Genomic DNA, 115,343 nt, shown 5'->3' with positions numbered 1-115,343 from the left:
ATCGTATTGAACTCATACCCTATACTTGGACTCTGCTATAATTAAATATTAACGTTATTGGATGCTATATCAGATATGGACCCACTCAGTATCATAAATAAATATTTCGATACCAGTTCAGTTGTCCTTGATATTCTTGTTGAGCACAGCAGTATGGTTGTGTCGAAGGCCCTTGCTGTTGCTGAAAATGTTAGGCATCTATCTCCTGATCTTAATTTTATCAGGGAAGCAGCTATGCTTCATGACATCGGTATCATTTGGGTGGATGCCCCTCAGCTCGGCTGCTATGGGGAAATGCCCTATATTTGTCATGGGTATTTAGGAAGAACGCTTCTTGAAAATGAAGGGTTTCCGCTGCATGCTCTTGTCTGTGAAAGACATGTCGGCACTGGAATTATCACAGCTGATATTGAGAGGTTTAACCTTCCGCTTCCGAAACGGGATATGCAGCCTGTGACCCTCGAAGAAAAAATTATCTGCTATGCTGATAAGTTCTATTCAAAAAGAATTGGCCAGCTGCAGCACGAAAAATCAGCAGCTCAGGCAAGAGCGGAACTACAGAAGTTTGGGGCTGAAAAGCTGGAGGCCTTTGATGAACTGCATCGGCTTTTCAGTAATAAATCCTCTCAAGAAATAGTCCGCAAGCAGGAGCGGTAGGGCCGGCTTTTGTTCTATCCCGTGCATTGAGTATCGCGCTGATATCCTTGACGGCAATCCTGCCCTTGCCGACCTCTACGAGAGTTCCGACGATATTTCTGACCATATGTCTGAGAAATGCGTTGGCCTCTATGGATATCCTGATCCAGTCACCCCTTATCGAAACGGTCATAAAATCCATCGCATCAAGAGCCTTAATCTCCAGTGCAGAAATATGCCGCACCGTGGTTTTTGCACTGCAGCCCGCTCCCCTGAAAGAGGAAAAATCGTGTTCACCTGTCAGGAGCAAGGCTGCTTCTTTCATCGCATTAAGATCGAGGATTGTTTTTATCTGCCATCGGTATTTATGAAGAAAGGCCGACTCGTTTCTGCCTAAGCTTATAAAATAGATATATCTTTTTTTCATCGCATCAAAGCGCGGATGGAATAATTCATCTGTTTCTTCTATACCGAGAATCCTGATGTCTTCCGGAAGCTTTGCATTCAATGCCCTTATCAGGACATCTGTTGTCAGGGCGGATTTGGTATTGAAGATAGCTACTTGTCCAAGCGCATGTACGCCTGCATCTGTTCTGCTGGCACCTGAAAGCCGAATCTCGTTTCCGGCAATGTCCATAATACGTTTTCTAAGTATGTCCTGGATCGTATTGCCCGATTTTTGAGATTGCCATCCCTGGTAATTAGAGCCGTCGTATGCAAGCAATAGTTTTATATATCTCATGCCAAAGGGAGCTGTACGTGGAATATGCCTGCCTGATTTGCCGGAAACAACAATAGTCGCCCTGCTCTTTATTTAATATGCTCTGGGGTTATATTACGGATAAAGAGATCGACCAGTCCTGGATCGAACTGGGTCCCGGCCTTCTGTTTCAATTCCTCAAGCGCATCCTCATAGCTTACCGGCACTTTGTACGACTGTGAGCTTGTCATCGCGTCAAAGACTTCGGCTATTGCAATGATTCGTGCTCCAAGCGGGATGTTCTCACCCATGAGTTTTGGCGCAGGATACCCATTCCCATCATAGTGCTGATGATGATGAAGTATGAAAGGAGCAATTTCGGCATAGAATGTTATTGGCCTGATCATCTCGTTCCCGATTACAGGATGCTGCATAAAAATATCTTTTTTATAGGCCTCATCGAGATCGATCTTCAAAAAACCGACATCATGCAGAAGACTCGCAAAATACAGCCGCTTCTTTTCTTCCATTGACATGTCAAGTGCTTTTGCAAGGACATTACTGTAGCGCGCAACCCTGAGAGCATGACCCTTCTTCTCTGGCTGCTGAAAATCAATCGTTTCAAGGAGCAGGTCTGTGAGATGTATCTCATAATTCTTCTGATCCTCGGCAAATTTTGTTTTAAGTATCGAAATAGCAGCCTGCTCGGAAAGGTAACTGAGGATATCCTCATCTCTCTGGCGGTAAGGATGACCGCCTTCTTTATTAAGCACTTCAAGTACACCAACAACGCCCGCTTTAGTCTTAAGCGGAACACAGAGGATTGATTTAGTTTCAAACCCTGTCATAGCATCATACCGAGGATTAAATTGCTTGTTACCTTTGATATTTGAAACAGAGAGGGGCTTGCCTTCAAGAGCGACTGTTCCTGTTATGCCTTCCCCAAGTTCAACCGCTGTTCCAAGCAGCTGGGAGGCCTTTTCTCCTCTAACGATCTTAAATACCATTTTCTTGTTCTCATCGAGCAGAAGCAATGATCCCGCCGCTGAATCTGTTATGGAGAGAGCATAGTCCATAATTTTTTCAAGGAGGATATCTCCGTAGATCTCTTCCCTCAGGTCTTTGGTTATGGCCAGCATCCTCTCAAGCCTGCTGCTGTAGTCATGGATAATCCTGATCGTTTCCCTTGACAGCTGCATAGAGAGATACAGGCCGGTAACGGAAAGAATAAAAATGGCGGAAGCGACAATAGAAACCGATACTTCAGGGATATAGCTGATAAGGGGTATACTTTGAGGGAAGGCGTAACGCGAAAAAATAACTAAAAATGAGAAGATAACAATACCAACAATTACATTTACCGTAAGTATGCGCTTCCGAATCAGAGATATTATTGCGTTTGATTGCTCTTGATGGATCTCGGACATACCATAACTTTAACCAAGAACATTTCTGATGTCAACGATGCTCGTGTTTCAGTCCCCCTGATTTGCTCAAATTTTACATAATCTGAAGTTAAATCAGGAAAAGCAGTATTTCAGGCTGGAATGCAAACAAAGAGTTATTCATCCCGATATACCGTAATAGCAATCTCCGGACACATGTTCGCACAGATTGCGCACCCGGTACACTTCGCAACCTCCACCGGGCTCGCAATAAAATATCCTACTTTGTTAAACTGCTTAGTCATGGCAATGAGCTTCATGGGGCAGGCCTCAATGCAGTTGCCGCAGCCTTTGCATAATTCCCGACCAATTACTATTCTGCCTTTCACCGCGTTCTTTCCAGCAGCTCTTCGGCATGTCTTCGCGATATCTCGGTGACCGTTCCACTCAGCATTCGCGCAATCTCGTCCTGCCGCTGCATTCCTGAAAGCTCATGGACTGATACTGATACTCTGTTGGCCTTCTTACCCTTCTCTATTCTCAGGTGATGGTCTGCCAGGCTGGCGATCTGCGGCAGGTGTGTGATACAGATCAACTGATGCTTCCCGGATATCCTGAGGAGCTTCTTCCCGACACTGTCAGCTGTCTTGCCGCCGATACCTGCATCCACTTCGTCGAAGATCAGAACCGGGACATTGTCAACATCAGCAAGAATGCTCTTGAGGCTCAGCATGATCCTTGATAATTCTCCTCCTGAGGCTATCTTTGCAAGAGGTTTGAGCGGTTCGCCGATGTTCGCGGAAAAAAGAAAATCGATTCGGTCAATCCCATTGAAATTAATCTTGCATTTCCCCTCCGGATCAGTTTCCTGGCATATCTCAATCCTGAATTGCGCGCTATTGAAAGCCAGTTCTCTCAGGGTCTTCTCGATAAGATCCTCAATCTTCTTTGCGGTCTTTTTCCGCTTTTCTGAAAGAGCACGGGCAACCATGAGCAGGGCCTCGACACTCTTCTTGAGCTCTGCCTCAACTGCATTAAGGCGCTCATCAGTGGCCTCAAGCGATTCCAGCTCATCAGTGGCGGTTCGCTTATAATCCAGGATAGCTTCTATGCTTTCACCATATTTTTTCTGAAGCCTCTTGATGAGATCAAGGCGGTCCTGCACTTCATCAATGCGCTCAGGATCAAGATTATATTTATCCTTGAATACCCTAAGCGCGATGGCAGCGTCTTCAAGAAGCGGCATTGCTGATTCGACCAGGCTCAGGGTATCAGCAATGCTTGGATCAACAGCCTGCATGTCCCGCAGCTTACTGAGAACCTTTGCAAGGTTTTCAGTGCATGCACCGTCAGCCTCGTACAGAAGCGCATATGAAGTTTCAGTAAGCTCCTTCAGGCGGCTCAGGTTAGAGAGGATCTTCCGCTCTTCTTCAAGGGTCTGTTTTTCCTCTGGTTTGAGGCCCGCTGAGTCAATTTCATTGATCTGAAAACTGAGCAGATCTATTCTGTGGGCCCGGTCCTTGATCCTCTCGGTCAGGGCATTGAACTCTTCTCTGAGTGACTGCACAACTGCATAGAGTTCCCTCACCTGATCTATTTCATGCGTGTGGTCCCCATAGGAATCAAGGATAAGACGCTGCTTATCGGCTGTAAGGAGACTTTGATGTTCATGCTGACTGTGAATATCAACAAGGGACTTGCCAACTTCTGACAGGGTCTGGAGTGTAACCATGGAATCGTTAATGTACGCTCTGCTTTTCCCTGTGGCTGATATGATCCTCCGAAGTACAATGCCTTCTGAAACATCAATGCCGATTTCGGGAAATGCACTGGTATCTTCCAGTTCAAAGTATGCCTGGACCGTTGCTTCCTTTTCCCCTGCCTTGATCAGATCATTCTGTGCTCGATCCCCAAGCGCAAGGCCGAGTGCATCAACAATGATCGACTTGCCTGCTCCTGTTTCTCCTGTCAGGACATTGAGCCCCTTTTCAAATCTGACCGTAAGATCGTCAATGATCGCAAGGTTCCGGATGTTCAGTTCTTTCAGCATGGATACCTAAATATAGCACAAACAATGGAGATTTTGGTTATAAGCTGCTGCCTTTAGAACCTTTGGCGGATCTGTTATTGCATGAAAAAATACTGGACAATTGCTGCCACGAAGATTATCGCACCGGCAGGGATCGTCTTTCTGTATATACCGGAGAGGTCTGCCTTGAAATATTCTCTTGTCAGTATGAGACATAGGTGCACAGGGGAGAGGAGTACACCGATAAATCCCGAGGCAAAGGCAAGAGATATTAGAGACGGAAGAGCCGGTTCGCCGATGCTTATGAGCAGGGGAAATGTGCTCCCCACAAATCCGACCGTATGGCCGGTCAGGAGTCCGGCAGCAAAAGGAAGCAGGCAAAATACAGGCAGCAAAGGAATACCATGCTCAATAAAAAATCTGCCGAGATTATTCACTGAGCCGGATGCTTCCATTGTTTCTTTAAAAAAAACAATTCCGGCGATTATCACAATTACATCCCATGAAAAACCGTATCGAACTGCAGCAAAGATTCGCTTTATGCTGTATCGGTAATTGATGAAGATAGGAATAATCACAATAAGTAATGCATAGTGAAGCTCCATACCGGCAATGATAACCAGGATCATCACAAGCACGATAGGGGAAAAATTCAGCAATGACCTCATGTTAGCACGAAAAGCAGGTTTGATCCCTTTCCCTATGGAACTTCCGATGTCTCGCATGCTATAGATATATCCTGCTATAATCAGCGCAATAACGGAGACCGTATTTGTTATGGCCAGCCTGTTGAGCGGAATATGAGAGACCGCTGAGGCAAAAACTATCCCGGGATAAAGGGGCAGGATTAATTCCCACGGATGCCTGAACCAGTAATTAATAAAGGCCTTTTCCTCAGGGTTCATCTCCGTATCACGGGTTGCCTCCTCAACCATGGGGGCAGAGAAATAAGCGCCACCAAGGGAAGGCAACATTCCGATCAGTAATGGCATAGATATTATAACAGCCTTCCTTGATCTGAATGAACTCCTTATTTCGTTCATCATGGCATCGAGGATCTTCTGTTCCCTCAGAACAAGCTCAAATATCCTGATAAGCGACAATGACAGGAGTAGTTTGATGGCAATACCGCTGGTGGCAACCTTTTCAGTCGTAATAATGATATCAAGAAGACTCATGCGATAGAGCAGGGACAGGGCTCCAGATGAAATAAGCATAACATAGCCTATTCCTATTTTCTTCCTGAGCAGGCTGAGCATGAGAATAAAAATGAGGGATATTTTAAAAAGATCCAGCACTGTTAATTGTATCACATTTATGCAACCTCAGGACATCGTCCAGAGATAAATGTTCCACGTGGAACATTGCTGGCAAGATTGATAGATATCTGCCTATTATGTTCCACGTGGAACAAGACAAAATAATGTCAGCATTCACTCACGGGCGCAAGCCCATTGTTAGGAATAAACAATAAATACCTTAAATTGTGATCAGTCACTATGTTATAATGCATCCCCATGAACAAAGTTATATCCATCGTAAATCAAAAGGGCGGGGTAGGCAAAACGACCACTGCGATTAATCTTGCAGCGTCGCTTGCATTGTCAGGAGAAAAGATACTTCTCATAGATATTGACCCGCAGGGCAATACAACTTCAGGGCTTGGAATAGTCAGAGATGAAGTCGAAAAGACCTTATATAGCGTGATTGCAGGGGATTGTTCACTTGCTGAAGCAGTAGTGCATACACAGATAGAACAGCTTTATCTGGTTCCCTCCAGTGTAGATCTGCTTGGAGCAGAAATTGAGCTTATCGAAAAAGATGGCAGGGAGGGCATTCTTGCCAGGGCGCTGGAAGGCCTAAAAGACAGTTATCGGTACATATTCGTAGATTGCCCGCCATCACTCGGCCTGCTGACATTGAATGCCCTGGTTGCTTCTGATTCAGTTTTGGTTCCGGTCCAGTGCGAATATTATGCCCTTGAGGGCTTGAGCATGCTTACAAAAACAATCCGACGCATTCAGGGATCGTTTAACCCTCGCCTTGACATCAAGGGCATAGTGCTTACCATGTTTGACACGAGGAACAATCTCGCTCATCAGGTAGTTGAAGAGGTGCGAAAACACTTTGGTGAAAAAGTATATCAGACGATGATCCCCAGAAATATTGCATTGGGCGAGGCTCCGAGTCATGGGAAACCTGCAATGCTCTATGATATAAAGTCCAGAGGAGCTCAGAGTTATCTTGCTCTGGCAAAGGAGATATTACGTGAAGACGGCACTGGGTAGAGGGCTTGATGCTCTCATCCCTGACAAGGGAGATAATATTACTCACATTGATATAGATAGGATACTGCCCGGAATGCAGCAACCGAGAAAGGTATTCAATGAAAGCGCCCTGAACGAGCTTTCTGCATCAATAAAAGAAAAAGGTGTGTTGCAGCCAATCCTTGTTTCAAGGTCAGGGGATGGCTCATTTTATCTGATTGCCGGAGAGAGAAGGTGGCGGGCAGCAACCCTTGCCGGACTGAAAAAGATACCTGCTATCATCAAGAATGTTGATTCACGCGACTCCCTTGAAATGGCATTGATCGAGAATATTCAGAGAGAAGAACTCAATCCGATCGAAACAGCAGAGGGCTTCAACCGTCTGCTGCAGGAGTTCAATCTGACCCAGGAAGACCTCGCAGACAAGGTTGAGGATATGCTCTATGCAGGAAAATTGAGCATGGGACATGCACGGGCTTTGCTTGCACTCGAGGGCAAGATAAATCAGGTTGAGGCAGCCAGAAAAATCATAAAAAATGGGCTGAGCGTAAGAGAGACAGAATTATTAGCCCAAAAAACTAAGAAATCTGCTAAAATATCACGCGATAATGACCCTCAGATTGCATCTCTTGAGGAAAAGCTCTTAAGACACTTAGGCACAAAAGTACATATTGCTCAGAAAAACAAAAAGAAGGGGAAAATAGAGATAGAATATTATTCTCTTGAGGAGCTCAACAGGCTTCTTGACATATTAATGACATGAACAACATTCTGATCACAGGTCTTCCCAGCGCCGGTAAGACAACTTTAATTAAAAGGCTTTGCATTATTTTTAAGGAATTCAATCCAGTGGGGTTTGTGACCGATGAGATAATGGAAGAAGGGAATATTGCCGGCCTTGAAGTTAACAATCTTTTTGGTGATAGCAAGATCTTTGCCCATACAAAGCTGAAAAGCAAGATCAGTGTTGGTAAATTCAAGGTTGATATCAAGGGATTTGATATCTTTCTCGATCAGACCTTCTCCAGAGAGAAAAAAACCGGGCTCTATTTTATTGATGAGATCGGGAAAGTAGCGTGCGAATCAAAGAAATTCGGCAAGATCATCATTGGACTCCTTGACGCAAAAAAACCGGTTATTTCTACCATTACGGATAGAGGAACAGGCCTTATCAGTGATATCAGAAAAAGAGAAGATGTGAGGATTTTTGAAGTCACCGAGCAGAACCGTGATATCCGCCTGAAAGAACTGACCATGGTGATCAGGGATCTCTTGCTGGAATAAACAGACACATTCAGCCATCTATGCCTCCTATCGTAAGAACAGGAATTGACCTTATAGAAAAAAGATGGCCGGCTAAATTCAGATCTGCCAATATCGGCCTGCTATTACATCCTGCCTCCATAACCAGCAATTTTTCCCATTCTGCTGATACCTGCTTCAGTTCAAAGAAATTCAGCGTCTCGGCGTTGTTTGGCCCGCAGCACGGGATCCGCGGAGAAACTCAGGACAACATGATCGAGTGGGACAGCTTCAGGGACAAAAAGACCGGAATACCTGTGTACAGCCTTTATGGAACAACGCGAAAGCCGTCCCCTGAGATGTTAAGCAGCATAGACATCATGGTGATCGACCTTCAGGATGTTGGCGCTCGTTATTACACCTTCATTTGGACCATGGCACTCGTTATGGAGGCCTGCCAGGAGCTGAACAAAATGGTCGTAATCCTGGACAGGCCTAACCCGATAAACGGAAAGGCTATAGAAGGTCCTGTTCTTAAACAAAAATACACCTCATTTGTAGGGCTTCAAAGCCTTCCCATACGCCATGGCATGACGATAGGAGAGATAGGGCTCTATTTCAGAGAGGCCTTTTATAACAAATTGACGTTTGATATCATTCCTATGCTGGGATGGAAAAGAGCTATGTGGTTTGACGAAACAGGGCTGCCGTGGGTCCTCCCCTCTCCCAATATGCCGACATTAGACACTGCAACGGTCTACCCAGGGATGTGTCTTCTTGAAGGAACAAACATAAGTGAGGGCAGGGGAACAACCCGGCCATTTGAGATATTCGGAGCGCCCTTTATTGACCCGGAAGTCCTTACAACTGAACTGAGGGAATTACGACTGCCGGGATTAATCTTCAGGCCGCTGCACTTTATTCCAACCTTTCAGAAACATGCCGGGAAGCTTTGCGGCGGCGCACAGATACATCTGACAGACAGGGAAAAATTCAAGCCATTCAAAACAGCTGTTGCAATTCTGAAAACTCTCCATGATCTGTATCCCAAGAAATTCAGATGGAACAATCCGCCCTATGAGTACGAAAAGAACCTCTTGCCAATTGATATCCTTGCAGGCACAGATCGTCTGAGAAAAGATATTGAACAGTCCGCGCCTCTTGAGAGCATGGAAGCGTGCTGGAAGAGCGAGCTTCGCAATTTTGATAGAAAAATAAGACAAAAATATCTGCTCTATTAGTGGAAAACTTATATGCATTCATATTAGCAGCTGGCTACGGAGAAAGACTCAAGCCTATAACAGACTATATTCCAAAACCCCTTCTGCCGATCTGCGGAAAACCGGTCATTGAAACTGTTCTTGACAGAATATCCACCCTTTCGCCAAATATCATAGGCATCAATACTCATCATAAATCAGAACAGATCGAGAACTTTTTCCGCAATCATATAACACATTGTAATATAAGTATTTTCTATGAACCGTCCATTCTTGGCACCGGCGGTGCCCTAAAGAATGCCGAGTCCATGCTAAGAAACTCGGTCTTTATTGCGCATAATGCAGACATCCTTTCTGACATAGATCTTGCGACTCTGGTGAGAAGTCATCGTGAATCAGGAAATATTGCTACACTTGCAGTTCATGATTGTGAGAAATTCAACAATGTCTGGATTGACAACAAGGGTTTTCTCAAATCAGTCGGGGAATTGGCAGAGGAAAAGAGTTCAGAATTATATAAAATGGCATTCATGGGGATAGCGGTCTATTCTCAGAAAATCCTCGATTACCTTCCACAGGGGAATTCAAGCGTAGTTACTGCATGGCTCAAATCAGTTGCTGCAGGCCATACAATAGGCACAGCGGACTTTTCAGGAACTGCATGGACAGATATTGGCACCCCCGATTCATACGCAGCGGCAGTATTTGATACATTAAAGAAAGACGGTGAAACAATCTATATGCATGAGTCTGTTGACTGCGACAAGACTGAGTTCAATGGCAATATAGTCATAGAAAAGGACGTGACTCTTCAGGCGCCATCTTGCATTAGCAACAGCATTCTCTTGCCAGGAACCAGGATTGCCTCTGCTACAATAATAGAAAATGCTATAGTCGGTCCTGAATTCTCAATCCCCATCAGTACAGCACAAAACAGAGAAACAATACCGCTTACCCAGACAGTAGCGGAATGGCTTGATAGCGCTGAAAGATCGGCAGAAGCAACAGCGATAGCAGCAGGAGGATCGGACAGAACATATTACCGCGTCAGATGCAGAGACAAGACTGCCATACTCATGAATTGCACCGAAGCTGATCAGGACTATATACGTCATATCACATACACACGTTTCTTCAGGAAATGCGGTCTCCCGGTACCTGAGATATTCGTCGTCGATGAAGCGAACAGGCAGGCCCTTTTCGAAGACCTCGGTGACCTCTCCCTCTACGCCTGGCTCAAATGCAGAAGATCGCCAAGCGAAATAGAATCCCTATACAGGGAAATTCTCGATATCGTTGTGCGGCTGCAGACTGAAACCGCAGATCGTATTTCAGAATGTCCGACGCTGCAGGAAAGAGTTTTTGATTATGAACACCTCCGATGGGAGACAAGCTATTTTATGGAATGGTTTATCAAAGCCATAAAACATATTAATAACCCGGAGCAGGAACTCAGTACTGAATTTGACGCACTCGCAACATACGTCTCCTCTCTTCCAATAACCCTTCTTCACCGCGACTTACAGTCACAAAACATCATGGTCCTAAAGGGCAACATACCGCGCCTGATCGATTATCAGGGCGCACGTCTGGGCCCTGCAGCATATGATATAGCATCAATTCTATGGGATCCTTACTACAGGCTAGAGGACAGCCTGAGGGAACGGCTTATCGAGTATTACATTTTGCAGATGAAGCAATCCGCCTCATCGTTCAGCGAAACCGATTTCAGGAGATCTCTTATTCCCTGCAGGCTTCAGCGTCATATGCAGGCATTAGGCGCATACGGCTTTCTTTCAATAAAAAAAAGCAAGACGCATTTTTTCAAGCATATGCCTCAGGCAGTTGCATACCTCAAGCAGGAAACCTCATTGACGAAAGAGCTCTATCCGACACTCTATGCGCTTACAGCAGCCCTTTCATGAAGAGATTTGTGGTAAATTTTGATGAAATACAGAAAGCGCAGGAGGACACGGAGAGAGAAGCCTTCGACTATTTCCTGAACAGGAAAACAGGAGAGTTGATTATCCTGTCTCAGGATATTATCAACAAGGCATGGGAAATTCTCTCTATAAGCTATGACGACATTGCTGATTTCGAGGATGTCGAGCCTGATGAGATCCCCGAGATCCCGGAATGGATGGAAGACGAGATAGAGCTCGCACTCGACATATTCATGAATGATCACGACCACTATATAAGGGTCCCTGAACGAAACCCCATAAAAACATACGCAGCAATGAAGGAGTTTGCTGCCACTGTCCAGGACCGGGACCTCAATGATTCACTTAATAGTGCACTGGACGGTCCCGGCTCTTTCAGAAAGTTCAAAGATACCCTCGCTCAATTTCCGAAGGAAAAAAAACGCTGGCACAGCGCTAATGCAAAGGCGTCAAAAAAAGAGATAGAGGAATGGCTAAAAGCGTGTCAACTTACATACCAAACAATGAGCTCGGCGCCGAAAGCCTGTTAAGAAGACTCAGGAGCAAAAAGACCTGTACTCAGATACCGCTCTCCTCTGTCAGGTATGATGACAACAATCTTCTTGCCTCTGCCAAGCTTCCTCGCCACCCTAAGGGCTCCCCATAATGCGGCTCCAGAGGATATGCCGGCCAGAATTCCCTCTTTTACTGCCAGAACTCTTGCCGTCTCTGCAGCATCGCCATCAGTCACCTTGATCACCTCATCATAGATCTTGGTATTCAAAATCCCCGGGACAAAACCTGCGCCGAGGCCTGCAATCTTATGGGGGCCTGCATTTCCGCCTGACAGCACAGGAGATGCAGCAGGCTCCACCGCAGCGATCCAGATGTCAGGTCTCTTGTCTCTAAAAACCAGACCCATTCCGGTGATGGTGCCTCCTGTCCCGACACCGGCCACAAAACCGTCCGGAGCAGAGCCCAGGTCATTCAGGATCTCAACCGCAGTCGTCTTCATATGTACTTCAGGATTGGCACAATTTTCAAACTGCTGAGGCATAAAATATGAAAGGTTATCAGAACTAATTTCGGCTGCCCGATCTACAGCTCCCTTCATCCCCTTCTTACCCTCTGTTAGTACGAGCTCGGCCCCGTAAGCCTGAAGAAGCTGCCTGCGTTCCATGGACATAGTATCGGGCATGGTAAGAATAAGCCTGTATCCCTTAACCGCAGCAACCATCGCAAGTCCGATGCCCGTATTGCCGCTCGTCGGCTCTATAATGGTGCCCCCCGCCTTAAGCTTTCCTTCGCGCTCTGCTACTTCTACCATGGCTAACGCTATCCGGTCCTTGACAGAACCGCCAGGATTAGCGCCTTCAAGCTTTGCCCAAATCTCTGCGTCATCATGATCAGTCATTCTATGTATCTTTACCAGCGGTGTATTGCCAATCATCGAAAGGACTTCACTATGCAGCATCATATTTCCTCCCTGATATATTTGATCTGATACCTATTTACAATTATCTCGTTGCCATGCCAATTTATCATTATATCACAGAGCCCAAAGCCCATTTTCAGAATGACCGCAATAAGGTAAAATCAATATAATGGCAAAAAGAATCATAAAATCCTCAGGCAGTAATGAGGACTTTGATATTAATAAACTGACTAATTCCCTCGTACGCTCAGGCGCGCCCTCTGAGGTCGCCTACGAAATAGCCAAAGCAATAGAAGACGAGCTGCCCCAAAAAATACGGACCAGAGACATCTTCAGGCAGGCAAGAAAGCTGCTGCGAAAGCACAATGCTGCATCGGGTATGCGGTATTCAATAAAAAAAGCAATATTCGCTCTTGGCCCCTCAGGATATCCCTTTGAGCAGTATTTTGGAAAAATCATGGCACACCACGGATATACGGTCGAAACAAACCGCATTATTAAAGGCTATTGCGTTAATCACGAGGTCGATGTCATTGCGCGCAAAAATAATACCTATTCCGTAATTGAATGCAAATACCATAGTGATGCAGGCAAGGCAACCGACGTCAAGATCGCACTCTACGTTCATGCCCGTTTTCAGGACATCAGGAAAACGTCGGAGATGAACACCGAAAAGCATATGGCATTTCATAACGGCTGGCTTGTCACAAATACCCGCTGTTCGATAGATGCCATACGCTATGCAGAATGTGTCGGCCTCAAGATCGTCAGCTGGCGATACCCTGAAAAGAGCAGTCTCGAACGGATGATCGAAGACAAGAGGCTTTATCCAGTCACGATTCTCCATTCTGTCCGAAAAAACATGCTCGACAATCTTTTCAAGGCAGACATCATACTGGCGCAGGATATTGCAGAGATGACTGCGGAGGCTTTTATGCAAAGAAGCGGGCTGGATGAAGAAACAGCAAAAATACTCAAGCGTGAAGCTGACGAGATCTGCCCATACACAATTTCTTGATAAGATTTTGTCCTGCATGCATAATGTATAGTATACTTTTGAAAGGGGTACCATAATGAAACGTATTCTCACCGTATTAAGTCTTCTTCTTATTGCCGGCTTCGCTTCCGCTGAGGCACAGGAGCTGAGTACCGACAAGGAAAAAATCAGCTATAGCATGGGTGTTGCCACCGGCATGCAGATGAAACGGCAGTCCGTGGATGTTGAAATCGATATTTTCACAAAAGGCCTGCGGGATGCTGTTTCAGGCGGTAAGCTCCAGATGACAGAACAGCAGATCCAGGAAACCCTGATGAAGTTCCAGCAGGAAATGACCGCAAAGCAGGCTGAAAAGACCAAGCAGCTTGCTGGAGCCAACAAGAAGGAAGGTGAGGCCTTCCTTGCGGAAAACAAGAAAAAAGAAGGTATCAAGACTCTCCCGAGCGGCCTCCAGTACAAAGTCATCACCGAAGGAACAGGTAATAGGCCGAAGGAAAGCGATACCATTTCAGCCCATTACCGCGGGACCCTGATTGACGGCACTGAATTCGACAGTTCATATAAACGCGGACAGCCCGCAACGTTTGCCGTAAAAGGTGTTATCAGCGGATGGACGGAGGCATTGCAGCTCATGAAAGAGGGCTCCAAATGGCAGCTCTTTATCCCCTCTGATCTTGCCTATGGAGAGCGTGGCGCAGGAGCACAGATCGGCCCGAATACGACGCTCATCTTCGAAGTAGAACTGCTCTCGATCAAGGACGCAGCAGAAAAGAAAGAACCCAAAGAACATAAACCCCAGCCCAAAAAATAGTTACGTAAGGGGACAGGCAATATCTGCCTGTCCCCTTGTTAATTCACTGACACTGCCACATATCCGTTTTCTTTAAACGCCACTTTCAAACCTGGCCGCTCTTTTCATGCCGACAAAAAGAAGCTGCAGGGACAGGCTCTGAGAGAGCACAGCACTCAAAGTTCCCTCATTTCGGCTTGAACGAACCGGCATGCACAGTGACCTTTTCAAATAATGAAATCGTCCAATGGTAAGCCAGTCAGAATACTGTAGCCGACTAACAAACCCGCCTATTTCTTTCCAATCACCAGCACTGTCTCGGGAAGGTCTTTCACCAGAATGTTCTTGTACCCGGCCTCTGCCAGCCATTTCTTTATCTCAGCAGGGCTGTAACAACGCCCGGACTCAGTGCCAACCAGCATATTTACTGAAAAAAGCGCGCTCTGCGGCGGCTGGGTCAGCTCATCGTTGATCGGAAACTCCTGGACAACTACACGGCCGCCGGGATTCAGAGCAGCCTGGCATTTATGCAAAAGGTTAAGATTTTCTTCCGCAGAAAAGGCGTGAAAGATCTGGCTCAGTAGCACCAGGTCATACCCTGAGCCGATACTGTCGGTATGAAAATTGCCCGCAATAAACCTGATCCCCTTTGCCCCTTCTCTGCGCACGACCTTCCTGGCAATGCGGATCGTCTCGGGGAGATCGAATATGGATGCCTTTATACCTCTTTTTACCATAGCTATCGCGTTGGTACCGGGTCCTCCGCCAAGATCCAGCATGCTCTTTACATCCCTTACTCCCAAAGCTTTTATGAGACCCTCAGCTCTCAGGACCGTGAGGTTATGCATCCCCAGAATAAACGACTCATGATCAAAGCCACGCCTTGCAGGCCGTCCGGTCCTGACAACCTCATCAAGGGCTGAGAAGTTCTGCCACATCGTAGAGGCATGGCGCACGATATCGCCCTGATACAGGCGGCTCCCCCTGACAAGAAAGCTATTGGACACCGGGGCATTGAGGTAATTACCCGTTGGATTCTTGCTGATCAGGCCGATCCCCGTAAGCGCATCAAGGAGTATCTGGGTAGCGCGCAGATCGGTACCGAGGCTCCTTGCCACAGCAGCCGCTGACTGCGGTTTCCTGAGCCGCTCAAACAGGCCAAGATTATTCGCAGTCAAAATAACCCGTGCCGAAGTAAAACCCAGATACAACTTTCTCAGCCCGGCAAGATCGTCAGTTATCATGCTGCATCCCCTTTGTATCAATATGCGATGGCGCCACTGCAGCAGCGTCATCGGATACTTCACGGACCGTCACCTTATTGACCGTGACATATCCGCCGGCATCGACCATAAAACCGATGGCGCCGGCATCAAACATCTCGTCTTCAAACGAAACAAGGAAAAAACCGTTCACATAAATATCAAATTTACTGCCGAGGGCGACAATCCGAAACGTATTCTTCTCTAAACCCCTCCGGATCAGAGGTGTGGATTGCAGTGGAATGATCCCAAAGCGCGCACCATTTCTGCTGAATCTGACCTCGAAATTCCCGTCGCTCCCCAGATAAAGCCGATATGCGTTCAGGTCGGCATAAAGCCCGTTACTTCGGGAACAGATATCTATGCCGCTGGAACGTTTAGCCTCTGACTGAAACTCTATCTCTCCCTCAAAAATAAAATCCGTAAGGTGGTCAAAGGGAATGGGATAAAAGGCATAGGCATGATATATCTTCCTGTCAGAAGCATTCAGATGAAATACCCCTGAGCTATAGCTTTCGCCCTTGCCTGACGATGCAGAGAGATACTGCTTCTGCGTCATATCGTCACTGAGTACGCTTCTGCCCTCCTTCACCGCACCCAGTAGAGGCGTCCTCGACATAACAGGTGGCGTGATGGGAACAGGATCAAGCGCAACAAGATCCCCTGTTCTGACCGGCCGTGCTCTGTCCTGAAGCGACTTCACCGCGGCCTGTGATCCTCCTCCTGCCGTCTTAACCGCCTCAAGCAAGCCGACCCTTCGGTAATCGCCGAGCAGCTCACTGCCCTTGTCATCCGGCACAGCAGTCTTCTCTGCCACAAAAATCCTGGAGCCGGCTCTGACCCCCTGCTCTTGCCCGAGGTCTATGAGGACGCTATCCCCTGACACTGCGGTGACCACACCAAGCAGAGGGTATCTCATGAGTATCTCGGCTGCAGCCCACTTTGCAATCGCACGTGGTCCGGCGCTGCCCAAATATTTAACTTTAGTAATTTCAACCCGCGAGGTGGCCACATCAATAACACTTATCCTGATCTTCAGGGAATCCTCCCGGAAGATGCTGGCGGAGATGAGTTTATCCGCTCCCAGAAGTTTACCGACCGACGCTTTTTTCCTCTCGATCAGACCGCTGAGCTGCAGACTCTGTTCGCTCAGGATCTGCTCTATCTTTGCCCGTTCGATCAGTCTGTATTTCCCTGACTTGATGAGTACATCAAAGAGTGTGCTTTCAGCCTCTGTCCTCTCCGAAACAGAGACATTCCCGGCTGCCTCCATCGGCAGTATCGCAAAGGTGGTCTGCTGGAGAGCGTAGCATGTGGCCGTGCTACAAAAGAACAATAAAACGAAAATACGAACACTTACCATTGATCCATTATATCACGGCAGAAGAATTCGCTCATTATTGACTGAAGATAGATAAGGGGAAGATAGGTTTTCAATAATAACCATGGGGGGAACCCTGTACAAAACTCTACCCGATCCTGTCGATCCCCATATATGACCGCAGTGCCTCAGGTATGATTACCGAGCCATCCTTCTGCTGATAATTTTCGAGTATGGCAACAAGCGTCCTTCCTATCGCAAGGCCAGAGCCGTTTAGGGTGTGCACGAACTCAGTGCCCTTCCTGCCCTCGCGTTTGAAACGGATGCCGGCCCTGCGCGCCTGGAAATCAACAAAACTTGAGCACGACGATATTTCCCTGTACCTGTTCTGACCTGGAAGCCAAACTTCGATATCATAGGTCTTTGCAGAGGAAAAGCCGAGATCTCCAGAACACAATGCTACCACCCTGTAAGGAAGTTGCAGCGCCTGAAGTATCTCTTCAGCATTGTTCGTAAGCTTTTCGAGCTCGGCAAAGGAATCCTCAGGCTTTACGAACTTGACCAGCTCAACCTTGTTAAACTGATGCTGACGGATAAGACCTCTGGTATCCTTGCCGTGGGAGCCGGCCTCTCTTCTGAAGCAGGGCGTATAGGCAGTATAATAGATAGGAAGGTCTGCTTCCTGAAGGATCTCATCACGATGAATATTGGTCACCGGCACCTCTGCAGTCGGAATAAGGTACAATTCAGGGTCAGCAATCCTGAAAAGCTCTGCCTCGAACTTCGGAAGCTGTCCCGTGCCGGTCATGCTTTCCCGGTTCACCAGAATAGGAGGAAAGATCTCCTTATATCCCTTGCCGGTATGAGTGTCGAGCATAAAGTTCATGAGGGAGCGCTCGAGCCTTGCGCCGGCGCCCTTCATAACAGAAAAGCGTGCGCCTGATATCTTGGCCCCTCTTTCAAAATCGATGATATCAAGAGGTTCTGCAATGTCCCAATGGTTCAACGGGTCGAAATCAAACTGGGGAAGCACACCCCATTTTCTTATCTCAACATTCTCGCTCTCATCTTTGCCAAGGGGGACTGAATCGTCAGGGATATTGGGTATGGTCAGAAGCAGGGACCTTGTCTCCGCTTCAAGGTCTTTGAGCCGCTCATCCAGATCTTTCAATCGATCTGAAACGCCCTTCATCTCCTCAAGCTGAACAGAGGCATCTTCCTTCTGGCGCTTCAGTTTTCCGATTTCCTCAGAGACAATATTTCGTCTGTTTCTGAGGTCTTCAGTCTCCTTAAGCAGCGCCATCCTTTTTTCGTCTATGGCAAGAAAAGCAGCAAGCGGAAATTCATACCCTCGCTTTTTCAGGCCATTGCCGACCGATGTAACATTCTCCCTAACAAAACGTGCATCAAGCATGAATCTCGCCCCCAGCAGTAATAGGATGCCTACTTCTTATATTTTGTATTCTCAAGCATTACCGAATATTTGTATCCGCTTCCAAAGTCCTTATCCAAAACCATAGTGCCGGTCGCGGTTACAATATCGCCAACAGCCGGAAGCTCTGACGATGTTGTCACCAAATTATTTGTCCCTTTCTGTGCATCGCCTGTACCGTCCTGAATATGAATCCAATTTCTCTTCATTATTCCGGCAGATGTCTTTACCACTTTACCCTTGACCACGACCTGTTTCTTTGAAAGATTCTTGCTGTTTTTGTAGATATCTGCCACGGTATAGGCATTCTTTCCTGCGGCCTTCTCGACCTTTATCTTCTCCTCAGCAGCAACGACCTTGCCCTTGCTGCCCGAATCCTGAGGCGCAGATGCACCGCCTGCCTGTCCTGCTACGCCACCCGAAAAGATGATGCTGTCAAATTTCCTCTTGAGCGTCTTGCTCTCGAAATTCTTCATCTCCATGCCGGGCAGAAATGATATGGTCTGTCCCATCTTGACCTTGGTCTCAGGAACTGCCACCCAAATCTTTTTTCCGGCACTCTCGAGGCGGACATAGGTATAACCGCTGCTGTTCATTGTTTCAACGACTTTTCCGGTAAGGACGCCCGGCTCTTCCTGCTGTCCCTGGGCTTTTGTTTCAGCAGCAAAGCCGATGCCTGCAATAACCAATGCCAAAATCACACAAGATATCCTTACGATGCGCTTTTTCATTTTTTCTCCTTTTAAATAATGAGTCAGATATTTGTAATATGGACTTGACGCGTGCTGCGTGGCACTCCTCATTAACAGAAATAATTATACCATATAACGCCGGATCGCCTCACGGCAGTAAGGATCAATCCCGTATTTACGAATAAAGATGGTATAGTACAAAAATTATGAGCATCTTTTCTGTTACCTCAGCAAAGGAAAAAATCCTAAAAGAACAGATGGAAGCCCTTCATATCCGCGAAGAGGATATCGAAGAGTCGTTTATCCGTTCCAGTGGAAAAGGCGGCCAGCATGTAAACAAGACCTCAACCTGCGTGTACCTCAAGCACCTGCCCACAGGCCTGGAAGTCAAATGCCAGGAAGGGCGGTCACAGGCACTGAACCGCTACCGTGCACGTCTCCTGCTCATACAGAAAATTGATGAACTGATCAGGGGAAAGGAAAGCGCTGAACAGCAGCGCATTGAGAAACTCCGGAGACAGAAGAGAAAGAGGTCAAAGCGGTCAAAGGAAAAGATGCTGGCGCAGAAAAGACTCGTTTCAGAAAAAAAAGTGCTACGCGGCCGCATTTCAAAGGATGAAGCCTAATATTTTCGAAACTCTGTATCAGCGCCTCTTTGCCGCCTTTGGTCCGCAGCACTGGTGGCCGGCAAACAGTCCTTTCGAAGTTGCCATTGGGGCAATTCTCACCCAGAATACCAATTGGTCTAATGTTGAAAAGGCAATCGCAAATCTGAAGAGGGAGAAAGCTATTTCAGCAAAGTCGCTCCATCGCATGCAGGCTTCAGATCTTGCCACGCTCATCCGGCCTGCGGGATATTTCAATGTCAAAGCCGCCCGCCTGAAAAACTTTATTGATTTTCTCCATGCAGAATATCAGGGAAGTATGTCAAGGATGGCTAAAGAAAGCCTGCCTGCGGTCAGGGAAAAACTCCTCTCCGTAAGAGGTATCGGGCCTGAAACCGCGGATTCCATAATTCTTTACGCCCTTGAAAAACCGGTCTTTGTAATTGATGCCTATACAAAAAGAATCCTTTCTCGGCATGCTATAATAGAGCGTGCAGAATCCTATGAGACCTATCAGAAGTTGTTTCATTCAACGCTCAGGAGCGATGTATTGCTGTTTAATGAGTATCACGCCCTCATCGTCAGACTGGCAAAGGACTTCTGCAAAACAAAACCAATATGCAGAGGCTGCCCGCTTGAAGGGATTTAACGATGGTTAGGGGAATAACTCAGCTGCTGGTCGGCCTCATGCTGCTGTTTGCCGTGCCTACACTCCTTCCAAAGGCATATATCCAATTCCACACAGGGAAGAAGGGCAAGGCAATACTATCAATGCTGCTCGGTTTCGCTGCTGCCTTCTTCTCCTTGCTGGCCTTTTATCACGCCTATCTGATCTTCAGTCAGTAATGACTCATCGGCCCCGTCCGGGGATTTCATCTCATCGCTTGATGCCGGCACAGGGACAATTTCATCAGACAATATTTCCGCGGGAAGAACATGCCCTCCATCTATGACAGATTCAAAACGATTTAGAATATTCCTTATCCCGCCATCGAACTCTCTGCGAATCATCTTGAGTTCCACGATCTCCTCGTTGATCTGAAGCGCTTTATCATGCGCCTCTGCCAACAGATCCCGCACCGCTTCCTCAGCCGTCTCCATCAGCTTATCCGCCTCTCTTCGTGCAAGGATCTTGTATTCCTCTGACATCTGATGGGCTTCCTGAACAGTTCTGCTCAAGAGATCCCGCATCTCCCAAAACCGCTGTATCTCAGCATCGGCCTTATAGATCTGTTCTTTCAGCGCAGCATTCTCCCTCAGCAGGTCTTCAAGCTCCTCCCGGATCTGCTCAAGGAAACTTGAGACCTCTTCGGGATGGAAGCCCCGGAACTTCATCGGAAAGCGCCTTGTTTCTATATCGATAGGCGTTATTCTCATCGTGCCCTATTATAATACAAATTCCGTGCATTGACTTCGGTCATTTCTGAGACCTCTTTTCAATAATGACAAGATGCCGCATGCTGTTTTCAAAGGGCAAAACAATGTCTTCCCTCTTCACAGCAGACGTTTCGAGCCCCCTGAGTTCCTCTTCCAGCTTAGGTCCTTTGCTGAGGATAAGAACACCCCCTTCCTCCAGAAGCCTCTCTGCCTTGTTGATGAACTCTCCCACGCTGAAAAGTGCTCTTGTAACCGCAGCATCCACCAACAGATCATGTATATCTTCAATCCTGCAATTCCTGACAGAAAGGCCATCTACTTTCAACTGTCTCTGCATATGCTCGAGGAACAAAGCCTTTTTCTGCACGGGTTCGATCAGCACAACTGCAATATCAGGTCGCATGATCTTCAGCGGAAGACCCGGAAACCCTGCACCGCTGCCGACATCAGCAATGCTCTTTACCTGAGGAGGAAGGACCTTAAGAAAAAGGAGCGAATCAAGAAAATGCTTTACCACAATATCAGCATCCGTCTTCAGGGCTGTGAGGTTATAGGCCCTGCTCCATTTTTTAAGCTCCGTGAGATAAAGAGAAAAGGCCTCGATCTGCGCTCCGGAATAAGAAATCCGAAGGAGTTCAAGGCCTTTCATTAAGAGTTCAGATGCTTCTTTCATAATCAGGCGTCAACGATCGTGATGCGTATCCACAAATCCGTAAGCTGACGCTGCCATTTCTCCCTGTTAAACCTTCTCAACAACTTTTGCTATGCTGGATATCTTTTCATCGGCAGTTTTCATGAGTGTAACACCCTGGGTATTTCTGCCGTGGATCGAAATATTTTCGGCTGCTGTTCTGATGAGCTTGCCGGCTCCGGTGACCATAACCACCTCGTCCTCGTCCCTCACCTGAAGAAGGCCTACTACCTTCCCGCCTTTCTCCGTAAGTTTAATGGATATGACCCCTTTACCTCCCCTTGCCTGAAGCGGATAGTCTTCTATCTTTGTCCTTTTTCCAAAACCATTCTCTGCAACAGTCAAAATGGCGGTCTTCTCTTCCGCAACCTCTGCGGCCACCACCTCATCACCTTTCATCAGACGTATGCCGCGCACTCCTCTTGCCGTGCGACCGGTCTCCCTGACGTCCTCTTCATTGAATTTAATCGACAGGCCATTGCGTGTCCCGATGATCAGGTCGTTATTTCCACTGGTCTTTCTGACGTCGATCAGCTCGTCACCCTCATCAAGGGAAATCGCGATAATGCCTTTTCCTCTTGGGTTGCTGTATGCCGTAAGCACGGTCTTTTTTACCGTCCCGTTTTTGGTAAACATGACAAGATAGCCGTCTTTGAAATCACGGACAGGCAGCGCTGTTGAAACCCGCTCGCCTTCGGAGAGCTGCAGAAGATTTATCATCGCCTTTCCCTTTGCTGTCCTGCCGGCCTCAGGCAATTGATAGGTCTTAAGCCAGTACAGTCTGCCAAAGTTCGTAAAGAAGAGCATATAGTCATGCGTGGAGCCGATAAAGAGCTGTTCTACAAAATCCTCTTCCTTCGTCTCCATGCTCATCCCGCCTGTACCGCCGCGGCGCTGGCTCCGGTACGCGCTCAGAGGATTCCGCTTAATGTACCCGGTATGAGAGAGCGTAATGACCATTTCCTCCTCAGAGATAAGATCCTCTATGGATATCTCTCCGGTATCCTCGGTTATCTCGGTCCTTCTCTCGTCAGTATATTTCTCTCTGATCTCAAGGAACTCATCCCTGATGATCTTTGATACCAGCTTCTCGCTTTCTAAAATTGCCTTGAGCTTCGCGATCTCCTTTAATATCTCTTTGTACTCGTTAATGATCTTATCGCGTTCAAGACCGGTCAGTCTCTGCAGCTTCATGTCGAGGATAGCCTGGGCCTGAAGCTCAGAAAGTTGATATCCTCCTATCAGGCCGTTTTTTGCCTCTTCCGGATTTTTTGATGATCTGATCAGCGCAATGATCTGATCAAGATGATCAAGGGCTATCTTGAGCCCTTCCAAAATATGTGACCGCTCCTGGGCCTTTCTGAGTTCGAACCGGGTCCTGCGCATGATCACGTCGCGCCGGTGCTGGATAAAGTGGCCGAGTATGGCCTTAAGGCCGAGCACGCGGGGCTGGCCACTGACTATGGCTAACATGATAATGCCGAAAGTCGTCTGCATCTGGGTATGCTTATAGAGGTTATTGAGCACAACCTCTGCCATGGCATTCCTTTTCAGCACAATAACAACCCTGATGCCGTCCCGGTCAGACTCGTCCCGTATATCTGAGATGTCTTCAATCTGTTTTTCTCTGACCAGTTGGGCCATCTTCTCAATGAGTCTGGCCTTGTTCACCTGGTAGGGCATCTCGGTAATGATGATGCTCTCGATACCCCCGTGCTCCTTCTCTATCTTTGCCTTTGCCCTTATCCTGACCAGTCCCCGGCCTGTTGCGTATGCATCCCTGATGCCGGCGGTCCCATGGATAAACCCGCCGGTAGGGAAATCAGGTCCCTTGATGCAGGTCATGAGCTGTTCTACCGTAGTGTCGGGGTTATCAAGCAGCATCACCAGGCCGTCAATCACCTCGCCAAGGTTGTGCGGCGGGATGTTCGTTGCCATACCAACGGCAATACCGGTAGCGCCGTTAATGATAAGGTTCGGGATCTTTGAAGGAAGCACTTTCGGTTCGACCGTCGTCTCGTCAAAGTTCGCTATGAAATCAACGGTCTCTTTGTCAATATCGGCAAGGAGTTCTTCCGCGATCTTTGCCATCCTTGCCTCTGTATACCGGTATGCTGCTGCCCGGTCTCCGTCAATGGATCCAAAATTGCCCTGCCCGTCAACAAGCATGTACCGCAGGTTAAAGTCCTGTGCAAGCCTTACCATGGCGTCATAAACAGCCGTATCACCGTGAGGATGGTATTTTTTGAGCACTTCACCCACGACACCGGCGCTCTTTGAATATTTTTTGTTCGGGAGCAGCCCCTCCCGGAACATGGCGTACAGGATCCTCCTCTGTACGGGTTTCAGGCCGTCTCTGACCTCGGGCAGCGCCCTGCCGATGATTACGCTCATCGCATAATCAAGGTAACTGATCTTCATCTCTTCTTCGATATTTATTGGTAGCTTTGACATATATTCTTAATCCTTTCTCCTTTGCCTGCAGGCGCCTGCAACTAACTACATGTTCTTTTTATGCTAATTATTCATCACGATCAAAATCATTTTTTCTTTTCTCAAGAGAGGGCTTCAATTTTATGGAAACAAGAACCTTGTCCTCTTTCCGCCAATAGTTAACATCCAGGACATCGTCAGTTCCAAAGGTAATGGAAAGGTACAGGGGCCGGAGTTCATAACCGACAATCTCGCCTTTTTCATCTCTGATGCTTCGGATCTGATCCCCCTGAACTTCTGCATGCGAATGAGTAAACGCACGCGCCTCGCTCAGCGCCCTCTCAGCGGATAAGCCTTTTTTCGCCCTGAATAAAAATTCAGGGGCATAGGGCTCAAGGGTTAATCTGTCCCCCTCTTTATCAAGAAACGCTATCGTTTCAAGGTCATCACTATAATTACCGCCGTAAAGAATAAGGGTATACGTGCCCTGGATATCGCCATTCGGTACGACATCAGTCCTCAGAGCCCTCCCCAGCGCACATGCCTGCAGCGTCAATGCCGCGATACCTGCGATTACAAAGGTCCTGAGGCTTTTAGATATCAATATTTCTTGCCTCAAGCGCATGTTTGACGATAAAGTCCTTTCTCGGTTCGACCTGATCCCCCATGAGGATCGTAAAAATCTCGTCAGCCATAACGCTGTCTTCAATGCTGACCTGAAGCAGGGTTCTTTTTTCCGGGTCCATGGTAGTCTCCCAGAGCTGCTGCGGGTTCATCTCGCCAAGTCCCTTATACCGCTGGATGTTCAAGCCCTTCCGGGCAGCCTCAAAAACATGCTGATACAATTCCGTTGTTGATCCTATATCGCGCTTCCCGTCTTTTGTTGTCACGGTAAAGGGAGCGCTCCCCAGGTCCCTGATCGTGCCATGAAGGGCTTCGAGCTCCCGGTATTCTGGAGACAGAAGAAGTTTTTCTTCAAGGGTCACCTTATAATTCTGACGGGTTATCAACACACCAAATCCACCGTGTTCTTCATCAGGATAAAGCTCTCCGATCGCAATATCCGGGACTTCTGCTTTCATCTTCTTGAGCAGTTCTTTAAACAGAGCCTTGTCCTTAAGCAGGGCCTTGTTCGTTCCTTCTTTAAGGAGGAAGCAGAGCACCAGCGTTTCTTTTCTTCTTCTTTCGAACCACTCGATCAAACGCTCGTAGCTGGCAAGCTTCTTCAGAAATGATACCAGCGCCTTACCCTTCACTTCCTGGCCTTTGAGGGTAAGAGCAAGATCCTCTGAAGCAAGCTCCAGAAGCATGGCCTGCATCTCCTGCTCGTTCTGGATATATTTCTCTGTCCTTCCCTTCTTCACCTTAAAGAGCGGCGGCTGAGCAATATAGAGATACCCCTTTTCAATTACCTCGGGCATCTGGCGATAAAAGAAGGTAAGAAGGAGTGTCCTTATATGTGCGCCATCGACGTCAGCATCGGTCATCAGCACAACCTTGTGGTACCGAATCTTGTTTATGTCGAAATCTCCTGCTCCGATGCTTGTGCCAAGGGCAGTGATAAGGATGCGTATCTCTTCTGAGGCCAGCATTTTATCAAAACGGGCCTTTTCAACATTCAGGATCTTGCCCCGAAGCGGGAGGATCGCCTGCGCCCTTCGGTCCCTGCCCTGTTTGGCAGAGCCGCCTGCCGAGTCTCCCTCAACAATGAAGATTTCGCTTAACGCAGGGTCCTTTTCTGAACAGTCGGCAAGTTTGCCCGGAAGACCGGTGTCTTCAAGTGCTCCCTTCCTGCGCGTCAACTCGCGTGCCTTTCTGGCCGCCTCTCGTGCACGGGCAGCCTGGACCGCTTTTTCTATGATCTTCTTCGCTATGGAAGGATTCTCCTCAAAATACGTTGACAGAGCATCATTCACGATAGACTCTACAATGCCTTTTGCTTCGCTGTTGCCCAGTTTCATCTTGGTCTGGCCTTCGAACTGCGGGTTTGGGAGCTTGACGCTTATAACCGCAGTCAGCCCTTCACGAATGTCATCTCCTGAGACGCTATCCTTTGTATTCTTTAGGATTCCGGAATTGCTGGCATAGCTATTGGCCGTTCTGGTCAGCGCAGACTTAAAACCGATCAGGTGAGTTCCACCCTCTCTTGTATTAATGTTATTGGCAAAGGTAAAGATCGTCTCTGAATAGCTGTCATTATACTGAAGGGCAACCTCGGCGAATATGCCGTCTTTTTCTCCTGATATATAGACAGGCTTCGGATGAAGCGAGGTCTTGTTCTTGTTCAGATGTTCAACAAACGAAACTATGCCGCCCTCATAATAAAATTCCTGGTTCTTGTCAGACCGTTCATCAAGAATCGTTATCTTGAGTCCCCGGTTCAAAAATGCAAGCTCCCTCAGCCTCTGTGAAAGCACATCGTAGCTGAAATCAACAGTTTCTTTGAATATTTCAGGGTCAGGCTTAAACGTCACTTTTGTGCCGCGTGACTTCGTCTTTCCTACGACCTGCAGCGGGCCGGTCGGCTTACCCTGTTCGAAGCGCATCTGAAAAACCTGTCCGTTCTGTTTGATCTCGACTTCAAGCCATTCTGAAAGCGCATTGACAACCGATATACCCACACCATGGAGTCCGCCTGATATCTTATATGCTGATGATTCGAACTTTCCCCCTGCATGCAGTTCCGTAAGCACCACCTCTGCAGCGGTTCTCCCCTCGGTATCCCCGGGATGGGCTCCGGTGGGAATCCCCCTGCCGTCATCCATAACCGTGCAGCTGCTGTCATGATGGAGGATAACGTCAATATTGCTGCAATGCCCGGCAAGAGATTCATCCACACTGTTGTCAACAGCTTCATATACCAGATGGTGCAGGCCGTCAGGGCCTGTTGAGCCAATATACATTGCCGGCCTCTTTCTTACTGCACTGAGGCCTTTAAGTATTTTGATATCGTCTGCGGTGTACGTTGCTTCACTGCCTGTCTGTTTATCTTCCATGTTCCCTCTCTGTCCTTGATTTTACTGAAATACGGTCTTTACGTTATATCCTCATCGGCATGATAACACAGCGGTACTCGGCATCCTGCTCATCTCTGATCAGCACGGGATTAAGAGCGCCCTGAAATTCCATAATCACCCTGTCAGAAGACATTACCTCAATAATATCAAGCAGATACCGGGCATTGAGGCCCAGGGCGGTTTTCTCGCCAGCATATTCGATAGCAATCTCGTCCGTTGCCTCTCCCATATCAGGGTTTGACGTTGTTACCATAAGTTTATTATCGCCAAGGTCCATCTTCACGGCATTGGTCTTGTCCTTTGCCATGAGAGAAACCCTGCGAAGCGCTTTTGCAAAAGCCGCCCGCTCAATAATTATCCTCTTATCATTGGCCGCCGGTATCACCTGTTCATAGTTAGGGTACGTGCCTTCAATCAGGCGCGTAAGGAACTGGATATCTCCAATACTAAAGAGCACATGGTTTTTGCTGAGCACCATTTTAACGGTGCCTTCTCTTTTTTCGAGAATCTTCCTGAGTTCTGTTGCTGCCTTCTTCGGTACGATCATCTTCTTCTCTTCAGAGAGATTCCCTTCAATCGGTTTTGCCATGGCTGCGAGCCGGTGTCCGTCTGTGCCGACCATCGATAGTCTGCCATCCATAGTGATATGAAAAAGAAGGCCGTTGAGGGTGTACCGCGTATCGCTGTCACCAGCCGCAAAAACCGTCTTCTCAATAAGCCCTGCCATCGTCTTTGCCTCCAGGGATATCTCCTCCATATCCTCCATGCCTGGCCAGGCCGGAAATTCCTTTGAGGAAAGGCAGGCAAGACGGAAGTTGCTCGCTCCGGTCTTTATCCTCAGCCACTGCTCATCAATGGATTCAAGGGAGAGATCCCCATCTACCTCTCTGACAATCTCGAACATTTTCCTCGCAGGTATACAGATCTTCCCTTCTTTTTCGACTTTCAGGGCGAGGGGTTCACGGAGAGCCGTTTCGAGGTCGGTAGCGGTAATGAAAGAACCGTTCTTGCCCGCCTCCAGGAGGAAGTGGCTCAGGATCGGCATGGTATTGCGCTTCTCGACAATGTTCTGAATATTCGAGAGCTTCTCCTGCAGTTCGTCTTTGGATACTATTAGCTTCATGACCCCTCCTTAGTGTTTTATCTTCTGAAGAAGATTTTCTATCATCCTGTTGAATGTCTCGTCTTTGGACCGGCGTTCATCGACCTGCTTGCAGGCATAGATAACCGTCGCATGGTCTTTGCCGCCGCAGGCCTTGCCGATATCACTCAGAGAAGATTCCGTTACCTGTTTTGCAACATACATAACCGTATGTCGGGCCAAAACGAGATCCTTCGTCCGCCTCTTAACTTTAATTTCAGAAGGTTTGAGATTATAAAACTCACAGACCGCCTTGATAACTGCATCTACCGTAACAGGCCGGTGTTCGTCATGGATAATGTCCTTGAGCACCTTTTTTGTCGTCTCTAAGGTTATCTCCTCGCCCGTAAGTGCAGCCTGTGCTGCAATCCTCATAAGGCTGCCTTCAAGTTCACGAATGTTTGATTTAATCCTGCTTGCAAGGAGATGCACGACATCCTCGGGAAGCTTCCGGATATTCATCATCTCTGCTTTTTTATGGATAATCGCAATCTTTGTCTCTATATCAGGGGGCTGAATATCAACAATAAGGCCCATGGTAAAACGTGACCGCAGCCTGTCAGTAATATCGTTTATCTCTCTTGGCGAACGATCGCAGGAAATTACGATCTGCTTCTGTTTTTCATATAGCGAATTAAAGGTATGGAAAAGCTCATCCTGGGTCTTTTCTCCCCTGATGAACTGCACATCATCGATCAGCAGGAGGTCAAGATTTCGATATTTTTCTTTTAACTCAGCCATCTTGTCATACCGCAGCGCGGTGACAATCTCGGTAATGAGTTGATCGGTCGGAACATACAGAATTGAGAAATCATGCTTTTTCTCAAGTACCATATTACCGACTGCATTCATAAGATGGGTCTTGCCCAGACCCGCTCCTCCATAAATATAAAGAGGGTTATATATTTTTCCCGGAGATTCTGCAACAGCCACTGCAGCAGCATGAGCAAGTTGGTTGCTGACTCCGGGAACGAAATTTTCAAAGGTATATCGGGGATTAAGATAGATTCCCCTATTGGCAAGTCTCTGTCTCTTATTCTCTATCCGGTCACTGCTTTTTTTCAGCGAAATATCCTGTGGTTCTTCAATCTTATATTTCAAGGCCACAGGATGCCCCACAATCACTTCAAGAGAGTCCTTTATAAGATTCGGGTAGGCATCTTCTATCCATTCCTTGAAAAATCTGTTCGGTATCTCAAGGGTAACAGTCTGGTCTTTTAAAGATACTGTTTTTATCGGCTTAAACCAGAGATCAAAGGCACTGCCGTCAACCTTTTGTTCAATCTTGGAGAGACTTTTATTCCATATTTCATCTATCGTCATTACGCGCCTTTGTTAACAAGTTATTCACATTTGTTAATAACTAACCGTGGGGAGGTCACATATTATATCCGAAACGCCAATACCATACAACATTCCTGTTATATACCTGTGAGTATCTCGTAAGATATTTAAGGATGTCAGTTTCATTAAGAAGTCTCCGAAGTTTCCTACGACGTTATTATAGCTTTTTATCTATTAATTTCAGTATGTTACACCGTTTTTAACATTCTCACTGCCTCTATTACTACTACTACTTTTTTTTACAATATAATAAATAGAAAGAACATCAATACATACATTTATTGTTCAGACAAACCTTTAGAAAGAGATAATTTTAGATATTCTTTTAAAAACCGATCTATTGAACCGTCAAGAATAGAATTAATATCTCCGATTTCAATTCCCGTTCTATGATCTTTTACCATTTGATATGGTTGCATTACATAAGAACGTATCTGGCTTCCCCAGGCAATATCCTTTTTATCCCCAATAATATCTTCCATTTTTCTCTCTTTTGCCTTAAGTTGTAATTCATAAAGTCGCGCTTTGATTATTTTCATGGCAACAGCCTTATTCGTATGCTGAGAACGCTCATTTTGACAGGCGACTATAATCCCAGTCGGAATATGAGTCAAACGAACGGCTGAAGAGGTCTTGTTAACGTGCTGACCTCCTGCACCTGATGCCCTGTATACATCCATTTTTATATCTTCATCCCTCAGATCAACCTTGACATCATCTTCAATCTCAGGACTTACGATAATAGAAGCAAAAGACGTATGTCTTCGTTTATTGGCATCAAAAGGGGAGATTCTTACCAATCGGTGAACACCTGCTTCAGAGCGAAGATATCCATAGGCATATTGCCCGCTGATCGTAAGCGTCGCATTTTTTATTCCGGCCTCATCTCCAGGCTGAAGATCCACAATCTGAGGTTTATATCCTCGACGCTCAGACCATCGGAGATACATTCTCATGAGCATCTGGGCCCAGTCCTGACTTTCTACGCCTCCTGCGCCTGGATGAATGGTCAGAATTGCATTGTTTTTGTCCAGTTCGCCGGAAAGCAGATTCTGCAGTTCAATGTTTTCTATTTCTTCTCTGAGAGCATCGATCTCATGCTTGAGTTCCTTAAGAAATAAATCACCACCCTCTTCGTCGAGGATGCTCAGGGATTCTTCAGTATAGAGAAGTTTCTGGGTAAGCTGCTCAAAAGGTACAATTGTATTTTCGAGCTTAGCCTTTTCCTTGAGAAGTTCCTTTGATTTTTCAGGAGACGACCAGACATGTTCTAAAGAGAGGTCTTCCGTTATTCTCGCAAGATCGCTTTTTTTGCGGTTAATATCAAAGATAACCTCTTAAGGTGTCTACTTTTATTCTGATTTGAGAGAGAGCATCCTTAAGTTCAGTATGAATCAGCACAATTACCTCCTCGAAACAAGATTACCCAGTAAAATAATGGAAATAACAATACAGAAAAAAGAGAACAGATCGCCGAACCGGGTATAAAACGTCATGGCAGAATCCGTTTTAACTGTTTTGGTCAATACTTGACGGTCAAAAAGGCCGGACTGAGCAAGGATTTTGCCATTACTATCAATAAATCCTGATATGCCGGTATTTGCTGCTCGTATGAGAGGTTTTCGGTTTTCGATTGCCCGAAAAACAGCCATCGTAAAATGCTGATAGGGGCCGGCTGTGCTTCCAAACCAGGCATCATTGGTTATGGTTACCATGAAGTCGCCGCCGCCGGTATAGAATTTTCTGACCAACCCGGGGAATATGACCTCGTAGCAGATAAGAGTACTAAATCTGCCCATCTCGGTATCCGCCTGTAGATACTGCCTGCCGGGGATGTAATCGCCAATGCCAACAACCAACTTATCGATAAAGAAAAACACGTTTCTCAGAGGAACATATTCCCCAAAAGGAACAAGATGTATTTTATCATAGACATAGGATTTTTTCCCGTTCTTGTCCAGAAGAATCGCGCTATTGGCCAGCTCAGAAGATCCGGCAGCCTGCTTCTTTACCATAACAGCTCCAAAGAGAAGATACGTATTGATTTGCCTTTGGAATTCAACCAGTTGCTCGGTATTGGCAATGTCCGAGCCGAACAAAAATGGCACTGCTGTCTCTGGCCAAACAAGTAAAGAGGGATGTTCTTTCAAAGCCTCTCTGGAAAGTTTAGTATAAATATCAATAACTTCATTCTGAAATATCGGCTCCCATTTCTTATCCTGCTCGATATTGCCCTGGATAACGCTTACCGTCAGATCCCTGCCGATCCTGTCCTGATGAAGCCTCCAGAAGCCGTATCCAAAAGCAGCTATCATCACCATGACAAGGACAACAACGCCGGATACAAAGTAGGAAAGCGGAAACAGGGGCATTTCCTTCAGTCTTTTTCTGATCAGCAACAGATCAGAAAACAAGCCGTTAACGGCAAGGACTAAAAATGATATACCGTAAATTCCGGTAATGTCAGATATCTGGATGAGTGAAAGGAAGCGATACTGGCTATAGCCGACACTCGCCCAGGGAAAACCGGTCAGAGCATAAGAGCGAATATATTCCATGCAAACCCATAGCACCGGAGCTATAAAAAGTGCCGGCAGTCTGGTCTTTCTGTAAACCTGAGAGAAGAGCAGCGAAAAAAAAGCAGGGAAAAGGCTTAAGTAAGCAGACAAAAAAAGAACGATTATAATGCTTGCGAAAAACGGCACGCCGCCAAAATGGTTTATCGAGTGATACACCCAGTAAAGCGTCCCGAAGAAATAGGCCATACCAAAGATGAAACCAGAGACAAAGGAATCCCTCCAGTCTTTTTTCCAGAGAGAAAAAAGGAGGGGCACAAAACTGATCCATGCCAGACCGAATAGATCAAAACGTGGGAATGAGAGCACAAGCAGGATGCCCGAGATAAGCGCCGGCAAAAAAGGATAACATTTTTTCAGAAAATTTTTTTCCATATATTGACAATCAAAAAACGTAATAGGTATAGTTATTGTCCGGGGGCAGTTAGCTCAGTTGGTAGAGCACGGGTCTGAAAAACCCGGTGTCCGCAGTTCAATTCTGCGACTGCCCACCATGATTTTATTGGTCTTCCCACAGAGAGTCAAGATGAAAAGCTCTTCATTATTACTTTCCCATCCATGCCTCAGGAGATAACCACCCCTCGCCTCAAGCGCCGGTAAGCGCATAGTTCTATCTTATAGATACTCATGAAGCAAAAGAAAGTCGTAAGGTGAGATGCTATAATGGAGTTCATGGAAAAGCATAAGCCTCATACGGTTCCCAAATCTGTTATCTATGCTTTTTTTGTGCTCGGCCTTGTTTCCGCAATCGCCTTCAGGGGTATTATCATTTTCCAGCACCTTGAGCCGACATGGGTTCGGCCAGTTTGGTATGTTGGCACCATAGGGTATTTCTTTTTTTTCCTGTACCGGTACATGATAACGAAGAAAAGGAAGCATACTATCGAGCAGTATCAGCTTATCGAAAAATTGAAGGCAAATGCCTGTCTTGAAGAACAGGACCGGGAGGCAGTGCTTTATCTCCTCTCTTCTATCAAGTTTTCTCTTGAGGACATCAACTACGCGCTTATCTTTATCCTCTCCGTTCTTGCGATCGTGGCAGATCTTGTCCTGACCCAGATGAAGTGAAAAATATCGGTGCGAACAGCCAGCCCCTGTTGTCTGTTTGTGCAATAAATAGGTAAAATAAAAATTGTTACGGAGTTTGTTGACTTCTTTATGAAATCGAACTATCCACGAATAATCGTTGCAGGAATGAAGGGGGGGGCTGGCAAGACAACGGTCAGCCTGGGCATTATTGCTGCCTGGAAGAAGCAGGGCCGATCGATCGTCCCGTACAAAAAAGGGCCTGATTATATTGATGCAGGCTGGCTTTCTTCAGCGGCTGAGCATGCCTGCTATAACCTTGATCCCTTTCTAATAACAAAGGAAAAGATCATCTCGTCATTTGTCGGCCACTATGGCAAGGCTGATTGCGCTGTTATTGAGGGGAACCGCGGGCTTTATGACGGCATGGACGCAGCAGGGACGTACAGCACTGCTGAGCTCGCAAAAAACCTGAAAGCACCAGTAATCCTGGTGCTCGACTGCACCAAGGTGACACGGACAGCTGCTGCAATGCTTCTTGGCATGCTGAAGTTCGACCCAAAGGTGAAGATCAGCGGCGTGGTCTTAAACCAGATTGCAGGCAAACGGCACGAAAAAGTGATCAGGGAAGCGATAGCGAAATACTGCAAGGTGCCGGTTGTGGGCGCAATACCGAAACTTCGTGACGGGCAGCTTTCAGAGCGGCATATGGGACTTACGCCCTTTCAGGAACATCAAAGCGTCAAGAAGGCGATCGCAGCATGCGGGGATATCGCAGAGAAATACCTCGATCTTGATGCGATCCGGAAAATAGCAGATAAGGTCGCGGGCAAGGGATTGGGGTTCGGCAAGAGTCATCACTCATCACCCATTACGCATCACGATGTTAAAATCGGCATCATCCGGGACTCTGCCTTTCAGTTCTACTACCCTGAGAATTTTGAGGAGCTTGAGAGGCGCGGGGCAAAGCTTATTGAGATCAGCGCGCTTAAGGCGAAGAAACTGCCTGATATTGACGCACTCTATATAGGCGGCGGATTTCCTGAAACGCATGCCATTGCACTTGGCAGAAACGCCAGCTTCAGGGTTTCAGTTAAAAAGGCAGTTGAAGATGGCCTGCCGGTCTATGCTGAATGCGGCGGCCTGATGTATCTTGGCGAGGCGCTGCTGCTGGACAAAAAAACATATCCCATGGCAGGGATATTCCCTGTCAGGTTCAGTCTTGAGAAGAAACCCCAGGCACATGGGTACACCATTGTCAGGGTGGCAGGGGCTAATCCTTTTTATAAGAAGAGCACCCAGATCAAGGGCCATGAGTTCCATTATTCCCGGGTGATCGGCCCAACGAAAAAAGGGACGCTGCAGTTTGCATTTCGAATGGAACGCGGTGAGGGCATTATGGATGGGCAGGACGGGATCTGTTATAAGAACGTGCTTGCAACGTATACACACCTGCATGCGCTTGGCTGTCCCGAGTGGGCCGAGGGTATGATCATGCAGGCAATCGAGTACCGGAGGGGCAGAAAATAGATGCAGAAATCAGAGATCAGGGAGTTCCTTGGCCGGTATCAGCTTCAGCCGATAACAGAAGCAGCGAAAAAGGACCGGAGCATAATCAGGATGCTCATATCTCTTGTCTATGACAAGGAAAATCTGGAGAGCTGGCGGGCCATAGAGGCCATAGGGCTTGTTGCCGGAGAGATCGCCAAAACGAATGTTGATCTTATCAGGAATCTGTGCCAGAGGTTTCTCTGGATGATGCGGGATGAGTCAGGAAATGGTCCGGGCAGTGCGCCCGAGCTGCTGGGCGAGATCGTCAGAAGCACCCCTGATGCGTTTGCCGACATTGGACAGGTTATCACATCCTTTTATGATGAGAAGATGCTCAGGCGCGGTGTGATGCGGGCGATCTGGAGGATCGTTGACATACGGCCTGACCTGCTGACCATAACGCAGGACCTGAGGGATCAGAAGCTCTGCCTTGATGACGATGATGCCGGGGTGAGGGCATATTCGCTGATGATCGCCGGGGCGATGAGCTTGCAGGAATTCCGGCCGACTATGGAGGGGCTTATGGGCGATATGAGTCAGGTTACTATATATAATAAGGGAGAATTTATGAATACAACGGTTTCCGAGATCGCAAATAAAGTTGTTGCCGGCCTTCAGGGCAAGGCGAGTTTATAATGAGTGAAGGAAGACGAGGTCATAATGATGTGCTGGGCTGCCCATTTTGTGAGCAGCCTCTTGGGGAACTTGAGGAGATCATCTCAAAATTTGGGAATGTGATAAACGGCGGGAAATGTGAATGCGGAGCTGTCTTTGTGTATGATGGTTCCGGACATAATGTCGGCGATGCCTATGTTGACGGCCTGACTCTTCTTTGCAACGGGGATCTGGACAAAGCATGGTCTATGACGCCCGAAGAAGACTATGAAGTGAAAGAGTTTAACTATGATGCAAGGAAGAACCGGTTCAGCTCAGAATCACTCGGCAGGGGAAAACGTTCCCCGGTCTATCTCTTCGTTAAGCTGAAAAAATAGTATCCATGCCTCGCACAGTTGAAACGTTACCTTTTCGTATGCTTATATATTGAGTTTCGAATTCTGGCAACCCAGTCTGCAAAAAATAAAGAAGAATCATCTGTTGATAAGATTTTTTTATTTGACCGGGGGCCGGTTTCTGTATTACTGTTTATAGCTCATAACAGAGCCTGTTTATTAATCAAGCATTCATGATGTAGGGAGTAATCCCTTCGAATGTATTTTGAACCTAAGTAAAAGGGGGAAGAAAGCATGGCAACAATGGATTTTCAGGGAAAGTCAATCGAGGTAGATGATGATGGATATCTTCTGAACCTTGATGATTGGACAAAGGAGCTTGCAGACGTTCTTGCTAGCCAGGACGGAGTTACTCTCACTCCTGCACACTGGGAAGTTATCAACTTCCTGCGTGACTACTACAAACAGTACCAGATTGCCCCGATGATCAAGATCCTGGTCAAGGAGATCGGAAAAGCGATGGGGCCTGAAAAAGGCAACACCAAGTATCTGTACGAGCTCTATCCGGGCGGTCCTGCAAAGCAGGCATGTAAGTATGCAGGGCTTCCAAAGCCTACAGGCTGCGTATAGCCCTTTGGCTGCAGAGGCGGCTGACAAAAATAGTACCCCATTGAGTATTCATTGGGGTATTGTTTTTTCTGCTGCATGGGCCAAGAGTGTATCACTTCAGAAAGACACGAGTTCTCTATCTACAAAAATCAGAGGAGAATTTTGCACCAGATGAGCCTGAAGCATATCCTAGCAGAAAAAAAAGACGTTATTCTTGCCTCATGGTTCGACCGCATTCTCGACACCTATCCTCCTGAGACTGCCAAGTTCCTCAAGAACCAGAAGGACAGATTTGCTAATCCGGTTGGTCAGACCATTCATGAGGGGATAGGGGGTATTTTTCAGGAGCTTGTCCATGGCGGCGAGATCGAAAAGGTCTCTGGGTTTCTTGATGCTATGATCAGAGTAAGGGCAATCCAGGAATTTACTGCTGCCCAGGCAGTAGCATTCATCTTTTTTCTCAAGAGCATTATCAGGGAGGGGATCAGTGATATACCCCTTACGTCAGAACTTGCCGAGGAACTCGCTGCCCTCGAATCACAGATCGATTCCCTTGTCCTCATCGCCTTTGATATCTTCATGCAGTGCCGCGAAAAGCTCTACGATATTAAGGCGAACGAGATGAGGAACATGACCTACAGGCTCCTCCAGCAGGCGAATCTGGTCACAGAGGTCGAGGGAGCGAAACAAGAAACCATGTTCATTTCAATACCAAAGAAAGAGGTAAACACATGAAAGTCGTATTGCCCTTCATTGCAGTTGTGGTACTCGCGCTGCTTGCATTGGTCGGGGTGACAGTGGCACATCAGGTGGAATTCTTCTTCGGGGTCATAGTTCCCTATGCAGCTGTTGCGGTCTTTATTTTTGGGTTCATGTACCGCGTTCTGCAGTGGGCGAAGTCCCCCGTGCCATTCTGCATTCCTACTACCTGCGGGCAGCAAAAGACGCTTCCGTGGATCAAACATGACAAACTCGAGAATCCTGTCACGACACTGCAGGTTGTCGGCAGGATGCTTCTTGAAGTGCTGGTCTTCCGCTCCCTCTTCAGAAACCTGAAGACATAGATGAAGGATGTCAAGATCGTTTACGGGTCTGAGAAATTGCTCTGGCTCGCAGGCCTGGCCTTTCATTGGACATTTCTCTTTATCTTTGCAAGGCACTTCCGTTTCTTTTTTCAGGATGTGCCCTTGGTTCTCAGCATGATGGAGGGAGTGGACAGTTTTTTCCAGGTAGGGGCGCCGCTTTTCTATATGACCGATGCCGTAATCCTGGGTGCTGTTACGTTTCTCCTTTTCAGGAGGCTCTATCTGCCGCAGATCAGGTATATCTCTCTTGCTGCCGACTTTTTCCCGCTCTTCCTGATCCTCGGCATTGCGCTTTCCGGCATTCTTATGAGATATATGTTTAAAGTGCATATTGTCGCGGTAAAACAGTTTGCTATGGGCCTGGTCAGTCTGAGCCCGATTATACCGCAGGGCATAGGCGCGATATTCTACGTGCATCTTTTTCTGATCTGTACGCTGCTCATGTATTTTCCTTTCAGCAAACTGATGCATATGGGAGGAGTATTCCTAAGCCCAACAAGGAATATGGCGAACGATAGCAGAATTGTGCGGCATATCAACCCCTGGAACTATCCTGTGCATGTCCACACATATGAGGAATATGAGGATGACTTCAGGGAGAAGATGAAGAAGGCCGGGCTACCGGTCGAAAAGGAGTAATCATGGCAAAACTTCCAACACCAGAAGAACTCATGAAGATAGATTATAACCCGCCCCAGTCTGAAAACTGGATGGATAAAACGGTTGAATTCAAACAGGGCAACTTCTGCTGGGGAGCCAAGGGGAAAAACCTCGCTACGGTAGAATTCCCGAATGCCCGCGACTGGTCTCCGGTTGAAGAGAACTGGAAACTGCCGCAGGACTGGGAAGGAACGGTCCTAGAGGCAATGGCAGACAGGCTTTCCAAATACCGCTCCTTCAAGATATTCATGGATATATGCGTCCGATGCGGGGCGTGCGCGGACAAATGCCACTTCTTCATCGGCGGCGGCGATCCCAAGAACATGCCTGTGCTCAGAGCCGAGCTCATGAGATCTGTTTACAGAAAGTATTTTACGAACTCAGGCAAATATCTCGGTAAGCTTGCCGGTGCCCGCGAGCTCGACACGGCCGTACTGAAGGAGTGGTGGTATTATTTTTATCAGTGCACAGAGTGCAGGAGGTGTTCGGTCTTCTGCCCCTACGGCATAGACACGGCAGAGATAACGATGATGGCAAGGGAGTTCACGAATCTCCTCGGCCTGAACACTGACTGGATATCGGGGCCGGTAGCAAACTGCTACATGAAGGGAAACCACCTCGGCCTTGAGCCGCATGCCATCATGAACAGTGTTGAAGGCATGGTTGACGATATCGAAACCATAACCGGTATCAGGATTAACCCATCATTCAACCGGAAGGGTGCAGAGATCCTCTTCGTAACGCCGTCAGGCGACCTCTTCGCAGACCCGGGAACATTCACCTGTATGGGGTACATGATGCTCTTCCATGAACTGGGGCTTGATTACACCTGGTCAACCTATGCGTCAGAAGGCGGCAACTTTGGCTTATTCACGTCAAACGAAATGGCCAAGAGGCTGAATTCCAAGATCTACGCTGAGGCGAAAAGACTCGGCGTAAAATATATCATTGGCGGAGAATGCGGCCATATGTGGAGGGTTCTGAACCAATATATGGATACCTGGAACGGCCCGGCTGATTTCATGGAAGTGCCGAAATCCCCGATCACCGGAACGGTCTTCGATAATGCTGCGTCGACCAAGATGATCCATATCACCGAGTTTACGGCTGACCTGATCAAGAACGGGAAGCTGAAGCTTGATCCGACCAGAAACGATGATCTTATCGTAACGTACCATGACTCCTGCAATACTGCCAGGGGCATGGGGCTTCTCGAAGAGCCGCGCTATATCATTAATAACGTATGCAATAAATTCCATGAGATGCCTGAAAATACAATCAGGGAACGGACGTTCTGCTGCGGCAGCGGAACAGGCCTGAATGCCAGCGAGAATATGGAGCTCAGGATGCGCGGCGGCCTGCCAAGGGCGAATGCCGTAAAACATGTTGTAGACAAACACGGGGTGAACACGCTTGCAAATGTCTGCGCTATTGACAGGGCAACGCTCTCTGCTTCCATGGACTACTGGGTGCCGGGAACGCGTGTTGCCGGGGTGCATGAACTGGTGGCGAACGCCCTGATTATGACAGGAGAGAAGGAAAGGGAGACGAACCTTCGCGGCGAACCGCTCCCCGGGAAGGGAGGTAACGAATAATGTATAATTCCGGAAAGATCATGGCAGGGCTTGCAGTCTTCTTTATCCTGGCTGCATTACCGTTCCTGCTGAACCTTGGGAAGGCAAATGCGAAGATCGAACCGAGCCTCAACACGCCGGAGATCAATGCCATGCCGGTGAAGCAGTGCGTGGAGAGCAAGGAGTTCATGAGGGCAGAGCATATGCAGCTTCTGAACACCTGGCGGGACGAGGTCGTCAGAAACGGCAACCGGATATACACCAGCAGGTCTAACGGCGGCAATTACGTTATCAGTCTCCAAAATACCTGTATGAAATGTCATTCAAACAAGAAGGAGTTCTGTGACAAGTGTCATAACTACATGGCTGTGAAACCCTATTGCTGGAGCTGCCATATCGCCCCGAAGGAGGAAAAGTCATGAGTTTAAACAGAAGACAATTTCTGAAATTAGCAAGCGTTTCCACTATCCTTGGTGTCGGCAGCGCTACGGCCATTACAAGCCTCGGAAGGGGCGGACTTGAGGCGTCACAGACATCTCCTGATCCTAAAGCCCTTAAAGCAAAACGGTGGGGATTTGTGGTTGATGTCAGCAGACTCAAAACAGATGAGGATTACCAAAAGTGTATTGACGCATGCCATAACATCCATAATGTTCCGACACTCAACAATCCGAAGCATGAGATCAAATGGATATGGAAAGATGATTATGAGCATACGTTCCCTACACTGACTGAAGATAAGATCATGAACAAAGAGCTGCAGGAGAAGAATTTTCTGCTCTTCTGCAACCACTGTGCGAACCCTGCCTGCGTCAGGGTCTGTCCGACCCAGGCAACATTCAAGCGCAAGAGCGACGGTATTGTGATGCAGGACATGCATCGATGCATTGGCTGCAGGTTCTGCATGGCAGCCTGCCCGTTTGGCGCAAGAAGTTTTAACTATGTTGATCCGCGGAAAGATAATGCCATTAAGGTAGAGAATAAAGAATTCCCGACCCGTATGATCGGTGTTGTAGAAAAATGTACTGCCTGCTATGAAAGACTCGCAATCGGCAAGCAGCCGGCATGTGCCGAGGCGTCCAATGGCGCAATCGTATTTGGCGATCTGGAAGACCCGAAATCAGAGGTCAGAAAGGTTATCGCCGAGAAGTATACGATCAGGCGTAAGCCTGAACTCGGGACACAGCCGAGTATCTACTACGTAATTGGAGGTGGCGAGCATGTTTGAAAGGGCCCTTAGCGGCAGTAACAGATACTGGGCATGGATATTTTTTCTGCTTGCAGTGATAGGTGTCGGTTTTATCGCCTATATGAAGCAGCTCAATGAAGGTCTGGGGATTACCGGACTGAGCAGGGATGTTTCCTGGGGATTCTATATAGCCCAGTTTACGTTCCTCGTTGGCGTGGCGGCATCAGCAGTTATGCTCGTTATCCCTTACTATCTGCATAATTTCAAGAAGTTCGGCAAGATCGTTATCCTCGGTGAATTTCTTGCTGTCTCTGCTGTCTCGATGTGCATGCTCTTCATCCTCGTTGACATGGGCCAGCCGATGCGGGTCTTGAATGTTGTCCTGCATCCAACGCTGAATTCGGTTATGTTCTGGGATGCGCTTGTGCTGAACGGGTACCTTTTCCTGAATATCATCATTGGCTGGACAACGCTTGCGGCTGATCAGAAGCAGGTGGCGCCGCCCCAGTGGGTCAAGCCGCTGATCTACCTTTCGATTCCCTGGGCAGTCAGTATTCATACGGTAACGGCATTCCTCTATGCAGGACTTCCCGGCAGGCATCTCTGGCTTACCGCTATTATGGCAGCCAGGTTCCTTGCCTCAGCTTTTGCAGGCGGTCCTGCAATTTTAGTGCTTCTTGCTCTTTTGGTGAGGAAGTTCAGCAAGTTTGATCCTGGGCAGGAGGCCATCCAATCACTGGCCAAGATCGTCACGTATGCGATGTGCGCGAACGTCTTTTTCTTTCTTCTTGAAGTGTTTACAGCATTCTATAGCGGTATCCCCGGTCATGCGCATCCGCTTGTTTATCTCTTTGCCGGACTTGACGGGCATACCAAGCTTGTGCCCTGGATGTGGACTGCTGCAGTGCTTGCCTTTGCCAGCATAGCACTTCTGGTAAACCCGTCCACCCGCCAGAACGAGGGGACGCTGAAGGTCGCGCTCGTGGGGGTTATTATTGCAGCATGGATTGACAAGGGTATGGGCCTTGTCATCGGCGGGTTTGTGCCGAACCCATTTGAGCGGGTGACGGAATATGCGCCGACCATGCCTGAGCTTGCGATCACCTTTGGTGTTTATGCTGTTGGACTGCTCGTTCTTACGCTGCTCTATAAGGTAGCCGTGGGAGTCAGGGAAGAAAATGGTGCAGTTGAGCACTGACAGCAAGGTGAATTTATTAATTGCCATTGCATACGAATAGCAACATTTAATTAAAAAAGGAGGAAATAGCATGTATCTTTTAACTGTGAATGCCGATACTTGTACTGGCTGCGAGGAGTGTGTAAACAACTGTCCTGTCAGTGTGTTTGACATGGTTGATGGCAAGTCTGTTGCAACGCGCGCAGATGATTGTGAAGGTTGTCAGACCTGCACGAGTGTCTGCCCGTCAGGAGCAGTAACTCTTACCGAGATGTAACGAATTTCTTTTTCGCTGCCGGACACGCCCAGAATCACGGGGTGACGGGAAGCGAACGAAAACAGTATTATGCAGGTTTTGTCTTGACGCAATTTGCTGGTAACTGGTATAAAACAGAACTTTTCACAACCCTATTTAAGGAGGTATCCTGAATGAAATTAGCTGTCCTTATGAGCGACTACCGGACCGGATCTGATATCGTGGACAGGCTCAGTGCTGAAAAACTCGGCATTATTCTTGTCGGCAATGGTGTGTATCATGCTGCAGCAAAAGAAGGTGGCAAGGCTTGTGCCATCCTTGACAAGAAGGCTGACTTCTATGCCTTGACCGAGGACTTCGAGAGCAGAGGCTTTACGGCTGACAAGCTCGATAGCCGCGTAAAGGCTGTCAACTACGGCGATGTGGTTGATCTTATATTTAACGATTACGAAAAAGTAATCTGGTTATAGGAGGGTACTATGGGTAAATTAACAATAGGTACATTTTCATCACTTGTAGGCTCAATGTCACTTGATTTTTCGGTAAAGCTTGCTGATGCTGCTTTGAAAAAAGGGCATAAAGTCGATTTCTGGATGTCCGGCAATGCTACCATGCTTGCGAAAAAAGGACAGAAGGCCTTTAAAGATTATTCATTTCTCTCAAAGACCCTTCAGGAAATGTTAGCAACCGGCAATTTCAATATTACAGCATGTGAGGCCTGCGCAGAGGCAAGGGGCTACCATAAGGAAGACTGCCCCGACGGTTTTCAGCGCAAAAGCATGGACTGGTATCTTGCGAGCACCTTTGAAGCAGATAGAGTCCTGCATATAGGAGGAGATTAATATGGCGACCAAGAAACTTGCATTTGTTGTCCGTTCACTTCCTTATAAAACAGAGGCATCAAGGCTTGCTCTGACCCATGCAATTTCAAGTCAGACGGTCGAGATCTACCTTAATGACGGAGACCTTGTCGAGGCTTCTATTTCCTATGTCGGAGACGGCGTATTCAACATTATGAAGAACCAGCAGGCCGGCAAGCATTACGGCATCACGACAAACGAAGGTCATGCGAAGAATACCCTTCTTCTCGATCTGAGGGTCCTTATCTGCAAGGAAGATCTTGATAAGTTCGGCCTTACCGGGGAAAACCTGATTATGGATGCCGATGATCTCGGCGGTGATATGAAAGCGAACATCGTATCCTATAGTGAAATACAGAAGGAGATGGAGACGGCTGATCATCTCCTCTTCTGCTAAATTAAGGAGGAAGAAAAATGGCAGATTTAAAATCACAGACACCGACACAGGTACTCGATGTGCTGGGCAGAGTATGCCCGTACCCTCTTGTGCTGACCAAAAAAGCGATTGAAAAGCTTCCGAGCGGCGGTATCATCAAGATCCTCTGCGATGCACCAGCATCGGCTGAGGACTCGCTTCCGAGGTTTGCAGAGAGCAAGGGGATGCCCTGTGAGGTAGTAAAGCAGGGTGAAAGCTGGGATATTTATATCCAGAAGCCCTAAGCTGATTAAGTTTTATTGGAAGGCCCCTGAAAACCCAGGGGCCTTTTTTTTGTTGCATAGAGTGACAAGCAATTATCCTGCTCTTCTTTGATCAGCATATAGAGGAGGACATCAATGTCGTCAATTATCCCCTTAAACAGTCCTCCGTGGCTTTTTGATGAAGAGAAGAGTTCTTCCCTGATTTTCTGTATAGCACGATTGTCGCACCGTTCATAGGTGATATGGTTGCTCTGCAACGCAAGCCTTTCAAGGACCAGTAATCTTTTTGCCCTTTCCGAAAAATATACAAGCCGTCTGCTGATAGCAGTTAGGTCGTTTTCTATAAGTCTGTTCATTTTGGCCGGACGATTATTAAGTCTTTGAGCAATTCCCTGAATCATGATATAAAGCGTGCAGTATTCAAGACCCCTGACCCCTCTTCGCCACTGAAGAAGCATTGGGTTTCGCCAAAACCAGAGGAAATTTCTTATCCCGAGATCGATAATGTCGGATACTGCTGATTCAAGGACAGTAATTACGGGTAATGAAGACGCGCCATCAATTGCATGAGCAATGCTCTCCTGCCTAAAAGAAGAGGAATGCCCCTGCTTCTGTCCTCCTATATATTCCCATAGATTTTTCATTACCTGTATGCCGTTTTTATCATCCAAAGTATCGAAATGAACAAGAGAGAGTAAAACTCTTCCGCTGCCATATTTCCCTTCGACTACCACTGGATCGTCAAGAAGCCGTTTAGGGTCGAGGTTGATCTGATAAATCTGCTCAAGCTCTGCCCAGTTTCCTCTGCTTTCCACATCGCCAATATTGAGGTCAGAGCTGAATGCATCAGGCATCGGTGCCATATATGAGGCGATGACGTTTATAGAATTGTCTTCAATGGTGAACTGTGGAGGCCACCAGGCATGAAATATGGGTGAATCGATATGCTGAAAAACAGGGTGATCAGAGGCATTCAACCTAATTCTTCCGCTAAAGCTTGGGATTCGATCCCTTGTAGGTTTTCGTCTGATCTTAAGAAGGCCGATACCATCAAGCGTTGCCAGCCCTGCTCCACCGCAGAAGCCGAGATAACTCCCTCCGTCATGAACAAAACTCTTAACTGCCTCAATACCTGTCTCTCCCAATGCCTTCAATTTGTTTGATGACCATCCGCCAGGAACAAAAAGCAGAGAATACCTGCCAAGATAACCTTCCTTAATTTCATCAGCCCGAATAAGGTCAAAAGCAAGGCCGGCTTTTCGCAGGGACTTCAGTGCCATAACTCCCCAGAGAAAAGAATCGTCCCATAAAAGCGCTGCGCTGCTTTGTTGCAATTTGTGTCTACTCATTGGTTCGAAACTGGTTTTTCTTCTCATATCCTCGCGGCGTAATCATCAGATTATTCCATGTCAGTGTCTTTGAGTTTCCAATAATTACCGTAGTCTGCATATCGATGTCATGCTCAAGCATATGTTCAAGATCAGTAATGACTACCGACTCATTATCCCTCATTGCTGCCTTTACAATACCAACAGGAGTCGCAGGGTGACGATGATGCATGATGATCTGGTGTGCCCTGCTGATATGCTCAGTCCGCCCTTTGCTCTTTGGATTATAGAGTGCAATCACGAAATCAGCCATTGCAGCGGCGTCAAGTCTCCTCTCTATAGTCTCCCATAAAGTCAGCCTGTCAGAAAGGCTTATTGAGGCAAAGTCATGCATCAGTGGAGCACCAAGACGCGATGCACAGGCATTAAGCGCAGATATGCCGGGGATCACCTCAATTTCCGGGTTCCGGGTTCCGGATTCCGAACTCCGGTTCTTCAGGAGCTCAAGCACAAGGCCTGCCATTGCATATATTCCGGGGTCACCTCCGCTGATAACCGCAACCGTCTTCCCCTCAGCAGTAAGTTCTATAGCTTTCCTGCAGCGGTCAATCTCCTGAGTCATGCCGGTAGCTACGACCTTTTTCTCGCTTATCAGATCCTGAATAAGATCAAGGTATGTCCCGTAGCCCACAATTGCATCAGAATTCTTAATCGCGTTCTGTGCATAAGGAGTTATGTGATCAATACTGCCTGGACCGGTACCAACAATAAATATCTTGCCGAATTTCATTTTATTCCTTCCTGACATTTTCTTTGCGACAGCCACAGTAACATTACCGATCTTCTGTTTATGAATAAGCAATTGGCCTCCTCCGGCTGCAAGGAAAGCAGAAGGCTCAGCAACAGCCTGTGCGCCCGTAGCTTTTTTTGCAGCAGGTGAAAAAGCGATGTCTTTAACAGCATTCAAAGCATCAGCACTAAAAATGCGAAGATCAAGTCTGTACTTCTCCGCAAATAAGATCAACCCCGGTTCATTCTTTTTTATATCGATCGTGGCAATTGAATGAAGAGAAAAAAAGCTCAGGGTATGTTCAGCAAGCGCTTTTCTGACCGCAGATTCAATCTCCAGTGCTGAGGTGCCGCTGTTGCATCCAATACCGACAACAAGATCCTTTGGCCTTACATAGAGCGCCTGCCTCTTTCTGTCTGCCGCAAACAAAACATGAGAGATAATCATATCAGCAGCCGCTGGATCTTCTGTATGTAAAAATGCCTGCGGCAGATCAACTTCTGCCTCAGAAAAAACCGAAATACTCCCCTTATTCAGCAGCTTCGTTGCAGCCTTCGAAAGCATGTCCCAGTTTTCGATCGCAAAATCATTAGCCTCGGCCCAGAGATCTAATGAGGGAAGATTATTCAGATCAGATGCTGTTGTAATGACTGCCTCACCTCCGAGGAAAGCTGCTATCTCTTTTGCCTTTTCATTAGCTCCACCAAGATGGCCGGACAACAGACTTATTACATACTGTCCCTTTTCATCCATAACAACGACAGCAGGATCAGTCTTCTTATCCTTCATATAAGGAGCAATTGTCCTTATTACAATGCCTGTTGCCATAATAAAAACAAGCGTACTGTTCTTCCTCCAGAATTGAGATGAAAACCTTGAACTATATTTTCTGATATCTGCTAACGGGTAATGACCTGCGAGCTTTTCTGCAAGTCGTCTGCCGCTGTCAGTTATATAAAAGATCGCGACATTGCCTGCTTCAGCGTTTTTCCTACTTCCTGAACTCATGTCTGAAATCCTTATGATAGAGCTTCGACTCTTTTCCCATTGCCCGCTCAGAGGCGAAAAGCGCCTTCCCGACATATATCAATGCCGTCTTTTTGATGCCTGCCTCCTCGACAAGTCCTGCAATGGTCTTCAGCGTGCCCCTGACAATCTTCTGCTGGGGCCATGAGGCCTTTTCGATAACTACTACCGGGGTGTTTTTTGGATAACCTTCCAGCAATTCAGAGACTACCTTCGTAATCATGCCAACACTCAGAAAAATAACAAGGGTTGCCTGATGCTTTGCAAGTCCGGAGAGCTGTTCCTTTTTTGGTACAGGTGTCCTGCCCTCAAGTCTCGTAAATATAACGGTCTGGCTGATCTCCGGTATGGTGAGTTCCTGCCCGATCGCCGCAGAACCAGCGAGTGCAGAAGATACACCGGGCACAACTTCGAAGCTGATGCCAGATTCCTGCAGATGCTCTATCTGCTCAGTTATAGCGCTGTAAAATGAGGTGTCGCCGGTATGCAGTCTAACCACACGTTTGCCCTGCTTAACCGCTTTTCTGATAACGCCGATGATTTTATCGAGATCCATTGAGGCAGAATCATAGATCTTGGCCTTCAGATTTTTCAAAAGCGCGGGATTCACGAGGCTTCCGGCATAGATCACAACATCCGCCTTTCTGAGGAGTTTCTGCCCCTTAACTGTCAGAAGTTCGGGGTCTCCAGGGCCAGCTCCCACAAAGTAAACCTGCGGATGATTAATAGAGGAAGATAGATCAGATTTGTTATTTGTTTTTTTCATTTTTTACGATCACCATCGAAAAATAGTTGAGGTCAATATCTGTTACGTCTTTCAGGCTACGGAATATCTTTTCGTCTTCCATTCCTGTCCGCACGATATAGGCGGCCTTGTCTGTCAGCTGCATTTCATCAAGTTTTTGCCTGATCTGATTAAAAACCTTGTTCACCTTCATAAGCACAACCGTGTCGAACTTCAGAAGCGTATCACTGAGGTCTGACATATAATTTGCAGGCAGCACCGCAATCCGTTCATCAGCAATCCCAAGATAGATACCAGCCCGCGCAGCTGAGGCCATAATGGACGAGACACCAGGGACAATCTCAATTTTGATATCAGGGTTCAGGTTGAGCAGTCTTTCATGCAGATAGTAAAAGGTGCTGTAAACGGTAGGATCGCCGATGGTGATAAAAACAACATCGATATTGCTGTCGAGTCTGCTCGTTACGTTATCAACAGTCTTTTGCCACTGGGCATCAAGATCACCCGGCTCTGCAGAACCCCTCGTCTTCTGCATCGGGAAATAGGCCTCGACAATCTCCTTGCCGGAAAGGTCCAACAGATTGCTGACTATTGACAATGCCAGACTGCTTCCCTCCTCACGTCCCTTTGGCACAAAAATACAGCTGGCAGCCTTCAGTATCCTCAGCCCCTTTAAGGTCAGAAGTTCAGGATCTCCGGGGCCTACACCTATCACAGTAAGTTTTCCAGGCATCTACTTTTTTTCTCCTTTGACTATAAAGACAGGATTCAGTGCGCTCATATGTTGTTTGCTGCCGGCTTTTTTGGAGCGGGATACAGATATCTCTGAAACATCAGATTCAAAACCATTGGTGGCAAGGGTTTTCATTGCTTCGCCAAGGGTTTCGATGGTAGTGGCATTTATCACGATTACGCCCTTTGTCATGGTTTTGTTGAGCAGGTCCGCTATATCACTCATATGTCCGCTGCTGCCGCCGATGAATACCCGGTCAGGGGCAGGCAGCTCACGTAATACATCCGGGGCCTGACCCGATATGATCTCAATATTGGATACTTTAAAACGCGCAACATTCTCCCTGATATTTCCGATCTGCTCCACGTCTTTCTCAATTGAATAAATCGATAATTCAGGATAGAGCCTTGCGATCTCGATCGAGACTGATCCTGATCCTGCACCTATGTCCCAGAATACGCCCTTTTGCGGAAGCCGTAACTTGTGGATCGATACAGCCCTGACCTCATCCTTTGTTATGAGGCCCCTTGAATGAACGATATCATTTTCCTTCAGTCCGAAGGGCGGGCACGATGTTTCTGCCAGTTCAGGCTCTTTTATGACTACTACAACATTTGGTTCGCTGAAAGACATTTCTGCAATCACTTCAGGCGTTCCGCTGCTGACCTTTTCATCAGGATATCCCAATCTTTCACAGACATATATAGTAACTGCGTGATCCGCAATAAGACACCTGGCAATCAATGAAGGATTATTTTCCCTGTCAGTAAGTATCGCAAGCTTCTGATGTTTCTTAACCAGCATTGGCAGATCTATTAGTTCAAAAGGCAGTCTTCTTCTTTTCTCCGGATCAGGGCCGCCGTGCAGGCTGATCAAAAACGCATTGTCCCATGGCTCCTTGATCCGGGCAAAGGCAAGTTGAATACTCGAAAGATCAGGCAGTATCTCGACCTTATCATGACCGAATTCTTCAAGGACCTTCCTTCCGATGCCGAAGAAGTTCGGATCGCCTGATGCAAGCAGGACGAGAGGCTGTGATGAGAGATGGGTGATGAGTGATGAGTGAAGAAATGAAATAGTTTCATCAACCTTGTTGATCACCCTTATATTGTCCTTGACTGCATCAAACTCCGCGTATTTTTGAAAAACCTCATAGAGTCTCTTCGATGCAAGTATAATCCCTGCGGTCAAAATTAATTCCCTTGCCCTTGCATTTAGTGGCCGGTAGCCTATTCCGATGACATATACCTTATTCACTCTCTGCAATTATCCCCCCTTCGTATGATACAAGATGCGCGATAACCGGAATGCCCGCAGCAATCTTTTCGGCATATTCCTTTGCTTTTGCGCAGACCCTTAGAAAAAGTTCCGGGCTCCGGGCTCCACGTTTTAAGTTAATGAGATCATAGATTTCACGTGCAGTATTGAAATCGTAAGTCGGATCTAAAAGTCCGGGGATCAGTTTATTCAAAAAAAGAACAGCCTGCCCAAGATCAATTGCGCCATGTCTCACATGCGTCTGCGGAATGCCCATGGCAATCTTCAGCATTTTTGCCCAATGAGCGCTTATATGAATCTTCCTGAAATCGTGCTTTTTTGCATCGATGAGGGAAAACTCAACATAGTCTCCCATCATCACATATGACTCAACCGGCAGGCCGTATCTTTTCATATGCGCTTTCTCCGATACCCTTCCGGCAGAGAGCACCACTTCTTCACATTTCATTGCCTTTGCGACATCCATAGCTGCCGTAATGCTTGCTGTCCAGGCCTCTGCGGAAAGAGGCCTCACAATACCTGAAGTTCCAAGAATCGAAATGCCTCCGATAATGCCAAGCCTCATATTGAGCGTCTTTGTTGCCAGTTCCTCTCCGTCTGGAACAGTGATAGTAACCTCTATTGCCTGACCGTCAGGCAATAGATATTTATCAAGAGCCTCTCCTACGGCTTCCCTGATCATTCTTCGCGGCACAGGATTTATGGCAGGTTCTCCGACAGGGACAGCAAGTCCTGGCTTCGTTACGGTTCCAACACCTCTTCCGCCTTTGAGGATAACAGAGGAAAGTTGTTCACCCTCTCCCCTTTTCTCCTCGGCGAATCCGCCTGAGTGCGGAGAGGGGTGGGTGAGGGTCATCAATCTCACTTCCGCCACTATCTCTGCCCCGTTGGTAATATCAGGGTCGTCTCCTGCATCTTTGATTACTGATGCCTCAGCAATCCGCTTCCCGTCCTGAACACTGAACGCTGAACGCTGAACGCTGAACGCATGCCTGCTTCCATCAGGAAAAGGAATTTCAACTTCCGTTTTCATTTCGGTAACAAGGTCGGCCTTTGCGATGATCTTCTCATCCGCATATCTGCCGGTTATTACCAGCTCGACATTCACAGGCTTCATATCCATAACTTCAATCAGATCCTCGGCACTGATAAGGCCCCGGCTGACCGCAACATTTGCTTCATCCAAAATAATCAGATCATAATCGCGCGACTGCATGATCATCTTTGCCTCGTCAAGCCCGTGTCTGGCTGCATCAATGTCAGATGCGTTCGCTTTCCTATTCAGGATAAAACCCTTACCTGACTGCTTTATGGTGATAAGATCGTTAAAACGCTCAAGCGCCTTATGTTCGCTGCACCTGCTTTTTTTGATGAACTGCATAACAAATACTCTCAATCCTGCTCCTGCAGCCCGCAGAGAAAGCCCCAGGGCCGCAGTTGTTTTGCCTTTGCCGTTTCCTGTATATACCTGGATATATCCCCTGCGCATATTCAGCCTACCTTCACATCTTCCATTATCTTCAATATTGCCCTTCTTGCCTCACCAACAGTAAGAGGTATCTTTCCAAACCCGATCTTGTCCTCATGTTTTAGCTTATAAATCATCTCTGCAATATGAGGCAGCCTGAGTTTGACCTGCTCCATATCCTTGGGTGCCGTAAAAACCTCCTCTGGGGACCCGCCGCGTACAATTTTCCCTTTGCTCAAAATGTACAGCCTGTCAAGAAAGACAGGGACAAGGTCAACGCTGTGCGTTGCCATCACGATCGTAACCCCCTTCTTCCTGTTCAGTTCGGTAAGAAGCTTCATCATCCTGTACTCTCCCATCGGATCAAGCCCTGCTGTCGGTTCGTCCATCAGGAGTATCTCATGTCCCATTGCAAGAAGACCTGCAATACATATCCTCTTTTTCTGTCCAAAGCTGAGATTATGGATCGACTTCTGCGCATAGTGTTCCATATCAACATCGCGTAAAGCTCCTAAAACACGCTCGGAAGTCTCATCCTCTGAAAAGCCCATATTCAGGGGGCCGAATGCAACATCCTCAAATACTGTGGGTGCAAAGAGCTGCTCATCAGGATTCTGAAAAATAAGACCGATCTTCCGATATATTTCCTTTGGCGAAAGCCTCCTGATCTCAGTGCCGTCAAGCAGAACACTGCCATCGAAATCCTTCAGCAGACCGTCCATGACTTTCAGCAGAGTAGTCTTGCCGGAACCGTTAGAGCCTAACAGCCCGGTAAATTCCCCACTCTTTATGCTGATCTGTATGTCAGACAGGGCAACCGTATTATCCGGATATTTAAAGGACCTGATATTGAGGTCCAGCCTTACAGAAGTTTCCATGCCACTCCCATGAGCGATACAATCACTACTGCTCCTGAGACTTCCCATGCCCTGAAAGGTTTATGCTTCAGCATCGGCATATCCCCGTCATATCCGCGCTGAATCATCGAGACAGTTATGGCATGACTCCGGTCAAAGGCCTTCAGAACAAGCGAACCGGCCAGAGTACCAAAAGATCCAAGCCCCCGCCTCAGCCCGGCATATCCAAGCCGGTTTCGCTGTGCATTATAGATAACCTGGGCATCCTCGAAGATTACGAATATATAGCGGTATGCAAACATCAGGATCTCTACGAAACCCTTCGGCACTCTCAACCATGAAAGTGCAGACATGAGCGCAGTAAACGGTGTAGAGAAACCGAGCAGCGCGAGTACGGACACAGCACCAAGAATTCTGCAGGCGATCGTCAGTCCCTCCTTTAATCCGTCTGCATGCCCGGTTATAGAGATGCCTGAAACCTTTATCAAAAACATGACGTCACTGCCTGAGAAGAAGAACTTCAGCAGCACCAGCATTATGATGATGAACAGGGGCTCTGAAAACCTCAGCAGAAATATTTTAAGAGGTACCCTGATATGCATGCAACCGGCCAGACAACCCGACAGAACAATAACCGGGAAGATAAAACCCTTATAGCTGAGGACCAGTCCGAGCAGAATCAGGGCGAAGACAAGCTTCACCCTGGCATCAATGCCTGAAAGACCATGTTCTGTTTGGATGCCTTCAGAGAAGAGTTGCATTACTCTCTTTTTTCTCCTTATCGTTAGACCCATTGCTCATCTTCTTTTGATCCAGTAACGTTCTCCAGTAATACCCTGCAGCAAAACCGCCGACAGTGCCTGCAAGAAGAAATACAAACAGCAACAGGTCCCCCTGATCCGTATTGATCAACGGCTCCCTTGCTTCCCTGCCATGGTCCTTTGCATATTTTTCTATGACCGATTCGTCCACGCCTGACCATTTTTCAGCGGCCATAACGAGTGAGGAATAAAGGGTGACGAGCAGCAGAACTCCCATGAAGCATAGAACTTTGAACTTTGAACCTTGAACTCTCATCCTGTCACCTCTTCAGGCTTCAGGACTCGCATCTTTACCAGCAAATCAGGCCTCTTCTTATAGAGAAGCACAACCATGCCGGCTGTCATTGCACCTTCAAGTATTCCAAGAGGAAGCTGTGTCGGGATAAAGGCGATCAGGATTTTCAGGAAGAGGGGCATAAAGGCGTCCTCTCCCCTGATGCCTGATGCAAGCTCGGCTGCAGTTGTCATGTACGTTACCCAGTCAGCAAGAAGACCGGCAATAAAACCGGAGACGGCAATATTAATTTTTATTGTGCGCAAGAGCTTGAATGTCAAAAAACCGGTACAAGAGCCCATCACCCCCATTGAGACAATATCCGCACCCCACGTACTCAATCCTCCGTGCGCAAGGAAAAGGGCCTGTATCAGGAGGGCGACAGCGGTAATCAATATGCTGATCGCTGGACCGACAAGTATGCCTGCGATGCCTGTGCCGCAAGGATGGGAACATGTCCCGGCTGTCGGAACCGGAATCGGCAGGCAGGAGATGATAAATACAACCGCAGCCATCAGACCTACAAGCGGTTTGAATGACAGGTCAATAGATGACTCTTTTTTGAGTTTATAAAGCCCCCATGCCACAAACGGAACTGCGACAAGCGACCAGAGTAATGCCCAGTTAAAAGGCAGTATGCCCTCTGAGATATGCATGGCATGAGCGGAAGAGGCAGCCAGCAGTAAAGGGAAAAGCGTGAAGAGCAAAACCGCAAATCTGTTATTCATTATTCTTCCGCCATCTTCAATAATGCATTTACGATTGCGACCGCAACCGGCGTGCCGCCCTTTCTGCTTAAATTCGTTATGAATGGAAACTGCTGGGTTGCAAGGAGCGCCTTTGACTCAAGGGCCTTTACAAAGCCAACAGGCACCCCAACAACAAGAGGCAGGGGGCGAGGGGCAAGGGGGGAATTAAACAGTTCAATGATCTTCAATAATGCGGTCGGAGCATTTCCGATGGCAATAATTCCGATATTCTCAGCCAGCCCCTTTTCCATAGCAATTTCCGAGCGGGTCTTTCCGGTCTCCTCAGATATCCTTGCAACCTCTTCATCCGCAATACTACAGATCACTTTCCCGCCCCACTTACTCATCAGTTTCTTATTGATCCCGGCCTTCACCATCTCGATATCGGTCAGGATATTCCTGCCTGCCCTGATCGCCTCTATGCCGGCCTTTATTGCTTCCGGGTGGAACGTAAGTGTATTTTTAAATTCAAAATCAGCAGTTGAATGTATCACTCTCTTTATTATCGGCACCTGCTCTGCGGGAAGACCGCTCAGGTCAGTTTCTTCAGAAATTATCTCGAAACTCCTCTTTTCAATATCCAGAGGAACTGCGAACTTTGCGCTTTGTATGCGCTCCATGACAATCTCTACAAGTTTGTCATGTACCCCAAGAGGCTCCGTATAGACCAGGTCCAGATCAGGGAACCTGCTGCGCGCTTCGTCAATTATTCCGGGGATGTCCTTTGTAACATGCATGCCTGAACTCAGAAAGTAGGGATGGGCTATGATCCTTGTTGCTCCATCCTCAACGCTCTGCCGGATTGCAGTCATGATGTCGGGCTTTCCAAATTCGAGATATGCTGACCGCACGCACGTGGATGAACAATCAGGGTGGATCGTGTTATGCAGCAGCCTGCCGACAATATCTATGTTGTTTGCCTCTTTTTTTGGGCTTCCGTGTCCGATAAGTATGATATGTTCCATCTTATTACCTTTCATCCCTGCAAGAATTGATAAATGCCTTTGCTATAGCCTGATTGCTTCCGAAGTGAAGGTGGATGTAGCTGGCGAGGGTTCTCTTATACGTAAACCCTGCAGCCGAAAGTATATCTCCTGATCCATTCTTTACAGAATAGGAGCGTGCCACCCCCTGATCCTGCCCATCCATAATCTCAGAATAGTGGAATTCATGCCCCCTTGCAACTTCATTACTGCTGCCGAGAAGGCAGTCTCTGGTCAGACCTATCTCACGATACCCAAGGCGCGACCTGCCTTTTTTCATTACCGTCTCAAAGGGGAAAACCCCGGCCATCTTATATCTCTCATGTTCGGTTTTCCATATTCCTTTAGACAGATACATCAGCCCGCCGCATTCCGCATATATCGTTCTGCCCGATTCCGCAAAATTCCTGATTGCCATGAGCATGGAACTGTTTCGGGATAGCTGTTCCGCATGCAGTTCAGGATATCCGCCGCCGATATAAATACCATCAATTTTGACTGGCAGCTGAGTGTCCTCAAGAGCGCTGAAGAAGACCAGCTCAGCACCCGCCTCTCTCAGCAGATCGAGATTATCCTCATAATAAAAGCAGAAGGCCCTGTCTCGGGCAACAGCAATACGGCAAGTCACAGGGGATTGGTCCTCGCTATCTGACAGCCCCGGGCCTTGACCTCTGAGCCTGGACGCGCTCTTTATTATACGATCAACGTCAATCTGTCCTATGACCGCATCGGTAAGTCTGTCGATGTTTTCCTTTGCAATAGGATTATCCTCAGCTGTTGTTAAACCAAGGTGTCTGTGGGGTATTTCAAAGTTCAGGTCCCTCGGCAGATAGCCGAGCACCGGCATATCTATAATACTCTCCTTAAGCCGCTTAAAGTGATTTTCTGATGCAACACGGTTAAAGATAACGCCGGCAAAATTAAGTGGCGACTTCACCTCCCCCATCCCCTGCTTAAAAGCACCTACTTCTGGTCCCTTGGCAAGGAGGGGAGAGAGGAGGGGGCTGAAATCGATCATCCCTTTCACAATCGCCCCTGCTGTCTCTGCCATGCCATAGGCATCGACAACAAGAACAACAGGAATCCCGAGACAGCCGGCAAGCGCTGCAGTGCTCAAGGTACCATCATAGAGCCCCATCACTCCTTCGACCACCGAGATATCTGCATCAAGCGAATGCCTTACAAAACAGTTTCTGACATAATTTTCTCCGCACATCCAGAGGTCAAGGTTCCTCGAAGGCCTGTCAGTTACAAGCCGATGAAGACCGGCATCGATAAAGTCAGGTCCTGACTTGAATGGCTGGACAATAAGTCCCTTTTCCCTCAAGGCAGCCATCAACCCGAGTGTTACGGTCGTCTTGCCGCAACCGCTGTGTGTGCCTGCTACTACGATGCCGGACATAATTTCGACAACTCCTTTAACAGGATTCGATTTTCTTTTCTTGAACGGACCGCAATTCTAAGGTATGTTTCGCCGAGGCCATCGAAGTTGGAGCAGTCCCTTAAAAGGATACCCTTCTTTGAGAGGGCATGAATAACCTTCTGCGCATCTTTCATCTTGATCAGATAATAGTTTGCGCTTGAACGAATATATTTAATAGCCAGTCTGTCGAGGCCCTCTTCGAGATACTTTTTTTCACGACGCATCATATCAAGTGATTTTGTCCGACACCCCGTATCTTCGAGCACAGCCCTGCCGACAGCATCAGCAATACAGTTTACTGTCCATGGCTCTTTCTGCATCTTCATTCTCTGGGCCACCTTGAGCGGAAATATTCCAAACCCGAGCCTGAGTCCGGCAAGCGCATAGAACTTGGTCATGGACCTGAGCACAATCAGATACGGATTCCGGCTGACATGCTTTATGACCGTTTCATCCGGACAGAAATCCATAAAGGCTTCATCAACAACAAGATAACATCCAAGATCCTTGGCTGCGTTTGCGATCTTCAGAACGTCTTTTTTCTTTAAAAGTCTTCCTGTAGGATTGTTCGGATTACAGAGAAATGCCAGATCGCAACCTTTCATCGACCTAATAAATGCCTCAGAAGCTATATCAAAGTTATTTTCGGGTTCCAGCTTAAGCCTTCTGATGTCTGTCTTCCGAATACTACTGCAGGACCTTTCATACTCAGAAAAGGAGGGAGATGTAACCAGCACCCTTTTCGGTTTGAGTACCCGCGGGATCAGATATATGAGTTCAGTGCTGCCGTTGCCGCAGACCACAGATTCGGCTGAAACGCCATAATACCGCGCAATAGAGGAGGCAAGTGACTCAGCAAAAGGTTCAGGATAGTGTGGCAGAAGACTTATTGCTTTTCTTATTGCCGCAATTGCAGTCTTCGGCACTCCAAGAGGATTAATGGATGCGCTGAAATCAAGAATTTGTTTCAGTGGCAGGCCAGACATCTGCGAAGCCTTATGGATATTGCCGCCGTGCCCTGTCATCGCGAAGTTCTCACTAGTTCGAGTATGACCGCAGCAGCGATTACCGATAACCCAGAAGCCACAATAACAATAGAGCCGGTCTTCCTTGCGGCTGAAAGATAGTCTATATTTCTGATATCACCGATATAGGGCTTTGCGATTACCACACCTCCATACGTTGAAGGTCCCCCGAGCCTGATACCAAGTGCCCCTGCCATTGCAGCTTCAGGTACTCCGCTGTTTGGGCTCGTATGGTTCCTGCTGTCACGGAACATGATGTTCATTGCATAACGGGCCGCAGAAAAAGACCTCTGAATAATACATGACGATATTACGACGAGCAATCCGGACAATCGGGAAGGGATATAATTGGCGATATCGTCGAGCCTTGCAGCCGCCCAGCCAAAACGAAAATATTTTTCATTCTTGTATCCGACCATAGAGTCTAAAGTGTTGATCGCCTTGTATGCAATCGCAAGAGGCAGACCGCCAATAGCGAGATAGAAAACTGGTGCGATTACGCCGTCAGAGAGGTTTTCAGCAAGCGTCTCGATTGTTGCCCGCAGCACTCCATCTTCAGAGAGTTCCGCCGTATCCCGTCCAACGATCATGCTCAGATGTTGTCTGGCATCATCAAGCATGCCGGCCTTTATCGAGTCGATTACCTGTTTTGCTGACGAAACAAGTTCCCGAAGGGCAATCGTTGTTCCGACCAGATATATCAGGAGTGCCTCGCTCATGATCAGAAGAAATCCTGATGTCGCCTCTCTCAACATAATACAAAGCAGATACGTCAAAAGGGCAGACGGAAGTACAATCAAAAGAATGAGGATGACACCTCCGGCCTTTTCCCTGCTTCCAGAAAAGAAAGATCTGAGAAGGTCTTCCATATACAAAATCGCCTTCCCGATGATCCTGACAGGATGGGGCAGCCATCTCGGGTCGCCTATGGCGAGGTCCAGAATAAATGCCAGAATAAGTTCGAGAGGTCCGATCACAGGGTTAAGATCCTCCTGAGGAATTCCATGTCGATATTCTTTTTTACCATGGCAGCAAGATTGTCCAATGCCTTTTCCTTCATTCCTGTATAGTCGACCGTAACAGGCAGAACAGGCAGGCCTTTCTTTTCCCTGATCCGGTTAAGCAGATCACGCCGGAATGTGTTGTTGTCAAAGATGCCGTGCAGATAAGTGCCCCAGCAGTTTTTATTGACTGAACCGTCCAGAATTCGTGATGAGTGATGGGTGATGGGTGATAAGTCTGAAGACAATCTCCTGATTCTGAACAGCCCGATATCACCAGTGCTCCTGCCCATATGTATCTCATAGCCAGAAAGGCGGGGATTAGGGATTTGGTTTTGGGGGTTGGCACTATTTCCGATCCCTGATCCACAATCCCTAATACCTGCCTCTTCCGCCTCGACCTGACAGGTAATCTTCTCATTTTCAAAAATAGTCTCAATATTCAGAAGCCCAAGGCCTTCCACTTCAGGATGTGAACTCTCTGCATGGTGCGGATCGAGGATTCTGCTGCCTAACATTTGATATCCTCCGCACATACCCATAATTTCAATGCCTTTTGCAAAAGCCCTGCTGATGCTTTTATCAAGGCCCTGCTTTCTCAGAAGCAGCAGATCCTTTACGGTATTTTTTGATCCGGGGACAATAACCATATCTGCATTTTCGATCTCAGCAGGATTGGTGGAATAAACGAGTTCCACATCAGGTTCCTGAGCAAGCGGGTCAAAGTCTGTGAAGTTGGAGATATATTTCAGCCTGACTATGACTATTCGGATCTCTTTTGAGCCATGGTCCCTGCTCCTTGAACCTTGCGACAGGGCCATGCCGTCTTCTTCAGGCAGACCCAGATCATGGACATAGGGAAGCACACCGATAACCGGTTTCCCTGTCCTGTCCTGTATCATCTGGAGTCCGGGTCGAAGAATCTCCATATCGCCACGGAACTTGTTGATAATAAATCCCTTGATATGCCTGCTGTCTCTGCCTAATAGTTTCACGGTGCCGTAAAGCGATGCAAAGACCCCGCCCTTATCGATATCGCCGACAAGCAGCACAGGCGCTCTTGCCATTTTTGCAGCAGACATATTCACAATGTCTACATCCATAAGATTTATCTCTGCAGGACTGCCTGCGCCTTCCATAATGATCAGATCGAAAGCCTTGGCAAGTTTCTCATACGATGCAGTTACCGCCTTCCATGCCTCTTTTTTAAAGGTATAGTATTCCTGCGCCTTCATATATCGAAACGCCCTGCCATGGATAATCACCTGGGAGCCCATCTCGCCAGAGGCCTTAAGCAGTATCGGGTTCATATCGACAGTCGGTACCACTCTTGCCGCCTCTGCCTGCAGGGCCTGGGCCCTTCCGATCTCGCTGCCCTCCTGGGTAATAAACGAGTTAAGTGCCATATTCTGTGCCTTAAATGGGGCGACCCTCACTCCTTCATCGGCAAAGATTCTGCATAACGCTGCCGCAATAAGGCTCTTACCTGCCCCTGAACCCGTGCCCTGTATCATCAGCGCTTTAGTCATTTGCATTGCCATTTATCAGCTTCACAACCGGATACTTGTCCCAGAACTCGATAACATTTACAGCTGCATAATCCTGTTCTATCCTGAATATGTTTTCGAGCGGAATGCCCAGAACATGACAGAGGATTATCCTGTTGACGCCGCCGTGAGCTACAACAGCGATGCATTCACCGGCATGGCCTGACAGTATCTTATCCAGTGCTGTTATTACCCTCTCTTTCACCGCAAGCGTGCTCTCACCGTCCACAGGGCTATATTTCAGCGGGTTGTCTGCCCATGCATTAAACTCCTCAGGATACTGCTCCTTGATCTCTGTAAAGCTCATGCCTTCCCAGATACCGAAGCTCCGTTCCCTGAGTTCAGTGACCTCAATAGGTACAATGCCGTGAGGAGCAGCAACGATCTCTCCGCTTTTAACCGCCCGGCAGAGATCAGATGTATAGACAGCCTTCAACCTGTCAGAAAACCCTGACAGAGTCGCCTGCGTGTCATGAATATCTTTTAGATAGCTCATATGCCTTGAAGAAGAGGAGCCTTTCACCTGTGCGGCCACAAACACGGAGGTCCTTTCGACCTGCCTTATGCCGTTTTCAGACAGAGGCACATCAATGCTGCCCTTATAGCGTTTTGTCTCGCTGCCTTCTGTCTCGCCGTGCCTTATGAGATAGAGTGTCGTAACCATGTATATGTCACCATTAAAGAAATTATCTCTGATGCCTCACTCAGTGCGCCGAGCGTATCCCCGGTCATTCCCCCGAGCCTTTTTCTGAAGAACTGAACCGCCGCGATGGATAAAAGATATTGCGATACAACGAGAAGAACAAAAAGAAACGTGTAGCCTACATGGAATCGGTCCTGCAGAACCGAAAAAAAAGAGACTACAAAAAGAATAAACAGAACAAGCGTTGAACCGATCAGATGCCCAGCCTTGATATTATCGATAAAGATCCTGCCGAGTCCATCCTTTCGCGCAGAGCGGCAATGCAGCATTGCAGGGACTGTTACCCACTTCGAAAATACGGTCATCATAAATACGGCCCCAAGAAAAAGCGACAGTGGGACCAGATGAAAAAGACTGTTCAAAAGCAGAAATTTCAGCATAAGCGACATTACTATTGCCGTGGCCCCTGCTGCGCCTATCGTGCTGTCTTTCATAACCAGCAGACGCTTTTCGATATCTGAAGCAGCGTTGCCTGAAGATTTCACCGACAGACCGTCAGCGGTATCTGCAAGACCGTCCAGATCAAATCCTCCGTTGGATATGATATGCGCTAACATGATGAGGCCGCATACAACCGCTGCATCAAAGAAGCGAACCATCACCGCTGCTGTCAATGTGATCATCAGCCCCTGACAGGCGCCCGCAACCGGAAAGAATATGGATGAATCGACCATGTCCTTTTCAGATACATCGCCTTTTATCTTCACCGGTATTATGGTCAGAAACTGTATTGCAAGCAGCATCTTCTTCATTAATTGATAATGTCGTCGGTGACGCCCGCTTCACCGAATGTGGCCATTTCCCGGTATATTCTCAGCCCTGCCTCGATCATATGCATCGCAAGTGCAGCGCCTGTGCCTTCACCAAGTCTCAGATTCAGATTCAGAATTGGCTCCAGCCCCAGCTTTTCGAGCATGGCCTTATGTCCGATCTCGACAGAACTGTGGCCTGCGATCATATAGTCCTTTGTCTTAGGCTCAATGCCGTATGCAATAATGGCCCCGGCAGTAGAGATAAACCCATCGATAACAACAGGAATACGGTGGGCTGCAGCCCCGAGGATCAGGCCGGCAATCCCGCCAATCTCAGCACCTCCTACTTTTGCAAGAACGTCAAGTGCATCTGAAGAATCAGGTCTGTTTAATTTTATACTCTCTTCGATAACTTCGATCTTCCGCTTCAGGGACTGATCAGTTATGCCAGTACCTCTGCCTGTCACGTCGGCAACTGCCCTGCCGGTCATCACAGAGGCGATTGCACTGGAAGGTGTTGTATTGCCTATGCCCATATCACCGGTGCCAAAGAGTTGGTACCCTTTTCCGGCATATTCTGAGGCGAGATCAATGCCGACCTGAATGCACTGCTGCGCTTCATCTTTGGTCATGGCCGGACCCTTCATCATATTTTTTGTACCGCGCATGATCTTCCGCGACACGAGCCCTTCGATGTTGCCGAAATCATGGTCAACGCCGACATCTACGACAATCACTTCTGCACCTGCATGTCTGGCAAGAACGTTTATTCCTGCACCGCCTCTAATGAAATTAAATACCATCTGAGGGGTCACTTCCTTTGGGTATGCAGACACTCCCTCCTCAGTAATTCCATGATCTCCGGCAAAGGTGAATACCACTTTTTTGTCAATTACCGGCATGGTATTTTCAGTAATGGCAACGAGCTGTTTTGCCAGATCCTCAAGTCTGCCGAGGCTTCCGGGAGGTTTTGTGAGATTGTCCAGCCTCTTTTGCGCCCCTTCGAAAAATTCCGGTCTGACCGCTTCGATCTTCCTGATAGTATCCTGCATATCCATCCCCCTATTTTATCCTTATCGATATTCCTGCAGCCACGAGATAGACTTCGTCGGCAACAGCTGCAATTTGCTGATTCAGCCTTCCTGCCATGTCCCTGAATCTCCGGGCAAGTTCGTTGTCCGGGACAATACCCATACCGACTTCATTTGAGACTACAAAAACCCGTGATGCGTGATGAGTAATGAGTGATGAGATAAAAAACTGCATCTCTTTTTCCTGATCTTTATCGGCAAGCATGAGATTAGAGAGCCAGAGAGTGAGGCAGTCAACGAGAACAACATCATGGGTAGAGGAAGCAGTTCTTAATACCTCTGCTAAATTCAAAGGCTCTTCGACCGTATTCCAGTCACTGCCCCGCTCTTCTTTATGTTTTGCGATGCGGTCGGACATCTCCGCATCGAATGCCTGTGCCGTGGCTATATACACCTTTTGTCCCGGCAGTTCTGAGGCGCGATTGAGCGCGAAGGAACTCTTGCCGCTCCGCGCTCCGCCCAGTACAAAGGTAATTCTGTTAATGCGTTCTGACATTATTTTTTATCAGAGCCGGCCATGTCGGCTTCGAACATGCCACGGAGCATATCATTGGCGCAGAACTTTCCGCACATGGTGCAGGAATGCTCGTCGCCATTGCCCCTCTTTGCCTTGATCTCTTTAGCCCGCTCAGGATCGATTGCAAGGGAGAACTGTTTATCCCATTGCATATTCCGCCTTGCCTTTGACATCTCCTTATCCTGATGCAGGTTCTTGAGCTTGATCATGTCGCCGACATGGGCCGCAATCCTCGATGCAATAACACCCTCCCTGACATCTTCAGGAAACGGCAGGCCGAGATGCTCGGAAGGTGTAACATAACAGATGAAGTCAGCGCCAAAGGAAGAGGAAAGAGCTGCCCCAATCGCAGCAGTGATATGGTCGTATCCGGGCGCAATGTCGGTCGTGATCGGGCCTAACATATAAAACGGCGACTCGCCGCTCATCTTCTTTTCCATAATGATATTTGCCTCTATCTCGTTGATAGGGATATGGCCCGGGCCTTCTACCATGGTCTGGCAGCCCTGTTCACGGCCGAGCTCTGCAAGTTCGCAGTTTATCAGCATCTCCTGGATCTGTACCCGGTCTGATGCGTCATGGATCGCGCCTGCGCGGAATCCGTTGCCGAGGCTGAGTACTGCGTCATACCTCTTCATGATTTCGACAACGCGGTCAAAATGTTCGTAAAGAGGATTTTCCTTCTTGTTATGCTCCATCCAGGCAACCATGTACGAGCCGCCCTTTGAAACAAGTCCGCCGTACCGGTAGTGTTGCTTCCTGAGCATCTCGACAGTCCTTTTGTTAATACCACAGTGGATCGCCATGAAGCCGACCCCTTCTGCGCACTGCTTTTCGATCATCTCAAAGAGCAGTTCTGCAGGCATATTGACAGCCGCGCCGTATTTTTCGATCGCAATCGCAAAGGCCTCATAAAGCGGAACAGTACCTACGGGGAGGCTGATCTCGTCCAGCACGGCCTTTCTGATCGCTTCTATGTCACCGCCAACGCTCAGATCCATCAGAGTGTCAGCGCCGTACTGTTCTGCGATTTTTGCCTTTTGAACTTCCATCGCAATGTCCGCGATCTCGGTTGATGAGCCGATCGAGGCATTTACCTTGGTCCTGAGCCCCTTTCCTATGCCTACGACCCTCTTTCTTCGGTTGTTGTTCGAAGGAATAACGATCTTTCCGCCTCCAACCCGTCTCCGAATGATTTCAATATCGAACCCTTCGATATCCGCAACTGCCCTGATCTCCGCGGTAACTTCGCCATTTGCTGCTCTTTCCAATTGTGTCATTGTCGTCTCCATAAAATAAAAAATCCTCAAGGCAGAAAATTTGCCTTGAGGATTGCACCCTGTTTCACTTCATCCTCTTCTTCCATCCGCGGGAAGGCATCTGAGGGATCGGGGGTTGGGGAGCGGGTGTTAGTTTTTTACTAATACCTGTTCCCTAATACCTATACCCTGCTTCATCCAGGCAGGTCTTCTGACTCTCCTGACCCTTGCCAGCCTTCCCATCCCGATAATCAGAACAGTGGCGTACTACCAGCAAAGGCGTTTATCCCGGCATGGCCGGGATCAGGATTACAGCGGCGGGACCGTCCCCGGATCGGATTGTTTCCTCACGGGATTCCCTATTATGCCTCTTGGCACCTGAACGTTGCGCTATTGTGACAACAAAGCGGCAAATATATCAAGTTCAACCTGCAATTATCAGATTGTGAAAGAAAAATTATCGTTGCGTCAAATTTATTTCTGCATGATCGTTAGCCTGAAGTTCCCCAAAAAATACCACAATAACAAAAACAGAATTCATAAATAACGTCTTCAGATGACAGCAGCAGATTCGCAGGATTCCCTTGTTTGACGGTCTTTTGCCCAGCGTGATAAGATAGGCTCATGCCTGTCTTCAGCTACGAAGCCATTGATTCCGCCGGGAAAAAAGTAAAAGAAACAATTTCTTCCTCGGACGAAGACACCCTTAAGTCAACGCTCAGGGGCATGGGGCTTGTGCCTCTCAGTATCAAGGTGAGCGAGGCAAAAGAAATCTCCCTGTTTCAGAGGATAACAAACGAAGATGTCCTGATCTTTACTCAGGAACTCGGCAACCTGCTTGAATCAGGACTGCCCATAGACAGGGCTCTTTATGTGCTTTCAGAGCACTCTGAGAAGAAGGCGCTCTGTGCGATCATCAAGGAAGTCTATATTGACATCCAGAGAGGCAATACGCTCTCGAGTGCCATGGCCAAGCACAGAATATTTCCACGGCTTTATATCAATATGATCAAGGCAGGAGAGTCAGGCGGGATTCTTGAGGTAGTCATTAAGCGGTTGGTAGGTTTTCTTGAAACAAGTATCAATTTCAAAAAGGAGATTACCTCAGCGCTCATCTATCCTATTCTCCTTACCGTTGTCGGTGGCCTGGCCGTGTCAGTGCTGATGCTCTCTGTTATCCCGAACTTTGCTAAAATATTCTCTGATATGGGGCAGACACTTCCCCTGCCTACCTTGATCCTGATGAAGGTGAGCAGCCTGTTTGCAGCCTACTGGTGGGCATTCCTGGGCGGGCTCGTTGCGATTATTTTTCTGATTCGCGGGTATGCAAGGACTGCAGAGGGCAAGAGTTATATCGATGGGCTCAAGCTGAAAGTGCCTGTGCTGAAAAAGCTGAGCATGAAATTCATCATTGCCAGATTTTCGAGGACCTTCGGCACACTCCTTCAGAGCGGTGTTCCGATTCTTGAGGCCATACGGGTTTCACGGGATGTCATAGACAATGACGTTGTTGCAAAGAAGCTTATTGTGCTGGAAGTGGGCGTAAGCAAAGGCAAGGGTATTTCTGTCCCCTTGAGAGAGAGTGGCGTCTTCCCTGCTATTTTTAACCAGATGGTGGCGGTCGGTGAAGAGGCAGGAAGACTAGAGGAGACATTTCTTTTGATAGCAGACAGGTTCGAGGCAGACACCAGGAACCTTATCAAACGGTTTGTGAGTCTCTTTGAGCCCCTGCTTATCCTGCTCATGGGCATCGTGGTAGGCCTGATCGTCATTTCCATGCTTATGGGCATCTTCAGCATCAACGAGATACCAATGTAGCAAGAATACAGAATAGAGAAATCAGAAGCCAGAATACTGAAAAGCAGGAGGATATATGAACAATAGAAAAGAACAGGGTCACGTTAACAACAGAAAAGGCTTTACGCTCATAGAATTGCTGGTCGTTATGGTCATCCTCGGGATGCTGGCAGCCCTTGTCGGCCCCCAGATATTTGGCAAGGTCGGGAAAGGCAAGCAGTCTGCTGCCAGGACCCAGATAGAGATGCTTGGCCAGGCCCTTGACAGCTACCGGCTTGATGTCGGCAGATACCCAACTACTTCAGAAGGTCTCAATGCGCTGGTCACGAATCCCGGTGCACAGGGCTGGGACGGTTCCTATCTCAAAAAAGGGGTGCCGAACGATCCCTGGCAGAAACCCTATCAGTACCAGGCACCAGGGGCACATGGTGACTATGACCTGTTTTCCTATGGTGCTGATGGTGCTGCAGGGGGAGAAGGTGAAAATAAAGACGTCAACAGTTGGGAATAGGAGTGGATTCACGCTCCTTGAGCTCCTTGTTGTTCTCTTTATTGTCGGTATAATCGTATCCATTGTTGCAGTTTCTGTCGGGAGATTTCGCGACAAGGCACTCTTTACGGAAGAGGCGCGCAGGATATACCTGACGACACGGCATGCCAGGGAGGCTGCCATTCTTGACAGAACAGAGGTCGCTTTCAGGCTCAACGAGGAGACGAATACGTACTGGCTTGATTATCCGGGTTCAAAACCGTCAGAGAATCATATCGTTCCGAAAAAATATCCCGTAACCGGGGCAGATATCTTCTTTTTCCCCAAGGGGAACAGCTCCGGAGGCCTGATAGAAATACAGAATGAAAAAGGGCAGAAATATGCGATTGAGGTCAATCAGGTCCTCGGCACGTCTTCAATCAAACGGCTTTAGTCTGATGGAGGTTATGGTCGCTCTCGCGATCATGGCTGTTGCGGTAGTGGCCGTGTTTCAGCTCTATTCCCGTGCTCTGCGTTCAACAAAGAAGGCCGAAGACATCACCAAAGCGATTTTCTATGCACGTTCCATGCTCGATGAAGCATACAGCTTCTCTGATCTTTCTGATGCATCAGGATCAAAAGAATATGAGAAATACTATACGGTCAGCCGGCAAGTGGTGATTAAATCAGAATCGGAGGACAAGAAGGCGAAGCTCTATGAGATCGTGGTGACCGTCACCTGGCCTCCTTCCGGAAACCTGACCATCAAAGGACTCCGTTCTGTCTATGCTCCTGAAGGATAACCGGGGCTTTACGCTCCTCGAACTGCTCATCGCGATAACCCTCTCGATCCTGATCCTTGTTGTACTTGGTGCGGCCATGAGGCTTGGATACATGTCACAGTCAAAAGGCACAGAGCGGAGCGAGGTGACGCAGAAAGTGCGTATTCTGGAAGACAGGATTGCGTGGCTTATCAGGGGTACCTATCCCTTTTTTTTGAAGAAGCCTGACGAAAAGAAGATATTCTTCGACGGCAAGTCTGACAGGGTCGGTTTTGTGACATCCAGCATTGATACTCACGGCGCAGGACCGGAGGACCTTGCAGGATTGAAATGGGTCTCGATCTTTGCAGACAATGAAGGGCTGAAGATCCGGGAAAAAATATATTTTCTGGAAGATGTGTTTGAAGACAGTAACGGTAAAGTCTATCTGCTTGACCCTGAGGTAAAAAAAATAGAGTTTGAATTCTTCGAAATCAAGGAAGGGGAAAAGCAGGGTACCTGGATCAGCGAATGGGACCCCAAAGACAAAGAGACAATACCTGCAGCCGTTAAGGTTAAGATAACCCTTGAACGCAAAGGACAGAAGCTCGAGATTCCCGAAATGATCGTCAAGACTGCAGTTCAGCGGAAGCCAACCGGTCCGCGCTGAAATTACCTGATCTTTGCCCCTTCTTCAACGTCCTTTTCAGGCATGAGAATGATTGGTACGCCGTCAGAGCCTGTTGCGGCAAGGAGCATGCCCTGTGATTCAACGCCCATCAGCTTTGCGGGCTGGAGATTGGTGACCACGACGATCTTTCTGCCTACAAGGTCTTCAGGCGCATAGGCCTTCCCGATGCCTGCCACGATCTGGCGCATGCCACCGGTGTCCACCTGAAGACAGAGCAGCTTGTCTGATTTTTTCACTCTCTCGGCGCTTATCACCTTCCCGATTCTGAGTTCGACCTTTGCAACATCCTGTATGGCGATGAGGTTTGTTTCTTCCTTCTTCTCTTCCTGCTTTGCTTCTGTCTTTAACTCTTCTGTCATCTTTTTTTCCTTTTCTATCCTCGGAAAGAGTTGCTCCCCTTTTGCTGTTTTTATGGTATAGCCCGGCACCCATTCGACATCGTAGATGCTGGGGAATTCTTCTGTTTCCGTTCTGCTTTTTCCTGTCTCGTTGGTCAGTGATTCCAGTCCTAACTGCTGCCATATCTTGTCTGCCGTTGCCGGCATAAAAGGATAGATCGACAGGGCGACAAGCCTGAGCGTGTTCCAGAGGTCGAACATGACCTCCTTGAGCCTGGGCAGATCTGACTTTGCCAGTTTCCATGGTTCAGTCTGGGCGACATGATTGTTGGATGCTCTCACCAGGTCCCAGATATGATCGAGAATAGTATTGAACTGGCAGCGGGACCAGATTTCAGTATTATGGGCACTGTTAAAAGCATTACGGCACTGCAGTCCGAAATTTGTCTTGCCAAAGGGTTGCGGCTTTTCGATCATCCCGCCGAAATATTTCTCCGCCATGGTGATGAACCTGCTCAGGAGATTGCCGAGGTCATTTGCAAGATCAGTATTGATGCGGTTCACCAGGGCCTGCTCTGAAAAGTCACCGTCAAGGCCGAAGGGCACCTCTTTAAAGAGAAAGTACCTGAAGGCGTCCACGCCGTAGCGGTCGGCCATGTCATGAGGGTCAACAACATTGCCGACCGACTTGGACATCTTTTTCCCCTCTATTGTCCACCAGCCATGGGCAAAGATATTGCCGGGCAGGGGAAGACCGAGCGCGATAAGCATGGTTGACCAGTACACCGCATGAGTAGTGAGAATATCTTTGCCGACAAGGTGGTGCTCAGCAGGCCACCAGAAATCGCCTGTTCGTGCCTTATCTGCATCTGGTGCAAGATAGCGCGTTGCAGAAAAATAGTTCACCAGCGCATCGAACCAGACATAGGTGACGAACCTGTCATCGAAGGGAAGTGGTATGCCCCATGAGAGCCGATGTTTCGGCCTTGATATGCAGAGGTCTCCAAGGGCGTTGTTCTTGAGGAAGCCGAGTACTTCATTCCGCCTTGTCTCCGGAAGGATAAAGTCAGGATGATCCTTGATATAGGCAACAAGCCTCTCGTGATATTTTGACATCAGGAAGAAATAGTTTTCTTCCTGGATCTGCTCAACAGGTCTGTTGCAGTCAGGACAGTTTCCGCCTACAAGATCCTTCTCTGTCCAGAACCTCTCATCAGGCGTGCAGTACCATCCGGAATAGGAGCGTTTCTCGATCTCGCCCCGGTCCCAGAGCATCTGGAGGAGGCCCTGCACGGTCTTGATATGGTTAGCGTCTGTTGTCCTGATAAAGGCATTATTGGTGATATTCAGTTTCTTCCATATGGCCTTGAAGTTATCAACAAGGAGGTCCGCATGTTCTTTGGGAGAACGGTCTTTATCCGCAGCAGCCTTCTCCACCTTCTGGCCATGCTCGTCCGTGCCGGTGAGGAAGAACACCTCATCGCCTTTCAGTCTGTGATAGCGCGCCAGTATATCAGCTGCAATAGTCGTGTATGCATGACCGATATGGGGGATATCGTTTACATAATAGATCGGTGTAGTAACATAGAATTTCTTATGCACTTGCTTCAGGCACCTGCTTCCGGTTTTGGCGGTCTCTTTTTGTTGCGTCTTCTTCGTCTTCTCTTATGGGGATTCCCCGGCTGTTGTTCACTTTTTTGTTCCGCTGAAGGCGTTGCTGCCTCTTCCGCAAAGGCCCCTGCAGGGGGTGCGATCTCACTGTCGACAGGCAGGGTTTCTTCGACCACTTTTGCCGGCTCAGCGATGGGTTCCTTCTTCCTGCGCCCACGCTCTTCGGCGGTCAAAGGCTGCTGACCTTCGTGATATTCATATCCAAGGCAGCACATAAGTCTGCCACAGGCCCCTGAGAGTTTTCCCGTGTTAAGCGTAAGGTCCTGCTGTTTTGCCATTTTTATCGAGATAGGTTCAAAATTGGAAAGAAAGGCCTTGCAGCAGAGTTCCTGGCCGCAGAGACCAAAGCCGCCAACGAGCTTTGCCTTGTCTCTTACGCCGATCTGACGCATCTCAATGCGCGTCTTGAATCTGGCGGCGAGGTCTTTGACAAGTTCCCGGAAATCTATTCTTCCGTCAGCAGTGAAGTAAAAAACAATCCTTTTCCGGTCAAGTGTCGCCTCGGCCCGAACCAGCTTCATCGGCAATCCCCGTGCCATAACCCGCTCATAACAGAAGCTCTTTGCTTCCTGTTCGAATTTTTCGTTGTCGGCCTTTTGCTTGAAATCCTCATTTGAGGCGACACGGAGTACCTTTTTCAGATCCTTCGGCGAACTTTCAAGGGGACGCGGAGGCTCCACAACCGCTCCGATGCTCAGACCGAACTCTGAATCAATGACGATCTTGTCCCCTTTACGAAGGTCAAGATCGTTTGCATCAAACTCGTAGATCTTTCCACAGCTCTTAAAACGTATTCCGACAATATCAGGCATACTATGGATACAGTTCCTTTCTCAGCAGGGATGCGGTGTAGTTCCATGTGAGCGATTTGTTCAGATTGAACAGCAGCATCGACTTTATGAAGCTCAGTTCCTTATATATTAGTATTATACCCTGTATGTCGACAGATTTTCCTATCTTCCCCAGAGTTTCAGCAAGGTCCGCGTTTATGAGATGCGAGGCCTTCCCGGTTATTCTGTGCACGGCAAGATCCCGGATAAACATCAGGGCAAGGTCAAACCATTTCTCCATCTCTTCCCGTGATGCCCAGCCATCTTTTTCGGCCTGGGTCATTGCCCCCAGCAGGGCCATAAACCAATCCCGATCTTCCCTGACGTCTGAGGATAGGGCAAGCCCTGGTCTTCCGAGGGAAAGCCTTAGTGTCAGGTCAGCCTCGTCGCCGTTCATCTTCTCTTTAAGGATCTCTCTGCAGGAAGTCAGTGAATGCGTATGAAACGAGATCTTCGAGCACCGTGAACGTATGGTTGCAGGAAGACGATCAGGCCGAGATGTGACCAGAATAATAAGGCTGTCTTCGGGCGGTTCTTCAAGGGTTTTAAGAAAGGCGTTTGCCGCCGAGAGATTCATGCTGTCAGCATCATCTACAATGACCGTTTTCTTTTTTCCCTCAAAAGGTCTGAAGGACAGGGTCTCTTCAATGGCCCGCACCTCCTCTATCTTGATGATGCGTTCTTCAGGCGCAATCGTTACGACATCAGGGTGGGTGCCCGCATTGATCTTGAGGCAGGAGTCGCAGACTTCGCAGGCGTCAAAAGCAGGGACTTGGGATTGGGGGTCAGGGGTCAGCAAAAAACCGACCTGTTCCTCAGTTGAGCTGCCGCCGGCATGCAAACAGTTCACGGCCTTTGCAAAATTCACTGCGGTTGTTTTTTTCCCGATGCCGGATTCTCCACAGAAAAGATATGCGCCGGCAAGCCGGTCTCTCTTTAAGATGCCCTGAAGCATGCTGACAGCCTTTTTCTGACCTATGATATCTTTCAATGCCATGACAATTTTGCCGGATTCTGCTCTCTGCGCAGCTATATCGGATGTTGATCCAAAAAAGCGTCAACAGTCTCTGTTATGTTTTTGTGTATGGATTCAATGCTGCCACTACAGTCAATGATCCGTATCCTGTCCGGCTGCCCTGCTGCCATTTCAAGAAAACCGGCGCGCACCTTTTTATGGAAGGCAACATCCTCCAGTTCGAGTCTGTCGCGCTTGTTGATCTCCCTGTTTCTCTGCAGGCCTGTCTCGACATCGATATCAAGCAGAAGGGTCAGGTCAGGTCTCATGCCTTTGGTTGCGATCGCATCAAGGGCCTCTATCATCCGGCGGTCTATTGCTCTTCCATATCCCTGGTACGCGAGCGTGGAATCGCTGAAACGATCGGAAATAACAACCTCTCCCCTTTCCAGTGCAGGAGCAATGACCTCTCTGATATGTTGTACCCGGGCTGCATTATAGAGAAGGAGTTCGGTTACAGGGTCCATTTCTCTGCTATCAAGAGAAAGAAGGAGTTCGCGAATTTTCAGACTTATGGCGGTTCCGCCCGGTTCTGCCGTGCAGACTATAATCCGTCCACGCTGCTGCAGATATTCGGTCAGCAGTCTCGCCTGCGTCGACTTGCCGGTACCTTCAATGCCTTCGAGCGAGATGAAAATGCCCTTCACGCCAGGTCCTCTTTCAATCGTATAAGCAGCTGGAATATTTTTACTGCCTCTTCTATGGTTCTTGAGCCCGTGCCGCAGGAAGGGGTAAGGAGCAGCTGGGAGCGGATAAGATCCTGCGGAATATGCTGCGAAAGGGTCCGCAGGCCGGCCTGAAATTTCTCGCGAATAGAGTCGGGATTTTCTCCTGATATGGCATCCGACGTCGGCACAATGCCCCATGCAAAATACCCGCCCTTTTCAAGAAAGCTTCTGCATTCCTCAGGGTACAGGGCAAGGGTGTCAAGGTAGTCATAGGCATCGAAATTCACGATATCAGCACCGCTTTTCATTACCATCGGCCAGTCGGCATTTCCGCAGCAGTGGATGCCGGCGGTCCCTCCTTCAGTCTTGATCGTTTTGACCATCTCCTTCAGAAGCCTGAGTGCCTCATCAGCGTTTACGCCGAGATAGCTTGAACTCCCGAGGGCAGAAAGAATCGGCTCGTCAATAAAAATAATGACGCTGTCAGCATGCTGCTTCAGCATGTCGACCTGCCAGCGGGTTTTTGCCTGCAGGAGCATGAGTGAGATCTCGCGGAATTCTTCATCAAAATAGACGGCCTTCCCGGTATCGTCTTTCAGCCCGAGCGTGTAGGTGAGCGGTCCGGTGACATGCCCCTTCAGGACGTTGAATCTCCTGCCCTTGATCATCCTGAGAAAGGCATGCAGGCCCTGGGCATAATCCTCAGATATCGCGATTCTGCTTTCCGGTGTGCAGCTTTCGTAGAAGCGCTCTAGTTCATCGGAGCTGTTTTTTTCGACCCCTATCAGTTGTTTGTCAAGATCAAGTTTCAAAAAGGGCATGCCCTCAGAGAACTGCGGTATCATGAACTCTTTAAAGGATATCTTCGGAAATTGAGGCCAAAACGGAATATCAAAGGAGCTGAGTACAAGCCTGCACCCATCAATTGCACTGTGGTGAGGAAGGCTTCCGATCCCTGTTGTCATATATGGTTTTAACATCTATGAATGATACTCTATCGGAGACTATCCTTTCAAAGTCTTTTTCCTGAAAAGGGTATAATGAATCATGAAGAAACTTCTGATTTTATTGGTTTTCCTTCCATCTTTTGCGGCCGCTTTTATGGCGGATGATGAGATCGCGGTTCTTCAGCGCACTACCGCAGGCTGGTCAACAGGAGAGAGAATAGCCTTTTGGGCTGAGCAGTTCATCGCTTTGCCGTATGACCCGGATCCTCTGGGAGAATATGTGAGAAAAAATGTTGTCGTTGCTGATGAGCGGGTAGACTGCATGTACCACGTATTCAGGTCTGTTGAGCTTGCGCTCGGAAAGGACCCTGCCGACTCGATAACCGTGGCCCTTGATAAACGCTTTCATGGCAAGGGGCTTCTTAAAGATGGAAGGGTCAGTAACTATACGGAACGATTTAGATATGGTGAAGACATGATCGAAAGCGGGAAATGGGGCAGGGAGATCACGGCAGAGCTTGGAGAAACCGTCATGATCAAGGGTGAGAGGGGCAGGAAGCGCGTAGCGATGAGACGAAAACAGGAGATCCCCAAAGCGCTTGGGAGACTCCAGAGCGGCGACCTTGTTTTTTTTGTCAAGGACCCGAAAAAACGGATCTCTCGAGAGATCGTCGGGCATATCGGTATTATAAAAGTCGAGGCAGAAAAGACTTATCTTGTGAGTGCTTTTGGCAGGAAAAACAGAGGAGGAACGGTGGGAAAAATCCTTTTATCCGAGTACGGCAGAGAAATGCCGTTTGTCGGGATAAAGGTATCCCGCCTGGAATAAATATGCACTGTCCAGAATACGGTATGGCCTTTTGGAACAGACAGGGCTAATTATTTGTTCCTCCTCTGATGCTTGGTCTTCCTGAGCAGTTTTTTGTGTTTATGCTTGCTCATCTTCTTTTTACGCCACTTGACAACGCTTCCCACAGACTCACCTCCTTCTTTCCTGGTTCTTGGTAAAACAGATGCTGCGTGCTATCGGTTATTTCTAAATTCTTTTGCCTGGTCAATGAATGCTTCAAGCTGTATCTCGGTCGTCAGGGACTCTGTCCCGTCGTAGGGAATGCTCAAACACGGGATCCTATGGTTATTCTTGACTCCCCGCAGAAGTGCATTGACTATTGTGCCCGGCATACAGCCAAAAGGCATGGCATTGATAATGCCTGAAGCCCCTCTCCTGACAAGGTCAATGCTTTTTCCTATGCTCAGGATGGCCTCGCCCTCAAAGGTCGGGTGGATATAGGGGTGCGCATTTCGCATGATCGTACGTGTGTCAGGTTCATGCAACGTGCGCAGAAAGCCTGAAAAAAGCTTTCCCAATCTATGCTCTACCCTCTTTTGAAAGAACCTCTTTGACAGAAGAGTAATCATACCAGACAGGTCTTTTTTAATCAAGACCTTGCGGAGCCCCATGAGATTAATGTAGCTGATCCATTCGTCAACAGGGGTGAGATAGGCTTCTGCGCCGAGCGCTTCGATTTTCCTGACAAGCATTTCATTGGAGAACCTGTTTGAGCGGACAAATATCTCACCCACGATGCCGATGAGGGGTCTTTCCTCTTTTTGTACGGATAAGCCCTCAAATTCCTGTCGCGCCATTTTAAGCGCTTCCTCAACATTCCCTGTTCTTGCGCTCAGTGTTCCGCATAGTCGCAGCAGATTCTGCTGATAGATATTGTCAGTTACTCCCTTTTCCTTTTCATAAGGCCTTGTCTCAAGAAGGCATTTCCTGAGAAGGCTTATCGCAACTACTCCCTCCCAGATCCTCATTGCATACCCTTGTCCGACGAGGCCAAGGTGTTTATAGAAATGTTCATTCTGGTTTGGTGAAATGACCGGGAGATCTTCCATGCCAAGATCGCGGATCACCATCCTTTGGAAGACGTTATACTGACCGAACCTGCACGGGCCTGTTCCCGACGGCATAAAGAAAGCTGATCTTGCCGGATCGAAGCCTGGCTCAAGGGCTTTCTTTACCATATCCCCTGTAGTTACGGCGCAGGGATAACATTCCTTGCCTGATACGAATCTCCTGCCAAGATCAACAGACTCCTGAGATGACTCTGGGAGCACTTCCGCGGTTGTCCCGCAATAGGAGAAGGCTGCTGCGATCGCAAAGGCATGGTCAGACATATGGGGGATATAGACAGTTCTGGAGGCGTCGTGTCTCATGTGAGATGGCGATATCTTCTGAATGTGGTTTATGCGCTTTTTAGGCATGACTGCTGAATCACGGTTCCGGATACTGTCGAGAAAAGCTTCACACCGCGTTACAGCCCCTGCATCAGCGCTGTGCGCATCAAGTTCAAGGTGAAGAAAGGATTTCCCTGCCATCTCTTCTTCAAAAAACTTCAAAATAAAAGAGTCAGGGCCACAGGAAAAGTTGCCGATATAGATTGCATCAAGGAGAGGGGTTACGGCTATGATCCGGGCTGCGCTGAGAATCCGCTGCCCCGCTCGCCAATACATAGTGGGCCATTCTTTATGTATCTCCTGTTGTTCAAGGGGCAGAAAATCCATCGGAATGGTCTGTACGCCGAGATTGCCGATCTTTTTCGGGATATCAAGATTCATGCCCTTGTCAAAGGAATTTTATGCCCTGCCGACGATAACAACGGCTTTTTCGTTCAGGCCGGCGAGGACTTCTCTTCCCTTATCTTTAATCGTTTGAACAAAGAATTCCTGCATCTTGTCTGCGGCAGCCATGGCCGAAGACAGTTTGGAAGAAGAGATATTGAACTGCCTCAGGCTTCGCAGGAGTTCCTGTTTAAGGTTGTTTCTTCCCCTGGACAATCTGACCGCAGGCATGATAAAGGTTGTATCAGGGAAGGCGGTTTTTGCCAGGTAGGGTATGGTTTGGGTATAAGGACAGGCAAGGCCTGCGTTTGCCCGATCAGGTTCAGCATTCAGATCGATAAAACTCGGAATGACAACAGCATCAACCCGCTCCTGTATCAGATGAGCAATATGGCCGTGAGCAGCCTTGACAGGGAAACAGGTCTCTGCAAGAATGGTCTCATTGCCAAGGTCAATAATGCTCCTTTTGGTCCCGGGGGAAACTACAACCTCGAAACCGAGTTCCCAGAAGAGGGTTGTCCAATAGGGCAGAAGATCATGGAAATAGAAAATAAAGGGAATACCGATCTTTACGGGTAATCGGCGGTGGGGCGTTGCTGTCGAAATTCTGTCTTTCTTCTGCTCGTTACTCTTTGCCCCATAAGCTGTGCTGTATTTCAGATGCGCCCGCCAGAGCATCTCATCCCTGAATGCGAAAAGGTCAGGCAGATCAGAGTTGTCGGTTTTTTTTCTTGCATCATATTTTTCGCATCTGCCGCCGTAATAGAGATGAGCCTTTACCCCCTGCACGTTAATGCGGTTGATCTCGCAGATGTTTGAACAGCCCTTGCATTCAAAGGAAGTAATTTCGTATGGACGCTGTGAAGCTTCAAAGCCTTTAAAGCTGGTTTCGGGAATTGGGGGTTGGGGACTGGATGAGTACAATATTTTGTCCTGTTCCTGACTTCTGACTTCTGGCCTCTGACTTCTCATATGTTCCCTTGCGATCAGTGCCATACCGATGGCACCGGTAACGTCATGATGTTCAGGCACAATGACCTTTTTACCAAGATAATTTTCGAAGGCGGCAACTACTGCCTTATTAAAGGCGACCCCGCCCTGAAAAAAGATCCTGTCTCCAATGGGACGCTTACAGACAACACGGTTGATGTAGTTTTGAACGATTGAATACGCAAGACCCGAAAGCAGATCTTCTTTCGGCAAACCCTTCTGGAGGTTGGCCATAAGCGAGTTTTCCATAAAGACGGTGCAGCGCTCACCGAGTCTGCAGGGATTCTTTGCGCAGAAAGCGATCTCCTGAAATTCTCCCTTAACCGAGATATTCAGCTTCTCTGCCTGTTCCTCTATGAACGAGCCTGTTCCTGCAGCGCAAGCCTTATTCATCTCGAAATCGACAATTACCCCATTTTTCAGCGATATATATTTCGAGTCCTGACCTCCTATCTCAAAGATGGTGTCAACATCCCTGTCAATAAAGGCTGCTGCCGTTGCCTGGGCGGTAATCTCATTTTTAATGATATCGGCACCGATATAATCGGCAATCATGTACCTGCCAGAGCCGGTGGTTCCTACCCCTGATATGGCTATTCTGTTTCCGATCTCCCTGCGTATCTCTTCAAGCCCCTGTTTCACCGCTTCAATAGGCCTGCCCGCTGTCATGAGGTAACGTTTGGCTACTACATTGCATTTTTCATCGATTACTGCCAGATTTGTGCTGATAGATCCGATATCAACTCCGAGATAGGCCTTAGTTGAGGAGTTGGGGTCTGGGGTCTGGGGTTTGGTAATAATAGTGTTTTCCATTTTACTGATCCCTGATCCCCAAGCACCAATCTCTGAAGAAAGGTGTCTTTTCGTGAAGTCCCCGCCCACTGCAATTAGGGGTGAATATCCTTTTTCCTGTGGCGTATCGGCATTTATGAAATCTTCTATCAAAGCCAGGTCAAAGGTATGAAACCTGGCTGAGTCCATATCTTTCCATGCGGCCCCAATGGCGCCCATCAGCGCGAATTCCTCAGGAATGAATAAGTTATCAATGTTGAAGATCTCTCCGAAGGCCCTTACCATTCCTTTATTTGCTGCAACGCCACCCTGGAAAGAAATGGGCGGCTCAAGGGTCCGGCCCTTTGCGATTGAGCCTTTGAAGTTGCGGGCAACGGCAAAACAGAGGCCGGCTGCAATGTCTTTGACCGGGGTTGCGATCTGCTGGAGATGGATCATGTCAGATTTCGCAAAGACACTGCATCTTCCCGCAATTCTGGGCGGTTTCAGAGGTTGAGCCGTTCTGCCTGCTGGTCAAGGAATGAGCCGGTGCCTGCTGCACAGACCGAGTTCATCGCAAAGTCCTTTGCTGAAGAGGAATACTCATCGAGAAAGATAAGTTTTGAGTCCTCACCTCCAAGTTCGATGATCGTTCTGATCCGGGGATAGAGTTTCCGCGTTGCATAGGCATGGGCAACCACTTCGTTGACCGGCGGAATGCCGAGTATGGTCCCGATTAATCTTCCGGCAGAACCGGTAAGGGAAAGAGAGGTCTTTTTACCTGAAAATTGATCAACAGCCTTCTTGAGGAGCTGAAGCGAAACAGGAAGCGGCCTTCCCTTATGACGCTGATAGATGCTGAGGACAATATTGCCCCTCTCATCAAGGACAATGATCTTACTCGCTACAGAACCTGCATCCAGCCCGATATATATCATAAATTCTAAGGGTTTTTTGTTGCATTATACCATAGGGGGTTATGACTGATTCTATCATTCTCCTGCTGATTCAGATTAAATTTAGCGGGTCATTTATTAAATGACAAAACAGCGATATCAAGTGACGTAAAATGTCACTTGACTCTGGTTCTGATCATTGATATAGTTTTTTCTCTGAGAGAACAACAGGTTATATATCAGGAAATTGGCATGGCAGTTGCATCTTGTATAGCGTTAAGGTAGCAGATGATTCAGGTTTCAGGCTGTGACATTTTGTCACATAATTATTAATCGTTAACAGAAGGAGGAAGCATCATGTATCAGGGAATGAACAATCTCAAGAATCAAAAAGGCTTTACCCTTATCGAGCTCCTGATCGTTGTCGCGATCATCGGTATTCTCGCGGCAATCGCAATACCGGGCTATCTCGGTATGCAGGAAAGGTCCAAGAAGGGAGCTGTTGTCAGGAATGCATCAGCATCCGAGCCTGAGCTTCAGGGATGGCTTAATTCATCATTGAAGGGTGGCGCACAGGCATTACTGACAGAAAATGATACTGATGGCAATGGTGCCATAGAACCCGGAACAGACCTTAGAAACGAGCAATTGGCTTCAAGTGCTGCTGGTGTATGTAATACCTACCGTGATGCAATGAATGCCAAAGCTCTGAAGTCGCCTTGGAACAGCAATAATAATCTCTGGATCGCCAATACGGTCCGCGTTACCACCCCTGGCGGCGCAGGTGAAAACGGTCGCATACAGTGCACTCAAACATCTCCTACAAGTGCTATTCAGCTTACCGCACTTGATGGTGGCGGCACAGAAATACATTTCAAGTCAATAACTTCCGACTAAATTGTCGCGTCGTTATCGGTTACGCCGGGAAAGCATACTCTGCTTTCCCGGTTTTTTTTGCAGCCAAAACATAAGTACAAGGATTAACGCTTATGGACAGCGCTAAATCGGGATTTTCTCTCTTGGCCCTTGTTGGACTCTGTCTGCTTGGCACAGTGATCTATTCCAACAGCCTCAATGGTGAATTTGTCTTTGACGATCATGTATCCATTACGTATAACCCTGCTGTTAAGAGTCTCGGAAAAGCTCTTGCCGGCTTTTCAGAAACGCGGTATCTTGGAAATCTGAGCTTTGCCTTGAACTATGCAGTTGCAGGGCTTATCCCTTTTGGATACCATGTTACCAATGTGCTGATACACGTAATGAATGCATTACTGGTCTATTATTTTATAAACCTGATATTTTTGACGCCTGCCCTGTCCGCTACCCGGGTATCATCTCAATTTATCGCTTTTTCAACAGCCTTCATTTTTGTTGCTCATCCGATCCAGACCCAGGCAGTAAGCTATATCGTTCAGAGGTATACCTCTTTTGCAACCTTGTTTTATCTGCTTGCGCTCATCTTTTATCTTAAAGCACGTCTTGAGCTTCTTAACTCGGCCAAGATTTTGGCTCAAAAACACCTCTATTATTATGTATTAGCTCTGTTTTTTACCGTCTGCGCTATGAAGACAAAGGAGATAGCCTTCACCCTTCCTGTTGCGCTTGCACTCTCTGAAGCGTATTTTTTTGATAACAGGGACGGGATGAAAAAACGAATCCTGTATCTTGCGCCGCTGCTCCTGACCATTCTGATAATTCCCCTAAGCACACTTAACTTTGTCCCCACAAAGTCAGCTTCTGAGCTGATCGAGATTTTTGATGCTGTGACAAAAGATGATCGGATCCCTTTTACGAGGTCAGAGTACCTCTATACCCAGTTCAGGGTCATAATGACGTATCTAAGGCTTCTCGTGCTTCCAATCAGGCAGCATCTCGACTATGACTATGCTGTTTCCAGAACATTTTTCTCCGCAGACGTGATAATCTCCTTTTCTTTTCTTATCCTGCTATTTTTATCCGCACTGGTGCTATTTAAGAAATACAGACTGGCATCGTTTGGCATAATCTGGTTCTTCCTGACACTTTCGATTGAATCAACCGTTATTCCGATAAAAGAGGTTATTGTCGAACACAGGCTCTATCTTCCCTCCATAGGTTTTTTTCTTGCAGCTACCGCGATGTTTGACTGGATGGTCTCTCAGAAAAAAATTAAGCCAGCCGCTATTGTGCTCCTGATTATGACTCTGTCGTTCTTTACCTATCAGAGAAACGTGGCATGGGCCTCTGATGAGCATGTATGGAAGGATGTGATCGCGAAATCGCCCTCCAATCCAAGGGGATATGCCGGTCTGGGCATTGTCTATAAAAAAAGAGGGGATTTTGGTAAAGCAATCGAACTTTTCGAAAAATCAATGTCGCTCGGTCTGCTTTACCCAGAGGTTTTTCTGCATCTCGGAGATATTTATTATCAGAAAAAGGATTATAATCTGGCAGCGAACTTTTATCATGAATCGCTGCGTATTGATTATACTGCCAAGGTGAGGTTAAGCCTGTTGAACAAGCTCGGGAAAACGTACGAAAAACTTGGAGAAAGCGAAAAGGCAGGCACGTTCTATGGCGATGCTGTCAGATTGTACCCCACGGTTACCGCCTCGTACTTCAATCTCGGACTGTTATATGCACGCGCCGGGCAGCCTGATAAGGCCATAGAAACATTTGAGAAGGCACAAAAAATAAAAAGAAGCAGAAATATCTACTACAATCTGGCGCTCCTTTATAAAGAAAAAGGCGATGATGAAAAGGCAATAGAGGCGTATAATACATTCAGGAGCATGGCAGCAGAATAATTTATTAGTAAGGAGATGAACATGAATAAAAAGGGTCTTACACTGATTGAACTCCTAATTGTTTGCGCAATAATTGGCATATTGGCAGCAATTGGCATCCCGGCCTACATTGGCCAGCAGAAAAGTGCATCGAGGACCGAAGCCTATACAAATCTTGAAAACCTGCGGCTGCTGGAAGAGCAGTTTTTTGCTGAAAACGGCTGCTACCGACCCTTGGCTGCAGGGGTCTGCTCTACCGCCACCAGCAGTATTGGTGCTGCCGGTTCAACGACGGCGATACGCGATGCAAATGTGCCTCTTATTCAGGCAGTGCTGCCCCGTTTTCGGCCGGCGACTGGAGCACTCTTCAGTTATAGAATAGAGATAAATATTAATTTTGCTGGTGCGGCCACAAACCCAACCCCATGTTTCCGGGCAACGGCCACAGGAGTAGACGGGACAAGAGTTGCAGGAGACAGTTTTATGATTGATTGCAATAATAACAGAAACTTTTAGACTATTGGATGGTTACGCAGGAACTTTTTATAGAGGGAGCGCATCAGAAGAATCGCGGGGATATACCCCTCCATATCCCCAATTACACGACACGGTCATTGCGATGACAGGAGTGTGCTGCTCAGGTAAATCCTCTTCTGCTTTTGGTGCAATCTTCGCTGATCTGTTCAATATGCCGGTCTTTTGAAATAGTCAGGTGAATGAAAATGAACCATTTCGATTCAGTTGCAGAATGTTATGATAAGGTCCTCCCCGCCCACGTCGAGGAACACTACTTTAGAAAAAGGATGCGCTTTCTTTCCGGCCTTCTGGGGAGCGGCAGGATACTGGATGTCTGTTCCGGCACCGGCAGGATATCAGAGGGTCTGATAAAAAGAGGTTTTGACGTGGTCAGTCTGGACAGCTCAGAAAATATGCTCTCCATGAGAAATGGTATCAACGGGTATCAGCCTGTCAAAGGGCTCTCTTACGACTTGCCTTTTGACAACGAGGTGTTTGATCTGGCTGTCTGTGTGGCTGCGCTCCATCATGTGGCTGAAAAAGAGAAGGTAAGGCAGACGATTGAAGAGATGAAACGCGTGGTTAAGAAGGGGGGATATATTGTTCTTTGGGACCACAACCCACTGAACCCCTACTGGAGGATTATCATGAAGAGGGTGCCCCAGGACACTGGTGAGGAGCGTCTGATTCCCCAGACAGAGATGACCGGACCGTTTGAGAGCGGGGGGTATCGTTGGGCGATATATAAAAAAGGATTTATCCCCGATTTTGCACCAAAATGGTTAATGGGTTTTTTCAGGCTGATCGAGAAGTGTGTTGAAGCAATGCCGGGACTTAATCTGCTGGCTGCTCATAATGTCGTGGTTGCGAGGAAGGAATAGAGGCAATGTGGCATGGAAAGACCGTATCGGTAATTTTGCCCACGTACAATGAAAAAGGGTCAATCCGGCAATCTATTGAGGATTTTTTCGGCTCCGGCGTGGTGGATGAAATAGTGGTTGTGAATAATAATGCGGCAGCGGGCACGTCTGAGGAAGTCGGAATGACAGCCGCAAGGGAAGTCTTTGAACAAAAACAGGGGTATGGATATGCCATCAGGAGGGGTTTTCAGGAAGCATCAGGGGAGATAATTATCATCAGTGAGCCTGATGGGACGTTTAGCGGGCACGATGTCAGAAAACTGTTGGCCTATTCGGAGGATTTTGATGCGGTCTTAGGTACAAGGACAACAAGTGTGCTTATATGGAAGGGCTCTAATATGGGGCTATTTTTACGATGGGGAAACTGGGCAGTTGCAAAGATGATGGAATTTCTTTTTAACACAACTACGCTTACTGATGTCGGCTGCACAATGAGGCTGATAAAAAAGAAGGCTTTAGATAAAATTGTCGCTAAATTTACGGTTGGCAGTTCTCACTTTGGGGTGGAAATGATGTTACTCATTATTCTTAACGGGATCAATGTGATCGAGATTCCCGTTAATTATAAGCCGCGGGTTGGAAAATCATCAGTGACCGGCAGTAAGCTCAAGGCATTTTCCCTTGGCATGACGATGATATGGACAATAGTGAAATACCGCTGGTTGAGTATATTTTATTAACGGGTGTTTTTTTGTGCGTGATCCATTAATATATAGAGGGTTTCGCAGTATTGTGCGACTATGTTCTTAGGGTCCTGAGCGAGGGCTTTTTCTATCAGAGCATAGGTATCTCTATCTGCAGACCCCTTAAGCAGCCTTGCCAGTGCGGTTGTTGAGTAGAACCCCGGGGTGTTGGTGTCTATTCGGCTCTCTGCAATAATTTCATCATAAATCAATGACTTGGGCTTATTATATTTCATAATAATATCTTCAAATTTCTTTATGTCTCTGACAAATATCAGGACATTCCCGTCTGCATATATTAATTTCCATGAATCGTCCTGAATTAAGTTAAGAATAAAAGGATAGATATATCCTGAATACATATATATTGCCTCATGGACAATGATATCCGCCTTTATGGTATTCAGTGAGTCTTTCCAACTCATATTCCCAACAAGGGCATTACCGGACGGGCCTGCATCTTCTTTAGTTGCAACCTTAATTGTCCCGATGTTTTTGGGTATCAACCCGCTGATGGTTCCTAACAATTCCGCTGCAGGAGTGTATTCTCGTTCAATGGTACTGCTTGTCCTGATCCGCTCTGTGCTGAGGAAGCGGGAGTCGGAATATAATCTTGATTCAGGAAAGAGCCTGAACATCAGAAATGAGGATTTATTATATGAGGCGAAAATATTTCCTGAGATGCTGTTTTTTATTAAGAAGTTTGATGCACTGACTGCATAGATACGGCTGTTTGCAAATTTGTAAATATTTTTGTCCCTTAACGGGTTATACATTATCATAACAGACGCTGATGCTATAACCAGAAGAATATGCATGCCAAGCCGCATTCTTGAGGCTATTTCCGGCTTTAATCGGACAGGAATGTGCCGGAACATGGATATTGTAACAATATAAAAAAGCGACGAATATCTTATGCTGACCAGAGCAGGGACAAGGGAAAAAACAAGCAAAAACAGAGGAGTGATGTCGCGGCGTTTGATAAAAACGACTATCATGACAGCAGAGACCGCAATAAAGAGAAAGATGCCAAAGATGGTTGGGGTCGGGCCGAGTTTCATGAGCAGCTGAAAAGGTGACCAATATTCATATATGCTTGAGAAGAGGTCCTTGGAGTGGGTTGTAAAGGCATAGAAAAAAGCGGAGTATGTATTGGGATTTGCCATCGAAAACAGGATGGCGCAGGCAATCACTATCAGTAAGTGATGAATATGCTTTTTGGATAACCCGTCAGGAAGAGTAGCTGCCTGCCTGCTTCCAATAAAAAAATGAATTACCTCAGAAATTGTATAGATAACGATCAAAACGACTCCGTAAATAAACCCTCCGTGAAGATTTGACCATAAAGGCATCAGGAAAATCAGGGGGAATAAAAAGCTCAGATTCCTCTTTTCTCTATATTTTTCGAAGAGAAATATCACAATTCCGGAAAACAAGAAAGTGAAGAGCTGTGGTCTGACTCCCTGGAACTCCCCCATAAAATAAACGAATACCCCTGTTATCAGAAACGATAGATAGTAACCTTTATCTTTTATGAGATGCCTCAGCAGGGCGGTAAGGGATGTCAGTATGGTTGCGCTCATAAGCGCAAGGCCGAACGGCCCGGCATAGTTATAAATCAGAAAGAAAAAAATCTGAGACAGCCAGTACTGGGTAAGGATAAATTTCCCTATAAAAGGCAGTGCATCGTCAGCAAAAGAAAAAGGATCTGATGTCGGAATAGTCTTGTTCAATAAAATATATTCGCCTGTTTTTAGGTGCCAGGGCGTATCAGGGTCCTGAACAGGTTTTATAAAAGACAGGAATATGAGAATAAAAAATAGGACCGTTAATAGTCTTCTGAGATTTTGTTCCAGCGTTGAATCCTGGGATTTCATCAATTCCACCTTGTATAGGTAATTGGCAAGCGAGCAAGGCTGCACTCTCCAGTACTGCGGATAGATTTGTTAAGCAGGTGATTAGTCATCGTCTTTTACCCATGTCCAGCCAGCTTTTTGGGCAGTAACATTGCTGAGAGGGTGCTGTTTCTTCGGGCGATTTCCAGGAGGAACAATGGCCCGATAATCCCGACAATAAAGCCGATGGCGGAACTTGCATACATATTCAGCCCTACGATACTGCTAAAAAAACTGGTTGCATTCCACTGAAAAAAAGTATGAAAAATGAGTATGAACAAAGTTCCTGAACCGATAAAAGCCAGGCCGTCCCCGAGATAGTTGAATGCCGTCAGTATGTTCGAGAGGGAAAGACTGATATAAATCCCAGTTACTGCCTGCAACGTTGAAATAGAGGCATTTCCATAGGTCCTTGCATTCAGGTCCATGGTTTCATTAAAAAGTATATGACAGCCTGCGAATATTGCCATGGCGAGGGATAGCCCGGATAGGTTTATTTCAATTGTTCTAACGTGTCTTGACAGCGCATGCCCGGCACAAAAAAAGGCCGAAGTAATCAATATGAGATCGAGACTGAAGGGCAGACCCGGGAGTTGAAGTTCTTTTCCGGACAGAAACGAGAAGATCCCTGATGGCGCTATCCTGACTGGCCAGAACCAATTGATAGTCGTGATGCCTGTAATCAGCAATAACACAATAAATGATAGTTTGCCCCACAATGATATGCGGTGCCTCCCGATCAGTCCCATAAATACAAAGGAGAAAATAAAGACAACGAACAAGTGCGGCAGGAACCACATCGGCATCCATTGCCACTCCTGCCAGGCTATCGTATTGCCTGTTCCATAGAATATGCCGGCCAGTGACTTGATATTGAACTCGAAGCCGGCCAATGTTTTTAATGCAAAAAAACTGATCAGCACTACAAAATAAGGTTTCAGAAGGGTATCTAATTTTGAAGCAACCATTAACCTTAGGGTTTTGCTCCTTCTGAGATAGACGCCGGAAAGGAAGAAAAATAAAGGCAAGTTGAATGAGAAAATTATGCGATAGATCTCATTCGGACGATGCAATACGATCCAATTATGCCCAAATACAAGCAGCACTATCGCTATTCCCCTGGCCACATCTATGGTCTTATCTCTTTGCATAATCTGCTTGTGTTAATCGTGGATATTTTGACACAGGCGGCCTATATTTCTCTATGTGTCTCATAAATCAGGGAGGGTGATTCCTGCCTGTAATTCATCAAAAGGTGATCTGTTCAGATCAAGCAATCAGCAGGTCTGCTTATTATAAGAGGTTAACGTAGAATAAAAAAGATGTTCAGAGCAATTTGCGACCTTGTCGGGCCAAATCTTTTCATCGGATTTGTTTGTAATGGAGCTGCCCTCTTTTAACCCCTATGCTAAAATAACAGGATGTCTACTCAGGAACTGATCATTGAAGGCGCAAGACAGAACAATCTCAGAGACATAACCCTCCGTATCCCCCATAACAAGGTCATTGCAGTGACCGGGGTCTCCGGCTCGGGCAAGTCTTCGCTTGCGTTTGATACGATCTTTGCCGAAGGTCAGTGGCGGTTTATAGAATCCCTGTCTTCCTATGCGCGGCTCTTCCTCGAAAAGCTCGACAGGCCTGATGTCGACGCAATTTTAAACATACGACCTGCCATAGCGCTTGAGCAGAAGAACTCCATTCGCGGTTCGCGCTCAACCGTGGGTACACTTACCGAATTGTATGATTTCTTCAGGGTTCTCTACGCAAAGGTCGCAACTCCCTTTTGCCCAAAGTGCGGCAGGGAAATACGAAAATGGGATCCGTCGCAGATAGCCGCAGAGCTTGCAGGAAAATATTCAGGCCAGAAGGCCTTCATCCTCTTTGATACGAAAGAGCCGCCTCAGGAGATGAAGAGAAAGGGTTTCACCAGGGCATGGAAAGACGGAGAGCTGGCAGAACCTGGATCTGACCTGCAGATTGACGGCAATCTCACCATGGTGCTTGACAGGCTCATCATTAAGGACGAACCGAGACTTTCCGATTCCATAGAAACTGCATGGAGAGAGGGTAAGGGCAGCATGCGGGTCAAACTCGCTGCAGACCTGCATACCTCAGAGTTTCTTGCCTTTTCATCAGAGCATGCATGCGAGGACTGCGGTATTGTTTTGCCTGAGCCGTCGCCGCTGCTCTTTTCATTTAACCATCCAATTGGGGCATGCCCTGTCTGCAAAGGCTTTGGTGACACGCTCCAGTATGACGAGGATCTCATTGTCCCTGACCGGAGCCTTTCCCTCGCAGAGGGGGCGGTGGACCCCTGGAACAAGCCTGCCGCAAAATGGTGGAAAAAGCAGCTTATTGGAAAGGGTAAAAAGGCCGGCCTTGACCTTAACAAACCCTATTCGGATCTCACACCTGAAGAAAAGACCATTCTTTTTAAAGGAACAAAAGGCTTCTCAGGCATTGATGATTTTTTTGAAGAGCTCGAAGGCTGGAGGTACAAGCTCCATGTGCGGGTCTTCCTCTCCCGATACCGGCGGTCAAACACCTGTCATGCCTGTGGAGGCAGGAGATTAAAAAAAGAGATCCTTGCCTATAAAGTTGCCGGCCTCGATATCGCCGAACTTTCAGCCATGCCGATCAATATGCTTGCAGCATTTTTCGCTTCTATCGAACTGTCTCCCTTCAGGAGGGAGACGGCAAAGGAGCTGCTGCGGCAGATAGCGATGAAGATCGGCTATCTCGAAAAGGTGGGGCTTGGATATCTCACGCTAAACCGCTATGGAAAGACCCTCTCTGGCGGTGAATATCAGCGGATCAATCTTTCGAATCAGCTTGCGTCAGTCCTTACCGGGACGCTCTATGTGCTGGATGAGCCTACTATCGGTCTGCATGCAAGAGACACGGACAGGATTGCCGAAATATTAAAGCAGCTTGCAGAACTGGGAAACACGGTTATCGTTGTTGAGCATGACAGAAGTATTATCGAGGCTGCTGAATGGATTATTGAGCTTGGCCCCGGCGGAGGGCACAAGGGTGGCAATGTCGTCTTCTCAGGCACATTGCAGGATTTTCGCAAGGCCGATACGCTTACGGCGAGATATCTTCGGGGAGAGGAGAAGGTCCAGCTTCCGTCAAAGAGAAGGTTCTTCTCAGGAGACGAGTTGCTGCTTTCGGGTGCCAGCGGCAATAATCTCAAGGGTCTGGACCTGAATATCCCGCTGAAAAGACTGATTGCAATTACCGGCGTTTCCGGATCAGGCAAGAGCAGTCTTGTTGTGGAGACCCTGTACCGGGGTATTGCCCGCCATTTCAAGGTGGGTAATGAGCAGCCGCTTCCGTATCATGGACTTAAGGGCCAAGAGCATCTGAAAGGGGTGAAGCTTATTGATCAGTCGCCGATCGGAAAGAGTCCGCGTTCAAACCCCGCAACCTATCTCAAGGTCTTTGACCATATCAGAAAGCTATTTGCCCAGCAAAAAGAAGCAAAGGCGCATGGATATGAGCCAGGATTCTTTTCCTTTAACGTTGAAGGCGGAAGGTGCGAAACGTGCAAGGGCGGCGGCTATCAGCTTATGGAGATGTTTTTTTTCGAGGACCTTTATATTACCTGCGAGAAATGCTCCGGCAAGCGGTATAGGCCGGAGGCGCTTCGCGTAACATTCAGGGGAAAGAACATCTACGATATTCTGAACCTTACCGTGGAGGAGGCGCTTGAGCTCTTTATTGACTATCCCCCTATAAAAACAAAGCTTTCGTTACTTATCGAAACAGGGCTTGGGTATCTCCGGCTCGGACAGCCTGCTACCACGCTCTCAGGGGGAGAGGCTCAGAGATTAAAGATCTGTTCAGAGATGGGCACGACCGCGAAGGGGGGATATCTGTATGTCCTTGATGAACCGACAGTCGGACTTCACTTTGATGATGTTAAGGCCCTGCTCTATATTCTGAACAGACTTGTAGAGGCAGGCAACACCGTTGTTGTGATTGAGCATAATCTCGATGTTATCAGGGCTTCTGACTGGGTAGTGGACATTGGCCCTGAAGGCGGCGATCAGGGCGGCACGCTTGTGTTTGAAGGCACGCCGGATGAGCTCATGAAAAATAAGAATTCCTACACAGGAGCCTATTTGAAACGCTATGCGTGATCTGTCATGGACAGTAGTGTCAGGGAGACGCAGAATATGCCATGAATAGCTTTATTTTGGCGCAGGGTATCTTCGCCCGCAGGATTTGCCTGAATGTTTCCTTATAAAGACGACAACCCCACGAATACGTTTCCCTTTGTCACCATCGGCATAATTGGGCTGAATATCCTCGTCTTTCTGCTGCAGCTCTTGTCAGGCGCAGACGGCAAGCACATTGTCTATGCCTATGGCGCGATTCCGCACAATATCGTTTCGCTTGAATCCACCCAGCCCATACATCCCCTTCTTACCATTTTTACCTCCATGTTTATGCATGGCGGAGTCTTCCATATCTTTGGGAATATGCTCTATCTTTGGATCTTCGGCAATAATATCGAGGACAGGCTCGGCCACTTCAGGTTCGTTCTGTTCTATCTTTTTTGCGGGATTGCAGCTGCCCTGTCATATGCGCTGACTGCAGCCAGTTCTGAGGTGCCGATGATTGGGGCAAGTGGAGCGGTTTCGGGCGTGCTTGGAGCCTACATCCTTCTCTTTCCGATGGCGAGGGTGCATACGATTATCTTCCTTGGCTTTTTTATCCAGTCAGTGCAGATTCCCGCCTTGATAGTTATAGGGTTTTGGGCTATTATACAACTGATAAATGGCTTGATAGCGCAGGGAATGCCGGGACAGGGAGGCATTGCCTGGCTCGCACATGCAGGCGGATTTCTTGCCGGCCTTATCACCATTAAACTGTGGCAGCCAAGGAGGTTCAACACGTGGTAGTTGTATGCCCAAAATGCAAGACAAGGCTGAAGGTAGACGAGACAAAGCTTTCTCCCCAGGGCTCGAGGTTCAAGTGCCCTAAGTGCAGCACGGTTCTCGTTATCAAAAAGCCGGCTGCCCAGGAAAAGAAATCTTTAGATGATAAGAAAATCCTTCTTGCCCATTCCAGCGCGTCGGTTGTTGAGAATATCAAGCATCTGCTTGCAGGGGAAGGGTATACGGTTATTACGTCTGCAGACGGGATAGATGCTATGGTGAGGGCTTTAAAAGAGTTGCCGGCATTCTGCATTATTGAGGTTGCGCTTCCGAAGATTTACGGGTTTGAGGTCTGCAAGAAGCTGAAGTCACGGCCTGAAACAAAGGGGATGAAGCTGATTCTTGTCCCTTCGATATATGACAAGACAAAATACAGAAGAGAACCGGTGTCTCTCTATGGAGCTGATGATTACATCGAGGAGCATGATCTATCTGTCCGCCTGATCGAGTCGATCAACCGGATAAAGAGCGGAGTCCCATCTGAGCCTGAAAAACCTGCAGTACAGCCCAACCCGGAAGTTCCGCAAGCGCCTCAGCAGAGGCCGGCAGAAAGGGATGCTGAGGCGACTATCAGAGAGAAGCAGGTTGCGCCAGCCCCAGGGCAGCCAGCAGATGAAAAAACTGATGAGACGGTAGAAAAGGCGCGAAGGCTTTCACGTACGATAATTAATGACATCTATCTTTACAATTCTGCCAAGGTTGACGAGGCTGTCAGGCGCGGTGATTTTTACGCGGTTTTTGGTGCGGAGGTAAAAGAAGGTTTTAAGCTCTATGAGAGCAGGATACCTCAGGAGACGAGAAAAAAGGCCGATTTTTACCGGGAAGCTATCGATAATTTTCTGGTTGCAAAGAAAAAATCACTTTCGCAGTAATCTATTAATAAAAGAAGTTATTGAGAGAAAATAAGAGAAAAAGCGTATTTTTCTGATTTATCATCCTGCAATTGCCCTTGCTATAATCAATTAAATCCAGTTATATTAGCACTCACCGGCATTGAGTGCTAATAACCAAAAAATCTATTATTGAAGAAAGGAGAAATGCTTATGAAATTTAAGCCATTGAAGGAAAGGGTATTTGTATCCTACTCTGAAGAAGGAGAAAAAACAGCAGGCGGGATCTATATCCCTGATTCTGCCAAAGAAAAGCCCCAGAAGGGAAAAGTTGAGGCCATCGGTTCAGAAGTCAAGGAACTGAAGGTCGGCAATATCATCCTTTTTGACAAGTATTCAGGCTCCAAGGTAAATATTGACGGGACTGACTATCTGATCGTAAAAGAAGAAGACATACTCGGCATCGTAGAGTAATAAAAATCCAAACACAATTATTCAGGAGGAAATGACATATGGCAAAACAGCTTCTTTTTGACGAGGCAGCAAGGAGATCGATGCTGAAGGGCGTCACTCAGCTTACGGATGCAGTAAAGGCAACGCTTGGCCCGAAGGGCAAAAACGTTGTGATTGACAAGAAATACGGCGCACCGACCATCACCAAGGACGGTGTTACGGTCGCAAAAGAGATCGAGCTCAAGGATCCTTTCGAGAATATGGGAGCACAGCTTGTCCGCGAGGTAGCCAGCAAGACCTCAGATGTTGCCGGCGACGGCACAACCACCGCGACGGTCCTTGCATACGCAATCTACAGTGGCGGCATCAAGCACGTTGTTGCAGGCTCAAACCCCATGGATATCAAGAGGGGTATCGAGACGGCTGTGGAATCTATCGTAGGGGAACTCAAGAAGATCAGCAGGCCGGTACAGGACAAGAAAGAGATCGCACAGGTCGGCACTATTTCAGCGAACAATGACTCCACCATCGGCGAACTGATCGCAGACGCCATGGATAAGGTCGGCAAGGACGGCGTTATCACGGTTGAAGAGGCAAAGAGCATGACAACATCCCTCGATGTTGTTGAAGGCATGCAGTTTGACAGGGGATACAGCTCACCTTATTTCGTGACCGATCCGGAGAGGATGGAATGCAACCTTGACGATGCATTCATTTTAATCAATGAGAAGAAGATCTCTTCCATGAAGGACCTGCTTCCGATCCTAGAACAGACCGCTAAAATGGGCAAGCCGCTCATGATTATCGCTGAAGAGGTCGAGGGCGAAGCCCTTGCTACCCTTGTTGTGAATAAACTCAGGGGCACCATCCAGATATGCGCTGTCAAGGCTCCAGGATTTGGCGACAGGAGAAAGGCAATGCTTGAGGACCTCGCTATCCTTACCGGCGGGACCGTTATTTCCGAGGACCTCGGTATCAAGCTTGAGACCATTAAGCTGACAGATCTCGGCAGGGCAAAGAAGATTACGGTTGACAAGGAAAATACCACCATTATCGAGGGCGCAGGTGATCCCAAGAAGATCGAGGGCAGGGTAAAGCAGATCAAGGCACAGATCGATGAGACCACCTCAGATTATGACAGGGAAAAACTGCAGGAGAGGCTTGCAAAGATCGTTGGAGGCGTTGCTGTCATCAATGTCGGCGCAGCCACTGAGACCGAGATGAAGGAAAAGAAGGCAAGAGTCGAGGACGCGCTTCATGCCACCCGAGCGGCTGTTGAAGAGGGCATGGTCCCTGGCGGCGGCGTTGCACTGCTTCGTTGCGTCAGCGCACTGAAAGGCATCAAGGTTTCAAACCATGATCAGCAGGTGGGTGTTGACATTATCAAGAGGGCGCTTGAGGAGCCTATCCGCCAGATCATCAATAATACTGAGCTTGAGCCGTCTGTTATTGTGGAGAAGGTCAAGAGCTCAAAGGATGCAAATTACGGCTTTGATGCAGGTTCAGAAGAATATGTTGATATGCTGAAGGCCGGAATTGTTGACCCGACAAAGGTCACGAGGTGTGCGCTTCAGAACGCAGCATCAGTTGCATCTCTTATGCTTACCACCTCGGTTATGATCAGTGATCTGCCTGAGGAGAAGCCTGAGATGCCTGCAATGCCTCCTGGCGGCGGCATGGGCGGTATGTACTAATTACCGTTTATTATCTTACCCTAATATCTGAAAGGCGGGGCAGTTGCCCCGCCTTTTTTTATATCCTCCAGAGGGTAAACACTCCAGAGTGTATACCTTTACTTTGCCGGTCTTTTCTGGCATCCTAATTCTGGATGAAAAAGAACATTTTTCCCATGTTTTTCGCAACGCTTCTGCTTTTTTTGCTCTATGCCGGGATAGAGCTTTTTCTGCCCGTCCAGACCGGCAATAAGAACCTGGAAATTCAGATCCCAAAGGGATCTACCTTCAGACAGGCTGTTGAAATACTCCGCAGTCAGAACCTGATCAGGGATAAAAGGATTATTCTTGTTGCCGGCAGACTGACCGGCGTTGACAAACGTATCAGGGCCGGGTTTTATTCCCTCTGGACCGGCATGAATCCCCTTGAGATCTTGAAGTTCCTCCGCAAGGGCAAGATTATAGAGAATGAGGTGAAGATACTCGAAGGAGATTCCCTGCTTGAGATTTCATCCGCTTTTGCAAAGACAGGGATCATATCTTCCGAGGCATTCATGGAATTGGCGCAAGACCGTGATCTTCTTGCAACCTATGATATAAAGGCCCCGAGTATTGAAGGATATATCTACCCGGATACCTATTTCATACCGAAGGGCATGGGGGCTGAAGAGGCCCTCGACATCATGATCTCTAAAATGCGTGAAAAGCTTACCGATAAGGTGAAGGCCCGTACGCAGGAGCTTGGCATGACCGAAAATCAGATCCTGACCCTTGCATCGATTATTGAGAAGGAGGCTGTTGTTGACAGCGAGCGGCAACTGATCTCGGCTGTGTACCATAACAGACTCAGAAAAAAGATGCTTCTTCAGGCAGACCCTACGGCTATCTATGGCGTTAAAAGCTCGAAGGAAAGGATAACCCTAACAGATCTCAAGCGCCAGACTGCCTATAATACGTATGTTAATAAGGGGCTTCCCCCTGGGCCTATTGCCTCTGCGAGCATTAAATCGATCATGGCAGCACTCTATCCGGCGGCTGTGCCCTACATATATTTTGTTGCGCAGGATGACCGCTCACATCGGTTCACTGAGACTGCTGCGCAGCATGCAGAGGCGGTAAAGCGCTACCGCCTGATGAAACAGGAAAAAATGAATAACGCAAAGGAAGGCAGTAATGGCAACGGCCCATCGTAACAGGACAAGAAAACTCCACGTAGGGAATGTCCCGGTAGGTGGAGGGAGCACCATATCCGTACAGTCCATGTCAAAGACAGATACACGAGATGCCGCTACAACAGCGCGGCAGATACGGAGGCTTGCAAAGGCAGGATGTGAGATCATCAGAGTGGCAGTCCCGGACATGGAGGCTGCTCAGGCCTTAGGGAAGATCAGAAAGGCGATACCGATCCCCCTGATAGCAGATATTCACTTTGACTGGAGGCTTGCACTGGAGGCGATCAGTCAGGGGATCGAAGGTCTGCGGATCAACCCGGGGAATATAGGTGCACGCTGGAAAGTGGCCCAGGTGGTTACGGCCTGTAAGGATAAGGGCATCCCGATACGCATCGGCGTAAACGCAGGTTCCCTCGAAAAAGAGCTGCTGAAAAAATATGGGCATCCTACTCCCGAGGCCTTGGTACAAAGCGCAGCAGAACATATTACTCTCCTTGAAAGCCTGGACTTCAGGGATATAAAGGTGTCGCTTAAGGCCTCTAATGTCCCGACAACAGTTGATGCATACCGTCTCTTTGCAAAAAAGTTCAACTATCCGCTCCATATAGGGATATCAGAAGCTGGCCCTTCCTTTACCGGTATTATCAAGAGTTCTGTGGGGCTTGGTATTCTCCTTTCCGAGGGTATTGGCGATACGATGAGGGTTTCGCTGTCAGCCGATCCTGTACAGGAGGTGCGTGTTGCCTATGAGATACTCAAGTCGCTCAGCCTCAGGCAGAAAGGCGCAACAATCATTTCCTGCCCTACCTGCGGCCGATGCCAGATAGATATCAGGGGTCTTGCCTCCAGGGTGGAGACCGGGCTCAAGGACATGGAAAAACAGGTGACCGTTGCGGTCATGGGCTGTGTTGTTAACGGCCCGGGAGAGGCACGCGAGGCTGATATCGGCATAGCCGGAGGAAAAGGCATGGGTATACTGTTTCGGAAGGGCAAGGTTGTAAAAACCGTCAGGGAAAAAGATCTTCTCCGCGCATTGATGAGCGAGATTGAAAAAGGAGCGAAATAAGCGGGATGGAGATTATCAGGATTCCGAGGATCATGCAGGACACATCGCGGGGACACCTTCTCCGCAGCAGGACCATAGGTTTTGTACCGACCATGGGAGCGCTCCATGAGGGACACCTGAGCCTTATCAGGATGTCCAGAGAAGAAAATAACATAACCGCTGTGAGCATCTATGTGAACCCGACCCAGTTTGGTCCTGCAGAGGACTTCACCAAATATCCAAGACCGATTGAAGCTGATATCGAAAGGCTTAGGGAGGAGGCTGTTGATATCCTCTTTCTCCCTGACGATACGCTTATGTACCCGGCAGGATTTTCGACAGAGATCGAAGTGAAGGGTCTTTCTGAAAAGATGTGCGGCCATTTCAGGCCGGGCCATTTCAATGGCGTTGCAACTGTCGTAGCAAAGCTCTTTGCTATCGTCAGACCGACACGGGCTTATTTTGGCCAGAAGGACTTTCAGCAGACCGTGATCATCAGAAAAATGGCAAAGGACCTGAATCTTGACGTCGAAGTTGTTGTCTGTCCCACGATCAGGGAAGAGGACGGCCTGGCACTGAGTTCACGCAATGCTTACCTGGGGAGTGAAGAGAGGATTGCGGCAACAGTCCTTTTCCGCTGCCTCAACGAAGCAGCGGATGCAATGCGATCAGGGATACGATCAGGGGTAACGATACGGCAAACCATGCAATCACAGCTTGCAAAAGAAGCACGGATTACGAGTATTGATTATGTCTCGGCGTATCATCCTGATACGCTTGAGGAGCTGGAAGAACTTCGGGGAGAGGTGCTGCTTGCCGGAGCAGTGCGGTTTGCCGGAACGCGGCTTATCGACAATATGCTCGTTACGGTCTAGTCAGTATTCAGCGCTTCGTCCAGCCAGGTCTCGCCTGTATCACTGACACTGATGTCTCTGGTCAATTCCTTCATGACAACATAGTGAATCCGGTACCGGACATCTTCGGGAATATCCATAAACCTGATTCCCATTCCGGCTTCCGGCTGCACATCAGCAGAGATCTTGTGTGCAGAGACGACCATGCCCTTTAATTCGATAGGGTCTTCGTCATCAACGGTCAGGACAAGATCCATTTCTGTCCCCGCAGGATAGGGTTCAGCAGTCTTCAGAAAGATGCCCTCAACGGAAAGGTTTGATGCCGGGAGATCCCTTTGCCGCCCTTTGCAGTTGATGCTTACGCTTATGTTGAGCGGCGCCCTGATATGTCTTCGTTTGATGGAATGATTAAGGCATTTTTGTATGGCGAGGTAAAAATCGGTCACGTTGAGCGGTTTCTTGAGATATCCCTGGATATGCATCTTTTCGATCTCTGATTTCGAAAGGTTATCCTCTTCCGAACCGAGCATAAGGACAGGGACATCCCGCAGGAAGGCATCATTGCGCATCAGGTTAAGGCATGAAACGCCATTGATGCCGGGAAGGGCATAGTCAAGGACTATAATGGTCGGTTTTCGCTCCTTGGCTACCCTGACCGCTTCCAGTCCGTCAAGGGCCAGATAGACCTTGTACCCAAGCCGCTTGACCAGGATGCCGACATACATGAGGAGCGACGGGTTATCATTTGCAAAGAGTATGGCATTGGCATCAAGCTGGTTCATTGTGTGATGTCTTCTCCTGTGGCCTGATCGAGAGGTCAGGCACTCCTATTATACATCTCTCTGACCGTTGGGAAAAGGTCAATGTTGGTATGGGGTAGGAAAAGTGCTGACATATACTCATCCATGAATCCATGAGAAACGGAAAGCTCGATATAGGTCATCTTCTTTGCAATCTCATCTGCCTCCTGTCGCATCTTTCCGGACAGAAGGCAGAGATATGCGCCTGCAATGGAGGTGTTGCCGATAAAGGAGAACTTTTCCTTCGGCATATCAGGGAGCATCCCGATCATGATCGCCTTTTCCACATTAAGGTAGTTGCCGAACCCTCCTGCAATGTAGATCCGCTCTACCATATCAAGAGAAAGACCGACCTCCTTAAGGAGTACGGACATGCCGGCATAGATCGCTGCTTTTGCACGCAGGATATTCTCAATATCCACTTCGGTAAGCACGATATCCTTTGTCTCGCCGTGATGCAGAACAAACTCCGGACCTTCTTCTTCGATCCTGATCCTGTCTGTATTCAAATCCCGCATGAACTTGCCTTTCTGGTCAATGATACCGGCAAAAAAGAATTCCGATATCGCATCGATCATGCCGGAGCCGCATATGCCTGCAGGCTGCGCATTGCCGATCACTCCCAGCTCAACGTCAAAGGTAGCGGAATTGATCTTAACCGACTCGATGGCCCCCTCGGTTGCACGCATGCCATGCCTGATACCGCTGCCTTCAAAGCAGGGGCCGGCTGAAGTGGCAGCGGTAATGAGCCATTCGTTGTTGCCCACTACGATCTCGCCATTCGTGCCGATGTCCATAAAGAGCGCCACTTCGGCGCTTCTGTGCATCTTCGATGCAAGCAGGCCTGAAGTGATATCGCCGCCTACATAGCTGCCGACGCAGGGTATGGTATAGACCGGAGCCTGGTGGTTGATCAGGAGCTTTGCCGTGCCTGCACGCCAGGCCGGATAAGCATTTACGGTTGGGATGTAGGGTTCCTCCCGGATCGAAGAGGGGTCGAGTCCCCAGAAGAGCTGCACCATTGTGGTATTGCCGGAGATTACGGCAGAGTCGATATCGTCGCGGCTTATATGATTACGCTCCATCATCGGATTAAGCAGACCGTTAATGTCGTTGACCACTGCATTTCTCAATTCCTGCAGGGCTCCGCCTTCTGTTGCATGGACAATTCGTGTGATGACATCATCGCCATGACGCATCTGTGAATTGTAGGTCACGCCGGTATCCAGGAGCGTGCCGTCAGTGCAGTCAACGAGATAGACGACAACGGTCGTTGTGCCGATATCAACAGCAATGCCGTAGTGCTTGACCCGCTCGGGCGAGACGAGCGATATAGCCTCAAAATTTTCGGTGTACGTAAGATGTGCAGTCCAGTTATGCTGCCTCAGGGCCTTTGCCATGGTCTGCACAAAACCATGAGAAAAACGCATTTCCTCAATACCGTGCTCGATCAGGGATCTCTTAACCCGTTCCAGGTCGCTGATATTGTCCTCAATGGAAGGCGGCATGAGCGCAAGCATGATTTTTCTGACAGGAGGTGTCAGCGTCGGCTCCTCCAACTTGAGGAAATCGAGAAAGCTTTTCGACTTGGAGACCGCAATTTTATCGCCGATAACGAGCTTCGAATCTTCAGGAATCTCAATATGGATGTCTTCTTCAGGAAAGGTCGTGCATGCCAGTACAACCTTGTCCCCGATCTCTTTTTTCTTCAGTTTTGTTGCCGACTCAGTCCGGTATTTACCATCGAGGACCTTCACGCGGCATTTGCCGCAAACACCTTTGCCTCCGCAGGATGCGACAAGATAGACACCGTTGTCTCTCAGCGTCTGGTACACGCTTTTGCCAGGCTCCGCAGTAAGAGTTCTGCCGTTGAGTATTTTTATTTCCATGGTCTTTCATTGTATTGGTTGGCAAGAATGAAAATCAAGAAATCTCAGGGAGCGTCTCCTTTGTCCGTTGTCCGCAGTGACGTGCGGAGCTGATTGCGGCATGGATTTAAGGCCGGTTGACATCTCCATGGGAGAGCCTATAAATTACCCTTACACTACTTTCAGGAGGCTGCCTTGGCTACAAAAATAACTGTAAAGAACCCGATTGTCGAAATGGACGGCGATGAAATGACGAGGATCATCTGGCAGTTCATCAAGGACAAGCTCATATCCCCGTTCCTTGATATTGACCTGAAATACTATGACCTTGGCATGAAACACAGGGATGACACCGACGATCAGGTGACCATAGATGCAGCCAATGCGATCAAGGAATTCGGCGTAGGCGTCAAATGCGCCACGATTACGCCCAATGCTGCGAGGGTAAAGGAATACAATCTCAAGCAGATGTGGAAAAGTCCCAACGGCACGATCCGTTCCATGCTCGACGGCACGGTCATCAGAAAGCCGATTATTGTGAAGAACATCCCCCCCATGGTGCGGTCATGGAAAAAACCGATCATTATCGGACGTCATGCGTACGGCGATATCTATAAAAGCACCGAGATCGTTGTTGACGGTCCGGGCAAAGCAGAACTGGTCTTTACGCCTGCAGGCGGAGGGGAAAAGAAGGTCCTCACAATCCATGATTTTAAAGGCGCCGGCGTAATCATGGGCACCCATAACACCGAACCTTCGATCAGGAGCTTTGCAAAGGCCTGCATCCAGTATGCCCTGAGCGAGAAGGTGGACCTCTGGTTTGGCGCAAAGGATACCATTTCAAAACAGTATCACGGCTTTTTCCGGGATGTCTTTGCTGAAGAGGTAGAAAAGGCAAAGGATGCTCTGCAGAAGGCCGGGGTCGCTTATCGGTATATGCTCATTGATGATGCGGTTGCCCAGATCATGAAATCAGAGGGCGGTATGCTCTGGGCCTGCATGAACTATGACGGCGATGTTATGTCCGATCTGGTTGCATCCGGTTTTGGCAGCCTTGGCCTCATGACATCAGTTCTTGTTTCACCTGACGGCAAGTTCGAGTTTGAGGCAGCGCACGGCACGGTCATGCGCCATTATTATGAACACTTAAAGGGGAACCCGACATCAACGAACTCGGTTGCATCCATCTTTGCCTGGACAGGCGCGATTGCAAAAAGAGGAGAGCTCGATAATACCCCTGAGGTGGTGAACTATGCACGGACCGTTGAAGAGGCGGTCATTGCGACCATCGAAAACGGCATTATGACCAAGGACCTTATGCTTATTGCCGAGCCGAAGGTTACAACGTATGCGAAGACTGAAGAGTTTATTGATGCAGTGGTGGAGCGCCTGAAACTGCAACTGAAAGCATAGGATACCTGACTGGTTGGGATATGACGATACTTGTTAAGACAGCAGGCCTCCTGGTGCTTTCCAATATCTTCATGACGTTTGCGTGGTATGGCCACCTGAAAAACCTGAACAACAAGGCCTGGTATGTTGCGGCGTTAGTGAGCTGGAGCATTGCACTTTTTGAATACCTTCTGCAGGTCCCGGCAAACCGAATCGGTGCAACTTCCCTGAGCCTGCCCCAGCTCAAGATCCTGCAAGAGGTGATAACGCTTTCGGTCTTTGTGCCGTTTGTTGTCCTGTACATGGACCAGCCGCTCAAGCTCGATTACCTCTGGGCAGGCATCTGCCTCATGGGCGCGGTCTATTTTATTTTCAGAACATAGTGGTCCTCACTTTTACACCTACAAATAGACCTTGTTTTTAGCGTCATAACTTATTATCATTAAGCACTTTTCTATCGGAGGGGACGGATAGAATAGTGATAACACAAGCAGTCAATTGGATGAACTTTTTCGAGGGGCCGAAGCAGTTCATTTTTCCCATTTACCAGCGGATCTTCAGTTGGACCCTGAAATGCGGGCAAATCTCCTTTTCCCTCGGTTTCGCCGCTTTTGGCCGGGCGCACTCTTCGACGGCATTCAAGGCGGATGAATGAAAGAACTTATTCCTGTTGAGATAATCGAGAATAAGATCTATCTGATCCGAGGCCACAAGATCATGCTTGATAGGGATCTGGCTGAACTTTACGGGGTCGAAACGAAGCGCCTTAATGAACAGGTTCGCAGGAACCCGAAGCGATTTCCGGATGATTTTATGTTTCAACTAACAAAGGAAGAAGCGGAATCTTTAAGGTCGCATTTTGCGACCATAAAAAGCGGCAGAGGGGAACATCGAAAATACTTGCCCTATGTGTTTACCGAGCAGGGTGTTGCTATGCTCTCAAGTGTGTTGAACAGCGATCAGTCAATTGAGGTAAATGTCCAGATCATGCGGACGTTCGTCAAGCTCCGCGAACTGATTGCGACCCATAAAGACCTCGCCCGGAAACTCGCCAGCATGGAAAAGAAATATGACTCACAGTTCAAGGTAGTCTTTGACGCGATACGGCAATTAATGGCTCCGCCTATATCCAGGAAGGGCAAGATTGGGTTCAGGCGGGATGCCGATAAATGAAGAGTCCATAGTCTGACGCTGACAGGTATAACTCGGACACTCAGTGGATAGAGTGACGGAGCGGAATAACTTGAAGCTGCAATTTGCGATATCGAGTTTAAGAATTACCGGGTGCAATAAGGGCGAATGTCAATAAGCAGTCTGACCCTATAGACCCCTCGCATGATTGGAGACGGTGTTTGCAGGGATAATGATAGGGCCAGATATCCTGACAGATGGGAGTGCAAGAAATGAAAATCAAATTTGCTTATATATTGGCGATTAGCATCTGTTTTATATCATCGAGCTATGCAGTAGAGAAGTGGCATTTCGAAAAGACATACGAGACTGAACGACTGACAGAAAGGCCCTTTTATCTTTTTGCAACCGCCGACTTAAATCATAATGGTAAAAGCGAGATACTGGTTGCCGACTTCGGCATGCATGGCAACCACAATAGTGAATCTACGCAATGGTTTGAGTCAGAAACAGAAAAGGATTTTATGTTTGCAGTTCTCGAATGGGACGGTTCTAAACTCAATGTAAATTTAAAGAAGATTTGGACAGAGAGTGAGATGAATAATTTGTGGTATCGATTCGAAATTGAACAACTACTGGTATTGAAGGGCAACAGTGGAATTACAGTTGAGGCAGAACCTGCATATTTTGGAATCGAGTGGGAACATAACAAATACATATTTCATGAGCAGCGTGAAAGACCGCGCTTGACAGGTAGCTGGATATATCCCTGGCAGAGTCCAAGCTGCAACACGGAATTCGGTGGAAAAAAGTGGCCAATCGAATGCCTATATGGAATTCGGGATTTTTTGGTGACGGCAAATTGAGAATCTTCAGCTTTTCTCAGGAGAAGGAGCATGGAGAGCAAACATTAAAAATAAGAAGAAATGAGCCGGGATTTCCGGTCGAATGGGAACATAAGACCGGAAAGAAGGAAATATATTATTCAAAGAGCGTTGGCAGGTATCGAGCTTTTGGGCGGTTCGGCAATAACATTAGGGGAGGGCTTTTAATGTCATATATTGGCGAAGATCCTTTATATATATTTCGACCTGCTCGTAACGATAAAGCCAAATACGAAATTGTAAAGGTCGGCAAGAAGCCGCTCGGTATTAAGAACTATGATCTTCCTGATTTCTATATCGGCAGAACAAGGAGTAAGGATGTTGAGGAATACTTCGGATATCGCTTTGTAAAGGCGTATGATGGCGATAATATGCCAATTATTTCAGGTCTTGAGCTGAAAAAGGATATGTCAGGCTTTATTCAACGGGATATTCAGTTTGCTACTCATACGAAGAATCTTGGCGTCGGATATTTTGACGTTAAGGATATTGATGGAGATGGAATAGACGAAATAATCCTGGTTGAAGAGAATGGAGAAAGGGAATATTTCGAAGATGGTGATGTATTTTTCTATTCAGATGTTAAGGATTACATAAAGATACTCAAATGGACCGGGAAGAAGTATGAAGTAATGTGGGAAAGTCCACCGTATAACAAGCGAGGCACGAAGGTTCTTATCGATGACGTAAAAGGAACGGGGAAGAAACAGCTTGTTGTTCTAACTCGTGAGGGGACGGTGCAGATATGGGAAAAGAAGTAGCTATGGGTAATTTGATAAACCTATGTGCATTATCTCTTTGTTTGATATTGTTTTTATCAGGTTCTCTATTTGCGCAAATGACAGATGCTTCCATATCGACGGGTGCATCTTGGTTGCTCGAAAAAAGATATGGGCATAATGGTTGGTGGATAAATGGGGACACATCCGAATTAATTAAAAGTTAGCAATTCCGTTTACAAGAACTGCTGTCGCAATTACTGAACTATTGCAGCCAACGGAGACCCATTGACTTAACCTGTCAAGAAAAGACGGATAAATAATAACTTGAGATTATGTATATCCATGGGATATACTTTCTTTAGCATTGGCGTTAATGGAGGGTGTGTCATGATTGCGAAGACAGCACAGTGGGGCAACAGCATAGGCGTGCGCATACCCAGCGCGGTCGCCAAAAAGGCAGGCATTGGGGTGAACTCCACCATAGAGATCAACAATGCTGAGGGTGGTATTATCATCAAGCCCGCTGAAAAGCAGGAGTATTCCCTTAAAGAGCTTGTGAAGGAGATTACGGCTCAAAATCGTCATGCCGAGGCAGACTACGGTCAGCCTGTTGGCAAGGAGCTTCTTTAATGAAGGGTATCAACCCACCCCTTCACCCCTCCCAAGAGGGGACTTCAAACAGTGCGGCCCTGAGCTCAAAGGTCACTAAAGCACCTACTTCTGCTGGAGGGGTGTCATCATCCGTAACTGAAGGGATACGATGAGAACAATTCCGGATCGCGGCGATATTATCCTTTTGAGTTTCGATCCGACATTAGGGCATGAGCAGGCAGGGTTCAGACCGGCGCTTGTCCTTTCTCCTGCGCTCTACAATAAGGCTTCCGGCCTCTGTCTTATCTGCCCGATCACCACAAAGATCAAAGGTTATCCATTTGAAGTGGCGCTTGACGGTGCAAAGAAGACCTCTGGAGTTGCCCTTGCCGATCAGGTTCGCTCTATCGACTGGCAGGTCCGCAAAGTAAAAGTAACTGACCGCATTTCAGCGACAGCCCTTTCACAAGTCCTCGCTAAATTCAAACCTCTTCTTTACTGATATAACGCACTAATACAGCCCCATTGCCTTGCGTACGAGCTGCATGGTCTCCTGCGCCACCTTTCTGGCCTTCTCGTTTCCCTTTTCTGCTATCGCATGCAGTTTATCAGGATCAGCAAGAAGGGCTGCCCTTTTCTCCCAGATCGGCTCAAGCACAGAGAAGACGTTCTTGATAAGCACCTTCTTGCAGTCAATGCAGCCGATGCCTGCTGTCCTGCATCCCTCAGCAACCTCTGCCTGCTCTTCTGCTGTTGAAAAGACCTTATGAAGCTGAAAGACGGGAGACTGCTCCGGATCGCCTATGTCTGTTCTGCGAATACGGGCCGGGTCAGTGGTCATGGTCCTGATCTTCTGTTCTACTTCCTTTGCGCTGTCTGAAAGATAGATGGCATTGCCATAGCTCTTTGACATCTTTCTGCCATCTACCCCAGGCACCTTGGGGAAGGGGGTCAGCAGTGCATCAGGCTCAGGGAAAACCTCACCGTAAAGGTTATTAAACCTGCGTGCAATTTCACGCGATATCTCAAGGTGAGGCACCTGGTCTATGCCGACAGGCACATGCTTTGCCCGGTACATGATAATGTCTGCTGTCTGCAGAAGCGGGTAACCGAGAAAACCGTATGTGGAGAGGTCGCGCTCGCTCAGTTCTGTCTGCTTCTCTTTATAGGTCGGCACGCGCTCAAGCCAGCCAAGGGGTGTGATCATCGAAAGCAGGAGATGCAGCTCTGCATGCTCCAGTATCCTGGACTGGATAAAGATGGTGCATTTATCAGGATCAAGTCCTGCGGCAAGGAAGTTCACCAGCAGGTCTGTGACCGATTCGTGCAGCACCGAAGGGTTGGTATATCCTGTTGTAAGGGCATGCCAGTCAGCAACAAAATAGTAGCAATCGTATTTATCCTGCAGCTTCACCCAGTTCTGCAGCGCGCCGACATAATTGCCGAGATGTACCTTTCCGCTTGACTGCATACCGCTTAAGACTCTGTCCACAATAAACCTCCGCCTGGTATTAATGTATTTTTGATACTTCTGCTGCGCACTGCCCGGCCCTGTGAGTTTTCCAGATCAACTCGAAGTTGCAGATAATGACCTGTGGTTCCCCGGACCTGTTTTTCATAACTTCCCTGTTGTCATCCACAGCCAGAAGAAGGTCGTTGGCCTTGAGGGATGAACCGTCAAAGCCGTGCATATGCAATTTCGCCTTTACCGCATCCAAAAACGACCCGCACTGCTCTTCATCGATGATCCCCTTTTCGACTGCCTTGGAAAGGTCCACCGGAATATAAAGGGCATCACGGTTTTCGGCGACCCACTGATCAGGGCCGTTGTAATAGCCCCGGATGGTTATATAATTATGATTTTCCTGAAGCACAGGATTCCCTTCCGGGTCTAGGAGGTCCTTGTGAGATGCATATTTCCTGTCGTCGGTCGAGGCCTCTACCTTTTTGCTTCCGGTCATATAGATGGCCCTGACATAGACGGTGGGGATGCCGAGACGGTTCAGGGTCTGGGCCATGGCAAATTCCTCAAATGGGCTGTTTATACCGTATTGACGGACCTTGGGATCGCGTGAGCCCTCTTCATCACCAACAGGCATTTCGCCTATCCTGGATGTTTCCCAGACGAGATGAATGTTATCTTTTGTTATGGTATAAAAGACTTCTTTGGTTTCAGACAGTTTAATCGAGGGTGTTTTCCTCCAGCGCTCAGGGAGGAAATAATCGAACAGATGCGGATTGCGTCCGACAACCCAGAGGCGCCCGCCCGTGCTCTCTGCATGACCGTACAGATAGGGGACCCCGAAAATTTCTGCAGAAGAAAGATGTGCCGGCAATGAGGCCGGTTCAAAACGGTGCTTTTGATCATCGAGGTAGGAATGTCTTCTTGAATTCTTGACTGTCTCTTCATGCTCCGGCGTACGCAGGAGCAGTTCGTAATCAATGATGGAATAATTGCCGCTGCTGATCAGCTGATAGAGATGATCAACCTGATCTTTTTCAGGGTTCTTCTTATTCCCAAGGCCGATTTCTTTAATATGTTCGACCTCCGTCTCGCTGATAATGATATGCTCGGGTTTCATATCAGCTACCAAGTACCCCTTTTTATTGAGGTCCTTGTGTGCCGCAGCATCGAGAGTTTTCAGATGTTTTATCATCTCGTCGGTGTTGATATCGATGTACGCGAAGATCTCTTTGATATTCAGGCCCGTTATCCACTCGTAGATGAGCTTATACTGCTTCAGGATATCGAGATCAATGCCCGGATGTTTTGCCCGGATGCGGTTGATCCTGGCCCCTGATCTGCCGCTCTGCCATGCCTGCATCATTTCCGGTGGCACGTATATCGCCATGGGAAGCTGGGTATGTATCCTCGTCTCTTTCGGCCCATACAGGTTATCCATCAGCTCCATAACCAGGGCGAATTCTTCCCAGGGGCTGTTGAACTCTGCATCGCAGAACTCCTGCAGGGTATGGGTATCGAGAGGCACATCTTCGCCGACACGACAGTTTTTGACAACCAGGTCGAGGCTCAGGCCATCGACCTCTTTTGTTGGGACCTTGTACACGGAGCTGGCACCCATCAGTCGCAGTTTGTGTTTATTGAACCAGCCGGTTTCATACCAGTTCTCTATCTCAAAATGGTTAGCGCGTTTCTCGGCAAAACGGGTAAGATAAAGATCGCCGCCATCACTGGTCTTTGTATGGACGTACACAACGCCCAGCACATTGACCAGGTTTTTCTTCGAGACTACCATCTCCACATCGTCACAATATCCTGAAGGGTTTGAGCCGCTCTGTATTAATCAAGACGTTTCCTGAGCTCTTCGAGCTGGTCCTTCAGTTTTGCGGGCAGATGCTTTCCAAAGGTTGCGAAATGTGCCTCAATGTCCGGTATCTCATTTTTCCATTCAGCGGCATTTACGCTCATCAGTTCCTCTATATTTTCAGGTTCCAGTGTGAGGCCTGAAAGGTCAAGGTCCCCTTCTTTCGGCAGAAGACCGACCGCTGATTTTTCTGCGCCAATCGTGCCGTCAACGCGCTCACAGATCCATTTGAGCACTCTGCTGTTGTCGCTGAAGCCGGGCCAGAGGAACTTGCAGTCCTGGCTCTTCCTGAACCAGTTCACATAGAATATCTTCGGCGCTTTGCTGCCGAGCTTCTCGCCCATGCTGAACCAGTGCTCGAAATAGTCGCCCATGTTATATCCGCAGAAGGGCTTCATTGCAAAGGGATCTCTTCTTAGGTTGCCCACGGCTCCAATATTCGCTGCTGTTGTCTCTGAGGCGGCAGTGGCTCCCAGGAATACGCCATGTTCCCAGGATAGGGCCTCGTACACAAGCGGCACAACACTGGTGCGGCGACCGCCGAATATCAGGATATCGATCGGCACTCCTGCCGGATTTTCCCAGTCCTTGCAGATGACCGGGCATTGTGACGCATGAGCGGTGAAGCGTGCATTTGCATGCGCAGCGTCAGCCTTGCTTGCAGGTGTCCAGTCATGACCCTTCCAGTCAATGAGATGCGATGGCAGGTCGCCGTCCATGCCCTCCCACCATACATCGCCGTCATCTGTCAGCGCACAGTTTGTAAAGATGACATTCTCCCTGACCGTATCCATTGCCATAGGGTTTGTGGCATAGGATGTTCCCGGTGCAACGCCGAAGAACCCGCTTTCCGGGTTAATGGCATGCAGTCTGCCGTCTGGAGCGATCTTCAGCCAGGCAATGTCATCGCCGATGCATTCACATTTCCAGCCCTGAAGCGATGGCTGCATCATGGCCAGGTTGGTCTTGCCGCAGGCCGAAGGGAATGCTGCTGCAATATGATACTGCTTGCCTTCAGGGTTAGTGAGCCGCAGAATGAGCATATGTTCGGCAAGCCATCCCTCTCTTTTTGCCATGGCAGAGGCTATACGAAGGGCGAGACATTTTTTACCTAACAGGGCATTGCCGCCGTACCCGGACCCGTAAGACCAGATCAGGTTTTCTTCAGGGAAGTGGCTGATATATTTCTGCTCGATCGGGGCGCAGGGCCACTGCACATCCTTCTGCCCCGGTTCAAGCGGCGCACCGATCGAATGGAGGCAGGGGATGAAATCGCCGTCAGTACCCAAAAGTTCCAGGATCCGGGAACTCACCCTGGTCATGAGATGCATGTTGACCACAACATAGGGGCTGTCGCTGATCTCGATGCCTATCTTGGCCATGGGCGAACCGATGGGGCCCATGGAGAAAGGGATCACATACATGGTCCGGCCTTTCATGCAGCCCTTATAGAGGTCCTTCATGATCCCTTTGAGTTCATCCGGAGCCACCCAGTTGTTCGTGGGCCCAGCTTCATCCTGAGAGGTTGTCGAGATGTAGGTGCGGTCTTCAACGCGTGCTACATCGCTTGGGTCAGACCTGAACAGAAAGCTGTTCTTTCGTTTCTTCAATGGCGTAGCGCTGCCGCTTTCGATCAGCTTCTGCATCATACTGTCATATTCCTGTCTGGATCCGTCACATAGATAGATAGCGTCCGGCTGGCACATTTCCTTGACCTCGTCAATCCAGGCATTGAGTTTCTTATTCTTAATTTCTCGATTCATTGTTTCGCTCCTGCGCTCTCAATATATTTTCTAATACATCCCGAACAGTTTCAGAAAAAATGTAATGACCGGCATAATGAACAGGTTGGCGATGCCGGTATAGATCAGCACTAAAACAATGATAAATCCGAAGGGTTCGATCTTGCTGAACGTCATGGCCTGTTTTGACGGAAGCAGACCTGTCAATACCCTGCCACCATCAAGCGGAGGGATAGGGATCATGTTAAACGAAGCAAGCACGACATTCACGATTACGCTTGCAGAACAGATCATGAGGAGCGGTTTCATTAAGGTCTCTTTCACCATGTCAGGAGAAAGGCCTGCTATGGGCGCAAGCACGAGCTTGAGAAATATCACGCTTGCAAGGGCAAGCGCGATATTTGTGGCAGGACCGGCAATTGCCGAAAGAGCCATCCCTCTCCGGGGATTTCTGAAGTTCGAGGGATTGATCGGTACGGGCTTTGCGTAGCCGAACACAAAACGGCCCTCTGTCAGCACAAAGAGCATTATCGGCATGATAATCGTTCCGAAGAGGTCTATATGTGCAAGAGGGTTCAGAGTGAGCCTTCCAAGCAGCTTTGCGGTCGGATCACCAAGTCTGTATGCAACGTACCCGTGAGCCACCTCATGGAAGGTGATCGCAATAAGAATGGGCAGCGCAGAGATGAGAAGCCGCTGTAGTGTTTCCGGTTCCAAGATTCTCCCCAACGATATTTGAAAGTCAAGATAACTTCCGAGCGGTTGCCGTAGAAGTTATATAGTATTATGGATTTTACCGCGATAAGTCAAACAGGAGGAATGAACGTAAAATCAAGAGCCCTGCGGGTTTGCAGGGCTCCTGACTAATAAAATGCCTCCGGAGACGGGGCAGGAAATCGGCACGGAAAAAAGTTTTTTCTGCACGTTCCGCATGCCCCCAAAAAAGGTTTGAGCCGCGGCATTGCCAAGCCTTTCAATGGCAGCTCATCTCCAATGCCAAAAGCCTTCATACCGTTTACGCTCATTCATCGATGAATGGACGTATAACGTGGGATCTGTGAGCATTAATTCTTATCCGTTGTTCCGGTACCCTGCATCGGGACAGTTGCGTTGCCGCCGTCAGAATTTATGCTGAAGCTGCCGGTATAGGTCGTTGCTGCCGTCGGCGCAAATCTGAACACTATGCTGCATGTTCCGGAAGGAGCCACGGTCGAACTGCTGCAGCCGTCTGTAACCTTTGTAAATGGCGCTGAGGGTGAAGACACAGAGCTTATATGAAGTGGTCCTGTGCCTGCGTTTGAGACCACCGCAGTGCTATCCTTTGTGGTGCCTGACCTGACAGACCCAAAGAGCACTGATGCCGGGGCTCCAAGGAGCGGGGTGCCGGTCACAGCGGCCCTGATATCTGCCACCTCAGTTAACACTGCAGAGCCTGCGCTGTCGTGCAACAGATACGCTGTCCGGGCGACGTCGTCGAATACCAGCGTTAAATCCGGGTCCAGGGCCGCAGACGTAATCATCAAAGGGTTTGCCGACAGACCCTGGATCTGGTCAGACGGAACAAGGTAGCCGGAAGCCTCATCTGTCACCATTAACCTGACCGAGAATGGTCCGGCGCCTTCCGCGAAAGCCGTAAGCAGCCATCCTTCAGGCAACAGATGGTAGCTGTTTCTCGCCATCTTCCAGGTGGAAGTATCAGGCGTTGCCATGGCCACGGCGCCTGCTGAAACATTCCCTGCGGCGTCTCTTGCACAGACTCGATAGTAATAGGTGACCCCGTTGGTCAAGCCGCTGTCCGAGATGGCAGTGTTGCTGCCCAGATAGACCTGTGTGCCGTTTGTACACTGGCTGTTTGGGTAAGCGCCGGTATTTCTGACCAGGGTATAGGTGTTAGTTCCATTCAGTCCGCTGCCGGTGTCTGTAACCCCCTCCCAGTTTAACAGGATTTCTTTGTTGAACCCTGATGCCGTCAGTGTGCCGTCTGTCGGGGCCGAAAGATCCTGCCGAATCTGGCCTGACTTGACCACTTCGGCATTGCCGATATTATCTGATGAGAAATAGCGAACATATTGTGTGCAGGAAGAACCAGCTCCGCAGACGACATTTACGGCCGTGCCTGAGGTGGCAGGGGTGCAGGTATTTGCCGTATCAAGACAGTATCTGGTAAATGAGACGCCTGATCCGGAGCCGTCCGAAGGACTCAGTATGACGTTTACAGGGCTCGTGTTCACCCATGCGGCAGTCGTATTGATAGAGGTCACCGGAGCGGCAGAATCCATAGTCCTTGTCACCGGTGTCGCCGTGCCTGTTCCACCCCCACTGACAGCCCTCATATTGAGGGTCAATGTCTGTCCGTTTGTCGCGGTTATGCCGGTCTTGGTGCAGGTGAATAAAGGGCTGGCCCCTGAGACTGTTGCAGAAAGCCACGTACTGCCGTTAATCGTATATGCGCACGATGTGACAGTAGTCTCATTATCGGTAAAGTGCGTTGTCAAATCAAATGGGCTGTCGACAAAACTGCCAAACTCTGTATTGGAAGGGGTTACGGTCCCGGGTACAGGAGCGGTTGTATCATTTGACGGCGCCGTAAATGTCGCAGTCATTGTGGAAGATGATGCACTGATGGCCGTGACGCTGACATTGCTGGGGCTTCCGTTAAAGAGATTACTGTTGGGAGATGAAGCGGAACTGAAGGCAGTCCTTGACGCAGAGCCCGGGAAGGGGTCTCCCGTATCGCCCGAGTCAGTATTGCCTATTTCGAGCTCCCAGAGATTATCTGCCTGCACAAGGGAGACGTGATAATGCTGTGTAACACAAGAAGGGCCTCCAGGATAGCATTCACTGTCATTTGAGGTTTTGCTCTCATCGATATGCCATATCAGGAGGCCGGCACCGGGCAAACCAACGTCAAAGCCGACCTGCTGTCTGTTTTCGACAAGGAAATACTCCCCTGCTGTGGAGGGACTGCCCAGGAGCAATTGGTAGACATCCGGCGAACCGGCAGCCTGTGATACAGACTCATTCACCATAGTCCCTGAAACCTGGACCGGGGTTACCCATCCGAGAAAGTATTTTGACCAGGCATCCATATGAGCCGGACGGTCGCCGGAATTACCGTTCCATGATCCGCCAGCCATGAGGCTCCAGTCCCCCACCCCGTTTGAAGTATAGTCAGTGTCATACAGGTCAGGCAGGCCAAGGGCATGTCCGTATTCATGTGCAAAGACGCCCATAGTCTGCTGGCTTCCCCATAACACCTCCGGCTGCACTACATAGTCATCTACCTTGATATATTGGCCGGGATGGCCCGGGCAGGCATCGTTTGTGGTATAAGCGCCGTGGTGACTGTTAACCCAGTAATACGCCCCTGAAAGGCTCCAGCTATGAGACCATATGTCTGTTGATATCCCGCCTGCTTCCTGCCCCGTTCCCTGATGGACAATATTGACAACATCGACATAACAATCGCCATCCTGATCATAGGGAGCAAAATCAAACCCGGCTGCATCGGCTGCTGCAACAGCCTCATACACAAGATCTCCGGGCCATTGATCATTGCCTGATCCTCCCACATCTGTCCCGTAATAATTGTGCGAATTTAATGCCTGATACCACCCTGCAACACCCCCTGGGCCGGCAGATACCGAGAAAGCGCCATAAGAGACTTCCTGATAATAGTCATTCATGCTGAAATTCCCTGTTCCAAAGAGCAGAGTATTGAAAGCAGTGTTTGAATACGTGGTTGAGGTATTATTGAAATTCACGAGGATAACAGGGATGTTTGCCGTGCCCGTTGGCGGAACAACCTTCGAAGGTCCTCCTTCAGATGCAACGCCTGTCACAGGCGCAGAACTCCTGGCTTTAAGCGCTTTTGAAGGTTCTCTCTTATGAACACGGCTCAATGCCTCTCCTTTGGGTCTCAGATGTTTAGCGATTCCGACAGGAGAATCTTTGCCCGCAATCCTTGAAGAGCTGACAAGGTCGCCGACTGCTGTATGCTCAGCATAGGCCCAACTTTTTACGGCCTCATCGAAGACGATCGAGAGCCCCTCTTGCGTTTCCCATCCGTGGAGGTTTTCGTCTCCCCATTGCCGTGCGCTGATTTTGGAACCGTCAGCCTGCTTAAGCGTATGGAGTCCCGGCGCAGCAGGGACCGCATGGCTTTGCTGAGGCGTAGAGAATATGCTGAAGCAGAGCAGTAGAATATATAAGGCGTTATGTTTCTTCGGTATCATTGAGGCCTCCTTAATGGGGTATAGAGGTGACGACACCTACCCTCCACCTTGAGTTATTGGTATCGCCCTTTCCTGTCGCCTTTGATAGATCAGTATACATATACAGGACCTGCGCCCTGCCTGCTGATTAGTTATTCACCACTATATTAATTATAACAGATAAGGATACATAGCAACATACCGCTATGGCTGTTATATTGATATGTTTCTGAAGGGTTCCGGCAAGAAGAATACCCTTACAGCGTGTCTGTCTCATCACATTAGATGGTTAATTTGTCGGGGCCGCTTGTATTAAGACAAAAAGCCTTTTCTTTTCGTTATAATAATTCATCTTAATGTTCAGGGGTGCTCAATGAAATTCTTTATTGATACGGCAAACATCGACGAGATTAAAAAGGCCTGGGAGCTGGGCGTCATTGACGGGGTAACGACGAATCCTTCGCTTATTGCCAAAGAAGGCAAGGACCCTGTGCAGATTCTGAAGGCAATCTGCGGCATTGTGAAGGGGCCGGTCAACGGCGAAGTTATCGGCACCACTGCTGATGTGATGATACAAGAGGGCAAGGAACTGGCGAAGATCCATAAGAATATTGTTATCAAGATCCCGATGATAGCGGAGGGGCTTAAGGCAGTCAAGAAGCTTTCTTCCATGGGCATAAAGACAAATGTAACCCTCATTTTTTCTGCTAACCAGGCCCTCCTTGCAGCAAAGGCAGGAGCAACCTATGTAAGCCCTTTTGTCGGCCGCCTCGACGACATCGGCCACCATGGCATGGACATTGTTGAGGAGATCCTGGATATATATGAAAACTATCTGTTTGAGACTGAGGTGATCGTCGCCTCTGTGAGGAACCCGCTCCATGTGCTTGATGCCGCACGCATGGGAGCACATATTGCAACCATTCCGTATTCCGTAATAACCCAGCTCATAAAGCATCCCCTGACCGAGATCGGACTTGAGAAGTTTCTGAAAGATTGGGAAAAAGTCCCGAAGCAACCGGCGAAAAAGAGATAGGAACTTACGTTATGCCGATCTATGAGTACCAATGCAACGTATGCCGCGAGGATTTTGAAAAGCTGGTTTTTGGAAACAGGGAGGTTCTTTGTCCCAAATGCGCATCAAAGGATGTGAAGAAGAAGATGTCTGCATTTGGTATGAGCGGTGTAGATAAGCCTTTTGCCGGTTCGTCCTCTGCAGGATGCACCTCCTGCAGTAAGGGTTCCTGCAGTTCCTGCAAGTAATCAGGCCCAGAGATTGCGGTTATTGCAGGATAAAGGGATTCGCCCTCAGTATTTTGGTAACTTTCAGAGGATTACCTTCCATCACAAAAACAGTCATGCCGCGTTCGTCCGTCTTTCTGCCTGACGTTACCCAGCTGCTTTTCCAGGAAATGTTTACGAGCAACCGATCTCCTTCCATCTCGATCCATCTGGGGGTGAAAATTATATCCACACTGTCAAAGACCTGCCTGCCTGACATAATATCCCTGAATCCTGCCTCAGTGGTATTTCTCTGTATGGTTTCCAAATCCTTCTTTATAAAGGCGTTTCTGATCGTATCCGCAACGCTGAAGGCTTCAGTGGCTGCCTTCGATTCCTGGCTAACCTGTTTTACCTCTTTTTTGCCGCCGCAGGAAACAAGCAGGACAGATACGAGCAACAGAAGTGCTATTTTTTTCATTGTTCCCCCTGAATGGTCTGAACTTCTTTGCTAATGATAAACATTCACCTCCTTTTTTTCAACCAGGAGCTTTTCGATCTTCCTTGATAAGCCCCCCCCGACTATTCATTTATTAGAGTAGAGATCAATAAGGGCTCAAATCCTTGCAATTTTGCAAAAGGGATGGACGTATTTGCAGAACTGCAAACAAATCTTCGAAAAGAATCCTTTAAAAACGCAGTGTTTCATGTTGGCATGAAGCCTGCATATATACAGGCAAGATCAACAAGCAGGAGGATACGAAGATGAAA

Annotated in this window: 105 protein-coding genes, 1 tRNA gene, 4 pseudogenes and 1 riboswitch; of the genes and pseudogenes, 56 read left to right on the top strand and 54 right to left on the bottom strand. The window is 48.0% G+C overall.

Annotation, left to right across the window (positions count from 1 at the left end; all coding sequences use genetic code 11):
* The first annotated feature begins 75 nt into the window (after positions 1 to 75).
* On the top strand, positions 76 to 657 hold the full coding sequence (locus HZB31_06730) for an HD domain-containing protein (protein ID MBI5847632.1): 582 nt from the start codon (positions 76 to 78) through the stop codon (positions 655 to 657).
* Here HZB31_06730 and truA read toward each other — a convergent pair.
* From truA to HZB31_06705, 5 genes are all read right to left on the bottom strand, one after another.
* On the bottom strand, positions 611 to 1,378 hold the full coding sequence (gene truA, locus HZB31_06725) for a tRNA pseudouridine(38-40) synthase TruA (GenBank protein ID MBI5847631.1): 768 nt from the start codon (positions 1,376 to 1,378) through the stop codon (positions 611 to 613). The two genes, HZB31_06730 and truA, sit on opposite strands and share 47 nt — an antisense overlap.
* A gap of 68 nt (positions 1,379 to 1,446) precedes the next feature.
* Positions 1,447 to 2,763 (bottom strand): GAF domain-containing protein, encoded by a 1,317-nt coding sequence (locus HZB31_06720; protein MBI5847630.1) that lies wholly within the window; start codon positions 2,761 to 2,763, stop codon positions 1,447 to 1,449.
* Between the two features lie 134 nt (positions 2,764 to 2,897).
* Entirely contained in the window at positions 2,898 to 3,110 is a 213-nt protein-coding gene (locus HZB31_06715) for a 4Fe-4S dicluster domain-containing protein (GenBank protein ID MBI5847629.1), read from the bottom strand.
* Positions 3,107 to 4,771: a DNA repair protein RecN gene (gene recN, locus HZB31_06710; protein ID MBI5847628.1), complete on the bottom strand. Its 1,665-nt coding sequence runs from the start codon at positions 4,769 to 4,771 to the stop codon at positions 3,107 to 3,109. The genes HZB31_06715 and recN overlap by 4 nt, the downstream gene beginning before the upstream one ends.
* A gap of 74 nt (positions 4,772 to 4,845) precedes the next feature.
* Positions 4,846 to 6,063, bottom strand: a complete 1,218-nt coding sequence (locus HZB31_06705) for a DUF401 family protein (GenBank protein MBI5847627.1) — start codon at positions 6,061 to 6,063, stop codon at positions 4,846 to 4,848.
* 204 nt (positions 6,064 to 6,267) lie between these two features.
* Here HZB31_06705 and HZB31_06700 point away from each other — a divergent pair, with 204 nt between their 5' ends.
* Genes HZB31_06700 through HZB31_06675 form a run of 6 tightly spaced genes read left to right on the top strand, consistent with a single transcriptional unit; the run spans position 6,268 to position 11,952 of the window.
* The gene (locus tag HZB31_06700; GenBank protein MBI5847626.1) at positions 6,268 to 7,038 is read left to right on the top strand and encodes a ParA family protein; all 771 of its coding nucleotides are present in this window, start codon (positions 6,268 to 6,270) and stop codon (positions 7,036 to 7,038) included.
* A complete protein-coding gene (locus HZB31_06695) occupies positions 7,019 to 7,780 on the top strand; it encodes a ParB/RepB/Spo0J family partition protein (GenBank protein ID MBI5847625.1) in 762 nt (253 codons plus the stop codon). Before HZB31_06700 ends, HZB31_06695 begins: the two co-directional genes overlap by 20 nt.
* On the top strand, positions 7,777 to 8,301 hold the full coding sequence (locus HZB31_06690) for a hypothetical protein (GenBank protein ID MBI5847624.1): 525 nt from the start codon (positions 7,777 to 7,779) through the stop codon (positions 8,299 to 8,301). Before HZB31_06695 ends, HZB31_06690 begins: the two co-directional genes overlap by 4 nt.
* Positions 8,302 to 8,321: 20 nt before the next feature.
* Positions 8,322 to 9,500, top strand: coding sequence for a DUF1343 domain-containing protein (locus HZB31_06685; protein MBI5847623.1), 1,179 nt, complete (start codon positions 8,322 to 8,324; stop codon positions 9,498 to 9,500).
* Positions 9,500 to 11,404 carry a phosphotransferase gene (locus tag HZB31_06680; GenBank protein MBI5847622.1) on the top strand — a complete coding sequence of 635 codons (1,905 nt, stop codon included), beginning with the start codon at positions 9,500 to 9,502 and terminating at the stop codon, positions 11,402 to 11,404. Before HZB31_06685 ends, HZB31_06680 begins: the two co-directional genes overlap by 1 nt.
* The gene (locus tag HZB31_06675) at positions 11,401 to 11,952 is read left to right on the top strand and encodes a hypothetical protein (protein ID MBI5847621.1); all 552 of its coding nucleotides are present in this window, start codon (positions 11,401 to 11,403) and stop codon (positions 11,950 to 11,952) included. The genes HZB31_06680 and HZB31_06675 overlap by 4 nt, the downstream gene beginning before the upstream one ends.
* Here the strand turns inward: HZB31_06675 and cysK are convergent.
* On the bottom strand, positions 11,949 to 12,878 hold the full coding sequence (gene cysK / locus HZB31_06670; GenBank protein MBI5847620.1) for a cysteine synthase A: 930 nt from the start codon (positions 12,876 to 12,878) through the stop codon (positions 11,949 to 11,951). The genes HZB31_06675 and cysK overlap by 4 nt on opposite strands.
* Positions 12,879 to 13,005: 127 nt before the next feature.
* Here cysK and HZB31_06665 point away from each other — a divergent pair, with 127 nt between their 5' ends.
* Together HZB31_06665 and HZB31_06660 are read left to right on the top strand one after the other, a co-directional pair.
* Positions 13,006 to 13,854 (top strand): restriction endonuclease, encoded by an 849-nt coding sequence (locus HZB31_06665; GenBank protein ID MBI5847619.1) that lies wholly within the window; start codon positions 13,006 to 13,008, stop codon positions 13,852 to 13,854.
* Positions 13,855 to 13,909: 55 nt separating this feature from the next.
* Entirely contained in the window at positions 13,910 to 14,644 is a 735-nt protein-coding gene (locus tag HZB31_06660; GenBank protein ID MBI5847618.1) for an FKBP-type peptidyl-prolyl cis-trans isomerase, read from the top strand.
* A 269-nt stretch (positions 14,645 to 14,913) separates the two neighbouring features.
* Here HZB31_06660 and HZB31_06655 read toward each other — a convergent pair whose 3' ends face one another.
* The 4 genes from HZB31_06655 to HZB31_06640 all read right to left on the bottom strand — a co-directional run bounded on the left by HZB31_06655 (position 14,914) and on the right by HZB31_06640 (position 19,369).
* Positions 14,914 to 15,867: a methyltransferase domain-containing protein gene (locus tag HZB31_06655; GenBank protein ID MBI5847617.1), complete on the bottom strand. Its 954-nt coding sequence runs from the start codon at positions 15,865 to 15,867 to the stop codon at positions 14,914 to 14,916.
* Entirely contained in the window at positions 15,857 to 17,248 is a 1,392-nt protein-coding gene (locus HZB31_06650) for a hypothetical protein (GenBank protein MBI5847616.1), read from the bottom strand. Before HZB31_06650 ends, HZB31_06655 begins: the two co-directional genes overlap by 11 nt.
* Before the next feature lie 106 nt (positions 17,249 to 17,354).
* On the bottom strand, positions 17,355 to 18,620 hold the full coding sequence (gene serS / locus HZB31_06645) for a serine--tRNA ligase (protein ID MBI5847615.1): 1,266 nt from the start codon (positions 18,618 to 18,620) through the stop codon (positions 17,355 to 17,357).
* A gap of 29 nt (positions 18,621 to 18,649) precedes the next feature.
* Complete coding sequence (locus HZB31_06640; GenBank protein MBI5847614.1) at positions 18,650 to 19,369, bottom strand: DNA-binding protein; 720 nt, start codon at positions 19,367 to 19,369, stop codon at positions 18,650 to 18,652.
* Between the two features lie 167 nt (positions 19,370 to 19,536).
* Here HZB31_06640 and HZB31_06635 point away from each other — a divergent pair, with 167 nt between their 5' ends.
* Both HZB31_06635 and HZB31_06630 read left to right on the top strand, forming a co-directional pair.
* Positions 19,537 to 19,956, top strand: a complete 420-nt coding sequence (locus tag HZB31_06635; GenBank protein MBI5847613.1) for a peptide chain release factor-like protein — start codon at positions 19,537 to 19,539, stop codon at positions 19,954 to 19,956.
* Entirely contained in the window at positions 19,946 to 20,584 is a 639-nt protein-coding gene (locus HZB31_06630; GenBank protein MBI5847612.1) for an endonuclease III domain-containing protein, read from the top strand. Before HZB31_06635 ends, HZB31_06630 begins: the two co-directional genes overlap by 11 nt.
* Positions 20,585 to 20,703: 119 nt before the next feature.
* Here HZB31_06630 and HZB31_06625 read toward each other — a convergent pair whose 3' ends face one another.
* From HZB31_06625 to lnt, 9 genes are all read right to left on the bottom strand, one after another.
* Positions 20,704 to 21,312, bottom strand: coding sequence for a DivIVA domain-containing protein (locus tag HZB31_06625; GenBank protein ID MBI5847611.1), 609 nt, complete (start codon positions 21,310 to 21,312; stop codon positions 20,704 to 20,706).
* Between the two features lie 40 nt (positions 21,313 to 21,352).
* The gene (gene rsmG, locus HZB31_06620; GenBank protein ID MBI5847610.1) at positions 21,353 to 21,985 is read right to left on the bottom strand and encodes a 16S rRNA (guanine(527)-N(7))-methyltransferase RsmG; all 633 of its coding nucleotides are present in this window, start codon (positions 21,983 to 21,985) and stop codon (positions 21,353 to 21,355) included.
* A 66-nt stretch (positions 21,986 to 22,051) separates the two neighbouring features.
* Positions 22,052 to 24,457: a DNA gyrase subunit A gene (gene gyrA / locus HZB31_06615; GenBank protein MBI5847609.1), complete on the bottom strand. Its 2,406-nt coding sequence runs from the start codon at positions 24,455 to 24,457 to the stop codon at positions 22,052 to 22,054.
* A gap of 67 nt (positions 24,458 to 24,524) precedes the next feature.
* The gene (locus HZB31_06610; protein MBI5847608.1) at positions 24,525 to 25,040 is read right to left on the bottom strand and encodes a hypothetical protein; all 516 of its coding nucleotides are present in this window, start codon (positions 25,038 to 25,040) and stop codon (positions 24,525 to 24,527) included.
* Positions 25,030 to 27,432 carry a DNA topoisomerase (ATP-hydrolyzing) subunit B gene (gene gyrB / locus HZB31_06605; GenBank protein ID MBI5847607.1) on the bottom strand — a complete coding sequence of 801 codons (2,403 nt, stop codon included), beginning with the start codon at positions 27,430 to 27,432 and terminating at the stop codon, positions 25,030 to 25,032. The genes HZB31_06610 and gyrB overlap by 11 nt, the downstream gene beginning before the upstream one ends.
* Before the next feature lie 43 nt (positions 27,433 to 27,475).
* Positions 27,476 to 28,576, bottom strand: a complete 1,101-nt coding sequence (gene dnaN / locus HZB31_06600) for a DNA polymerase III subunit beta (GenBank protein ID MBI5847606.1) — start codon at positions 28,574 to 28,576, stop codon at positions 27,476 to 27,478.
* Positions 28,577 to 28,585: 9 nt separating this feature from the next.
* Positions 28,586 to 29,917 carry a chromosomal replication initiator protein DnaA gene (gene dnaA / locus HZB31_06595; protein MBI5847605.1) on the bottom strand — a complete coding sequence of 444 codons (1,332 nt, stop codon included), beginning with the start codon at positions 29,915 to 29,917 and terminating at the stop codon, positions 28,586 to 28,588.
* A gap of 299 nt (positions 29,918 to 30,216) precedes the next feature.
* Positions 30,217 to 31,260 carry a peptide chain release factor 2 gene (gene prfB / locus HZB31_06590; protein ID MBI5847604.1) on the bottom strand — a complete coding sequence of 348 codons (1,044 nt, stop codon included), beginning with the start codon at positions 31,258 to 31,260 and terminating at the stop codon, positions 30,217 to 30,219.
* Between the two features lie 81 nt (positions 31,261 to 31,341).
* A complete protein-coding gene (gene lnt / locus HZB31_06585) occupies positions 31,342 to 32,889 on the bottom strand; it encodes an apolipoprotein N-acyltransferase (protein ID MBI5847603.1) in 1,548 nt (515 codons plus the stop codon).
* A gap of 43 nt (positions 32,890 to 32,932) precedes the next feature.
* Here lnt and HZB31_06580 point away from each other — a divergent pair.
* From HZB31_06580 to HZB31_06500, 17 genes and pseudogenes are all read left to right on the top strand, one after another.
* Positions 32,933 to 33,008: transfer RNA gene (locus HZB31_06580), tRNA-Phe, on the top strand.
* Positions 33,009 to 33,186: 178 nt separating this feature from the next.
* On the top strand, positions 33,187 to 33,582 hold the full coding sequence (locus tag HZB31_06575) for a hypothetical protein (GenBank protein MBI5847602.1): 396 nt from the start codon (positions 33,187 to 33,189) through the stop codon (positions 33,580 to 33,582).
* Between the two features lie 90 nt (positions 33,583 to 33,672).
* Positions 33,673 to 35,070, top strand: coding sequence for a hydrogenobyrinic acid a,c-diamide synthase (glutamine-hydrolyzing) (gene cobB, locus HZB31_06570; GenBank protein ID MBI5847601.1), 1,398 nt, complete (start codon positions 33,673 to 33,675; stop codon positions 35,068 to 35,070).
* Positions 35,071 to 35,727 (top strand): hypothetical protein, encoded by a 657-nt coding sequence (locus HZB31_06565; GenBank protein MBI5847600.1) that lies wholly within the window; start codon positions 35,071 to 35,073, stop codon positions 35,725 to 35,727.
* Positions 35,727 to 36,083 (top strand): hypothetical protein, encoded by a 357-nt coding sequence (locus HZB31_06560; protein ID MBI5847599.1) that lies wholly within the window; start codon positions 35,727 to 35,729, stop codon positions 36,081 to 36,083. Before HZB31_06565 ends, HZB31_06560 begins: the two co-directional genes overlap by 1 nt.
* A 252-nt stretch (positions 36,084 to 36,335) precedes the next feature.
* On the top strand, positions 36,336 to 36,671 hold the full coding sequence (locus HZB31_06555) for a TusE/DsrC/DsvC family sulfur relay protein (GenBank protein ID MBI5847598.1): 336 nt from the start codon (positions 36,336 to 36,338) through the stop codon (positions 36,669 to 36,671).
* A 150-nt stretch (positions 36,672 to 36,821) separates the two neighbouring features.
* On the top strand, positions 36,822 to 37,385 hold the full coding sequence (locus tag HZB31_06550; protein ID MBI5847597.1) for an RsbRD N-terminal domain-containing protein: 564 nt from the start codon (positions 36,822 to 36,824) through the stop codon (positions 37,383 to 37,385).
* A pseudogene (gene dsrM / locus HZB31_06545) lies at positions 37,382 to 38,374 on the top strand (sulfate reduction electron transfer complex DsrMKJOP subunit DsrM). The gene HZB31_06550 and the pseudogene dsrM overlap by 4 nt, the downstream one beginning before the upstream one ends.
* Positions 38,375 to 38,376: 2 nt before the next feature.
* Positions 38,377 to 39,990, top strand: coding sequence for a (Fe-S)-binding protein (locus tag HZB31_06540; GenBank protein MBI5847596.1), 1,614 nt, complete (start codon positions 38,377 to 38,379; stop codon positions 39,988 to 39,990).
* Positions 39,990 to 40,391 (top strand): sulfate reduction electron transfer complex DsrMKJOP subunit DsrJ, encoded by a 402-nt coding sequence (gene dsrJ / locus HZB31_06535; GenBank protein MBI5847595.1) that lies wholly within the window; start codon positions 39,990 to 39,992, stop codon positions 40,389 to 40,391. The genes HZB31_06540 and dsrJ overlap by 1 nt, the downstream gene beginning before the upstream one ends.
* Positions 40,388 to 41,197 carry a 4Fe-4S dicluster domain-containing protein gene (locus tag HZB31_06530; protein ID MBI5847594.1) on the top strand — a complete coding sequence of 270 codons (810 nt, stop codon included), beginning with the start codon at positions 40,388 to 40,390 and terminating at the stop codon, positions 41,195 to 41,197. Before dsrJ ends, HZB31_06530 begins: the two co-directional genes overlap by 4 nt.
* Positions 41,190 to 42,356, top strand: a complete 1,167-nt coding sequence (nrfD, locus tag HZB31_06525; GenBank protein ID MBI5847593.1) for a polysulfide reductase NrfD — start codon at positions 41,190 to 41,192, stop codon at positions 42,354 to 42,356. Before HZB31_06530 ends, nrfD begins: the two co-directional genes overlap by 8 nt.
* Positions 42,357 to 42,426: 70 nt before the next feature.
* Positions 42,427 to 42,612 (top strand): 4Fe-4S binding protein, encoded by a 186-nt coding sequence (locus tag HZB31_06520; GenBank protein MBI5847592.1) that lies wholly within the window; start codon positions 42,427 to 42,429, stop codon positions 42,610 to 42,612.
* A gap of 152 nt (positions 42,613 to 42,764) precedes the next feature.
* Positions 42,765 to 43,061 carry a hypothetical protein gene (locus HZB31_06515; GenBank protein MBI5847591.1) on the top strand — a complete coding sequence of 99 codons (297 nt, stop codon included), beginning with the start codon at positions 42,765 to 42,767 and terminating at the stop codon, positions 43,059 to 43,061.
* A 9-nt stretch (positions 43,062 to 43,070) separates the two neighbouring features.
* Positions 43,071 to 43,433 (top strand): DsrE family protein, encoded by a 363-nt coding sequence (locus tag HZB31_06510; GenBank protein MBI5847590.1) that lies wholly within the window; start codon positions 43,071 to 43,073, stop codon positions 43,431 to 43,433.
* A gap of 1 nt (position 43,434) precedes the next feature.
* The gene (locus tag HZB31_06505) at positions 43,435 to 43,848 is read left to right on the top strand and encodes a DsrE family protein (protein MBI5847589.1); all 414 of its coding nucleotides are present in this window, start codon (positions 43,435 to 43,437) and stop codon (positions 43,846 to 43,848) included.
* A gap of 17 nt (positions 43,849 to 43,865) precedes the next feature.
* Positions 43,866 to 44,111 (top strand): sulfurtransferase TusA family protein, encoded by a 246-nt coding sequence (locus tag HZB31_06500; protein ID MBI5847588.1) that lies wholly within the window; start codon positions 43,866 to 43,868, stop codon positions 44,109 to 44,111.
* A gap of 5 nt (positions 44,112 to 44,116) precedes the next feature.
* Here HZB31_06500 and HZB31_06495 read toward each other — a convergent pair whose 3' ends face one another.
* The 19 genes and pseudogenes from HZB31_06495 to thiC all read right to left on the bottom strand — a co-directional run bounded on the left by HZB31_06495 (position 44,117) and on the right by thiC (position 64,481).
* Positions 44,117 to 45,424: a hypothetical protein gene (locus HZB31_06495; protein ID MBI5847587.1), complete on the bottom strand. Its 1,308-nt coding sequence runs from the start codon at positions 45,422 to 45,424 to the stop codon at positions 44,117 to 44,119.
* Positions 45,425 to 45,431: 7 nt separating this feature from the next.
* Positions 45,432 to 47,216 carry a precorrin-3B C(17)-methyltransferase gene (gene cobJ / locus HZB31_06490; protein ID MBI5847586.1) on the bottom strand — a complete coding sequence of 595 codons (1,785 nt, stop codon included), beginning with the start codon at positions 47,214 to 47,216 and terminating at the stop codon, positions 45,432 to 45,434.
* Positions 47,200 to 48,000, bottom strand: a complete 801-nt coding sequence (gene cobM, locus HZB31_06485) for a precorrin-4 C(11)-methyltransferase (protein ID MBI5847585.1) — start codon at positions 47,998 to 48,000, stop codon at positions 47,200 to 47,202. Before cobM ends, cobJ begins: the two co-directional genes overlap by 17 nt.
* Positions 47,984 to 48,712 carry a precorrin-2 C(20)-methyltransferase gene (cobI, locus tag HZB31_06480; GenBank protein MBI5847584.1) on the bottom strand — a complete coding sequence of 243 codons (729 nt, stop codon included), beginning with the start codon at positions 48,710 to 48,712 and terminating at the stop codon, positions 47,984 to 47,986. Before cobI ends, cobM begins: the two co-directional genes overlap by 17 nt.
* Positions 48,713 to 49,969 (bottom strand): precorrin-6y C5,15-methyltransferase (decarboxylating) subunit CbiE, encoded by a 1,257-nt coding sequence (cbiE, locus tag HZB31_06475; protein ID MBI5847583.1) that lies wholly within the window; start codon positions 49,967 to 49,969, stop codon positions 48,713 to 48,715.
* Positions 49,962 to 51,479 carry a cobalamin biosynthesis protein CbiD gene (gene cbiD / locus HZB31_06470; protein MBI5847582.1) on the bottom strand — a complete coding sequence of 506 codons (1,518 nt, stop codon included), beginning with the start codon at positions 51,477 to 51,479 and terminating at the stop codon, positions 49,962 to 49,964. The genes cbiE and cbiD overlap by 8 nt, the downstream gene beginning before the upstream one ends.
* A 2-nt stretch (positions 51,480 to 51,481) precedes the next feature.
* Positions 51,482 to 52,336, bottom strand: coding sequence for an ATP-binding cassette domain-containing protein (locus HZB31_06465; GenBank protein ID MBI5847581.1), 855 nt, complete (start codon positions 52,334 to 52,336; stop codon positions 51,482 to 51,484).
* The gene (cbiQ, locus tag HZB31_06460; protein ID MBI5847580.1) at positions 52,321 to 53,076 is read right to left on the bottom strand and encodes a cobalt ECF transporter T component CbiQ; all 756 of its coding nucleotides are present in this window, start codon (positions 53,074 to 53,076) and stop codon (positions 52,321 to 52,323) included. Before cbiQ ends, HZB31_06465 begins: the two co-directional genes overlap by 16 nt.
* Positions 53,060 to 54,138, bottom strand: a pseudogene (locus HZB31_06455) (energy-coupling factor ABC transporter permease). The gene cbiQ and the pseudogene HZB31_06455 overlap by 17 nt, the downstream one beginning before the upstream one ends.
* Positions 54,138 to 55,124 carry a precorrin-8X methylmutase gene (locus HZB31_06450; protein MBI5847579.1) on the bottom strand — a complete coding sequence of 329 codons (987 nt, stop codon included), beginning with the start codon at positions 55,122 to 55,124 and terminating at the stop codon, positions 54,138 to 54,140. The pseudogene HZB31_06455 and the gene HZB31_06450 overlap by 1 nt, the downstream one beginning before the upstream one ends.
* A gap of 4 nt (positions 55,125 to 55,128) precedes the next feature.
* Positions 55,129 to 56,544, bottom strand: a complete 1,416-nt coding sequence (locus HZB31_06445) for a cobyrinate a,c-diamide synthase (protein ID MBI5847578.1) — start codon at positions 56,542 to 56,544, stop codon at positions 55,129 to 55,131.
* Positions 56,529 to 57,590 carry a threonine-phosphate decarboxylase gene (locus tag HZB31_06440; GenBank protein MBI5847577.1) on the bottom strand — a complete coding sequence of 354 codons (1,062 nt, stop codon included), beginning with the start codon at positions 57,588 to 57,590 and terminating at the stop codon, positions 56,529 to 56,531. Before HZB31_06440 ends, HZB31_06445 begins: the two co-directional genes overlap by 16 nt.
* Positions 57,587 to 58,567, bottom strand: coding sequence for a cobalamin biosynthesis protein CobD (cobD, locus tag HZB31_06435; protein ID MBI5847576.1), 981 nt, complete (start codon positions 58,565 to 58,567; stop codon positions 57,587 to 57,589). The genes HZB31_06440 and cobD overlap by 4 nt, the downstream gene beginning before the upstream one ends.
* Positions 58,564 to 60,120: a cobyric acid synthase gene (locus HZB31_06430; protein ID MBI5847575.1), complete on the bottom strand. Its 1,557-nt coding sequence runs from the start codon at positions 60,118 to 60,120 to the stop codon at positions 58,564 to 58,566. Before HZB31_06430 ends, cobD begins: the two co-directional genes overlap by 4 nt.
* Positions 60,113 to 60,802 carry a histidine phosphatase family protein gene (locus HZB31_06425; protein ID MBI5847574.1) on the bottom strand — a complete coding sequence of 230 codons (690 nt, stop codon included), beginning with the start codon at positions 60,800 to 60,802 and terminating at the stop codon, positions 60,113 to 60,115. Before HZB31_06425 ends, HZB31_06430 begins: the two co-directional genes overlap by 8 nt.
* Positions 60,778 to 61,593 carry an adenosylcobinamide-GDP ribazoletransferase gene (locus HZB31_06420; GenBank protein MBI5847573.1) on the bottom strand — a complete coding sequence of 272 codons (816 nt, stop codon included), beginning with the start codon at positions 61,591 to 61,593 and terminating at the stop codon, positions 60,778 to 60,780. The genes HZB31_06425 and HZB31_06420 overlap by 25 nt, the downstream gene beginning before the upstream one ends.
* Positions 61,593 to 62,651 (bottom strand): nicotinate-nucleotide--dimethylbenzimidazole phosphoribosyltransferase, encoded by a 1,059-nt coding sequence (gene cobT, locus HZB31_06415; GenBank protein MBI5847572.1) that lies wholly within the window; start codon positions 62,649 to 62,651, stop codon positions 61,593 to 61,595. The genes HZB31_06420 and cobT overlap by 1 nt, the downstream gene beginning before the upstream one ends.
* 4 nt (positions 62,652 to 62,655) lie before the next feature.
* Positions 62,656 to 63,180: a bifunctional adenosylcobinamide kinase/adenosylcobinamide-phosphate guanylyltransferase gene (gene cobU, locus HZB31_06410; GenBank protein MBI5847571.1), complete on the bottom strand. Its 525-nt coding sequence runs from the start codon at positions 63,178 to 63,180 to the stop codon at positions 62,656 to 62,658.
* Complete coding sequence (gene thiC / locus HZB31_06405) at positions 63,180 to 64,481, bottom strand: phosphomethylpyrimidine synthase ThiC (GenBank protein ID MBI5847570.1); 1,302 nt, start codon at positions 64,479 to 64,481, stop codon at positions 63,180 to 63,182. The genes cobU and thiC overlap by 1 nt, the downstream gene beginning before the upstream one ends.
* A 162-nt stretch (positions 64,482 to 64,643) precedes the next feature.
* Positions 64,644 to 64,857, bottom strand: a riboswitch (cobalamin riboswitch).
* 227 nt (positions 64,858 to 65,084) lie between these two features.
* Between thiC and HZB31_06400 the strand changes: the two genes are divergently transcribed.
* From HZB31_06400 to HZB31_06380, 5 genes are read left to right on the top strand one after another with little or no spacing between them, the layout of a single operon-like run.
* Entirely contained in the window at positions 65,085 to 66,278 is a 1,194-nt protein-coding gene (locus HZB31_06400) for a type II secretion system F family protein (GenBank protein MBI5847569.1), read from the top strand.
* A gap of 55 nt (positions 66,279 to 66,333) precedes the next feature.
* Positions 66,334 to 66,768 (top strand): type II secretion system major pseudopilin GspG, encoded by a 435-nt coding sequence (gene gspG / locus HZB31_06395; GenBank protein MBI5847568.1) that lies wholly within the window; start codon positions 66,334 to 66,336, stop codon positions 66,766 to 66,768.
* Positions 66,737 to 67,180, top strand: coding sequence for a prepilin-type N-terminal cleavage/methylation domain-containing protein (locus HZB31_06390; protein MBI5847567.1), 444 nt, complete (start codon positions 66,737 to 66,739; stop codon positions 67,178 to 67,180). The genes gspG and HZB31_06390 overlap by 32 nt, the downstream gene beginning before the upstream one ends.
* On the top strand, positions 67,128 to 67,529 hold the full coding sequence (locus tag HZB31_06385; GenBank protein ID MBI5847566.1) for a prepilin-type N-terminal cleavage/methylation domain-containing protein: 402 nt from the start codon (positions 67,128 to 67,130) through the stop codon (positions 67,527 to 67,529). The genes HZB31_06390 and HZB31_06385 overlap by 53 nt, the downstream gene beginning before the upstream one ends.
* Positions 67,513 to 68,157 carry a prepilin-type N-terminal cleavage/methylation domain-containing protein gene (locus HZB31_06380; GenBank protein ID MBI5847565.1) on the top strand — a complete coding sequence of 215 codons (645 nt, stop codon included), beginning with the start codon at positions 67,513 to 67,515 and terminating at the stop codon, positions 68,155 to 68,157. The genes HZB31_06385 and HZB31_06380 overlap by 17 nt, the downstream gene beginning before the upstream one ends.
* Positions 68,158 to 68,159: 2 nt before the next feature.
* Here the strand turns inward: HZB31_06380 and metG are convergent, their stop codons facing one another.
* The 4 genes from metG to HZB31_06360 are packed head-to-tail and all read right to left on the bottom strand — an operon-like array spanning position 68,160 to position 72,898.
* Complete coding sequence (metG, locus tag HZB31_06375; protein MBI5847564.1) at positions 68,160 to 70,118, bottom strand: methionine--tRNA ligase; 1,959 nt, start codon at positions 70,116 to 70,118, stop codon at positions 68,160 to 68,162.
* 5 nt (positions 70,119 to 70,123) lie between these two features.
* Positions 70,124 to 70,999 carry a stage 0 sporulation protein gene (locus HZB31_06370; GenBank protein ID MBI5847563.1) on the bottom strand — a complete coding sequence of 292 codons (876 nt, stop codon included), beginning with the start codon at positions 70,997 to 70,999 and terminating at the stop codon, positions 70,124 to 70,126.
* A 1-nt stretch (position 71,000) separates the two neighbouring features.
* Positions 71,001 to 72,014, bottom strand: a complete 1,014-nt coding sequence (holB, locus tag HZB31_06365; protein MBI5847562.1) for a DNA polymerase III subunit delta' — start codon at positions 72,012 to 72,014, stop codon at positions 71,001 to 71,003.
* A 32-nt stretch (positions 72,015 to 72,046) separates the two neighbouring features.
* Positions 72,047 to 72,898, bottom strand: coding sequence for a dTMP kinase (locus HZB31_06360; GenBank protein MBI5847561.1), 852 nt, complete (start codon positions 72,896 to 72,898; stop codon positions 72,047 to 72,049).
* Between the two features lie 849 nt (positions 72,899 to 73,747).
* Between HZB31_06360 and HZB31_06355 the strand changes: the two genes are divergently transcribed.
* Positions 73,748 to 74,476: a hypothetical protein gene (locus HZB31_06355; protein MBI5847560.1), complete on the top strand. Its 729-nt coding sequence runs from the start codon at positions 73,748 to 73,750 to the stop codon at positions 74,474 to 74,476.
* 50 nt (positions 74,477 to 74,526) lie between these two features.
* On the opposite strand, the gene HZB31_06350 is transcribed toward HZB31_06355, so the two are convergent.
* Complete coding sequence (locus HZB31_06350; protein ID MBI5847559.1) at positions 74,527 to 74,622, bottom strand: AURKAIP1/COX24 domain-containing protein; 96 nt, start codon at positions 74,620 to 74,622, stop codon at positions 74,527 to 74,529.
* Positions 74,623 to 74,670: 48 nt separating this feature from the next.
* A pseudogene (locus HZB31_06345) lies at positions 74,671 to 78,968 on the bottom strand (CoA protein activase).
* A 330-nt stretch (positions 78,969 to 79,298) separates the two neighbouring features.
* Between HZB31_06345 and HZB31_06340 the strand changes: the two are divergent.
* The 5 genes and pseudogenes from HZB31_06340 to HZB31_06320 all read left to right on the top strand — a co-directional run bounded on the left by HZB31_06340 (position 79,299) and on the right by HZB31_06320 (position 83,810).
* A pseudogene (locus tag HZB31_06340) lies at positions 79,299 to 79,397 on the top strand (type II secretion system protein).
* Between the two features lie 521 nt (positions 79,398 to 79,918).
* A complete protein-coding gene (locus HZB31_06335; protein ID MBI5847558.1) occupies positions 79,919 to 81,715 on the top strand; it encodes a tetratricopeptide repeat protein in 1,797 nt (598 codons plus the stop codon).
* A 21-nt stretch (positions 81,716 to 81,736) separates the two neighbouring features.
* The gene (locus HZB31_06330) at positions 81,737 to 82,210 is read left to right on the top strand and encodes a prepilin-type N-terminal cleavage/methylation domain-containing protein (GenBank protein MBI5847557.1); all 474 of its coding nucleotides are present in this window, start codon (positions 81,737 to 81,739) and stop codon (positions 82,208 to 82,210) included.
* Positions 82,211 to 82,416: 206 nt separating this feature from the next.
* Complete coding sequence (locus tag HZB31_06325) at positions 82,417 to 83,091, top strand: methyltransferase domain-containing protein (protein ID MBI5847556.1); 675 nt, start codon at positions 82,417 to 82,419, stop codon at positions 83,089 to 83,091.
* Positions 83,092 to 83,096: 5 nt separating this feature from the next.
* Positions 83,097 to 83,810 carry a glycosyltransferase family 2 protein gene (locus HZB31_06320; protein ID MBI5847555.1) on the top strand — a complete coding sequence of 238 codons (714 nt, stop codon included), beginning with the start codon at positions 83,097 to 83,099 and terminating at the stop codon, positions 83,808 to 83,810.
* Here HZB31_06320 and HZB31_06315 read toward each other — a convergent pair.
* The gene (locus HZB31_06315) at positions 83,807 to 85,291 is read right to left on the bottom strand and encodes a hypothetical protein (GenBank protein ID MBI5847554.1); all 1,485 of its coding nucleotides are present in this window, start codon (positions 85,289 to 85,291) and stop codon (positions 83,807 to 83,809) included. The two genes, HZB31_06320 and HZB31_06315, sit on opposite strands and share 4 nt — an antisense overlap.
* 494 nt (positions 85,292 to 85,785) lie before the next feature.
* Positions 85,786 to 86,859 (bottom strand): acyltransferase family protein, encoded by a 1,074-nt coding sequence (locus HZB31_06310; protein ID MBI5847553.1) that lies wholly within the window; start codon positions 86,857 to 86,859, stop codon positions 85,786 to 85,788.
* Positions 86,860 to 87,129: 270 nt separating this feature from the next.
* On the opposite strand from HZB31_06310, the gene uvrA reads away from it, so the two are divergent.
* The 8 genes from uvrA (at position 87,130) to HZB31_06270 (ending at position 96,702) form a co-directional block, all read left to right on the top strand.
* Positions 87,130 to 89,853: an excinuclease ABC subunit UvrA gene (gene uvrA, locus HZB31_06305; protein ID MBI5847552.1), complete on the top strand. Its 2,724-nt coding sequence runs from the start codon at positions 87,130 to 87,132 to the stop codon at positions 89,851 to 89,853.
* Between the two features lie 93 nt (positions 89,854 to 89,946).
* The gene (locus HZB31_06300) at positions 89,947 to 90,618 is read left to right on the top strand and encodes a rhomboid family intramembrane serine protease (GenBank protein ID MBI5847551.1); all 672 of its coding nucleotides are present in this window, start codon (positions 89,947 to 89,949) and stop codon (positions 90,616 to 90,618) included.
* Positions 90,612 to 91,526, top strand: a complete 915-nt coding sequence (locus HZB31_06295; protein ID MBI5847550.1) for a zinc-ribbon domain-containing protein — start codon at positions 90,612 to 90,614, stop codon at positions 91,524 to 91,526. The genes HZB31_06300 and HZB31_06295 overlap by 7 nt, the downstream gene beginning before the upstream one ends.
* Before the next feature lie 171 nt (positions 91,527 to 91,697).
* On the top strand, positions 91,698 to 91,958 hold the full coding sequence (gene groES / locus HZB31_06290) for a co-chaperone GroES (GenBank protein ID MBI5847549.1): 261 nt from the start codon (positions 91,698 to 91,700) through the stop codon (positions 91,956 to 91,958).
* A gap of 38 nt (positions 91,959 to 91,996) precedes the next feature.
* Positions 91,997 to 93,631 (top strand): chaperonin GroEL, encoded by a 1,635-nt coding sequence (gene groL, locus HZB31_06285; protein ID MBI5847548.1) that lies wholly within the window; start codon positions 91,997 to 91,999, stop codon positions 93,629 to 93,631.
* A 134-nt stretch (positions 93,632 to 93,765) separates the two neighbouring features.
* Entirely contained in the window at positions 93,766 to 94,803 is a 1,038-nt protein-coding gene (gene mltG / locus HZB31_06280; protein ID MBI5847547.1) for an endolytic transglycosylase MltG, read from the top strand.
* Positions 94,784 to 95,848 carry a flavodoxin-dependent (E)-4-hydroxy-3-methylbut-2-enyl-diphosphate synthase gene (ispG, locus tag HZB31_06275; GenBank protein ID MBI5847546.1) on the top strand — a complete coding sequence of 355 codons (1,065 nt, stop codon included), beginning with the start codon at positions 94,784 to 94,786 and terminating at the stop codon, positions 95,846 to 95,848. Before mltG ends, ispG begins: the two co-directional genes overlap by 20 nt.
* 5 nt (positions 95,849 to 95,853) lie before the next feature.
* On the top strand, positions 95,854 to 96,702 hold the full coding sequence (locus tag HZB31_06270; GenBank protein ID MBI5847545.1) for a pantoate--beta-alanine ligase: 849 nt from the start codon (positions 95,854 to 95,856) through the stop codon (positions 96,700 to 96,702).
* Here HZB31_06270 and HZB31_06265 read toward each other — a convergent pair.
* Positions 96,699 to 97,463, bottom strand: a complete 765-nt coding sequence (locus HZB31_06265; GenBank protein ID MBI5847544.1) for a response regulator — start codon at positions 97,461 to 97,463, stop codon at positions 96,699 to 96,701. The genes HZB31_06270 and HZB31_06265 overlap by 4 nt on opposite strands.
* A 35-nt stretch (positions 97,464 to 97,498) precedes the next feature.
* The gene (locus HZB31_06260; GenBank protein MBI5847543.1) at positions 97,499 to 99,370 is read right to left on the bottom strand and encodes a DUF4445 domain-containing protein; all 1,872 of its coding nucleotides are present in this window, start codon (positions 99,368 to 99,370) and stop codon (positions 97,499 to 97,501) included.
* Between the two features lie 213 nt (positions 99,371 to 99,583).
* On the opposite strand from HZB31_06260, the gene HZB31_06255 reads away from it, so the two are divergent.
* From HZB31_06255 to mazF, 7 genes are all read left to right on the top strand, one after another.
* Positions 99,584 to 100,762, top strand: coding sequence for an NADP-dependent isocitrate dehydrogenase (locus HZB31_06255; GenBank protein ID MBI5847542.1), 1,179 nt, complete (start codon positions 99,584 to 99,586; stop codon positions 100,760 to 100,762).
* 20 nt (positions 100,763 to 100,782) lie between these two features.
* On the top strand, positions 100,783 to 101,124 hold the full coding sequence (locus HZB31_06250) for a DMT family protein (GenBank protein MBI5847541.1): 342 nt from the start codon (positions 100,783 to 100,785) through the stop codon (positions 101,122 to 101,124).
* Positions 101,125 to 101,392: 268 nt separating this feature from the next.
* Complete coding sequence (locus HZB31_06245) at positions 101,393 to 101,914, top strand: ORF6N domain-containing protein (GenBank protein MBI5847540.1); 522 nt, start codon at positions 101,393 to 101,395, stop codon at positions 101,912 to 101,914.
* A gap of 230 nt (positions 101,915 to 102,144) precedes the next feature.
* The gene (locus HZB31_06240; protein MBI5847539.1) at positions 102,145 to 102,738 is read left to right on the top strand and encodes a hypothetical protein; all 594 of its coding nucleotides are present in this window, start codon (positions 102,145 to 102,147) and stop codon (positions 102,736 to 102,738) included.
* A complete protein-coding gene (locus HZB31_06235; GenBank protein ID MBI5847538.1) occupies positions 102,696 to 103,517 on the top strand; it encodes a hypothetical protein in 822 nt (273 codons plus the stop codon). Before HZB31_06240 ends, HZB31_06235 begins: the two co-directional genes overlap by 43 nt.
* A 348-nt stretch (positions 103,518 to 103,865) precedes the next feature.
* Entirely contained in the window at positions 103,866 to 104,108 is a 243-nt protein-coding gene (locus HZB31_06230) for an AbrB/MazE/SpoVT family DNA-binding domain-containing protein (protein ID MBI5847537.1), read from the top strand.
* 130 nt (positions 104,109 to 104,238) lie between these two features.
* A complete protein-coding gene (gene mazF / locus HZB31_06225; GenBank protein MBI5847536.1) occupies positions 104,239 to 104,571 on the top strand; it encodes an endoribonuclease MazF in 333 nt (110 codons plus the stop codon).
* 9 nt (positions 104,572 to 104,580) lie between these two features.
* On the opposite strand, the gene trpS is transcribed toward mazF, so the two are convergent.
* The 5 genes from trpS to HZB31_06200 all read right to left on the bottom strand — a co-directional run bounded on the left by trpS (position 104,581) and on the right by HZB31_06200 (position 113,372).
* The gene (trpS, locus tag HZB31_06220) at positions 104,581 to 105,540 is read right to left on the bottom strand and encodes a tryptophan--tRNA ligase (GenBank protein ID MBI5847535.1); all 960 of its coding nucleotides are present in this window, start codon (positions 105,538 to 105,540) and stop codon (positions 104,581 to 104,583) included.
* Between the two features lie 40 nt (positions 105,541 to 105,580).
* On the bottom strand, positions 105,581 to 107,332 hold the full coding sequence (locus HZB31_06215) for a hypothetical protein (GenBank protein ID MBI5847534.1): 1,752 nt from the start codon (positions 107,330 to 107,332) through the stop codon (positions 105,581 to 105,583).
* A 38-nt stretch (positions 107,333 to 107,370) separates the two neighbouring features.
* A complete protein-coding gene (locus HZB31_06210) occupies positions 107,371 to 109,158 on the bottom strand; it encodes a phosphoenolpyruvate carboxykinase (GTP) (GenBank protein MBI5847533.1) in 1,788 nt (595 codons plus the stop codon).
* Positions 109,159 to 109,188: 30 nt separating this feature from the next.
* The gene (locus HZB31_06205; protein ID MBI5847532.1) at positions 109,189 to 109,857 is read right to left on the bottom strand and encodes a site-2 protease family protein; all 669 of its coding nucleotides are present in this window, start codon (positions 109,855 to 109,857) and stop codon (positions 109,189 to 109,191) included.
* A 344-nt stretch (positions 109,858 to 110,201) separates the two neighbouring features.
* Positions 110,202 to 113,372 carry a M6 family metalloprotease domain-containing protein gene (locus HZB31_06200; GenBank protein ID MBI5847531.1) on the bottom strand — a complete coding sequence of 1,057 codons (3,171 nt, stop codon included), beginning with the start codon at positions 113,370 to 113,372 and terminating at the stop codon, positions 110,202 to 110,204.
* A gap of 352 nt (positions 113,373 to 113,724) precedes the next feature.
* Between HZB31_06200 and fsa the strand changes: the two genes are divergently transcribed.
* A complete protein-coding gene (gene fsa, locus HZB31_06195) occupies positions 113,725 to 114,387 on the top strand; it encodes a fructose-6-phosphate aldolase (protein ID MBI5847530.1) in 663 nt (220 codons plus the stop codon).
* Between the two features lie 11 nt (positions 114,388 to 114,398).
* Positions 114,399 to 114,614: a zinc ribbon domain-containing protein gene (locus tag HZB31_06190; GenBank protein MBI5847529.1), complete on the top strand. Its 216-nt coding sequence runs from the start codon at positions 114,399 to 114,401 to the stop codon at positions 114,612 to 114,614.
* A gap of 19 nt (positions 114,615 to 114,633) precedes the next feature.
* Here the strand turns inward: HZB31_06190 and HZB31_06185 are convergent, their stop codons facing one another.
* Entirely contained in the window at positions 114,634 to 115,053 is a 420-nt protein-coding gene (locus tag HZB31_06185; GenBank protein MBI5847528.1) for a hypothetical protein, read from the bottom strand.
* Positions 115,054 to 115,343 lie beyond the last annotated feature (290 nt).

It is taken from the genome of Nitrospirota bacterium, from assembly GCA_016235245.1.
In the GTDB taxonomy this organism is placed as follows: domain Bacteria; phylum Nitrospirota; class Thermodesulfovibrionia; order Thermodesulfovibrionales; family UBA6898; genus UBA6898.
This window is presented reverse-complemented; position numbering and strand designations above follow the sequence as displayed.

Excerpts from the sequence above, each read along its gene's own strand:
- HZB31_06730 (MBI5847632.1), top strand. The coding sequence starts at position 76 with ATGGACCCACTCAGTATCATAAATAAATATTTCGATACCAGTTCAGTT.
- truA (MBI5847631.1), bottom strand. The coding sequence starts at position 1,378 with ATGAGATATATAAAACTATTGCTTGCATACGACGGCTCTAATTACCAG.
- HZB31_06720 (MBI5847630.1), bottom strand. The coding sequence starts at position 2,763 with ATGTCCGAGATCCATCAAGAGCAATCAAACGCAATAATATCTCTGATT.
- recN (MBI5847628.1), bottom strand. The coding sequence starts at position 4,771 with ATGCTGAAAGAACTGAACATCCGGAACCTTGCGATCATTGACGATCTT.
- HZB31_06700 (MBI5847626.1), top strand. The coding sequence starts at position 6,268 with ATGAACAAAGTTATATCCATCGTAAATCAAAAGGGCGGGGTAGGCAAA.
- HZB31_06690 (MBI5847624.1), top strand. The coding sequence starts at position 7,777 with ATGAACAACATTCTGATCACAGGTCTTCCCAGCGCCGGTAAGACAACT.
- HZB31_06685 (MBI5847623.1), top strand. The coding sequence starts at position 8,322 with ATGCCTCCTATCGTAAGAACAGGAATTGACCTTATAGAAAAAAGATGG.
- HZB31_06675 (MBI5847621.1), top strand. The coding sequence starts at position 11,401 with ATGAAGAGATTTGTGGTAAATTTTGATGAAATACAGAAAGCGCAGGAG.
- cysK (MBI5847620.1), bottom strand. The coding sequence starts at position 12,878 with ATGATGCTGCATAGTGAAGTCCTTTCGATGATTGGCAATACACCGCTG.
- HZB31_06665 (MBI5847619.1), top strand. The coding sequence starts at position 13,006 with ATGGCAAAAAGAATCATAAAATCCTCAGGCAGTAATGAGGACTTTGAT.
- HZB31_06660 (MBI5847618.1), top strand. The coding sequence starts at position 13,910 with ATGAAACGTATTCTCACCGTATTAAGTCTTCTTCTTATTGCCGGCTTC.
- HZB31_06655 (MBI5847617.1), bottom strand. The coding sequence starts at position 15,867 with ATGATAACTGACGATCTTGCCGGGCTGAGAAAGTTGTATCTGGGTTTT.
- HZB31_06650 (MBI5847616.1), bottom strand. The coding sequence starts at position 17,248 with ATGGTAAGTGTTCGTATTTTCGTTTTATTGTTCTTTTGTAGCACGGCC.
- serS (MBI5847615.1), bottom strand. The coding sequence starts at position 18,620 with ATGCTTGATGCACGTTTTGTTAGGGAGAATGTTACATCGGTCGGCAAT.
- HZB31_06640 (MBI5847614.1), bottom strand. The coding sequence starts at position 19,369 with ATGAAAAAGCGCATCGTAAGGATATCTTGTGTGATTTTGGCATTGGTT.
- HZB31_06635 (MBI5847613.1), top strand. The coding sequence starts at position 19,537 with ATGAGCATCTTTTCTGTTACCTCAGCAAAGGAAAAAATCCTAAAAGAA.
- HZB31_06630 (MBI5847612.1), top strand. The coding sequence starts at position 19,946 with ATGAAGCCTAATATTTTCGAAACTCTGTATCAGCGCCTCTTTGCCGCC.
- HZB31_06625 (MBI5847611.1), bottom strand. The coding sequence starts at position 21,312 with ATGAGAATAACGCCTATCGATATAGAAACAAGGCGCTTTCCGATGAAG.
- rsmG (MBI5847610.1), bottom strand. The coding sequence starts at position 21,985 with ATGAAAGAAGCATCTGAACTCTTAATGAAAGGCCTTGAACTCCTTCGG.
- gyrA (MBI5847609.1), bottom strand. The coding sequence starts at position 24,457 with ATGTCAAAGCTACCAATAAATATCGAAGAAGAGATGAAGATCAGTTAC.
- gyrB (MBI5847607.1), bottom strand. The coding sequence starts at position 27,432 with ATGGAAGATAAACAGACAGGCAGTGAAGCAACGTACACCGCAGACGAT.
- dnaN (MBI5847606.1), bottom strand. The coding sequence starts at position 28,576 with ATGAAGCTAATAGTATCCAAAGACGAACTGCAGGAGAAGCTCTCGAAT.
- dnaA (MBI5847605.1), bottom strand. The coding sequence starts at position 29,917 with ATGACGATAGATGAAATATGGAATAAAAGTCTCTCCAAGATTGAACAA.
- lnt (MBI5847603.1), bottom strand. The coding sequence starts at position 32,889 with ATGGAAAAAAATTTTCTGAAAAAATGTTATCCTTTTTTGCCGGCGCTT.
- HZB31_06575 (MBI5847602.1), top strand. The coding sequence starts at position 33,187 with ATGGAAAAGCATAAGCCTCATACGGTTCCCAAATCTGTTATCTATGCT.
- cobB (MBI5847601.1), top strand. The coding sequence starts at position 33,673 with ATGAAATCGAACTATCCACGAATAATCGTTGCAGGAATGAAGGGGGGG.
- HZB31_06565 (MBI5847600.1), top strand. The coding sequence starts at position 35,071 with ATGCAGAAATCAGAGATCAGGGAGTTCCTTGGCCGGTATCAGCTTCAG.
- HZB31_06560 (MBI5847599.1), top strand. The coding sequence starts at position 35,727 with ATGAGTGAAGGAAGACGAGGTCATAATGATGTGCTGGGCTGCCCATTT.
- HZB31_06555 (MBI5847598.1), top strand. The coding sequence starts at position 36,336 with ATGGCAACAATGGATTTTCAGGGAAAGTCAATCGAGGTAGATGATGAT.
- HZB31_06550 (MBI5847597.1), top strand. The coding sequence starts at position 36,822 with ATGAGCCTGAAGCATATCCTAGCAGAAAAAAAAGACGTTATTCTTGCC.
- HZB31_06540 (MBI5847596.1), top strand. The coding sequence starts at position 38,377 with ATGGCAAAACTTCCAACACCAGAAGAACTCATGAAGATAGATTATAAC.
- dsrJ (MBI5847595.1), top strand. The coding sequence starts at position 39,990 with ATGTATAATTCCGGAAAGATCATGGCAGGGCTTGCAGTCTTCTTTATC.
- HZB31_06530 (MBI5847594.1), top strand. The coding sequence starts at position 40,388 with ATGAGTTTAAACAGAAGACAATTTCTGAAATTAGCAAGCGTTTCCACT.
- nrfD (MBI5847593.1), top strand. The coding sequence starts at position 41,190 with ATGTTTGAAAGGGCCCTTAGCGGCAGTAACAGATACTGGGCATGGATA.
- HZB31_06520 (MBI5847592.1), top strand. The coding sequence starts at position 42,427 with ATGTATCTTTTAACTGTGAATGCCGATACTTGTACTGGCTGCGAGGAG.
- HZB31_06515 (MBI5847591.1), top strand. The coding sequence starts at position 42,765 with ATGAAATTAGCTGTCCTTATGAGCGACTACCGGACCGGATCTGATATC.
- HZB31_06510 (MBI5847590.1), top strand. The coding sequence starts at position 43,071 with ATGGGTAAATTAACAATAGGTACATTTTCATCACTTGTAGGCTCAATG.
- HZB31_06505 (MBI5847589.1), top strand. The coding sequence starts at position 43,435 with ATGGCGACCAAGAAACTTGCATTTGTTGTCCGTTCACTTCCTTATAAA.
- HZB31_06500 (MBI5847588.1), top strand. The coding sequence starts at position 43,866 with ATGGCAGATTTAAAATCACAGACACCGACACAGGTACTCGATGTGCTG.
- cobJ (MBI5847586.1), bottom strand. The coding sequence starts at position 47,216 with ATGAGTTCAGGAAGTAGGAAAAACGCTGAAGCAGGCAATGTCGCGATC.
- cobM (MBI5847585.1), bottom strand. The coding sequence starts at position 48,000 with ATGAAAAAAACAAATAACAAATCTGATCTATCTTCCTCTATTAATCAT.
- cobI (MBI5847584.1), bottom strand. The coding sequence starts at position 48,712 with ATGCCTGGAAAACTTACTGTGATAGGTGTAGGCCCCGGAGATCCTGAA.
- cbiD (MBI5847582.1), bottom strand. The coding sequence starts at position 51,479 with ATGCGCAGGGGATATATCCAGGTATATACAGGAAACGGCAAAGGCAAA.
- HZB31_06465 (MBI5847581.1), bottom strand. The coding sequence starts at position 52,336 with ATGGAAACTTCTGTAAGGCTGGACCTCAATATCAGGTCCTTTAAATAT.
- cbiQ (MBI5847580.1), bottom strand. The coding sequence starts at position 53,076 with ATGCAACTCTTCTCTGAAGGCATCCAAACAGAACATGGTCTTTCAGGC.
- HZB31_06450 (MBI5847579.1), bottom strand. The coding sequence starts at position 55,124 with ATGGAACATATCATACTTATCGGACACGGAAGCCCAAAAAAAGAGGCA.
- HZB31_06445 (MBI5847578.1), bottom strand. The coding sequence starts at position 56,544 with ATGTCCGGCATCGTAGTAGCAGGCACACACAGCGGTTGCGGCAAGACG.
- HZB31_06440 (MBI5847577.1), bottom strand. The coding sequence starts at position 57,590 with ATGACAGGGCACGGCGGCAATATCCATAAGGCTTCGCAGATGTCTGGC.
- HZB31_06430 (MBI5847575.1), bottom strand. The coding sequence starts at position 60,120 with ATGACTAAAGCGCTGATGATACAGGGCACGGGTTCAGGGGCAGGTAAG.
- HZB31_06425 (MBI5847574.1), bottom strand. The coding sequence starts at position 60,802 with ATGGTTACGACACTCTATCTCATAAGGCACGGCGAGACAGAAGGCAGC.
- HZB31_06420 (MBI5847573.1), bottom strand. The coding sequence starts at position 61,593 with ATGAAGAAGATGCTGCTTGCAATACAGTTTCTGACCATAATACCGGTG.
- cobT (MBI5847572.1), bottom strand. The coding sequence starts at position 62,651 with ATGGATATGCAGGATACTATCAGGAAGATCGAAGCGGTCAGACCGGAA.
- cobU (MBI5847571.1), bottom strand. The coding sequence starts at position 63,180 with ATGTCAGAACGCATTAACAGAATTACCTTTGTACTGGGCGGAGCGCGG.
- thiC (MBI5847570.1), bottom strand. The coding sequence starts at position 64,481 with ATGACACAATTGGAAAGAGCAGCAAATGGCGAAGTTACCGCGGAGATC.
- HZB31_06400 (MBI5847569.1), top strand. The coding sequence starts at position 65,085 with ATGCCTGTCTTCAGCTACGAAGCCATTGATTCCGCCGGGAAAAAAGTA.
- gspG (MBI5847568.1), top strand. The coding sequence starts at position 66,334 with ATGAACAATAGAAAAGAACAGGGTCACGTTAACAACAGAAAAGGCTTT.
- HZB31_06385 (MBI5847566.1), top strand. The coding sequence starts at position 67,128 with ATGCGATTGAGGTCAATCAGGTCCTCGGCACGTCTTCAATCAAACGGC.
- HZB31_06380 (MBI5847565.1), top strand. The coding sequence starts at position 67,513 with ATGCTCCTGAAGGATAACCGGGGCTTTACGCTCCTCGAACTGCTCATC.
- HZB31_06370 (MBI5847563.1), bottom strand. The coding sequence starts at position 70,999 with ATGCCTGATATTGTCGGAATACGTTTTAAGAGCTGTGGAAAGATCTAC.
- holB (MBI5847562.1), bottom strand. The coding sequence starts at position 72,014 with ATGGCATTGAAAGATATCATAGGTCAGAAAAAGGCTGTCAGCATGCTT.
- HZB31_06360 (MBI5847561.1), bottom strand. The coding sequence starts at position 72,898 with ATGGGGCATTGTGCCGACGTCGGATGCCATATCAGGAGAAAATCCCGA.
- HZB31_06355 (MBI5847560.1), top strand. The coding sequence starts at position 73,748 with ATGAAGAAACTTCTGATTTTATTGGTTTTCCTTCCATCTTTTGCGGCC.
- HZB31_06335 (MBI5847558.1), top strand. The coding sequence starts at position 79,919 with ATGGACAGCGCTAAATCGGGATTTTCTCTCTTGGCCCTTGTTGGACTC.
- HZB31_06330 (MBI5847557.1), top strand. The coding sequence starts at position 81,737 with ATGAATAAAAAGGGTCTTACACTGATTGAACTCCTAATTGTTTGCGCA.
- HZB31_06325 (MBI5847556.1), top strand. The coding sequence starts at position 82,417 with ATGAACCATTTCGATTCAGTTGCAGAATGTTATGATAAGGTCCTCCCC.
- HZB31_06320 (MBI5847555.1), top strand. The coding sequence starts at position 83,097 with ATGTGGCATGGAAAGACCGTATCGGTAATTTTGCCCACGTACAATGAA.
- HZB31_06315 (MBI5847554.1), bottom strand. The coding sequence starts at position 85,291 with ATGGGGGAGTTCCAGGGAGTCAGACCACAGCTCTTCACTTTCTTGTTT.
- HZB31_06310 (MBI5847553.1), bottom strand. The coding sequence starts at position 86,859 with ATGCAAAGAGATAAGACCATAGATGTGGCCAGGGGAATAGCGATAGTG.
- uvrA (MBI5847552.1), top strand. The coding sequence starts at position 87,130 with ATGTCTACTCAGGAACTGATCATTGAAGGCGCAAGACAGAACAATCTC.
- HZB31_06300 (MBI5847551.1), top strand. The coding sequence starts at position 89,947 with ATGTTTCCTTATAAAGACGACAACCCCACGAATACGTTTCCCTTTGTC.
- groES (MBI5847549.1), top strand. The coding sequence starts at position 91,698 with ATGAAATTTAAGCCATTGAAGGAAAGGGTATTTGTATCCTACTCTGAA.
- groL (MBI5847548.1), top strand. The coding sequence starts at position 91,997 with ATGGCAAAACAGCTTCTTTTTGACGAGGCAGCAAGGAGATCGATGCTG.
- mltG (MBI5847547.1), top strand. The coding sequence starts at position 93,766 with ATGAAAAAGAACATTTTTCCCATGTTTTTCGCAACGCTTCTGCTTTTT.
- ispG (MBI5847546.1), top strand. The coding sequence starts at position 94,784 with ATGGCAACGGCCCATCGTAACAGGACAAGAAAACTCCACGTAGGGAAT.
- HZB31_06270 (MBI5847545.1), top strand. The coding sequence starts at position 95,854 with ATGGAGATTATCAGGATTCCGAGGATCATGCAGGACACATCGCGGGGA.
- HZB31_06265 (MBI5847544.1), bottom strand. The coding sequence starts at position 97,463 with ATGAACCAGCTTGATGCCAATGCCATACTCTTTGCAAATGATAACCCG.
- HZB31_06260 (MBI5847543.1), bottom strand. The coding sequence starts at position 99,370 with ATGGAAATAAAAATACTCAACGGCAGAACTCTTACTGCGGAGCCTGGC.
- HZB31_06255 (MBI5847542.1), top strand. The coding sequence starts at position 99,584 with ATGGACGGCGATGAAATGACGAGGATCATCTGGCAGTTCATCAAGGAC.
- HZB31_06250 (MBI5847541.1), top strand. The coding sequence starts at position 100,783 with ATGACGATACTTGTTAAGACAGCAGGCCTCCTGGTGCTTTCCAATATC.
- HZB31_06245 (MBI5847540.1), top strand. The coding sequence starts at position 101,393 with ATGAAAGAACTTATTCCTGTTGAGATAATCGAGAATAAGATCTATCTG.
- HZB31_06240 (MBI5847539.1), top strand. The coding sequence starts at position 102,145 with ATGAAAATCAAATTTGCTTATATATTGGCGATTAGCATCTGTTTTATA.
- HZB31_06235 (MBI5847538.1), top strand. The coding sequence starts at position 102,696 with ATGCCTATATGGAATTCGGGATTTTTTGGTGACGGCAAATTGAGAATC.
- HZB31_06230 (MBI5847537.1), top strand. The coding sequence starts at position 103,866 with ATGATTGCGAAGACAGCACAGTGGGGCAACAGCATAGGCGTGCGCATA.
- mazF (MBI5847536.1), top strand. The coding sequence starts at position 104,239 with ATGAGAACAATTCCGGATCGCGGCGATATTATCCTTTTGAGTTTCGAT.
- trpS (MBI5847535.1), bottom strand. The coding sequence starts at position 105,540 with ATGCAGTCAAGCGGAAAGGTACATCTCGGCAATTATGTCGGCGCGCTG.
- HZB31_06210 (MBI5847533.1), bottom strand. The coding sequence starts at position 109,158 with ATGAATCGAGAAATTAAGAATAAGAAACTCAATGCCTGGATTGACGAG.
- HZB31_06200 (MBI5847531.1), bottom strand. The coding sequence starts at position 113,372 with ATGATACCGAAGAAACATAACGCCTTATATATTCTACTGCTCTGCTTC.
- fsa (MBI5847530.1), top strand. The coding sequence starts at position 113,725 with ATGAAATTCTTTATTGATACGGCAAACATCGACGAGATTAAAAAGGCC.
- HZB31_06190 (MBI5847529.1), top strand. The coding sequence starts at position 114,399 with ATGCCGATCTATGAGTACCAATGCAACGTATGCCGCGAGGATTTTGAA.
- HZB31_06185 (MBI5847528.1), bottom strand. The coding sequence starts at position 115,053 with ATGAAAAAAATAGCACTTCTGTTGCTCGTATCTGTCCTGCTTGTTTCC.